The sequence below is a fragment of the Microvirga sp. TS319 genome (assembly GCF_041276405.1).
Taxonomy (GTDB): Bacteria; Pseudomonadota; Alphaproteobacteria; order Rhizobiales; family Beijerinckiaceae; genus Microvirga.
In genome coordinates, this window is the sequence record NZ_JBGGGT010000001.1 from 107,501 (window position 1) to 220,464 (window position 112,964).

General features: G+C 63.6%; 103 protein-coding genes and 1 pseudogene (2 of these 104 running past the window's edge). 65 read left to right on the forward strand and 39 right to left on the reverse strand.

What is annotated here, in order from left to right; all coding sequences use genetic code 11:
* A protein-coding gene (locus tag AB8841_RS00445) for a hypothetical protein (RefSeq protein WP_370433918.1) crosses the window boundary here: on the forward strand, positions 1-576 show its 3' portion. Its footprint begins 597 nt before the window's first position; the window shows 576 of its 1,173 coding nt (coding positions 598-1,173); its start codon lies beyond the left edge, outside the window; it ends in the stop codon at positions 574-576.
* Positions 577-679: 103 nt separating this feature from the next.
* Here AB8841_RS00445 and AB8841_RS00450 read toward each other — a convergent pair whose 3' ends face one another.
* Positions 680-1,822 carry a glycosyltransferase gene (locus tag AB8841_RS00450; protein ID WP_370433919.1) on the reverse strand — a complete coding sequence of 381 codons (1,143 nt, stop codon included), beginning with the start codon at positions 1,820-1,822 and terminating at the stop codon, positions 680-682.
* 193 nt (positions 1,823-2,015) lie between these two features.
* Here AB8841_RS00450 and AB8841_RS00455 point away from each other — a divergent pair, with 193 nt between their 5' ends.
* Entirely contained in the window at positions 2,016-2,954 is a 939-nt protein-coding gene (locus AB8841_RS00455) for a glycosyltransferase family 2 protein (RefSeq protein ID WP_370433920.1), read from the forward strand.
* A gap of 53 nt (positions 2,955-3,007) precedes the next feature.
* On the opposite strand, the gene AB8841_RS00460 is transcribed toward AB8841_RS00455, so the two are convergent.
* The gene (locus AB8841_RS00460) at positions 3,008-4,543 is read right to left on the reverse strand and encodes a calcium-binding protein (RefSeq protein WP_370433921.1); all 1,536 of its coding nucleotides are present in this window, start codon (positions 4,541-4,543) and stop codon (positions 3,008-3,010) included.
* 887 nt (positions 4,544-5,430) lie between these two features.
* Between AB8841_RS00460 and AB8841_RS00465 the strand changes: the two genes are divergently transcribed.
* Both AB8841_RS00465 and AB8841_RS00470 read left to right on the forward strand, forming a co-directional pair.
* Positions 5,431-6,039 carry a sugar transferase gene (locus AB8841_RS00465; protein ID WP_370433922.1) on the forward strand — a complete coding sequence of 203 codons (609 nt, stop codon included), beginning with the start codon at positions 5,431-5,433 and terminating at the stop codon, positions 6,037-6,039.
* Between the two features lie 54 nt (positions 6,040-6,093).
* Positions 6,094-7,611 (forward strand): lipopolysaccharide biosynthesis protein, encoded by a 1,518-nt coding sequence (locus tag AB8841_RS00470; protein WP_370433923.1) that lies wholly within the window; start codon positions 6,094-6,096, stop codon positions 7,609-7,611.
* A 13-nt stretch (positions 7,612-7,624) separates the two neighbouring features.
* Here the strand turns inward: AB8841_RS00470 and asnB are convergent, their stop codons facing one another.
* The 3 genes from asnB to AB8841_RS00485 are packed head-to-tail and all read right to left on the reverse strand — an operon-like array spanning position 7,625 to position 11,902.
* Complete coding sequence (gene asnB / locus AB8841_RS00475) at positions 7,625-9,559, reverse strand: asparagine synthase (glutamine-hydrolyzing) (protein WP_370433924.1); 1,935 nt, start codon at positions 9,557-9,559, stop codon at positions 7,625-7,627.
* A 1-nt stretch (position 9,560) separates the two neighbouring features.
* Positions 9,561-10,706 (reverse strand): glycosyltransferase, encoded by a 1,146-nt coding sequence (locus tag AB8841_RS00480; protein ID WP_370433925.1) that lies wholly within the window; start codon positions 10,704-10,706, stop codon positions 9,561-9,563.
* Positions 10,703-11,902, reverse strand: coding sequence for a glycosyltransferase (locus AB8841_RS00485; RefSeq protein ID WP_370433926.1), 1,200 nt, complete (start codon positions 11,900-11,902; stop codon positions 10,703-10,705). Before AB8841_RS00485 ends, AB8841_RS00480 begins: the two co-directional genes overlap by 4 nt.
* Positions 11,903-12,136: 234 nt before the next feature.
* Here AB8841_RS00485 and AB8841_RS00490 point away from each other — a divergent pair, with 234 nt between their 5' ends.
* From AB8841_RS00490 to AB8841_RS00500, 3 genes are all read left to right on the forward strand, one after another.
* Positions 12,137-13,306: a glycosyltransferase family 2 protein gene (locus AB8841_RS00490; protein WP_370433927.1), complete on the forward strand. Its 1,170-nt coding sequence runs from the start codon at positions 12,137-12,139 to the stop codon at positions 13,304-13,306.
* Positions 13,307-13,374: 68 nt separating this feature from the next.
* Positions 13,375-14,589 (forward strand): polysaccharide biosynthesis/export family protein, encoded by a 1,215-nt coding sequence (locus AB8841_RS00495; RefSeq protein WP_370433928.1) that lies wholly within the window; start codon positions 13,375-13,377, stop codon positions 14,587-14,589.
* Positions 14,590-14,618: 29 nt separating this feature from the next.
* Entirely contained in the window at positions 14,619-15,296 is a 678-nt protein-coding gene (locus AB8841_RS00500; RefSeq protein WP_370433929.1) for a hypothetical protein, read from the forward strand.
* 60 nt (positions 15,297-15,356) lie between these two features.
* Here AB8841_RS00500 and AB8841_RS00505 read toward each other — a convergent pair whose 3' ends face one another.
* Complete coding sequence (locus AB8841_RS00505) at positions 15,357-16,574, reverse strand: hypothetical protein (RefSeq protein WP_370433930.1); 1,218 nt, start codon at positions 16,572-16,574, stop codon at positions 15,357-15,359.
* 98 nt (positions 16,575-16,672) lie between these two features.
* Here AB8841_RS00505 and AB8841_RS00510 point away from each other — a divergent pair, with 98 nt between their 5' ends.
* Positions 16,673-18,061: an O-antigen ligase family protein gene (locus AB8841_RS00510; RefSeq protein WP_370433931.1), complete on the forward strand. Its 1,389-nt coding sequence runs from the start codon at positions 16,673-16,675 to the stop codon at positions 18,059-18,061.
* 4 nt (positions 18,062-18,065) lie between these two features.
* On the forward strand, positions 18,066-19,472 hold the full coding sequence (locus tag AB8841_RS00515) for a hypothetical protein (protein WP_370433932.1): 1,407 nt from the start codon (positions 18,066-18,068) through the stop codon (positions 19,470-19,472).
* Positions 19,473-19,493: 21 nt separating this feature from the next.
* On the opposite strand, the gene AB8841_RS00520 is transcribed toward AB8841_RS00515, so the two are convergent.
* The 6 genes from AB8841_RS00520 to AB8841_RS00545 form a co-directional block, all read right to left on the reverse strand.
* Positions 19,494-20,246, reverse strand: coding sequence for a class I SAM-dependent methyltransferase (locus AB8841_RS00520; protein WP_370433933.1), 753 nt, complete (start codon positions 20,244-20,246; stop codon positions 19,494-19,496).
* A 33-nt stretch (positions 20,247-20,279) separates the two neighbouring features.
* Complete coding sequence (locus tag AB8841_RS00525) at positions 20,280-21,401, reverse strand: NAD-dependent epimerase/dehydratase family protein (protein ID WP_370433934.1); 1,122 nt, start codon at positions 21,399-21,401, stop codon at positions 20,280-20,282.
* A gap of 62 nt (positions 21,402-21,463) precedes the next feature.
* Positions 21,464-22,828, reverse strand: coding sequence for a nucleotide sugar dehydrogenase (locus AB8841_RS00530; protein ID WP_370433935.1), 1,365 nt, complete (start codon positions 22,826-22,828; stop codon positions 21,464-21,466).
* 204 nt (positions 22,829-23,032) lie between these two features.
* Complete coding sequence (locus AB8841_RS00535) at positions 23,033-23,593, reverse strand: biotin transporter BioY (protein WP_370433936.1); 561 nt, start codon at positions 23,591-23,593, stop codon at positions 23,033-23,035.
* Entirely contained in the window at positions 23,590-24,222 is a 633-nt protein-coding gene (locus tag AB8841_RS00540) for an energy-coupling factor transporter transmembrane protein EcfT (RefSeq protein ID WP_370433937.1), read from the reverse strand. The genes AB8841_RS00535 and AB8841_RS00540 overlap by 4 nt, the downstream gene beginning before the upstream one ends.
* Positions 24,219-24,929: an energy-coupling factor ABC transporter ATP-binding protein gene (locus tag AB8841_RS00545; protein ID WP_370433938.1), complete on the reverse strand. Its 711-nt coding sequence runs from the start codon at positions 24,927-24,929 to the stop codon at positions 24,219-24,221. The genes AB8841_RS00540 and AB8841_RS00545 overlap by 4 nt, the downstream gene beginning before the upstream one ends.
* A gap of 377 nt (positions 24,930-25,306) precedes the next feature.
* Here AB8841_RS00545 and AB8841_RS00550 point away from each other — a divergent pair, with 377 nt between their 5' ends.
* The 3 genes from AB8841_RS00550 to AB8841_RS00560 all read left to right on the forward strand — a co-directional run bounded on the left by AB8841_RS00550 (position 25,307) and on the right by AB8841_RS00560 (position 29,575).
* A complete protein-coding gene (locus tag AB8841_RS00550) occupies positions 25,307-26,284 on the forward strand; it encodes a TAXI family TRAP transporter solute-binding subunit (protein ID WP_370433939.1) in 978 nt (325 codons plus the stop codon).
* A gap of 123 nt (positions 26,285-26,407) precedes the next feature.
* Positions 26,408-28,579, forward strand: coding sequence for a TRAP transporter permease (locus AB8841_RS00555; RefSeq protein WP_370433940.1), 2,172 nt, complete (start codon positions 26,408-26,410; stop codon positions 28,577-28,579).
* Between the two features lie 78 nt (positions 28,580-28,657).
* A complete protein-coding gene (locus AB8841_RS00560; protein WP_370433941.1) occupies positions 28,658-29,575 on the forward strand; it encodes a hypothetical protein in 918 nt (305 codons plus the stop codon).
* A gap of 177 nt (positions 29,576-29,752) precedes the next feature.
* Here the strand turns inward: AB8841_RS00560 and AB8841_RS00565 are convergent, their stop codons facing one another.
* The 4 genes from AB8841_RS00565 to AB8841_RS00580 form a co-directional block, all read right to left on the reverse strand.
* Positions 29,753-30,259, reverse strand: a complete 507-nt coding sequence (locus AB8841_RS00565; protein ID WP_370433942.1) for a single-stranded DNA-binding protein — start codon at positions 30,257-30,259, stop codon at positions 29,753-29,755.
* Positions 30,260-30,609: 350 nt separating this feature from the next.
* The gene (locus tag AB8841_RS00570) at positions 30,610-30,885 is read right to left on the reverse strand and encodes a hypothetical protein (protein WP_370433943.1); all 276 of its coding nucleotides are present in this window, start codon (positions 30,883-30,885) and stop codon (positions 30,610-30,612) included.
* 32 nt (positions 30,886-30,917) lie between these two features.
* Positions 30,918-31,331, reverse strand: a complete 414-nt coding sequence (locus AB8841_RS00575; RefSeq protein WP_370433944.1) for a hypothetical protein — start codon at positions 31,329-31,331, stop codon at positions 30,918-30,920.
* Between the two features lie 5 nt (positions 31,332-31,336).
* The gene (locus AB8841_RS00580; protein WP_370433945.1) at positions 31,337-31,957 is read right to left on the reverse strand and encodes a hypothetical protein; all 621 of its coding nucleotides are present in this window, start codon (positions 31,955-31,957) and stop codon (positions 31,337-31,339) included.
* A gap of 363 nt (positions 31,958-32,320) precedes the next feature.
* Here AB8841_RS00580 and AB8841_RS00585 point away from each other — a divergent pair, with 363 nt between their 5' ends.
* The 3 genes from AB8841_RS00585 to AB8841_RS00595 are packed head-to-tail and all read left to right on the forward strand — an operon-like array spanning position 32,321 to position 35,441.
* Positions 32,321-32,617: a hypothetical protein gene (locus AB8841_RS00585; RefSeq protein WP_370433946.1), complete on the forward strand. Its 297-nt coding sequence runs from the start codon at positions 32,321-32,323 to the stop codon at positions 32,615-32,617.
* Positions 32,617-34,446, forward strand: a complete 1,830-nt coding sequence (locus AB8841_RS00590) for an AAA family ATPase (protein WP_370433947.1) — start codon at positions 32,617-32,619, stop codon at positions 34,444-34,446. The genes AB8841_RS00585 and AB8841_RS00590 overlap by 1 nt, the downstream gene beginning before the upstream one ends.
* The gene (locus tag AB8841_RS00595; RefSeq protein WP_370433948.1) at positions 34,443-35,441 is read left to right on the forward strand and encodes a metallophosphoesterase; all 999 of its coding nucleotides are present in this window, start codon (positions 34,443-34,445) and stop codon (positions 35,439-35,441) included. The genes AB8841_RS00590 and AB8841_RS00595 overlap by 4 nt, the downstream gene beginning before the upstream one ends.
* On the opposite strand, the gene AB8841_RS00600 is transcribed toward AB8841_RS00595, so the two are convergent.
* The gene (locus AB8841_RS00600) at positions 35,438-36,088 is read right to left on the reverse strand and encodes a hypothetical protein (RefSeq protein ID WP_370433949.1); all 651 of its coding nucleotides are present in this window, start codon (positions 36,086-36,088) and stop codon (positions 35,438-35,440) included. The two genes, AB8841_RS00595 and AB8841_RS00600, sit on opposite strands and share 4 nt — an antisense overlap.
* Before the next feature lie 359 nt (positions 36,089-36,447).
* On the opposite strand from AB8841_RS00600, the gene AB8841_RS00605 reads away from it, so the two are divergent.
* From AB8841_RS00605 to AB8841_RS00620, 4 genes are all read left to right on the forward strand, one after another.
* Positions 36,448-37,113: a trna delta -isopentenylpyrophosphate transferase gene (locus AB8841_RS00605; RefSeq protein ID WP_370433950.1), complete on the forward strand. Its 666-nt coding sequence runs from the start codon at positions 36,448-36,450 to the stop codon at positions 37,111-37,113.
* Positions 37,114-37,213: 100 nt separating this feature from the next.
* Entirely contained in the window at positions 37,214-37,381 is a 168-nt protein-coding gene (locus tag AB8841_RS00610; protein ID WP_370433951.1) for a hypothetical protein, read from the forward strand.
* Between the two features lie 534 nt (positions 37,382-37,915).
* Positions 37,916-38,680, forward strand: coding sequence for a transporter substrate-binding domain-containing protein (locus AB8841_RS00615; protein ID WP_370435496.1), 765 nt, complete (start codon positions 37,916-37,918; stop codon positions 38,678-38,680).
* Between the two features lie 124 nt (positions 38,681-38,804).
* On the forward strand, positions 38,805-40,526 hold the full coding sequence (locus tag AB8841_RS00620; RefSeq protein WP_370433952.1) for a lysine--tRNA ligase: 1,722 nt from the start codon (positions 38,805-38,807) through the stop codon (positions 40,524-40,526).
* A 58-nt stretch (positions 40,527-40,584) separates the two neighbouring features.
* On the opposite strand, the gene AB8841_RS00625 is transcribed toward AB8841_RS00620, so the two are convergent.
* On the reverse strand, positions 40,585-41,217 hold the full coding sequence (locus AB8841_RS00625) for a S24 family peptidase (RefSeq protein ID WP_370433953.1): 633 nt from the start codon (positions 41,215-41,217) through the stop codon (positions 40,585-40,587).
* A gap of 158 nt (positions 41,218-41,375) precedes the next feature.
* Between AB8841_RS00625 and AB8841_RS00630 the strand changes: the two genes are divergently transcribed.
* Positions 41,376-41,720 (forward strand): DUF952 domain-containing protein, encoded by a 345-nt coding sequence (locus AB8841_RS00630; protein WP_370433954.1) that lies wholly within the window; start codon positions 41,376-41,378, stop codon positions 41,718-41,720.
* Positions 41,717-42,802 carry a quinone-dependent dihydroorotate dehydrogenase gene (locus AB8841_RS00635; protein ID WP_370433955.1) on the forward strand — a complete coding sequence of 362 codons (1,086 nt, stop codon included), beginning with the start codon at positions 41,717-41,719 and terminating at the stop codon, positions 42,800-42,802. The genes AB8841_RS00630 and AB8841_RS00635 overlap by 4 nt, the downstream gene beginning before the upstream one ends.
* 72 nt (positions 42,803-42,874) lie before the next feature.
* Here the strand turns inward: AB8841_RS00635 and AB8841_RS00640 are convergent, their stop codons facing one another.
* Together AB8841_RS00640 and AB8841_RS00645 are read right to left on the reverse strand one after the other, a co-directional pair.
* Positions 42,875-44,212: an MATE family efflux transporter gene (locus AB8841_RS00640; protein WP_370433956.1), complete on the reverse strand. Its 1,338-nt coding sequence runs from the start codon at positions 44,210-44,212 to the stop codon at positions 42,875-42,877.
* Between the two features lie 16 nt (positions 44,213-44,228).
* Entirely contained in the window at positions 44,229-44,489 is a 261-nt protein-coding gene (locus tag AB8841_RS00645) for a DUF6460 domain-containing protein (RefSeq protein WP_370433957.1), read from the reverse strand.
* Between the two features lie 96 nt (positions 44,490-44,585).
* Here AB8841_RS00645 and AB8841_RS00650 point away from each other — a divergent pair, with 96 nt between their 5' ends.
* Positions 44,586-45,527, forward strand: coding sequence for an alpha/beta hydrolase (locus tag AB8841_RS00650; RefSeq protein WP_370433958.1), 942 nt, complete (start codon positions 44,586-44,588; stop codon positions 45,525-45,527).
* A 128-nt stretch (positions 45,528-45,655) separates the two neighbouring features.
* Here the strand turns inward: AB8841_RS00650 and AB8841_RS00655 are convergent, their stop codons facing one another.
* The 4 genes from AB8841_RS00655 to AB8841_RS00670 form a co-directional block, all read right to left on the reverse strand.
* Positions 45,656-46,327, reverse strand: coding sequence for a response regulator (locus AB8841_RS00655; RefSeq protein WP_370433959.1), 672 nt, complete (start codon positions 46,325-46,327; stop codon positions 45,656-45,658).
* Positions 46,328-46,463: 136 nt separating this feature from the next.
* Positions 46,464-46,916, reverse strand: coding sequence for a secondary thiamine-phosphate synthase enzyme YjbQ (locus AB8841_RS00660; protein WP_370433960.1), 453 nt, complete (start codon positions 46,914-46,916; stop codon positions 46,464-46,466).
* Between the two features lie 2 nt (positions 46,917-46,918).
* On the reverse strand, positions 46,919-48,685 hold the full coding sequence (locus tag AB8841_RS00665; protein ID WP_370433961.1) for a cisplatin damage response ATP-dependent DNA ligase: 1,767 nt from the start codon (positions 48,683-48,685) through the stop codon (positions 46,919-46,921).
* On the reverse strand, positions 48,682-49,725 hold the full coding sequence (locus AB8841_RS00670) for a ligase-associated DNA damage response exonuclease (protein WP_370435497.1): 1,044 nt from the start codon (positions 49,723-49,725) through the stop codon (positions 48,682-48,684). The genes AB8841_RS00665 and AB8841_RS00670 overlap by 4 nt, the downstream gene beginning before the upstream one ends.
* 139 nt (positions 49,726-49,864) lie before the next feature.
* Here AB8841_RS00670 and AB8841_RS00675 point away from each other — a divergent pair, with 139 nt between their 5' ends.
* Together AB8841_RS00675 and AB8841_RS00680 are read left to right on the forward strand one after the other, a co-directional pair.
* A complete protein-coding gene (locus AB8841_RS00675) occupies positions 49,865-50,812 on the forward strand; it encodes a zinc-dependent alcohol dehydrogenase family protein (RefSeq protein WP_370433962.1) in 948 nt (315 codons plus the stop codon).
* Positions 50,813-50,880: 68 nt separating this feature from the next.
* A complete protein-coding gene (locus AB8841_RS00680; RefSeq protein ID WP_370433963.1) occupies positions 50,881-51,810 on the forward strand; it encodes a methyltransferase domain-containing protein in 930 nt (309 codons plus the stop codon).
* A gap of 4 nt (positions 51,811-51,814) precedes the next feature.
* On the opposite strand, the gene AB8841_RS00685 is transcribed toward AB8841_RS00680, so the two are convergent.
* Positions 51,815-52,633 carry an SDR family oxidoreductase gene (locus tag AB8841_RS00685; protein WP_370433964.1) on the reverse strand — a complete coding sequence of 273 codons (819 nt, stop codon included), beginning with the start codon at positions 52,631-52,633 and terminating at the stop codon, positions 51,815-51,817.
* Positions 52,634-52,887: 254 nt separating this feature from the next.
* Between AB8841_RS00685 and AB8841_RS00690 the strand changes: the two genes are divergently transcribed.
* Both AB8841_RS00690 and pdeM read left to right on the forward strand, forming a co-directional pair.
* Positions 52,888-55,395, forward strand: coding sequence for a ligase-associated DNA damage response DEXH box helicase (locus AB8841_RS00690; protein ID WP_370433965.1), 2,508 nt, complete (start codon positions 52,888-52,890; stop codon positions 55,393-55,395).
* Positions 55,392-56,093: a ligase-associated DNA damage response endonuclease PdeM gene (gene pdeM, locus AB8841_RS00695; RefSeq protein ID WP_370433966.1), complete on the forward strand. Its 702-nt coding sequence runs from the start codon at positions 55,392-55,394 to the stop codon at positions 56,091-56,093. The genes AB8841_RS00690 and pdeM overlap by 4 nt, the downstream gene beginning before the upstream one ends.
* Positions 56,094-56,097: 4 nt before the next feature.
* Here the strand turns inward: pdeM and AB8841_RS00700 are convergent, their stop codons facing one another.
* From AB8841_RS00700 to AB8841_RS00710, 3 genes are all read right to left on the reverse strand, one after another.
* Complete coding sequence (locus AB8841_RS00700; RefSeq protein ID WP_370433967.1) at positions 56,098-56,862, reverse strand: TIGR02186 family protein; 765 nt, start codon at positions 56,860-56,862, stop codon at positions 56,098-56,100.
* Positions 56,859-57,788, reverse strand: a complete 930-nt coding sequence (locus tag AB8841_RS00705; protein ID WP_370433968.1) for a sulfite exporter TauE/SafE family protein — start codon at positions 57,786-57,788, stop codon at positions 56,859-56,861. Before AB8841_RS00705 ends, AB8841_RS00700 begins: the two co-directional genes overlap by 4 nt.
* Before the next feature lie 103 nt (positions 57,789-57,891).
* Positions 57,892-60,999 carry a hypothetical protein gene (locus AB8841_RS00710; RefSeq protein WP_370433969.1) on the reverse strand — a complete coding sequence of 1,036 codons (3,108 nt, stop codon included), beginning with the start codon at positions 60,997-60,999 and terminating at the stop codon, positions 57,892-57,894.
* A 358-nt stretch (positions 61,000-61,357) separates the two neighbouring features.
* Here AB8841_RS00710 and AB8841_RS00715 point away from each other — a divergent pair, with 358 nt between their 5' ends.
* From AB8841_RS00715 to AB8841_RS00750, 8 genes are all read left to right on the forward strand, one after another.
* On the forward strand, positions 61,358-61,768 hold the full coding sequence (locus tag AB8841_RS00715; RefSeq protein ID WP_370433970.1) for a MerR family transcriptional regulator: 411 nt from the start codon (positions 61,358-61,360) through the stop codon (positions 61,766-61,768).
* 299 nt (positions 61,769-62,067) lie between these two features.
* Entirely contained in the window at positions 62,068-63,858 is a 1,791-nt protein-coding gene (locus AB8841_RS00720; RefSeq protein WP_370433971.1) for an acyl-CoA dehydrogenase C-terminal domain-containing protein, read from the forward strand.
* Between the two features lie 289 nt (positions 63,859-64,147).
* On the forward strand, positions 64,148-65,356 hold the full coding sequence (locus AB8841_RS00725; protein ID WP_370433972.1) for an acetyl-CoA C-acetyltransferase: 1,209 nt from the start codon (positions 64,148-64,150) through the stop codon (positions 65,354-65,356).
* Positions 65,357-65,382: 26 nt separating this feature from the next.
* On the forward strand, positions 65,383-67,590 hold the full coding sequence (locus tag AB8841_RS00730) for an FAD-dependent oxidoreductase (RefSeq protein ID WP_370433973.1): 2,208 nt from the start codon (positions 65,383-65,385) through the stop codon (positions 67,588-67,590).
* 197 nt (positions 67,591-67,787) lie between these two features.
* A complete protein-coding gene (locus tag AB8841_RS00735) occupies positions 67,788-68,297 on the forward strand; it encodes a DinB family protein (RefSeq protein WP_370433974.1) in 510 nt (169 codons plus the stop codon).
* Between the two features lie 123 nt (positions 68,298-68,420).
* Positions 68,421-68,576 (forward strand): hypothetical protein, encoded by a 156-nt coding sequence (locus AB8841_RS00740; protein ID WP_370433975.1) that lies wholly within the window; start codon positions 68,421-68,423, stop codon positions 68,574-68,576.
* Between the two features lie 52 nt (positions 68,577-68,628).
* Positions 68,629-69,252 (forward strand): 2-hydroxychromene-2-carboxylate isomerase, encoded by a 624-nt coding sequence (locus AB8841_RS00745; protein WP_370433976.1) that lies wholly within the window; start codon positions 68,629-68,631, stop codon positions 69,250-69,252.
* A 7-nt stretch (positions 69,253-69,259) separates the two neighbouring features.
* On the forward strand, positions 69,260-69,961 hold the full coding sequence (locus tag AB8841_RS00750; protein WP_370433977.1) for an aspartate/glutamate racemase family protein: 702 nt from the start codon (positions 69,260-69,262) through the stop codon (positions 69,959-69,961).
* A 15-nt stretch (positions 69,962-69,976) separates the two neighbouring features.
* Here AB8841_RS00750 and AB8841_RS00755 read toward each other — a convergent pair whose 3' ends face one another.
* Positions 69,977-73,486, reverse strand: a complete 3,510-nt coding sequence (locus AB8841_RS00755) for a NahK/ErcS family hybrid sensor histidine kinase/response regulator (protein ID WP_370433978.1) — start codon at positions 73,484-73,486, stop codon at positions 69,977-69,979.
* Between the two features lie 186 nt (positions 73,487-73,672).
* On the opposite strand from AB8841_RS00755, the gene AB8841_RS00760 reads away from it, so the two are divergent.
* From AB8841_RS00760 to AB8841_RS00780, 5 genes are all read left to right on the forward strand, one after another.
* Complete coding sequence (locus tag AB8841_RS00760) at positions 73,673-74,107, forward strand: DoxX family protein (protein WP_370433979.1); 435 nt, start codon at positions 73,673-73,675, stop codon at positions 74,105-74,107.
* A gap of 23 nt (positions 74,108-74,130) precedes the next feature.
* Complete coding sequence (locus AB8841_RS00765; protein ID WP_370433980.1) at positions 74,131-74,646, forward strand: VOC family protein; 516 nt, start codon at positions 74,131-74,133, stop codon at positions 74,644-74,646.
* Between the two features lie 61 nt (positions 74,647-74,707).
* Positions 74,708-75,142 carry a large conductance mechanosensitive channel protein MscL gene (gene mscL, locus AB8841_RS00770; RefSeq protein WP_370433981.1) on the forward strand — a complete coding sequence of 145 codons (435 nt, stop codon included), beginning with the start codon at positions 74,708-74,710 and terminating at the stop codon, positions 75,140-75,142.
* A gap of 117 nt (positions 75,143-75,259) precedes the next feature.
* Positions 75,260-76,462 carry a pyridoxal phosphate-dependent aminotransferase gene (locus tag AB8841_RS00775; RefSeq protein WP_370433982.1) on the forward strand — a complete coding sequence of 401 codons (1,203 nt, stop codon included), beginning with the start codon at positions 75,260-75,262 and terminating at the stop codon, positions 76,460-76,462.
* Positions 76,463-76,582: 120 nt separating this feature from the next.
* Positions 76,583-77,620: an AbrB family transcriptional regulator gene (locus AB8841_RS00780; protein WP_370433983.1), complete on the forward strand. Its 1,038-nt coding sequence runs from the start codon at positions 76,583-76,585 to the stop codon at positions 77,618-77,620.
* Between the two features lie 12 nt (positions 77,621-77,632).
* Here AB8841_RS00780 and AB8841_RS00785 read toward each other — a convergent pair whose 3' ends face one another.
* Positions 77,633-78,505, reverse strand: coding sequence for a MurR/RpiR family transcriptional regulator (locus tag AB8841_RS00785; RefSeq protein ID WP_370433984.1), 873 nt, complete (start codon positions 78,503-78,505; stop codon positions 77,633-77,635).
* Between the two features lie 137 nt (positions 78,506-78,642).
* Between AB8841_RS00785 and AB8841_RS00790 the strand changes: the two genes are divergently transcribed.
* From AB8841_RS00790 to AB8841_RS00815, 6 genes are all read left to right on the forward strand, one after another.
* The gene (locus AB8841_RS00790) at positions 78,643-79,431 is read left to right on the forward strand and encodes an N-formylglutamate amidohydrolase (RefSeq protein ID WP_370433985.1); all 789 of its coding nucleotides are present in this window, start codon (positions 78,643-78,645) and stop codon (positions 79,429-79,431) included.
* A gap of 64 nt (positions 79,432-79,495) precedes the next feature.
* Positions 79,496-81,031 (forward strand): amino acid permease, encoded by a 1,536-nt coding sequence (locus AB8841_RS00795; protein ID WP_370433986.1) that lies wholly within the window; start codon positions 79,496-79,498, stop codon positions 81,029-81,031.
* A gap of 61 nt (positions 81,032-81,092) precedes the next feature.
* Entirely contained in the window at positions 81,093-82,463 is a 1,371-nt protein-coding gene (locus tag AB8841_RS00800) for a glutamine synthetase family protein (RefSeq protein ID WP_370433987.1), read from the forward strand.
* Between the two features lie 70 nt (positions 82,464-82,533).
* Positions 82,534-83,925 (forward strand): aldehyde dehydrogenase family protein, encoded by a 1,392-nt coding sequence (locus tag AB8841_RS00805; protein ID WP_370433988.1) that lies wholly within the window; start codon positions 82,534-82,536, stop codon positions 83,923-83,925.
* Between the two features lie 11 nt (positions 83,926-83,936).
* Complete coding sequence (locus AB8841_RS00810; RefSeq protein ID WP_370433989.1) at positions 83,937-85,100, forward strand: iron-containing alcohol dehydrogenase; 1,164 nt, start codon at positions 83,937-83,939, stop codon at positions 85,098-85,100.
* Between the two features lie 92 nt (positions 85,101-85,192).
* On the forward strand, positions 85,193-85,540 hold the full coding sequence (locus AB8841_RS00815) for a cupin domain-containing protein (RefSeq protein WP_370433990.1): 348 nt from the start codon (positions 85,193-85,195) through the stop codon (positions 85,538-85,540).
* Between the two features lie 117 nt (positions 85,541-85,657).
* Here AB8841_RS00815 and AB8841_RS00820 read toward each other — a convergent pair whose 3' ends face one another.
* Positions 85,658-86,044, reverse strand: coding sequence for an NADPH-dependent FMN reductase (locus AB8841_RS00820; protein WP_370433991.1), 387 nt, complete (start codon positions 86,042-86,044; stop codon positions 85,658-85,660).
* Between the two features lie 359 nt (positions 86,045-86,403).
* Here AB8841_RS00820 and AB8841_RS00825 point away from each other — a divergent pair, with 359 nt between their 5' ends.
* The gene (locus tag AB8841_RS00825; protein WP_370433992.1) at positions 86,404-86,757 is read left to right on the forward strand and encodes a winged helix-turn-helix transcriptional regulator; all 354 of its coding nucleotides are present in this window, start codon (positions 86,404-86,406) and stop codon (positions 86,755-86,757) included.
* Positions 86,758-86,877: 120 nt separating this feature from the next.
* Here the strand turns inward: AB8841_RS00825 and AB8841_RS00830 are convergent, their stop codons facing one another.
* Positions 86,878-87,480: an NADPH-dependent FMN reductase gene (locus AB8841_RS00830; RefSeq protein WP_370433993.1), complete on the reverse strand. Its 603-nt coding sequence runs from the start codon at positions 87,478-87,480 to the stop codon at positions 86,878-86,880.
* A gap of 103 nt (positions 87,481-87,583) precedes the next feature.
* On the opposite strand from AB8841_RS00830, the gene AB8841_RS00835 reads away from it, so the two are divergent.
* Positions 87,584-87,976 carry a winged helix-turn-helix transcriptional regulator gene (locus AB8841_RS00835; protein ID WP_370433994.1) on the forward strand — a complete coding sequence of 131 codons (393 nt, stop codon included), beginning with the start codon at positions 87,584-87,586 and terminating at the stop codon, positions 87,974-87,976.
* Positions 87,977-87,984: 8 nt separating this feature from the next.
* Here AB8841_RS00835 and AB8841_RS00840 read toward each other — a convergent pair whose 3' ends face one another.
* Positions 87,985-88,644 carry an HAD family hydrolase gene (locus AB8841_RS00840; protein ID WP_370433995.1) on the reverse strand — a complete coding sequence of 220 codons (660 nt, stop codon included), beginning with the start codon at positions 88,642-88,644 and terminating at the stop codon, positions 87,985-87,987.
* 227 nt (positions 88,645-88,871) lie between these two features.
* Between AB8841_RS00840 and AB8841_RS00845 the strand changes: the two genes are divergently transcribed.
* Complete coding sequence (locus AB8841_RS00845; RefSeq protein ID WP_370433996.1) at positions 88,872-89,681, forward strand: ion channel; 810 nt, start codon at positions 88,872-88,874, stop codon at positions 89,679-89,681.
* Between the two features lie 138 nt (positions 89,682-89,819).
* On the opposite strand, the gene AB8841_RS00850 is transcribed toward AB8841_RS00845, so the two are convergent.
* The 4 genes from AB8841_RS00850 to AB8841_RS00865 form a co-directional block, all read right to left on the reverse strand.
* Entirely contained in the window at positions 89,820-90,935 is a 1,116-nt protein-coding gene (locus AB8841_RS00850; RefSeq protein ID WP_370433997.1) for an ABC transporter ATP-binding protein, read from the reverse strand.
* Positions 90,932-93,121, reverse strand: coding sequence for an ABC transporter permease (locus tag AB8841_RS00855; protein WP_370433998.1), 2,190 nt, complete (start codon positions 93,119-93,121; stop codon positions 90,932-90,934). The genes AB8841_RS00850 and AB8841_RS00855 overlap by 4 nt, the downstream gene beginning before the upstream one ends.
* Positions 93,122-93,240: 119 nt before the next feature.
* Entirely contained in the window at positions 93,241-94,281 is a 1,041-nt protein-coding gene (locus AB8841_RS00860; RefSeq protein ID WP_370433999.1) for an ABC transporter substrate-binding protein, read from the reverse strand.
* A gap of 126 nt (positions 94,282-94,407) precedes the next feature.
* The gene (locus AB8841_RS00865) at positions 94,408-95,202 is read right to left on the reverse strand and encodes an inositol monophosphatase (RefSeq protein WP_370434000.1); all 795 of its coding nucleotides are present in this window, start codon (positions 95,200-95,202) and stop codon (positions 94,408-94,410) included.
* 193 nt (positions 95,203-95,395) lie between these two features.
* On the opposite strand from AB8841_RS00865, the gene AB8841_RS00870 reads away from it, so the two are divergent.
* The 5 genes from AB8841_RS00870 to AB8841_RS00890 all read left to right on the forward strand — a co-directional run bounded on the left by AB8841_RS00870 (position 95,396) and on the right by AB8841_RS00890 (position 98,796).
* Complete coding sequence (locus AB8841_RS00870) at positions 95,396-95,821, forward strand: NUDIX hydrolase (protein ID WP_370434001.1); 426 nt, start codon at positions 95,396-95,398, stop codon at positions 95,819-95,821.
* Between the two features lie 137 nt (positions 95,822-95,958).
* Entirely contained in the window at positions 95,959-97,131 is a 1,173-nt protein-coding gene (locus AB8841_RS00875; protein ID WP_370434002.1) for a zinc-dependent alcohol dehydrogenase, read from the forward strand.
* A gap of 11 nt (positions 97,132-97,142) precedes the next feature.
* Positions 97,143-97,718: a cyclase dehydrase gene (locus AB8841_RS00880; protein ID WP_370434003.1), complete on the forward strand. Its 576-nt coding sequence runs from the start codon at positions 97,143-97,145 to the stop codon at positions 97,716-97,718.
* Positions 97,719-97,726: 8 nt separating this feature from the next.
* Positions 97,727-98,176, forward strand: a complete 450-nt coding sequence (locus AB8841_RS00885; protein WP_370434004.1) for a DUF488 family protein — start codon at positions 97,727-97,729, stop codon at positions 98,174-98,176.
* A 128-nt stretch (positions 98,177-98,304) separates the two neighbouring features.
* Positions 98,305-98,796 (forward strand): GAF domain-containing protein, encoded by a 492-nt coding sequence (locus AB8841_RS00890; RefSeq protein ID WP_370434005.1) that lies wholly within the window; start codon positions 98,305-98,307, stop codon positions 98,794-98,796.
* 30 nt (positions 98,797-98,826) lie between these two features.
* Here the strand turns inward: AB8841_RS00890 and AB8841_RS00895 are convergent, their stop codons facing one another.
* Entirely contained in the window at positions 98,827-100,242 is a 1,416-nt protein-coding gene (locus AB8841_RS00895) for a M10 family metallopeptidase (RefSeq protein ID WP_370434006.1), read from the reverse strand.
* 357 nt (positions 100,243-100,599) lie between these two features.
* Here AB8841_RS00895 and AB8841_RS00900 point away from each other — a divergent pair, with 357 nt between their 5' ends.
* The 9 genes from AB8841_RS00900 to AB8841_RS00940 all read left to right on the forward strand — a co-directional run bounded on the left by AB8841_RS00900 (position 100,600) and on the right by AB8841_RS00940 (position 110,901).
* Positions 100,600-101,289, forward strand: a complete 690-nt coding sequence (locus AB8841_RS00900; RefSeq protein WP_370434007.1) for a response regulator transcription factor — start codon at positions 100,600-100,602, stop codon at positions 101,287-101,289.
* A 469-nt stretch (positions 101,290-101,758) separates the two neighbouring features.
* Positions 101,759-102,250, forward strand: coding sequence for a hypothetical protein (locus tag AB8841_RS00905; RefSeq protein ID WP_370434008.1), 492 nt, complete (start codon positions 101,759-101,761; stop codon positions 102,248-102,250).
* Positions 102,251-102,406: 156 nt separating this feature from the next.
* Positions 102,407-103,213 carry a hypothetical protein gene (locus AB8841_RS00910; protein ID WP_370434009.1) on the forward strand — a complete coding sequence of 269 codons (807 nt, stop codon included), beginning with the start codon at positions 102,407-102,409 and terminating at the stop codon, positions 103,211-103,213.
* A gap of 70 nt (positions 103,214-103,283) precedes the next feature.
* Entirely contained in the window at positions 103,284-105,155 is a 1,872-nt protein-coding gene (locus tag AB8841_RS00915) for a hypothetical protein (RefSeq protein ID WP_370434010.1), read from the forward strand.
* Positions 105,156-105,237: 82 nt separating this feature from the next.
* Entirely contained in the window at positions 105,238-106,941 is a 1,704-nt protein-coding gene (locus tag AB8841_RS00920) for a hypothetical protein (protein WP_370434011.1), read from the forward strand.
* 16 nt (positions 106,942-106,957) lie between these two features.
* The gene (locus AB8841_RS00925; protein WP_370434012.1) at positions 106,958-108,655 is read left to right on the forward strand and encodes a hypothetical protein; all 1,698 of its coding nucleotides are present in this window, start codon (positions 106,958-106,960) and stop codon (positions 108,653-108,655) included.
* A 389-nt stretch (positions 108,656-109,044) separates the two neighbouring features.
* Positions 109,045-109,428, forward strand: coding sequence for a class I SAM-dependent methyltransferase (locus tag AB8841_RS00930; protein WP_370434013.1), 384 nt, complete (start codon positions 109,045-109,047; stop codon positions 109,426-109,428).
* Between the two features lie 409 nt (positions 109,429-109,837).
* Positions 109,838-110,311 (forward strand): VOC family protein, encoded by a 474-nt coding sequence (locus AB8841_RS00935; protein WP_370434014.1) that lies wholly within the window; start codon positions 109,838-109,840, stop codon positions 110,309-110,311.
* 236 nt (positions 110,312-110,547) lie between these two features.
* The gene (locus AB8841_RS00940; RefSeq protein WP_370434015.1) at positions 110,548-110,901 is read left to right on the forward strand and encodes a winged helix-turn-helix domain-containing protein; all 354 of its coding nucleotides are present in this window, start codon (positions 110,548-110,550) and stop codon (positions 110,899-110,901) included.
* Positions 110,902-111,003: 102 nt separating this feature from the next.
* Here the strand turns inward: AB8841_RS00940 and modA are convergent, their stop codons facing one another.
* Positions 111,004-111,822 (reverse strand): molybdate ABC transporter substrate-binding protein, encoded by an 819-nt coding sequence (gene modA, locus AB8841_RS00945; RefSeq protein ID WP_370434016.1) that lies wholly within the window; start codon positions 111,820-111,822, stop codon positions 111,004-111,006.
* 95 nt (positions 111,823-111,917) lie between these two features.
* Here modA and AB8841_RS00950 point away from each other — a divergent pair, with 95 nt between their 5' ends.
* From AB8841_RS00950 to AB8841_RS00960, 3 genes and pseudogenes are all read left to right on the forward strand, one after another.
* On the forward strand, positions 111,918-112,334 hold the full coding sequence (locus tag AB8841_RS00950) for a hypothetical protein (protein ID WP_370434017.1): 417 nt from the start codon (positions 111,918-111,920) through the stop codon (positions 112,332-112,334).
* A gap of 231 nt (positions 112,335-112,565) precedes the next feature.
* The gene (locus AB8841_RS00955) at positions 112,566-112,778 is read left to right on the forward strand and encodes a molybdopterin-binding protein (protein WP_370434018.1); all 213 of its coding nucleotides are present in this window, start codon (positions 112,566-112,568) and stop codon (positions 112,776-112,778) included.
* Between the two features lie 84 nt (positions 112,779-112,862).
* Positions 112,863-112,964: pseudogene (locus AB8841_RS00960) on the forward strand (SAM-dependent methyltransferase) (its annotated part continues 207 nt past the right edge of the window); the annotation flags it as partial.

The following is a 112,964-nucleotide window of genomic DNA, read 5'->3' on the forward strand; positions in this document are numbered from 1 at the left end:
CAGCCTCGGCAGTTGAACAGTATTTATTATGCGACGGGGGATCCGACACGCCCTAAATGTTACGACATGGGTATCGCCGCGCAGCATGGGACACCGCGCAGGTCGGGGCTCGTTCTCATCGAGGGCCCTCTCGTGCCGCATCTGAAGCGGGCGCAAGGCGGAATGCTCCGGCCGGGAATGGACGATGGCACGCTGACGGTGAACCACTGCTATCGGCCCGAGCGCTTCGACCGTTGGGTTCGGGCGGGCGTTCACGTCAAGGGGCGGTCCGATTGGCTTTTCATCAAGCTATCCTGCCACGGGGCAGGAGACGGCGATCGCGAGGCCTTGTTGAGCCGTGATCTCGAGGCTCTCTTCTCCGATGCCGAGGCGCGCTACAATGACGGCGAGCGTTTCAGACTTCACTACGTGACAGCGCGGGAAATGTACAACCTCGTGGCCGCGTCCGAGGCCGGACTGGACGGCGAACCCGGTGCCTTGCGGGACTGGCTGATTCCGGCTCCTGACACGGTCTCGCGCCGGCGCAGTGCCGCTACAGCATCGGACGTGAAGTCGAACCCACATCCGATGCTGTAACTCTGTGTTTTTGAGCATCTTTTCACGCGAAGCCGGTTCCCACTTTTGCGTCTGAGGCTCTAAGCGCACCGGCTGAAACCGGGACTGCATCCTGATCGGGGCTCTATGAAGAGCGGGCGGGGGTGGGCGATGCCACCCGGGTCGCGAGCTGAAGCAAATGGCGCAGATAATCCGTGTGAAGGCGCGATGCGTCTCCGGCGGCGAGAGCATGTCTGTGCCCCGCATGTGCGAGCTGCCGCCGCAGGTCCGCGGAGCCGTCCAGACGGAGGATGGTGCTTCGCAGAGCATCCGGATCCCCCGGCGGGACGATCAAGGCGGTGGTTTCGTCGAGGAGACCGAGAGTGCTCGCGCCTTCCGAGATGATCAATGGCTTTTGCAGGGCCATGGCCGTCAGGTAGGTACTGACGCCAGAGGGGCTTATGCTCCGGGGATGGATCGGAAGGATAACGCCCCTCGCGCCGGCGACCCAATTCAGCCAGGAGCGCGGGTCCGCACAATGGCGCACGATCCGTACGTTCGAGGCTCCGAAGATCTCCTTCCGAGGCACGATCGGAGGCACGCCGCGTTGCCGCCGCTTCTTGCTGTCACTCTCCCCACGGCGGCGGAGCTCCTCGTCCTCGGGCACCGTAATGACAATCTTGACATCGAGGCCCTCGACGGCTTGAGCCAAGGTTGCCCAGTCCCGGTATGTGACTCCTCCGGACCAATAATAATCGCCCTCGGAGGGCTCAAGGGCGTTCACCACGTCGAGATGATTGGTCTTGAACGGGACATGGATGGTCCGTTCCGGCTTGAGGCCATAATACTTCTGATAGTCCGAGAAGTCTTTCTGCAGCAGCAGAAACAGATCCACTCGTTGCAGCAGCACCCGTGTGATCGCCGCCACGATCAGGTCCCGCGTGCTGACGGGTCTGGGGAGATTGAGGTCGGCGCAAGCAAGCTTGCACCGGAATCCTCGCAGGAGCGAGGCGATGAGGCACCAGCTGAGCAGTTCACGGTGCGGGGCTTCCAAGAAGACGATATCGGACTGCTTCCAAAGGCGCATAGCATGACGCCAATACGCCAAGCGCTCCGTCCATGCGCCTTCCCGTGGGACGATACACTGGAGGTCGATCCGCTCGGCAAGAGAGGATTCGAACACAATGTTCGATGCGATGCGAGGCTTCCTTGAGACGTCACGACGATCGGTCGCCGCCTTGGGTTCGCTGGTCATCGCAACCGCTCCGCCCATGACCGGTCTTGCCATGGCCAATCCTGCGCAGGTTACCGCCCTTGGGCCGCTAATTCTACACGTTGAAGCGGCGGCATCGTGGCAGGTGGGGTAGCCCGGAGCTGTCGCGTCGCGAGCCGATTGTCCCGCAGCTTCGCGCACGAACGGGGCTGGTACGAAGCGGTCAGCGCTCTATCCATGTGACACAGGGATTGCGACGAGGCTCGCCGTGTTCGTTTCTGTCATCATACCTCTCTTCAACAAAGGCCCGCACATCATCCGGTGCCTCGAGTCCGTCGCATCGCAGACGCTCGCCGACTTCGAAGTCATCGTCGTGGACGATGGCTCGACGGACGAGGGAGCAACGCTGGCCAGACGCTTTCCCGATGAGCGGGTCAGAGTGATATCCCAAAGGAACAGTGGCCCCGGACATGCGCGAAACCGCGGTGTGGATAGCGCTCGCGGAGACCTCGTCGCCTTCCTCGATGCCGATGACGAATGGCTGCCGTCCTATCTGGCCGACAGCGTTCGGCTGCTCACGGATCATCCCGAGGCCGCGACAGTTTCTTCGGGGTACTTCGAAATGCCTGGCGGCCTGCCGACGGAAAACATGTGGCGTGACCGCGGAATCCGCTCGGGCCTTCACCGACTTCAGCCGGAGACGGCTCCCATGCTGGCGGTCCATATGCTGGCCTATATGTCGCCATGGTCGACGGTCGTGAGGATGGGCACTTTCCGGAAGCATGGTGGATTCTATGAAAGGAACCGCTGCCTCTACGGAGAGGATGCCTTCCTGTGGCTCAAGGTCCTTCTGAACGAGCCGGTGCTGTTCAACCTGGAGCCGGAGGTCCGATATCACCGGGACGCATCGCAGCTGAGCGGCAACCTGGCCGCGCCGCGCCCGGTCGAGCCGTTCCTGAGCGAGCCCGAGGAAATCGAGGCATGCTGCCCCGAAGAGCTGAAGCCACTCCTCAGCAAGATCCTGGCGATTCGTGCCTACAAGACCGCTTGCGTGCTGGGACTTTGGGGGCGGCGCCAGCGAGCCGGCGATCTCAGGCGCCGCTTCCGCTCGCCGGGAATGCACCACCTCCCGTATTTCTGGAGTTCGCTGGTATGCGCAAGTCCGGTCGGGGCAATGCTCGGCAAGCTTCTCTACGGGTTGAGGTGAATTCCCCGTGCTCTCCACGAAGCGGATCGCGGAGAGCACGGGGCGGGACTTGGTCAGACGACGAAGAAGTCGGAATGGGACAGAGCAAGCCCCTTCGACAGAGTCGCGATCTGTACGGCAGCTCCGTGGCCGGAGCCGTCCGCATCGTAGAACAGCTTGCCCGTTCCCTTGTCGTAGATCACGTGGTCATTGGCGTCCTTCGCCTTGGTTCCCACGGTGAAGAAGGCCTTGTTCAAGGCTGCCGGGTCGCTGCTCGAACCGGCTTTGCCGAGCTTGGTGAAGATCGCGTTGTCGAGCCAGATGCTGTCTTCTCCATGCTTGAAGTCGACGATCTTGTCGATGTTCGTCTTCGCGTTCGGCTTGGCGTTGAAGACGAAGGCATCCTTGCCTGCGCCGCCGGTCAGCGTATCGTTCCCCGACGAGCCGGTGAGCCTGTCGTTACCCGATCCGCCGCTGAGCGTGTCATTGCCTGCGCCGCCGTAGATCTTATTGGCGGCGGCATTGCCCTTGATCACGTTGTCGAGCGCGTTGCCCATCAGAGAGATCGCGCTCGAGCCGGTGGCCGTCAGGTTGATCTCGTCCGCTGCCAGGGTGTAGCTGACGTGGGTTTTCACGAGCGAAGTCTGCACGGGCTGAGGCGTCGGAGCGCTGACGTTCCCGTCGCCCAACGTGTAGGCCAGATATTTCAACGAGCTCGTGTATTGTTCGTTGAACTGTTTTGAACCTTCGAGCCATGCGCCGTTGACGCCGCCGGTGAAGATCTTGTCGCCGCGCTCCTTGTAGGTGGCATCGCCGGTCATCTTGTAGACGAAGCCGAAGCCGTCGACGATCATGTTGTTGAGATCAGGCGCCGGCTCCTTGACCTCGCCCTTGGCGTTGAACTCGATGTAGTTGAAGGACTGGCTCTTCTCGTCCCAGGTGTGGCTCCAGAGATAATCGACCGACTTCTTGATCGCGGCGGGAATGCGCGCATCGGCCTTGTAGTTGGTGTAGTAGTCGATCAGGGTGTCGTTGAGCATGCCGGCCATGAACGGCACCACCGCGCCGTCCGAGTTCGAGAAGTGCCAGGCACCATCGGCCGATTGCGCCGACAGGATCTTGTCGAGGCTGGAGGTGAGCAGCTTGTCCCAGTTGTTGCCGGCGGCGCTGGGGGCATTGATCTGCTTGGCGTAGAGGAACGATTCCAGGGTGCGGGCCTGGATGCGCTGGTCCATCTCGGCCTTCACGTTGCCGACATTGTCGCTGTAGTAGGGCAGCGCGAAGGTGTCGGCGACGCGCCCGACGGCGGTGCGGCTGGCCTCGTCGCCGGTGGCGAGATAATGCAGCGCCACGCCGGCGATCTGCGACCAGTGCGCCGACGTGCCGTAGTCGTTCGCCTCAAGATAGTTCGTCCGGTAATCAACCGCGAGGGCATTCGCCTTGGCGAGATAGGAGCTGTCACCAGTCCGGTTGTACCAGTTGTAGAAGATCTCAGCACGATCGTAGTAGTTCGCGTCCTCCCAGGAGGAGCCATCCTCACTCCAATGCTGGGCCGCATATTTGGAAAAATTGGACTCGTATGTGCTGTAGACGCCGCCCTTCGATGCCACTGAGCTGACAGAGATTTTGGGCCCAAGGAGGGACTGAAATGCAGGAGAAGATGTAGTCATTAGGTCTGCCCACAATGAATTGTTTTTGATATGAATTGTTTAAATTCGCGAAGAATTATTAATTTTACTGAAATTTGAACCGTCTGAGTCGCTGACTCCTTTCCCTAAAGCCGATCGAGTGCAGTCCGATATCCTGGACGCAGAGTTGACTCGACATGGTCCCGTGCAAAAACGGGCATGCCAGCGTGAAATGTGTCGTTGCAATAAGGTCAACCGGAACCGGTTGCTGCTAGGAAAAATTGGGCTCATGCCGGACTTGCGGTTCGGTGCCTGCAATCTTCCGATGTGGAAGAATTGACACGCCCCAAACACCCAAGCTCAGGCTCATGGCATGGCTTTAGAAAAGGGAAATAAGGCGATATAGAGACGAGGCTCGTAGAGATTTTCCTCCGCTTAAGTTGAAGCGGGTCGCCGAGGCTCCTTATTCCTATGCGTGCTTCCGAATGATCAGAAGCGGAGCGCAGCGTTGCCTGCCGAATGTGCTCAGGCCCGAGACGGTTGCACGAAAAAAGTTCCGCCACTCACCCAATGCACCATCATCTCTTTATTCCCGTTGACCATGCGGCGGGCGCATTCTGTAATTCCCGATACTCAAGGCCGGTTTGCGGAAACAGGGGTGCGGCTCCACAGAGCACGCTCATGCGGGGAAACGGAAGCCGGACGGTGCAACGAACAACCATCGACAAATTGAGAATATAAACCAGAGATTGAACGGGGAGCACTGAAACTTTGAGGTAAGTCGAGTGCTTACGAATTTCTCCGCAGATACCAAGCAAGCATATGCTACGCCCGAGAGGGTTTCTCTCACGAAAGCAACGGCGGCCCAGGTGACGGAGGCCGTTGCTTCGAAGCGCGTCTATTGCCATGTGAAGAGAGCCATCGACATTGCGTTCGTCCTGCTTGCAGGACCGGCCGTCCTGGTGGTGATCGCCATCGCAGCGCTGGCGATCCGGACCAGCATGGGAGGGCCTGTCTTCTACGTTCAGGAGCGGGTCGGATACAAGGGACGCATCTTCCGGATCTGGAAGTTGCGAACGATGAATCCGGCGCCGGAGCAGACGGGAATCGCGACCGCAATCAACGACAGCAGGGTCACCCCGCTCGGATACTTCTTACGAAGTACTCATCTCGACGAGCTGCCTCAGTTCTGGAATATCCTGTGCGGCGACATGACGCTGATCGGTCCAAGGCCCGAACAGGTTCCTCTAGTGGAAGCCTACCGGCGCAAGCTCCCCTGCTATGATCTGAGACACCTCGTTCGGCCTGGGCTCACCGGCTGGGCGCAGGTTCGCTACGGCTATGCGGAAACGGTCCACGATACGCGCCACAAACTGGAATACGATCTCTTCTACCTGGTGCATCAGAGTCCTTCCCTGGATCTCTGGATCGGTGCGCTCACCTTCTCGGTCCTGTGCGATCCCAAACTGGTTCGCTGACGAAGAGGGCTGGCGGGCGTACGGTTCCAGGGATCGCGACGGCAAGGGAGGAGCATGAGCAGGACGCGCCACAGATCCATCGTCAATGTGGGGATGACGGCGAGCGTCGCCGTCCTGCGGGCATGCGAGGGCCTCATCACAGTGGCCTATCTGCTCAAGGTGCTGGGGGCCGAGAATTTCGGAATCTGGGCGCTGATTTCGACGATGGCCGCCTATCTCCTGGTCCTCGATCTCGGAATTGTCGGCGCCCTCGGACGGCTCCTCGCGGGGCATCGGGGCGTCGGCGACATCGAGGGATTCAACCGAACCCTGTCGACCGCTCTCACGCTCCTCACCGGCGCCGGGGCGGTCACGTTGCTGGCGGCTGTCGGCCTGGCCGAAATCTTCCCGCTGATCTTTCATGTCCCCGACCATCAGCTCGCCGATGTCAGGATGGCCCTCATCATCGCCGGCGTCTGGGCCGCTCTCTATTTTCCCACTTCGGTTTTCGACGTCGTCCTGTGGAGCTACGAGCGCTTCGATCTCAGCAGCCTCATCGAAATGCCGATCATCGGCCTTCGTCTGAGTCTGATCCTTCTCCTGATCCACGAAGGGTCGCCTCTGTCGCATCTGGCCGCCATCGGATTGACCGCCAACGTCACGATGGTCACCCTGCAGGCGGCGTGCGCATGGTGGGTCGAGCCTCGCCTGAGGCCGATACCCGGTGTCATGAGCCGTGCCGCACTCAAGGAGATCTATCCGATTGGCGTCTGGTTCTCCGCGCTCTCGATGGCGCGATCCCTCACTCAGCAGATTGGGCCGACCCTCGTCGGCCACAGCCTCGGCAACCGCGCGGTGGCGACTTTTTCCATCGCCCGGCAGCTTACCACCTATTGCGCCACGGTGATGCTGTCCCTGACCCAGATCGCAGCGCCACGAGCGGCTGTCCTGTTCTTCGGGCGACATGGGGACGAGCAGAAGATCCTGTTCGTCGGGGGCGGACGCGCCGCTACGGCGCTGGCTCTCTTTTTCGCCGGAGGCTTCCTGAGCCTGGGCGCCCCGTTCATTTCCGTCTGGCAGGGCGGACGCCAGGACGCCGCTTTCGCACCGCTCGTGGTGCTCATGCTGGGCGAGGCCTTTCCCATGGCCCAGGGGGTCACCTACAGCATCCTGACCGCGATGGGCCGGCATCGGACGCTGGCGCGTTTCGCCATCATGGAGGGCATAGGCACCCTCTGTCTCGCGGCTCTCCTGATGCGGCCGTTCGGGATTCTCGGCGTCTGCTGCGCCATCGCGGTCTCGGCGACCGTGTTCCGCGGCCTGTGTCCGTGGCTCCTCGCCTGCAGGTTGCTCGGCGTGGCGCCGTTGGCCTATCTGCGCGACGCCGTCGCTCCGGTCGTCGTCTGTTGGTGCGGCGCGATTCTCCTTACCGTGATGATGGCGGCCGAGTGGCCGGTTCGCGGGTGGATCTCCCTGATCGGATACGGGATGCTGTACGCGGCGCTCTACATGCCCGCCTGCGCCATCCTCCTCCTCGGCCGCGGAGCCCTTGCCCCTGCCAAGAGCCTCATCCACCGCCTGAGGATCTCGTAAGCGGGGCCGGCTTTTACTCCGCAGCTTCCCTGACGAGGTTGGGATCGACGGCTCCTGCCGCCGAGGACTCCAGCCACTGATCGAGGACCAGCAGGGCATAGAGCCGATGACTGTGGTCGCGGGTTCCGGCGATATGTTCGTCCGCGAGCCTGCGGATGCCGCTCGGATCGAAAAGGCCGAGGGCTCGCAGACGTTCGCTGCCTGCCAGGCTTTCGATGCGCGGGCGCAAGCCGCTGCGGAACCAGGGCGCGAGAGGGACCGTGAAGCCTCGCTTCGGCCGCTCGACCAAGGGGCGCGGCAGATATCGCAGCAGGAGGTCGCGCAGGATGCGCTTGCCGCCGCGCTCGTCGACGAGGTATTCGTCCGGCAGCGAGAGCCCGAACCGGACCACTGCATGATCGAGGAGAGGAGCGCGGACCTCGAGCCCATGCGCCATGGAGGCCACGTCGATCTTGGGCATGAGATCATCCGCCAGATAGGTCTCAAGGTCGGCATAGCGCATCTTTCTGAGAGGCGAGCCCGAGGCGCGCCAGAAGGCACCGCGAATCGATTGCTCCGAGTCCTGCCGCCGCAGCTCTGCGCGGGCGGCAATGCTGCGCCGATAGAGAAAGGCTGCCTCTCCCGCTCCGAGACAGCAACGCAGGGCGGCAAAGCGGGCCCCGAAATCCTCCGCGGCGAGAAAGCCCAGCCCGCGTGCGAAACGCCCGATCCCTCGTGCATTCCCGAGCAGCCCCGCGGCCGTGGCGGCAGAGGCCGCGGCACGAACGGGCCCACGCGGGATCCGGCCGGCCCAATCTCCCAGGCGGCTTGCCGTCGCGTACCATTCGTAGCCGCCGAAGCCCTCGTCGCCGCCATCTCCGCCGAGCGCTACGGTCACGTGGCGCCGGGCCAATCCCGCGAGCGCCCAGGAGGGCAGCGCGGACGAGTCGGCATAAGGCTCTCCGAAATGCGCAACGGCCCGGGGAATCAGGTCGGTCAGGTCGCTTTCGAGACGAAGGACGTGGTGGCGGGCGCCGAGATGGCGCGCGACTTCGGCGGCCTGGTGGCTTTCGTCATAGCTGCTTTCCCCGAAGCCGATGGAAAACGTGTCCACCGGATGCGCACTTTGTCGGACGGCGAGCGCCGTCACGAGACTGGAATCGATGCCGCCGCTGAGCAGGATTCCGAGTTGCACGTCGCTGCGAAGACGAATTCTCACCGCTGTCTCCAGAAGCTCCTCGAGCTGGTCGACGGCGTGTTCATAGGGGCCCTCGAAAGGTTCCGGCTCCGTGGCAATGTCCCAATAGCGCCGCAGCGCGATCGAATCCCGATCCGAAATCATGACGGTCGCGGCAGGAAGCTTGCAAATGCCCTGATAGATCGTGCGCGGCGCCGGGATGTAGCCGAGAGCAAGGTATCGATCGAGCGCCTCCGGGTCGATGGCTCGCGTCCCGCCGATGCCCGCGCGCAAAGCGCCCAGCGACGACGCGAAATAAAGGCAGCCATCCTCCACCACGAAGAACAGGGGCTTCTTGCCGATGCGGTCCCGCGCTGCGATGAGGGTGCCTTTCTCGTCGTCCCAGGCGACGAAGGCGAACATCCCCCCGAGTGCGTTGACGCATCCTTCGCCGTCTCGGGTGACGAGGCGCAAGAGAACCTCGGTATCGGACGCCGTGCGGAACGTTTCGCCGTTTCGCGTCAGGGCGTCCCGGAGCTCCAGGTAGTTGTAGATCTCGCCGTTGAAGACGATGCCGTGGGCGCCGGAGCCGTCGACCATGGGCTGGCCGCCTCCGGCGATGTCGATGACGGCGAGCCGCCGATGGGCCAGGCAGGCACGCCCCGACGGCGAGATCCAAAGGCCCTCGCCGTCGGGCCCCCGGTGGGCGAGAAGCCCGGCCATCGCCCTGACCTTGTCCGGATCCGGCCGGCAGTTCGTCGAAAGGGCGACTCCTCCTGCGATGCCGCACATGTCACGCCTTCCTTCGCGTCGCGCCGGCGTCCGCTCCGGCAACCTGCCGGTAGAGCCTCTCGTAGGCGCGCACCATGTCCGCATGACTGAACCTGTCCAGGACTCGCTTGCGCGCAGCCTGGGCTATGCGGGAGCGCCCGGTGGGGTCGGCGAGGAGGCCCCGGATGGCGTCTGCAAGAGCCTGGGCGTCTCCCGAAGGCACGAGCATGCCACAGCCGTCGCCGAGCAGCTGCGGCGTTCCTCCTACGGCCGTCGCCACCACGGGAGTTCCACTCGCCATGGCCTCAAGGGCGCTGATCGACGTTCCCTCGGACACGGACGGCAGGACGAAGATGTCGAGGTCGCGATAGATGGGGGCCGTGTCGGCGAAGGCTCCGGGAAACAGAACCCTGTCGCCAAGGCCCGCGACTTGCGCCTGCTCGCGCAGGGACTCGCGTAAAGGGCCATCGCCCACGAGCACGAGCCGGGCGTCGGGGAGATCGCGAACCATGAGCGCCATCGCGTCGATGAGCAGGGCAAGGTTCTTGACCGGATCGAGCCGGGCCACGCAGCCGACGAGGGGGACGTCCGGTCCGACTCCGACGGCTCCTCGCAGGATCCCGCTCGTACCGTGCGGCGCAAAGCGCATCGTGTCGATGCCGTTGATGATCGTGGTCACGCGTGAGGCCGGGATCCGCGCCTTGTGGACCAGGTGCTCGCGCAAGGGGGCCGACACCGCCGCGACCATATCGGTGCGCAGACCGGCCCACCAGCGCAACGCATCCTCGAACCACGGCTCGCCGAAAGCGAACCCGTGGGCCGTATGAACGACCGCCGGAACGCCCGCGGCCCTGGCCGCCAGAGCGGCCTTGACCCAGACTCCGTTATGCGCGTGGACGACGTCGAGCGGCTGCGCGGCGAAGTGCTCCCGCAGCCCCGGATGTGGGCGAAGGAGTGGAACCGTTCCGGGGCAGGGGACGAGCGAGACCGGGATTCCGGTCCGCCGCAGGTCCTCCGCAAGATCTCCCTCGCTTTCGAGACACGTGACGCCGACGCGGTGTCCCCGCCGGGCCAGGGCCCGGGCGAGGGCGGTCGCCATCGTCTCCATGCCTCCGGTCGCGAGGGAGGGCAGGATCATCTCGATGGCAAGGGGGGCGCCCGCCGTCATGGGGCAGTCATGACGGGCGGGCCGACAGGGGCCCAGGCCAGCATGTCGGGCCGCATCTCCGCATACAGCGACAGATGGGCGGCGACCCGGCGCTCCAGCGAGAACCGGCCGATCGCCGCCGCCCGGGCGGCGGCGGCCGTAGGCGAGCGGCCATGCGCAAGGGCGGCCTCGATGCCCTCGACCAGCGCGTCGACGTCCCCGGGCTGGACGAGCTCGCCGGAGCCGGGAATGGCGAGCACCTCCGGGACCGATCCTGCCGCGGTGGCAACCACGGGCGCATCTGCCCGCATCGCTTCGAGCAGAACGTTCGGCAGCCCCTCCCGTCCGGGGCGGGACGGGAGGACGACGGCATCGACCTCGGAATAGAGCGACGTCACGTTCAAGACCGTGCCGAGGAAGTGGACGCGGTCGCCGATGTCCAGCGCCGCCGCCTGCCTCTCGAGCGCCGTCCGTTCCTGCCCGTCGCCCGCGATCGCCAGGGAAACGGGCTTTCCTCGCGTCCGAAGGCGCGCGACGGCTTCGATCAGGAGGTCGAGCCCCTTCTCGGGGCTGAGCCGGGATACGGCGGCGATGAGGGGCTCGTCCGCTCGGCGCAGACGGTCGAGCCGGACCGGCTCGCCGTCCGGCGGGATGGGAAACGACGCGTTGTGGATCAGCCTGAGCCGCCCTCCCACATCGGCGAACACGCGGCGGTTCTCCTCGGACAGGACGACGAGCCGGTCCGCCCGGCGCAGCAACGTCCCGTCGAGCCGGTTGTAGAGCCGCATCTTCCAGTTCTCGTCGGTGGCGCCGTGAAAGAAGGCGATCCAGGGCAGCCTCAGGCCGGAGCGACGCAGCAGAAACAACAGCGTGGTCATGCGGTAGCCATGGGTCTGCACGATGTCCGGCTGAAACGCACCAAAAGCCCGCCCGAGCCGCCCGGGAAGGGACATGTCCAGGGGACCGCCATCGGGGATCACCACATGCGAAACGCCGGCCCGCTCGAGATAGCCGATGAAGGGGGACGGATCGCGCCCTGTGCGCTGGAACATGAAGATGCAAAGGTCCACATCGTGACTCTTCAGCGCCTGCGCGAGAGCCGCGAGCTGACGCCCGGGACCCGACACAATCCACGTGTCCATGACGGCGGCGACGCGCAGGCGGGGGGAGGCCGGTTTCGACGGGAGGATGGCGGAAGATGTCTCATGAGCCATCATCGTTTGTCTCCATGGCCGTCTCGCGGGCGAGGATACCGGGGGCTTTCTCTGCAGGCTTGCCCGGGAGCCGGCACGCAATGCGCGTCGGCAGCAGGTCGGCGCATGATGGTCAGCATGTCGCCGCTCATGATGTTGCGCGTGACATGGCCCGGCAAGGCACGCGGTCGGCAATTGCGAGGTATCTTGCTGTTCCCACGACACAGCCTATCTGGCTCAACCATTGTTGGGGAAACGATGATCGAGCTGGTCTTCTGGACGTGCGTCGTCCTGATCCTCTATCACCATGTCGGATATCCCATCGCCATCCGGGCGATCGCGGCGCGGTGCGGCCGGAAGCCGCCCGTCTCGACGGAGGAGCCCGCCGTTTCGCATTCGGTCACGATCATCGTTCCGGCTCACAACGAAGAGGCCGTGATCGCCGCCAAAATCCGCAACCTTTCTCGGCTCGACTATCCGCGCGACCGATTGACCATCGTGCTGGCTCTCGACGGTTGCACCGATGGGACCGCGGCCATCGCGCAAAGCTTTGCTGGGAGAACGGATGGGCTCGATCTGCGCATCGTCGAGTATGCCGGCAACATCGGCAAGGTGGCGGTGCTCAACGAGCAGATCGGTAAGGCCCGTTCCGATCTCATCGCTCTCAGCGATGCCTCCGCGCTCCTCGAACCGCAGGCCCTATCCCGGGCCGTCCGTCATTTCGGGAGATCCTCTGTCGGCGTGGTCTGCCCGACCTACGCGCTCGTCCGCCCCGGAAGCGAGGGAGAGCGAGCGTATTGGGCTTACCAGACACGTGTGAAGGCCGCCGAGGGCGCGGTTGGCGCGCCGATGGGCGCACATGGATCCTTCTATCTTTTCAGACGGGACATGTGGGAGCCACTCCCGCCGGACACGATCAACGACGACTTCGTTCTGCCGATGCGGATCGTGCTGCGAGGATATGATGCCGTCTACGATCCGGGCATCGTCGCGACGGAGCTGGAGACCAGCACCGCGCGGCAGGATTTCCGCCGGCGGATCCGCATCGGCGCGGGCAATCTCCAGCAGGTCCTGCATCTTCCCGGCCTTGCCGATCCGCGCCGGCCGGGGATCGCTTTCGCGTTTCTGTCCGGCAAGGCCTTGCGCGCGTTCATGCCCTTCCTCCTGCTGATGGCCGCCGTCCTCCTTCCGGTTCTCGCGATGCGGGAGGGTGGTTTCTATATCCCGGCTTCTGCGGGAGAGGCCGTGATCGGCGCGGCCGCTTTCGCCGGCTATTTCGGAGTACCCAGGACGATGCCTCGCCACGCTCGGTGGGCGGGCTATTTTGTGCAGGGTCATGCAGCGGGATTCATCGGAGCGTTGATCCTGCTCTGCGGTTTGCAAGGGCAGGCCTGGAAGATGTCGGCTGCAGCCAAGGCCAAGGCGTGAGGGCTCGGACATCACGAACCTGTCTGGGCGACGATGACGTCTTAGAGTAACGCGAGATGAGTGACCGCATGCGCCGCCTGCCTCTCCTGACCGTTCTGTTGTGTCTCTCCGTTCCGGCATGGTCTCAGTCGCCGCCAGCGCCGCCCGCGTCTGGACAGGATAGTGTCGATGTCGCGAATGCCGAGAAACTCGCCTTGCGATTTCCCGGCAATCCGGAGATGAGCGGCGATTACCGGATCGGTGCCGACGGTACGATCTCGATCCCGCTCCTGGGCCGCATGCCGGTCGGGGGCATGTCCTCGGCGCAGCTCGAGGATGCTCTCTCCAAACGGCTGGAGCAGATGACGGGGCGGCCGAATTCCGTCACCGTCGAGATCGCCGCCTACAAACCCGTCTTCGTGACGGGGCTGGTGACGCGCTCCGGGGCGGTCCCATGGTATCCCGGCATGACCGTGCTCCAGGCGGTCGCTCTTTCGGGCGGGCTGTTTCGCGCAACCGGTCCCAATATCGCCGGGCCCACGGCGGGCGATGCCGAGATGCTTCGCTACCGCCGCGCCGTGGAGGACCGCAAGCAGGCCCTTGCGTCTCTTGCGCGGCTGCAGGCGGAGCGCGAGAATTCGACGGATATCCAGGTCCCTCAGGCTCTCGTCGCGATTGCGGGACAGCGGGAGGCGCAGGATCTCGTCGCCGCGCAAAAGAACCTGCTGCTGACCCGGCAGAGATCGGTGTCGAACCAGGTGGCGACGCTCAATCGCGGCATGGAGCTTGCGGCGCAGGAACTGGAAGGCTTACGCGAGCAAGGCAAGCGCGTCGCCGAACAGCTTCAGATGCGGCGTGAGGCGCGACAAAAGTTCGAAGAGTTGCAGCAAAGGGGGGTCGTGATCGCGCAGCGCGCCTTCGAAGAGGACATGAAAGTCTCGGAGCTGGAGGAGAAGACCGCGAACGTCGCGGTGTCGACCGCGCGCGTGCAGGCGACGATCGCCGCCATGCAGCGGGACTCCGTCGCCCTCACCGAGGAGCGCAAGGCATCCATCGAGGCCGAGATCGACCGTCTTCAGAAACAGGCGGCTCAGCTTGCGGACGAGGCGGCTGCGGCACGCCAGGCCTACAACACGCTCGCAGGCGCTTCTCTCGAGGCGGAGCGGGGCGACAAAACCGAGATCGTCTATTCGGTGGTGCGCCGCGAGGAGGCGGGAGAGACGACCGAGAGGGCGGGGCAGTCCACGCCGTTGAGGCCTGGGGATGTGCTGGTCGTCTCTCAGAATTTCAGGGAGGGAGAATGATCCAGGGAACGCCCCCGCGAGGAGAGAGCATGGACGGTTCCCGCATCAGAGCCGCCGAGGAGACGATCCTCGCCCTGAGACGGGCGGAAGCGCGCACGATCGCGTTCGCTGCTCCCGAGCCCGTCTCCGGCACCAGTGCTTTCGCGGCCCTTGCCGCAAGCGTTCTGGCGCGCTCCGGGCAGCCGACGATGCTGCTCGACATCTCGAAAGGTGTCCAGGAAACTCCCGTCGAGGCGGCTTGGGTGCCGGGCCGGGAGGAGCCGAAGATCGTCATCGTGTCGCCGCAGAATGACTTCGCACGCCTGACCGTTCAGGCCGATCCGGATGTCCGCTTTCTCTTCGACAACACCCTGTGGTTCAGACGGGTGCTCGACAACGATCTGGCGTCCTACGACACCGTCGTTCTCGACCTCGCTCCTCTGTTCGACAGGCCGGCGGATACGGTCAATCCCTTTGCCGTGGCGGCGGCCTGCGATGCTCTCGTTCTCGTCTGCCGAAGAGGAACGGTCTCGAAGGAGAAACTCAGGAACGCGGTGGACATGGCGCGCGCCACGGGCGGCAAACCGTTCGGCATCGTCATGACGCAGGGGGGATATATCTCCGCCGGGGAAGAGATCGCCCGCACGCTGCGCAGAATGTTCTTCTTCGCCCCGTGGATTGCGAAGCGGATCGGCCGGAAGGCGACGGCAAGCGGCATTCTCGGCTGATGTCAGCGCATCGTTCTTGCGGAAAGCCATGTCCGGTTTCCACTTTTCATGTCCGATGCCCTAGCGCTTCGCCTCACCCTGTTCGCGGAGGGATGCGTATCTGTAGGATGTCGTATATTGCTGGTTGAACTGTTTTGAACCTTCGAGCCATGCGCCATTGACGCCGCCGGTGAAGATCTTGTCGCCGCGCTCCTTGTAGGTGGCGTCGCCGGTCATCTTGTAGACGAAGCCGAAGCCGTCGACGATCATGTTGTTGAGATCAGGCGCCGGCTCCTTGACCTCGCCCTTGGCGTTGAACTCGATGTAGTTGAAGGACTGGCTCTTCTCGTCCCAGGTGTGGCTCCAGAGATAATCGACCGACTTCTTGATCGCGGCGGGAATGCGCGCATCGGCCTTGTAGTTGGTGTAGTAGTCGATCAGGGTGTCGTTGAGCATGCCGGCCATGAACGGCACCACCGCGCCGTCCGAGTTCGAGAAGTGCCAGGCACCATCGGCCGATTGCGCCGACAGGATCTTGTCGAGGCTGGAGGTGAGCAGCTTGTCCCAGTTGTTGCCGGCGGCGCTGGGGGCATTGATCTGCTTGGCGTAGAGGAACGATTCCAGGGTGCGGGCCTGGATGCGCTGGTCCATCTCGGCCTTCACGTTGCCGACATTGTCGCTGTAGTAGGGCAACGCGAAGGTGTCGGCGACGCGCCCGACGGCGGTGCGGCTGGCCTCGTCGCCGGTGGCGAGATAATGCAGCGCCACGCCGGCGATCTGCGACCAGTGCGCCGACGTGCCGTAGTCGTTCGCCTCAAGATAGTTCGTCCGGTAATCAACCGCGAGATCGCCTGCGCGCTTCAGAAGCGTATCGTCCCCCGTTCGCGCCCACCAGACATAGAAGATCTTCGCCCGGTCGTAGTAATTCGCCGCATCCCAAGCGTGTCCGTCGGAGCGCCAGTGACGCTCCGCGAAAACGCGGAAACGATTCTCGTAGCGCTGGAACGGCTCGCCGAGAATCGTCGCCTGCTGGACGGAAAGGGCAGGGCCTGCCGTGCGAAGAACCGTGTCACGCACGTCACTGGCGCGTCGGGAGCTGCCGTCATTCTGCGCAACCGGAGAGGGGCTTCCGGTATCGACGGCCCGTGCGCGCTCGGACGCGGCCGGCTCTGCCGCGCAGAGGAGCGCCGTCACGGCCAAGGTCGGAATCGCGCTTCGGCGCATACCTATTCGGGATCGACGGTCGAGACCAATAATCGCCTCGATCTTGGCGCCGAAATCGTTTCCCTTATATGCCATGAGGCATCCATCCAGTCGGAAAGCGGTGACGCTGTGTGGGACTACCTTGAATTCTCCCGCGGAAAATCAAGCGCGGCATTCCGTGCCGTGGAGCGCGGATGTCGATAATCGCCCGCTTCTGGCAGATCCCTGTCGCCATTCTCGCCTGCGTGGCCGCGTCCCTGCCATGGCTTGTGACCTCGTCGCCCTTCGCGCCCCTGGCGATCGCCGTCGGCCTCGTCGCCCTGCTGGTCGCCATTCAGTGGCCGCTTCTCGTGTGCATCGGGTTCGTGGCCTTTTCCCTCTTCCGTCTCCACGAGGCCTATCCGATCCTGATGCCGCTGCAATTGCCCCTCGGCTTGGCGGCGCTCACGGCCATCGCCCTGGCGTGCAACGCTCTTGCCGGGCGCATCGAGGCCGTCTGGCCCGTTGAGATCCGGCTCTTCCTCGTCTTCTTCACCCTTGCCACCCTCGGCAGCGTCTTCGCCCTGAACCCGAAGCTGTCCTTCGAGTTCTGGAACGAGGTCTACGTCAAGATCGCGTTGATGACGCTCGCGCTGACATGGCTCACGCGGACGGAGGAGGATTTCAATCTTGTCGCACGGGTGATCGCCATCAGCGGGTTGCTGGTGGCCGCCGTCGCGATCCGCAACAAACTCAACGGCACCGATCTCGTCGAGGGCACCCGCGTGACCATCGGCCTGCAGATCAAGTCGGCCCTGTCGGACCCGAACGATCTCGCATTCCTGCTGCTCACGACCTTGAGCTTTTCGATGGCCCTTCTGACGGGCAGGACCGGGTGGACGAACAGGATCATCGGAGCTGCCTGCGTGCCGGCGGTTCTCGTCGCGATCGTCTACACGCAAAGCCGGGGCGCCGTCCTCGGGGTTCTCGCGGTCTTTGTCGTCTACGGACTTCGCTTCGTGCGCTCGAAGGCGGCCCTGGTCGCTATCGGCATCATCGGGGTCGCGGCGCTCTATCTTGCGATGGGGCTCTCCGAACGCATGTCGCGCGCGGCCCCGGGCATCGGGCTGGATCCTTCCGCCGCGGGCCGGCTGGACTTCTGGATCACGGCCCTGAAGGCCGCTCTTCTGCGCCCAGTCACGGGGGTCGGGCTCGCGAACTTCTCGTGGTTCAACTATCTTGAGACCGGCCAGGACATGACCACACACAACACGTGGCTGCAGGTCCTGGCGGAGGTCGGCATTCCGGGTTTCGTCGTGTTCGTCCTCATGATCGCGAGCGCGTTTCGCACGAGTCTGCACGCGCACCGCACCTTGCGTGCGGCGAATGTCCGCTCTCCGGTCCAGGCCGTGGCGTATGGCCTGGTCGCCGCCATCGCGGGATTCTGCGCATCGGGAAACTTCCTGTCGCAGGGATTCACGTGGTCGATCTATGTGCTCGTCGCCCTTGCCGCCGCGGTCGGGCGATATGTCGACGAGGCCGTTCAGGCACCGGCCCCGTATCGCGCAAGCATCGACGGCGGCATGGTGGCGCAGCGAGGATGACGGCATGCATTCGGTGACGAGAACCCAAGCAGGACAGCCGGATGGAAGGGCACTCCCCCTCACCGACAGGCCGGCGGGAGCGGACGGGCCCAAGCGCGTGACGCGCATCCTTCGCGATCTCGTGCAGGGCGCATGGCGGCGTCGCCTCCTGATCCTGCTTCCCGTTCTCCTGATGACGCCCATCGGCATCGCGGCGGCCTTCGTCCTGCCCAAAGCCTATGTGGCGAGGTCTCTCATGCAGCTGCAGGAGGCCGGGCGCGACAACCCGTTCTCCCGTGAAGGAGAAGCCGGCGGCGTCTATCGCGTTCAGGAGCGCTTCGAGGGGTTGCGGGCGCTGTTCTTGAGCGACAGCGTTCTGGCCAGGGCGATCGGCGAGGGCGAAGGCAGCCTTCCGCCAGCCGAGAGAGAGGGGAGGATCGGCGAGCTGCGCCAGGCGCTGTCGCTCGATCTCATCGGCGGTGATTTCATCGAGGTGAAGCTCGCCGGCGCGGCGCCCGAGGGCCTCGGCAAGACGCTGGAAGCGGTCATGGCGAGCTTCCTGGAGGCGCTCGTTCCCGAGCAGGGCGGTGCGACGGCCGCGCAGCTCATGGTGAGTGCGCGCCGCCAGGAGCTCGATGCCTTGCTGCGGGCGAAGGAAACGGCGCAGCGTGAGCTCGCCGGCGTCCTTCCGGGCGGCTCGGAGGATGCGGCGCATCAGCTCGCCGCGATCGAGGCCGACCGGCGCGACAAGGGCGATCTGCTCAACCAGACCGAAACGGAGATCGCCCGCCGACGCAGCGCTCTCGGCAACCCGAGCGACGAGCAACTGGAGAAGGACATCGCGGCCCTGCCCGGGGAAGGGGCCGCGCAGGCCGCCCCGCCGGCCGGAACGGGACGGCAGGATGACGAGCGGATCCAGAACCTGTTCGCCCTCAGGTCGCTGCTCTCTCTCCGGCAAAGTCTCGCGTCCCAGACCCAGGGGCTGGGATCCAATGCCTCGGCGCTCAGCGAGCGGATGACGCGATCCCGTGAGCTCCAGGAACGCATCGCCACGCTGGACAAGGTTATCGCTGTCGCGCGCGAGACCTATGAGAACTACCGGAATCGCTTCTCGGGCACGAATGCCGTGCGGAGCGTCGGCATTCTCAAGGCGCCGGAGCTGATCCGGATCGTCGATCCGCCGCGCGATCCGTCGAGCGCCAGCCGCTCGCGCTTCGTCTACGTTCTCTCGGGCATCACGGCCGGCGGGCTGATCGGCCTCGGTCTCGCTTTCGTCGCCGAGAGGCTCGACCAGCGCATCCGGCACGCGGACGAGGCGTCGGAAGCGACAGGCCTTCCCGTTCTGGCCGTGGTGCCCGACAAGGACGAGACGATCGGCCGAGGCGACGGAAGGGCCGGAAAGCCGCGCCGTTCGTCCGCGGCCACGGGCTGACCCGGCAAAGCCCGGACCGTTTCATTCGGCCGGGCGGCGAAGGGCGCAGATGAGCGTTTGCCCGTGCGATGCGAGGTGCGGGCGCCGCATCACTTGCCGCAGATAGAGCAGTTCGATGACGGCAAGCGGCGGGACGAGGGAGAAGACGGGCGTCGACGCCGTGAACCTGATCGACACGACATCGAGCCCGGCACGATCGGCGATGGACCTGACCTTGTCGGCCGTATTGGCGCGATAATGCGTCGGATAGACGTCCTCCTCCTTCCGTCCTTCGAGCACGCGCGCCAGGGGCTTCTTCATGCGGTCGGGGAGAAGCCTCGCGATCCGGATCACATAGCTCTTCAGGTTCGGGGTGTGGAACAGAAAGACCCCGCCCGGCCGGAGGACGCGGCCGATTTCCCGGAACTGGTGCAGGGGATCGTCGAGGTGCTCGATGACCATGTTCGCGGTCACCAGATCGAAGCTCATCTCCTGGAAAGGCAGCATCCCGATATCCGCCTGGAGGACGTTCCGGATCGTCCGGTGCTTGCGCAATGCGTCGTAGTCGCGGTCGATGCCGGCCGCGAACGGCACGCTTGCGAGGAGATCCGCCTCCGCTTCCGAACGCCACTCCGGAAGCAGACGATGTCCGCATCCGACATCGAGCCATGCCTGGGCGCGCGGGAGATGGCGGCGGAGCTCGTCCTCGTAGGAGGCTTGGGAATATTTCAGCTCGGGGACGATCCGGCGCTGCAACGCGCTGGTCGTCCGGTATAGTCTTTCCCTCACGGTCATGGAGGGCGTCTCCGGGCGCCGCTGACGCATCGGCTATGGGATTGCGGGAATGGTCGGCGCCTGCGCCGAAACCGACGGCGATGTCTTGCGGGCGAAGGCGAGATACCAATCCATCGCGGCGTCGAGACCCTCGCGCACGTCGTGGACAGGATCGTATCCGAGAAGCCGACGGGCCTTGCCGATATCGGCCTGGGAGTGAGGGACGTCGCCGGTCCTGAATGCGCGATAAAGGGGCGTCGCCTGCCGGACCTTCACGTGCCGCGTTTCGAGAAGCTCCCGAATGAGATCGTAGAGTTCGCTCAATGTCGTTCTGCCGCCGCAGGCGACGTTGTAGACCTGACCGGCGGCATGCTCCGCCTCCGCGGTCGCCGCGAGAATATTGGCCTGGACGGCGTTCTCGACGAAGCAGAAATCGCGGGTCGTTGCGCCGTCGCCATAGATGAAGACCTCGTCCTCACCGATCATGGCCGCGATCCATTTCGGAATCACGGCCGCATAGGCACCCTCAGGGTCCTGGCGCTTTCCGAATACGTTGAAATAGCGAAGCCCGATGCAGCTCGTTCCGTAGGTCCGCGCGAAGACGTCGGCATAAAGCTCGTTGACGTATTTGGTGATGGCATACGGGGAGAGGGGCCTGCCGATCACGTCCTCGACTTTCGGAAGGCCGGGATGATCGCCATAGGTCGAGCTGCTGGCCGCGTAGACGAAGCGCCGGACGCCGGCATCGCGCGCCGCAACGAGCATGTTGAGGAAACCGTCGATGTTGTTCGCGTTCGTAAAGAGGGGGTCCTCGATCGATCGCGGCACGCTGCCGATCGCCGCCTGATGAAGGACATAATCGACCGCCGCGGAGGAGCGGCCGCGATCCGCCCGCACGGCTCTCCGGCAGGCCTTCAGGTCGCGAATGTCGCCTTCGATGAAGCGAAACCGGCTCCATTGCTCCGGCGAGACCTGGTCACGCACCTCGTTCAGGTTGCGCCGGTGCCCGGTCGCGAAATTGTCGAGGCCGACGACATGCTGGTCGAGCGCGAGGAGCGCCTCCAGGAGATTGCTTCCGATAAAGCCTGCGACCCCGGTCACGAGCCATCGTCGCGGAGCCCTCATCAGATGCTGCCGCTCTGTCCGGTAGGCGTTCGTGCGAGAGGTGCTCATCATCGGCTCTCTGCTGTTGTTCTCGACGACACGGTTACGCCGGGTCCGGAGCGGATCGGGCGCCGTCAGACCTTGACGACGCGATCGTTCACGATGCCGGCCTTTGCGAAGACATTGCGCGTATCGATGACGAGACGGGCATGGTCGGCTACCAGATGGTAATCCACGCCGTCGTGGTCGGTGGCGATCAGCACGGCGTCATGGGCGCTGACGGCTCCCGGTGTCAGGGCGATGGAGCGCAGCCCTGCGAGTTCACCATGTTTGCGGGTTCGGGGGAGCTGGGGAATGTGAGGATCATGGTAGGCGACCTCGGCCCCGCGCGACTCGATCAGCTCGATCAGCTTCAGGGCCGGGCTTTCGCGCAGATCGTCGACGTTCTTCTTGTACGCCACCCCGAGCACCAGAATGCGCGCCCCGGTGAGCGGCCGCCCGCTTCGGTCCACCGCCTCCGCCAGCCGCTCGACCACGTAATAGGGCATGTGCGCGTTGACCTGCCCGGCCAGCTCGATGAAGCGCGTGGTGATGTCGTATTCGCGCGCCTTCCAGGTCAGGTAGAACGGATCCACCGGAATGCAGTGCCCGCCCAAGCCCGGCCCGGGATAAAACGGCATGAACCCGAACGGCTTGGTCTTGGCCGCCTCGATCACCTCCCAGATGTCGATGCCCATCGCGGCGTAGACCACCTTGAGCTCGTTCACGAGCGCGATGTTGACGGCCCGGAAGATGTTCTCGGTCAGCTTGACCGCCTCGGCGGCGGCGGGCGAGGACACCGGCACGGTCGCGACCACGAGCGCGCCGTAGAGCGCTTCGGTCAGCGCCCGCGCGGCCGTGCCGTCGCCGCCCACCACCTTGGGGATCGCCGCGGTGGCAAAGTCGGGATTGCCGGGATCCTCGCGCTCGGGCGAGAAGGCGAGAAAGAAGTCGCGCCCGCTTTGCAGGCCGGCGCTCTCCAGGATCGGCTTGAGCACCTCGGTGGTGGTGCCGGGATAGGAAGTCGATTCGAGCACCACCAGCTGGCCCTGGCGCAGCCGTGCGGCGATCGCGCGGGCGGTTTGCACGACATAGGACAGGTCGGGCTCGCGATGCTTCGTGAGCGGGGTCGGCACGCAGATGAGCAGAGCGTCGGGCTCGTCGAGGCGGTGGAAATCGGCCGAGGCGGCGAGCGCCTGGGCGGCGACGGCAGCGGCGACCGTCTCGGCCGGAATATGGCGGATGGTGCTCTCGCCGCGGTTGAGGCGGGCAACAGTGGCGGCATCGATGTCGAAGCCCAGAACCCGGAAGCCAGCGCGTACGGCGGTGAGCGCGAGCGGCAGGCCGACATAGCCCAGCCCGATGATCCCGAGCGTTGCCTGCCGGCCACGAAACCGCTCCACCAGACCCGTCACATCGGGGTCGCGCGTCGCATCGAGAGTGGTCCGCTCAGCCGGCATCACAGTCTCCGACGAAGCCTGTGGAGGCCTCCTCGCCGGTACCTAGATCAGACGACCGAGGGCCAAATCCCCCGTAATCTCCGCCGATGTAACAACTTCGGGGTATCCTTGCAGCGCCGCTGTTGCGGCAAGGACGCGGATGCCGATATCCTCACCGTCTGCGGGAGCACCGCAGGGCGGCGCGGCGTCGCACGCGCCCTCGGATCACGCGGACGAGACGGCTCGGCCGATGCGGATGTTCGCCGGCGTTGCGGCCGTGACGACGCCCGTCGCGACGGCTTTGACGATATCGCCCGGAAGGAAGACGAGGCTCGCGACGGCCGCTTGCGTCAGGGGCATTCCCGAGATCAGCGACAGGCCCGCGATTCCGAAGGCGTAGATCACGACCACGCCGCCGAGGAAGGCCGCCACGGCGGCCGTCAGGCCGACCGGGAGGGTCCGGGGAAGCGACCGGAAGATCAGGCCGGTGACATAGGCGCCCGGAAGCCATCCGAGAAGAAAGCCGACCGTCGGGCCGACGAAAACGCCCAGGCCTCCCCGGCCGCCCGCAAGAAGAGGGGCTCCGAGAGCGACCACGAAGATGACGAGCAGAACGGCCGCCGCCGCCTGCCGGGGCCCCAGGAGAACGCCTGCCAGCATGACGCCGAGCGTCTGCGCCGTGATGGGGACGCCGCCCGCGAAGGGGAGGTCGAATTTCGGCAACAGGCCGAGAGCCGCGATAATGGCGGCGAACAAGGCGATGCGAACGAGGCTGCGGGTGGTCATAGGTGCTTTCCTGGTTTCCCGTCCGAGGACGTGGATGGGTCGAAGCCTCGGGCCTCGAGGGCTTCGGCGATCTGGTCGGCCATGCGCATGGTTTCTCCGACGAACGGTGCGAGCAACCGAATGGAGACCGGACGGCCCGTCCTTGCGCGCCAGGCTTCCTCCCGCCGGCTCCATGCTTCCAGCAGGACCGGAACGAACCGCAGGAGAAGGGCGATGGCCAGGGCAGGGGCCCGGGGATTGACGCCCACATATGCCAGAGGCTTGAACGCCGGCGCAACCGCCGCCATCAGGTCCTGCATCGTCGTGGTGAGCGTGACGAGGTTGGCCGCTGCGACCATGAGGAGGATGCGCAGAACGGACGCGGCGGCGCTCGACCACGTCTCCATCCAGGCCTGGATCAGCGCGATCACGATCAGAAACGGCAGCAGCGGCTTGAGCAGGGCGAGCCGGCGAAAGATGTCCCGCCCGAGGCTTGCATAGACCAGCAGCAGGGCTGCGCAGCCGAGGGCGAGCCAGCGCCAATCGGACACGGGCAGAACTACGAGGCTCAAAACCGCGATCGCAATGAGCTTGAGGCCTGCGGGCAAGCGATGCAGCCATCCGGCGCGGGAGACATAGGTGGAGATCACGGCATGACCTCCGGCCGCGCGCGCGCAGCCGCCTCATAGGCGCTCAGAACGGTTTCCGGGGGGCCATCAGCCTGGATGCGGCCGCCCTCGAGCCAGATGATGCGGTCAAACCGCGTCAGGAAGTCGAAATCGTGGCTTGCCATGACCAGAGGCTGAGGCAAGGCCTCCAGCTGATCCGCGAAGGCGAGGCGCGTGCGCAGGTCCAGGCTCGCGAACGGCTCGTCGAGCAGGATCAGGCCGGGCTCGAGGGCGATGACGGAGATCAGGCAGACGAGCTGCCTCTGCCCCTCCGATAATTCCTGAACGCCCCGTTCCAGCCAGTCGCTTCTCCCGTAGCGGGACAGCCAGGAGAGCGCCTCGTTCCGCGCTTCCCGGCGCGTGTGTCCCTGCTCCTCGAATCCGAACGCGATTTCCTCGCCGACGGTCGGGAAAATGATCTGCCGGTCGGGGTCCTGAAACAGGAAGCCGACCCGGGACGGGATCTTTTTCCGGTCGGATTTCGTGCTGAGGCCCAATGTGGTCACGGCCCCCTTCACGGGCTGCGCCAATCCGTGGATCAGCCGCAGCAGCGAGCTCTTTCCCGAGCCGTTCGAGCCGATCAGGCCCACCCGCCGCTCCTTCAGCGCAAGGGACAGATCGGAGATGACGACCCGCTCGCCGTAAGCGAAGCTCACCTGGTCGAGAATGACATGAGGGGACACGATCACGAATGAAGAGATCCTTTGGCGCCGGCTGTGGCTCTAGAGCATCGGACCCAAAAGTGGAATCCACTTTTGGGTCCGATCCGATGCTCGGTGCTTGGAGTGAGCGCATCGTGCGAAAACCGGGGCCACTTTTTCGCACGATGCGCCAGCCGGACACGAACTTAATCCTTCCTCCGCGGCCATGCGGTTTCGCGGGAGCCGGGATGGGCCACAGTGGTGTGCCGCGCAACCGGCCGGATTGCGGAGAGCCATTTCCCTCGACCTGGCATGGACTTATCCAGAACCTTGCCGTTCCCCCCGCATGGACGGGCTGGAGATATTCGTTAGAGTGACGCGGAATCGCATTGCTGCGGTTATGCTTTACGAGGGAAAAGATGTCCATGAAACTGACCCGTCGCGATCTGGCCAAGCTCGGTCTTGGCGTCGGCGCCGCTGCCGCTCTGGGCCGCAACGCCTTTGCGCAGGCCCCCGCCTTCTTCCGGATTGGCACCGGCGGCACCGCAGGCACCTATTACCCCATCGGTGGCCTGATCGCGAATGCCGTTTCGAACCCGCCGCAGCTCGTCCTGACGGCTCAGGCCTCGAACGGATCCGTGGCCAACATCAATTCCATCATGTCGGGCGCTCTCGAATCCGGCTTCACCCAGGCCGACGTCGCCGCCTGGGCCTATGCGGGCACCGGCCTGTTCGACGGCAAGGGGAAGATGGAGGATCTGCGCCTCATCGCCACCCTCTACCCCGAGAGCATTCACCTGGTCGCCGCCAAATCCGCCAACATCAAGTCCGTGTCCGACCTGAAGGGCAAGCGCGTGTCGCTCGACGAGCCGGGCTCGGGAACCCTGGTCGATGCACGCATCATCATGGGTGGCTGGGGCGTCAAGGAAAGCGACGTGAAGGCGGACTTCCTGAAGCCGAACCAGGCTGCCGAACGCATGCGCGACGGGGGCCTCGACGCCTTCTTCTTCGTCGGCGGCTATCCGACCAGCGCGATCACGGAACTCGCGGCGACGGGCGGGGGCATCGACATCGTGCCCCTGGCGGGCCCCGAAGCGGACGCCATCCGCAAGCAATACAGCTTCTTCGCCGCCGACGAGATCCCGGCCGGCACCTACAAGGATGTCGGCGCCGCGAAGACGCTCGCCGTCGGCGCGCAATGGGTCACCTCGGCTAAGGTGCCGGATGCGGTCGTCTACGAGATCACGAAGAGCCTCTGGAGCGACAAGACCCGCGCGGCCCTCGATGCGGGACACGCCAAGGGCAAGATGATCCGCAAGGAGAACGCCGTGGCCGGCGCTGGTCTCCCCCTTCATGCCGGTGCGGAGCGCTTCTACAAGGAAGCCGGCCTCATCAAGGGCTGAGTTCCTCACGGCTTGTGAAAAGGGTCTCCCGCGCCGCGAGCCGCGGGGGACTCCAATACATCACTCAGTTCTGAAGAGCGGCGCCCGCCACGACGGGAAAGCCGCCTCCACACGGGAACCCCCATGTCCGCACCAGACACGTCCGCCCTGATCGAGAACCGCAGCCTCGAGGAAAAATTCGATCCCGAGATGCGCTTCCGTCCCCTTCTGCCGGGAACGGCCTGGCTCGTGGCGGGGCTCCTGCTCACGCTCTCGATGTTCCATTACTACACGGCGGGATTCGGCCTGCTGCGCGAGGCCACCCATCGCGGCATTCACATGGCCTTCGTGCTGGGCCTCATCTTCCTCGTGTTCTCCGCCTTCAAGTCCAATCAGGACCGGATCGTCCCGTCGAGCCTGTGGCGGCCGGGCGGCATCTCCCTCGTCGACTGGGGATTTGCCGTCGCGGTTGCGATCGCGAGCCTTTACGTTCCGTGGATTTTCAACGAGCTCGCCTTCCGGGTCGGCAACCCTTCCACGACGGATGTCGTCATGGGAACGATCCTGATCGTGCTCCTGCTCGAAGCGACGCGCCGATCGGTCGGCTGGCCGCTCCCCGTCATCGGCATCGGCATGATGCTCTATGCCTATTTCGGGCCGTCCATGCCCGGCATCCTGCAGCATCCCGGGGCGTCCTGGTCGAACATCGTCAACCACCTCTACCTCACGAGCCAGGGCATCTATGGCATCGCGCTTGGCGTGGTGGCGACCTATGTCTTCCATTACGTGCTCTTCGGCGTGCTGGCGACGCGCGTCGGGCTCGGCAAGCTCTTCATCGATCTCGCGACCTGTCTCGCGGGCCGCTATGCGGGTGGGCCCGCGAAGGTGTCGATCTTCGGATCGGCCCTGTTCGGCATGATCTCGGGTTCGTCCATCGCCAACACGGTGACGGTCGGCTCCCTGACGATTCCCGCCATGATCCGCGTCGGCTACAAGCGCCATTTCGCGGCGGCGGTCGAATCCGCGGCGTCGACGGGCGGGCAGATCACGCCGCCGATCATGGGCGCGGCCGCGTTCCTCATGGTCGAGTTCCTGAACGTCTCGTATCAGACAGTCATTCTCGCGGCGCTGGTTCCCGCCTGCATGCACTTCTTCGGCGTCTTCATGCAGGTGCATCTGGAGGCGAAGCGCGCGGGCCTGCGCGGGCTGCCGGCCGAGGAGCTTCCGAACGCCGCCAAGGTGATCCGCGAAGGCTGGCAGACGATCATGCCGCTCGCCGTTCTTCTGATGGTGCTGTTCTCGGGCTTCACGCCCTATCTCGCGGCGTTCTGGGGCATCACCGCCTGCATCGTGGTCGGGGTGAGCCGCATTCCCGCCGTGACGCTGGGCTTCCTCGCGGCCGTCGCCGTCGGCATCGCTGCCGGGCTCCTGACCCAGATCGCCTTCGTCCTGCCGCTGCTGCTCCTGGTCGTGGCGCTCCTGATCTACGCCTATGTCACAAGCGACGCCGGCAAGGCAAAGGTGATCGATCTCGTCGACGCCTTCGTGGTCGGCGCCAAATACGCCATCGGCGTGGGCGCCGCGGCGGCCACGGTCGGCATCATCGTGGGCATCGTGACGCTCACCGGCGTGGGCTTCAAGATCTCCTTCATCGTGACGTCGTTCGCCGCCCAGATGGCCCAGACCATGAGCGAGATCCTGCCCGTGTGGTTCATGGACGTGAAGAGCATGACCCTGTTCTTCACGCTGCTGATGACGGCGGTCGTCTGCATCCTTCTCGGCTGCGGCGTTCCGACCACGGCGAACTACATCATCATGGTGACCGTGGCGGCTCCCGCTCTCGGCCTGCTCGGGGTGGTTCCGATCGTGGCGCATTTCTTCGTGTTCTATTACGGAGTGCTCGCCGACATCACGCCGCCCGTGGCGCTGGCGGCCTATGCGGGCGCGAGCATGGCGGGGGCCGATCCGTTCAAGACCGGCAACACCGCGTTCCGCCTCGGCCTCGGCAAGGCGCTGGTGCCCTTCGTCTTCGTGTACGGCCCGGCCATGCTGCTGGTGACGCCGGACTTCACCTGGGCGAGCTTCTTCCTGGTGACCGCAGGCGCCATGGCCGGCATCCTGTGCCTGTCGGCGGCGTTCGCCGGCTACGCACTGACGGAGATGCGGGCCTGGGAGCGCTGGCTTATCGGCATCGCGGCCCTGCCGATCATCGCGCCCGATCTGCGCACCACCCTGGTCGGCCTCGCGATCGCCTCCCCGGTCGTTGCGTCCCAGATTCTGAAGGTGCGCGCGCAGACGGTTTCCGCTCCGGCCTGACCGGAGTCGGCCGGATCCATTCCGGTTATCGCCTGTTGTCCCTGCGGGGCCTTCCAAGGGCCCCCGCAGGGACGTGCGATGGAGTTGGTATCCGCCTTTCAGATCATTCGGGGGGAGGGCGAGCGCCCGGGCGCCTTCGCGGCGTTTCCCTATGACCGCGATCTCGTGCGCCGGTTTCGCGAGGCGTTCCCGCGGGCGCGCTGGCGCGGCGAGGAGCAGGGCTGGTTCGTGCCGGGCACCACGGCCGAGCAGCGGCTCAATGCCTGGATGGCCCAGGAACTCGCCGATCTCGACCGTCACGCGGACGCGAAGGGGCGCGACGCCTATTTCTTCGAGCCCCTGGAAAGCCCGTATCTGAGCATCGGCGAGGACCTGAGAATCCGCACGCCCTACTCGCGGACGGTCGTCGAGACGCTGCGCTCCATTCCCTGGGCCTCCTGGAACCCGGAGGACAAGGTCTGGCACGTGCCGTTCCGCTCCTACGAGGCGCTGCGGCAGAAATGGTCCGTGATCGAGGAAGCGGCCCGGCGCAACGAGCCGGCCGCGAGGCAGCGGCGCCGCGAGGAGCAGAGGCAAGCCGGCGCGGCGCGGATCGACCCGGCTCAGGCGGAACGCCGCCGGAGGCGCTATCCGGTTCTGGGGGACGACCTCCCGCCCGTCGAAACGCCGCTCATGACGATTCCCTGGGGCGTCGTGGTGTTCGACGAGATCGATGATCATGTGATCGAGGAGGCGCTGGACGCGAACCTCTATCCGCACGCGGCGGCGGATCCGGGGCGCCATGTCTGGGCCCATTGGAGGATGCCTGCCCTGCAGGAGGTCTACCGGGCACGGCCCGCCCGGGACGCGGAAGAGCTCTCCCTGCGGGAGAGCCGAGGCTGGTGGCGGCCGAGCCGGGACGAGCTCCAGGAACGGGCCCGCCGGCTGCGCCAGAGCGAGCGAGCGCAGCGCGCCCGCCATGCGGGGCACAAGGATTTGCGAGGGGCTGGAGATTGAAGGTCATAAGGGGAGGGGCGCGAGGACGGATGACGCGGCGCCTCACGACACCCTCCGCCGTCATGGCCGGGACACGCCCGGCCATGACGAGAGAGCAGTGACGGGCCTGCGAGCAGCAGGCCGGTCCCGAAAGCGGGAGCGGCTTTTGACGTGCGGTGCTCTCTCCAGGCCGTCCGATCAGAACGGAATGTCGTCGTCGAAATCGCTGCGGCGGGAGCTCGCGCCTGCCGGTTCGGGCCGGCGTTCCATGGGAGAGGAACGGCCGAAATCGCCACCGCGGCTGATCTGGCCCGGCTCCTCGTCGCCGTATTCCGACGACGCGCCGCCGCCCGAGCGCCCGTCCAGGATCGTCATCTCGCCGCGGAAGCGCTGCAGCACCACCTCGGTGGTGTACTTCTCCTGGCCCGACTGGTCGGTCCATTTGCGGGTCTGGAGCTGGCCTTCGATGTAAACCTTCGAGCCCTTCTTGAGATATTGCTCGGCCACCCGGCCCAGGTTCTCGTTGAAGATCACCACCGAGTGCCACTCGGTCTTTTCCTTGCGCTCGCCCGTGGCCTTGTCCTTCCAGGTCTCCGAGGTGGCAATGCGCAGGTTCACCACCGGCTCGCCGTTGCTCAGCCGGCGCACCTCCGGGTCGCGCCCCAGATTGCCCACCAATATCACCTTGTTCACGCTGCCTGCCATCGGGCACTCTCCTGTCCGTCTCTCCCGGACGCGGTCCGGGTCTGTTGCACTCTCCTGCCCATGAGGGGCATCACCTAATGTTCTATCTTTGTTCCAAACGAATTGCAAGGGCGAAGACGCGGGCGAGGGCGATCCGGGAGGGAATGGGCCGGCCCATGAGCGCAGCCGGCGACGCGTCCGAAGACCCACGTCGGAGGCATGGAGATCGGTATCCGATGGCGGTGACGAATGAGGCGGGCGATCGCCGCCGTGCTCTTTCGTGGAACGGCGCGGATATGCATCGCCGGACGAAGCGAAAGCTCATGCGAAACGAGCCGCGATGGCGGCTCGCTGCTTGTGAGGATTGCGCGTTACTCGGCGGCCTGGAGATAGACCACCTTGGATTGCTCGCTCTGGATCTCGCGGAGGGTGCGGGCCATGTAGGTCAGCTGCTCGATGGCCTTGTCGAGATCGGCCTTCGTGCCTTGGCTGAGATCATAGGCCTGCCGACCGCGATAGAGGCGGTTGACCTGGCTTTCCATATCGACCGCGGCTTCGCGGATGCGATGGACGAGATTGTCGGCGATGACGTTCGCGTTGCCGTCGACGACGCAGAAGCCGACATCGCTTGCACGGATCTTGGACATGGGCTGAACCTCTTCTTGTTGTTGTTTCTTCTTCACGCAACGGCCTTGTCGCGCAGATCGCCGTAAAGGCCGAGGCGGCGCGCCAGGGAATGTTTCGTCACCGGCCCGATCCCGGGAAGCGTGCTCAGGAAACGCACCTTGTCCGGGCTCTCGGCGTAGTCGTGAAAAAGCCGGTCGCGGTCTTGCCAGATCCGGTCGATGGCGGCGGCCTTGGCCGGATGACGCAAGCCGACCCGGGCGGTCGATCCGCACGAGAGCGCACGCATGCAGCGCTCGAACGTGCGGCGGCCGGCGCCTGGCGTAACGCTCGCCCGGCAGATGGTGGCGATGACGCTTCTTGCAAATTCCTCCGCCGTTTCGGGCGCAGAGACATCGAGGTCCGACGCACCGCCGAACGCAGCGCTCCAACCGGAAAAGGATCTCTCATCGTGCCCTAGATCTGGCATTCACATCACCGTAGGTTCCAGGCTGCCTGAAGCAATCGAACGAGTTTCGTTCCGGTCCTGCGGATTCGATAAGGTGCCTGCCATGCGGGGGCCGGAACCCTTTCCATGGTGTAGCGTGCGGAACGGATACGCGTTGTCGTCGAAAAGGGGCGCGCGCCTGTCTGACCGCGCATGCGCCAGGTATCGTCGAGCTTGGTATCGTCAAGTTTGCGAAAACCCGTGTCTGCCAAGGAGTTTTCGAAAGAACCCGACTCCCAGAAGATGGGAATTCGATCATCGTTTCGCAAGATCGGAGCCATCGCCGGAGCAGGAATTCGCGGCTCCCGAGCGACCTGCGGCCAAGCCGAGATTTCGTAGCGCGCGACCTTGAAGGTCTGCGCGAATTCCGGATCCGTCTCCACACGGTAGGCGGACGCCGCGCGCGAGAACGCCTCTGCGAAGGGCGTCATCGCGCACCATTGCTTTTCCGCCATGTGCAGCGGCCATGTCCACAGGCCGTCCTCGCGCCGCTGGCCGAGACTCTCGCGCTCGATGAAATAGCCGGTCGTCTTGTGCTCAAGACCATCCTCGCTCACGAGCCACTCTTGGTTCTCGAAGATCGGGCGAACGTCCGTCATGGCGGTCATACCATCATCCTTCCGGCGCGGAGCCGCTGGGCTCCAGAGGAACTTGGCTCCAGGGCATCCCGGGCCCCGGGGCGTCGCCCATGAATCACTGTCATCACTGAATCACGCTCATCACTCGCGGGAATCAGGTCCATGATTGATGCGCGAACAAAACAAGAACATAATGCCGGCCGGTAAGGTGTCAAGCAAAGTTCGTTGTCTTGGTCTGTAATCTTGGAGTAACCGATATTATGTGGAGGTCTGGACGGCAGGATTGAAGAGATGGTCCTTAATCCAGAGCGAAATAAGGCGAAGAAGTTGCGACGAAATATCGCCGTTCTAAACTGAAGCTAGACCACTCACCTGCAACGGAGCCAATCTTTCATGACGAGTCGGACACGCCTGGAATCGGACAGCCTCAGGCGTCTCGAAGACCTGCGCAAAACCTTCGACAAGCTCCGGGCGGAGCGCATCCGCGCGGAAGGTGAAGTCGAGCGACTGGCGCGCGACCTGGACGAGGCGAAGGCGCTCGCCAAGGCCGAGCTGGGCACCGACGACGAGGATGAAATCCGCGGCCTCATCGAGACCGCCGCAGCGCAAAATGCGACGCTCGTCGAGGAGTTCGGCGCGGCACTCGGCGAAGTCGAGGCGCGTCTGCGCCAGCTCGGGGAAGAGCGCTGATGGAGCGTTCCGCCGATCACGATCTGAGCCGCGCCGAGTCGTCCCTCGCGCGGCTGGAAGGCCGGCGCGATGCGATCGCGCTGCGCCTTGCGGAGCTGACGCGCGAGATTGAGCTCGCCAAGGGGCGCCTTGCGGTCAAGGACGAGGTGGAAGCCTTCATCGAGGCGGTGCACGGCAATGCCAGCCGCCGCAATCTCGCAGCCTTCGAGACCCTGCTCACGGCTCTCGTGCAGGAGGTGCTGCCGGGCGAGAAGCCCGTAGCGCTGGAGCTGTCGACGGAGCGGGGTCTCGCGTCCCTCGACATCTGCGTCCGCCGCCCGGACGGGACGCTCGAGGATGTGCTCGAGGACAATGGCGGCGCGCTCACCAATGTCGTCGGCATGGCGCTGCGGCTCATTGCCGTGGTGAAGGCCGATGTGGCGCGATTCCTCGCGCTCGACGAGGCCGATTGCTGGATCGCGCCCGACCGCGTGTCCTCGTTCTACAAGGTTCTGGAGGACGGCGCGGCGCGTCTCGGCGTGCAGTGTTTCGCCGTGTCCCATCACGATCTGTCGCAGTTCTCCGGCACGTTTCATATCGCCCGCATCGCCGGAGAGCCGGTCGGCGGCGTGAGCGTGCAGTCGGCGGATTGCAGCGCGGCCTGGAACGATGGGCAGCCGGGCCTGCGCTTCATCCGCCTCGTCAATGTCCAGGCTTATCAGGATGCGACGCTTTCCTTGAGCCCTGGCGTGAACGCGCTGATCGGTCCGAACAACCGCGGCAAGTCCACCTTCATCCGCGCGTTGCGCGCCGTGTTCTACGGAGAAGCGCGCGACAGCCTCGTGCGTGCGGGCGCGAAATCCGCCATCGTCGAGATCGGCGTCGTGGGCAGGCGTCTGTTGCGCTTCACCCGTCAGCCGCGCCGTTCTCCGGTGAACGTCTGGTCCCTCCACGAGGCCGATGGATCGGTCGTGGAGGAGAAGGGCATGCGCTACGAGACCGGCGGGCGCAACGTGCCGGACTGGGTGGGCGATCTGATGCGCATCACCAAAGTGGAGGATCTCGACGTCCATGTCGCGCACCAGAAGTTCCCGGTGTTCCTGCTGGGCGAAAGCGCCTCGCGCCGCTCCGCCGTTCTCTCCATCGGGCAGGAAGCGAGCTATATCCGCGACATGCTGATGATCCATCGCGAGCGCTGCACCCGCGACAACGCCGTGGTCCGCAACGGCGAGCGGGAGCTCGTCGCGCTGCGGGAACGGTTCGAGAGCCTCGAAGAGATCGGCGCTTTGAAAACCCGGCTGAGCACCCTTCGCGGCAAGGCGCAGGAGATCGCGTCCGCCTCGGAGGCCCTGAGGACCCGGCAGGATCACGCGGCCCGGCTCACAGGCCTGGTGCGGCAGCTCGATGCCGCCCGGGCGCGTCTTTCGGCGACCGATGCTCTACCGCAGGCGGAGCGTGCCGCCGAGCTGGCGCGCCGGGTCGGGCAGGCGCGCGAGCGCGAGCGCATCGGCCGCCGGGTCCTCGAACTCGGCAGGGAGCTTTCCTCGGGCAGGCAGCGCCTTCATGCGCTTCGGTCGCTGCCCGACGCGGCGCCGGTTCTTGAAGACCCGTCGGGGGCGCAAGCCATGGCCAAGCGCATCGCCGATCTGCGGAGCGCCGCCCTGATCGCGAAAAGCCGCGTGGCGCAGATCGACGAGGGCCTGACATCCGTCCAGGCCGAAATGGCGCGTTTCGTCGCGGAGACCGGCGGGCTTTGCCCGACCTGCGGATCGCCCGTGAGCGCGGAGAACCTCCTGGACCATCACGCCCATTCCTCTCATTCCTCGCCGTCGGAGCGGCTGATCGCATGATCCTGTCCGGAAACCGCCTGCCCCCTCTCTCCTGCAGCGGCCTTCTCGTGATCGGTGACCCTCACGTGGGGTCGCGGCGCCCTGGACGGCGCAAGGATGCAGTCTGGCCGCAGGCTCTGCTCGCCAAGCTCGAGCGCTGCGTCGCCATCGCCAATGAGCGCGGCCTCGCGCCGGTGATCCTCGGCGACCTGTTCGACCGACCCGTGGAGCCGGACGAGGCGCTGAAGAGCCAGCTCATCCGCACGCTCAAGAGCTTCCGCCACCGTCCGCTCGTGAATGTGGGCAATCACGATATCCAGCACACGATGCTGACCGATGGCGACACGCTGGCGCTGCTCGGCCTATGCGACGTGGTGGACGTGGTCTCGGCATCCGGTCCGGTGACCGAGTTTCACATCGGGACGCGGCGCGTGGGCGTCGGCATGACGCCCTACGGTCAGGCGATCCCGACCGATCTGCGCGGCTCCTTCTCGGACGTCGATCTCAACGCCTGGTTCACGCATCACGACATCGCCTTCGACGGCGGCTATCCGGGCGCAGTGCCGCCCTTCGCGGTCGAGGGCTGCGACGTGCTCGTCAACGGGCACATTCACAAGACCCAGAAGGCCGTGACGGCCGGGCGCACCCGCTGGCTCAACCCGGGCAACATCAACCGCCAGTCGGTGGATCTGGCGAACCATGTTCCCCGTGCCTGGATTCTCGACGCGGGTGGCGGGCTCGAGGCGCAGGATCTGCCGCATGAGCGCGACGTGTTCGATCTCACGGGGCGGATCGTGGAGGCGGCCGACGGCGGCATGGTGGCGCGCGAGGTGGAGAGCGCCTTCGTCACGCTGCTCCAGGCCGAATCCTCGACCGAGCTGAAACGCAGCGGCGACGGCTCCATCGTTCGCGACGAGGTCGAGGCGAAATTCGTGCAGGACGACACGCCGGATGCCGTGCGCGCGATCGTGCGCTCGCTCCTGAGCGAGGCCGTGGAACGGCACGCGGGGTCTTAAAACGCGAAGGGATCCGCATAGGGCAGGCGCCGCCTGCGGACCGGGGTTTCAGGCAGGATCGGCCGGTTGATATCGACGGCAATGAGCCCTTCGCAGGCGAGCGCCAGGACGGCCGCGACGCCGTCCTGGGTGTTCATCACGGCGCCTGCGCAATCCACCAGCCGCATCGTGCCGGCCTCGTCGAGCTGATGCAGGACGCGGACCCGGTCTCCCGCCGTCACGGGCGTGCGCCTGCAGGCCTTGACGAGCCGCACCGTCGTAAAGCGCGGCTCGGCGCGGATGCTCGCGGCGGTCTCGATGGAAAAGTGACGGCCGTCCTCGGAGACGAGCCCATGGATCGCCGCCGTCCTCAAGGGATGGGCGAGAAGGTCCTCGTCGGTCAGCACGTCGACGAGGCAGGCCTGCCCGTCGCGGACGACCTCGAAATCCGCGACGTGCTCGATGGCGGAATCCCCGATCCTGAACGTGGCGGCTCCCGCCGGTGCGCGTAAGCTCTCGATCTCCGGGTCGAGCTCGCAGATCGCGAGAAAATCGGCCACGAGGCTGCTGCGCGTCAGCGGCACCGTGGGCTTCCTGGCGGCACGGCGGGGCCCCTGGCGCCGCTCCGGGCGGCGGTCGGACAGATCGAGGATCGCTGGCGCGGACATTCGGGCCTCCTGGGACGAGGTGTTTGGCAGGAGAGGGCGGGGAGCATCACGATGGAGCAATTCCCCTCGACAGATATGAACAAATAGGGAACATAATCGCTCGTGTCAAACACCATGAACCCGGCAACGACCCGTGGGGGGCAATATGCGGCGGCGCCACGGGCAACTGCCGTTGGGACACAATGACGCTGGGGTAACTGACTGAAGGATATACACATTTAAGCGCGCCTCACGGCCGCTTCAGTGGACCTCAAGAGCAGAATTTGCTATAGAACAAACGAAGAACGTGCAGACCTCTCCGAAGAGGCCGCCGAAGAGCGCAGGACCGATTTTTGCGGGCAGTGAGAGATAGGATCGAGATGAATACAGCAGACAAGAAAATCGCCGAGGTGCTTGCAAAATTCGATGAGCCGATCGCCGGCAATGTCTGGCGCGTCCAGGGCACGGCGGTCATCTATCACAAGACGCTCGAGCGCATCGCCGCCCAGGCCAGGATCAACTTCGACGAGCCGAAGATCATCCGGGCCGAACGCGACGAGGCTGTCATTCAGGTGACGGGCCGCATGGGCGAACGCGTGGAATGGTCGATCGGCGAGGCTCTGGTGGGCGTGAACTATCGCGTATCAGGCAAGCAGGCGGCCTATGTCTATGCCATGGCCGAGAAGCGCGCGAAGGACCGCGTCATCCTCAAGCTCATCGAGCTCCACGGCTTCGTCTATTCAGAGGAAGAGGCCGACGAGTTCAAGCAGAGCCGTCCCGGCTCTGCCGAGCAGGCGGTGGAAGTCGAGCGCGCCGAGCCCGAGACGACGAAGGTCGAGGTGACGGCCGACGGCCGCAGCGAAGACGAATTGAAGCAGAAGATCAAGAAGGCCAAGACCATCAACGCCGTCACGGACCTTATGCTTCATGCCGACACGCAGAAGCTGCTCTCGGCAATGCCGGAAGGCATTCGCGACGAGATCCGCGATTTCGCCAAGGCGCGTCTCGTGGAGCTCGGGTGGCCGACCAAGAAGGCGGCCGCCTAATTGTGGTCTCCCGCTCATGACGAGGCGGCTGACGCCGCCTCGTCTTTTATGCGATTTCTTTCTATCATGCACCGTCCCGGCATGAGAGGACGGAGCCTGCATGAGTATCGGCACAGAACAACCCACCACCGCCGAGCGGCGCGCCGGCCTTGCACTTGTTGCGGCAGCGATCCTGTGTCTTACGGCATCCGGCGGACTGCTCTGGTGGCATTATGGCGGCGTCATCTTCAACGATATGGTCTCGGCCGCACTGGCCTGGTGTTTCTGAAGCGCGACGTGCGGGCGAGGGCTCGTCCTGTTCCACGGGAAGGAAGCCATGACGCGCTCCCATAAGCCGCACCATGCGGCGAGACTGACGAAGCCGGCAGAGAGCGGCAGCACGGCAACCCAGGGAAGAGGCGCCAACGGCCAAGGGCGCGAGCCCGGTCAGGATGCTCTCGGGACATCGGGCAGCAGGCGACACGCGAGAGGACGAGAGGAAAGATAGGTTGAATTCGGCGGTCATTGCCGCGTCGCGCAAGGGTATCCGGCCGTACGCCGTGATGGGGCAGAAATCCGATCTCGACCGGAAGCGCGGTTGACTGTCGGGCTTGCTCCGCTAGACCCTGCCTCATGCGTCCGGCACGCTCCTGGTGTGTGTGTGTGAACGATGCAGGGCAACCGACAAGAGAGTATCGTCTTCAAGATGAGTTATATTGTGTCACTGGTCGCCTGCTTTGCGCGCAAGATCAAGCCGTCCGCAGCGGCATGGGGGAGCCTTATCCTGTTGGCATCGAGCGGCGCGGTTCAGGCCCAATCGGTCATGGTGCCCAATTTCTGGGACCCGAAGGCGCAGCTCGAGCGACCCGAGATCCCCGCAACGCGTACGATCCGCTTCCTTGTCGACGACGATTTTCCACCCCTGCACTTCCCCGGCCTCGACGGCACGCCGACCGGCTTCTCGGTCGAGCTCGCCCGGGCGGCCTGCGAGAGGCTGGGTCTGACCTGCACCGTCCAGGTCCGCCGCTTCGATACTCTTCTCGATGCCCTGGCCGAGAAGCAGGGCGACGTGGTCGCTGCGGCCATCCCGGTCACCCCGGACCTGCGCCGGCGTTTCGCGGTCACGGCCCCCTATTTCAAGATTCCCGCGCGGCTCGTCACGAAGTCCGCCCAGACGAAGGATCTCCCGGCATTCTCGCCCAAGGACCTCCAGGGCAAGACCATCGGCCTCGTCGAGGGGACGGCGCATGAGGCTTTCGCCAAGTCCTTTATGAAAACGTCCGTCCTCAAGCCCTATCCGGAACTCGCCGCCGCCGAGGCGGAGCTCAAGGCGGGCGCGATCGATTATGTCTTTGCGGATGGGCTCAGCCTGGCCCTCTGGATCGGCGGCGAGGATGCGGGCGGATGCTGCGTCTTTGCAGGCGGGCCCTATCTCGAGAGCCGGTTCTTCGGGGAAGGGATCGGTTTCGTGTCGCGCAACGAGGACGAGAATTTGCGCCGCGCGCTGGATTATGCCCTGCAGCAACTCTGGAAAGAGGGCAAATACGCCGAGCTATACCTGCGGTTCTTCCCCATCAGCCCCTTTTGAGAACCCGAGAGTCTCGATTCAGAGCCCCGCCGGGCCGCAAACCGTGTCGAGCCGCATTGACCCATGAGAGGCTCGCCCCTAGTGTGCCGCGCTTCCGGAAGCATTTTCCCCGAAGCTCAGGACCATGTCTCGACCCATTATTCTCGATCCCGCCCTTATTGAAGCCGCTCAGACCGCGACTGCCTGGCCTTTCGAGGAGGCCCGCAAGCTCGTGGAGCGTCTCAAACGGACGGGCAAGAAGGAGGCTCTGTTCGAGACCGGCTACGGCCCGTCCGGCCTGCCGCACATCGGCACCTTCGGTGAAGTGGCCCGCACCAGCATGGTGCGCCATGCCTTCCGTGTGCTGACGGGGGATTCCATTCCCACCCATCTGGTCGCGTTCTCGGACGATATGGACGGCCTGCGCAAGGTTCCGGACAACATTCCGAACAAGGAGCTGGTGGCCTCCGCTCTTGGCAAGCCCCTGACACAGGTGCCGGATCCGTTCGGCACGCATGAGAGCTTCGCTCATCACAACAATGCGCGCCTGCGCGAATTCCTCGATGCTTTCGGCTTCGACTACGAATTCAAGTCGGCGACCGAGTGCTACAGGTCAGGCGTTTTCGACAAGGCGCTTCTGACGGTGCTCGAGCGCTACGACGCGGTGATGGCGATCATGCTGCCGTCGCTGCGGGAGGAGCGTCAGCAATCCTACTCGCCGTTCCTGCCGATCCATCCGAAGACCGGAATCGTGATGCAGGTGGCGATCGACGAGCGCAAGCTCGACGCCGGGACCATCGTCTGGCGCGACCCGGAAACGGGAGAGCGTTTCGAGACGCCTGTCACCGGCGGACATGCCAAGCTGCAATGGAAGCCCGACTGGGCCATGCGTTGGGTGGCGCTTGGCGTCGATTACGAGATGGCCGGCAAGGATCTCATCGACAGCGTGAAGCTCTCGGGAGAGATCGCCAAAGCGCTCGGCGGCCTGCCGCCGGAGGGCTTCAACTACGAGCTCTTCCTCGACGAGAAGGGCCAGAAGATCTCGAAGTCCAAGGGCAATGGCCTCACGATCGACGAGTGGCTGACCTATGGTACGCCGGACAGTCTCGCGCTCTTCATGTTCAACAAGCCGCGTGAGGCGAAGAAGCTCTATTTCGACGTCATCCCGCGCCAAGTGGACGACTACCTGACCTTCCTGGAGAAGTATCCGGGGCAGGATGCCAAGGCACGCCTGATGAATCCGGTCTGGCACCTTCATGCGGGCGACCCGCCCGCGCCGGAGCTCGTTTCGTCCGGCGGAGGCAATCAGCCCGGCACGACGATCTCGTTCTCCATGCTTCTCAACCTCGTGGCCGTTGCGAATTCAGAAGACCCGTCGGTGCTCTGGGGCTTCATTCGCCGCTATGCGCCCGGCGTGTCACCCGAGACGCATCCGCGCCTCGACAGCCTCGTGAAGCGCGCCGTGCGCTACTTCGAGGATTTCGTGAAGCCGCAGAAGACCTATCGCCTGGCGGACGACGTGGAAGCCGCCTCGCTCCAGCGGCTGAGCGATGTGCTGGCCTCGTTCGAAAGCGGCGCGCGCCCTGCCACCGCAGAGGCGATTCAGGAGGAAATCTACAACGTCGGCCGTGCGGAGCCGCGCTACCAGGATCTCAAGGCCAAGGGCGCGACGCCCGAGCGCCCGGGCGTTTCCATCGAGTGGTTCAATACGATCTACCAGGTGCTGCTCGGCGAACCGCGCGGTCCCCGCTTCGGCTCGTTCGTCGCACTCTATGGTGTGAAGGAAACGCGTGCGCTCATCGCGAAGGCGCTGGCCGGAGACCTCGTGCGCGAGCATGAGGCATTCCTGAACTCGCGCGCGGCTTGAGGCATCGATCCCACGCGTGTCATGCGCTTCGGGGATCGACCAGAGACGTGATCGATCCCTATTGCCGGGCCCACATGATACGGGCGATCCAGGCGATTTCCTCGGCGGGAATCGCCCGGCCCTCGCTCTCCTTGGTAAGGGCCGACAGTTCCAGAGTCTTGGCGGAACGGCGCCTCAGTTCCTGGGCGATAATCTCGCCCGCAGTGGTGCAGACGACCACGCGGTCGCCCTTGCGCGGACTTGCTGTCGGCGACACGATGAGCACGTCCCCGTCCCGATAGAGGGGGGCCATCGCGTCGCCCGTCACCTCGAGGGCAAAGACCTTTTCCTGTCCGAAATCGGGAAACTCGATCTCGTCCCAACCTGGGCCGCCTGCCGGAAGGCCCTCATCGGTGAGGATCTTGCCGGAACTGGCCTGCGCCATGCCGATCATCGGAATCATGGACCGGCGCAAAGAGCCCGAGGGCTCGACGAGGCGCAGGAAATCCTCCAGCGTCGCCCCCGTGGCGCGAAGGATCTTCGAGATGGATTCCGTCGAGGGCCAGCGCTCCCGGCCTTCGGGACTCACGCGCTTCGATTTGTTGAAACTGGTGGCGTCGAGACCGGCTTTACGAGCCAACCCGGACGCGGTCATTCCGTGGCGGGCAGCGAGTGCATCGATAGCAGCCCAAACGCGCTCGTGAGATAACATTTTAGGAACCTTCGCAAAGGAGCGAAAAATAAAACTGAAAGCGAACTTATGCCTAGGAATTAAGGTTGTTCTGTGGCTCTTGCAACCTGCGAAAAATCGCCGAGACATCATGGCTAGTAAGGGTTGCTCCGTAAGCAGTGCCGAGTGGTAGGAATTCCATGCACATCATTTATAAAATTTGTCCGGAAAGCCTTTGGCGCGAGGCGGAATCCGCTCATTCCTTTGATGGAGCCCCTATAGATATACAGGATGGCTACCTCCATTTTTCCACGGCGGGGCAGGTGCGGGAAACTGCGGATAGGCACTTCGCGGGACTGCGCGATCTTTTGCTGATCGCAATCGATGCCGACAAGCTCGGTCCGGCTCTGCGATACGAACCGTCACGGGGAGGCGATCTCTTTCCCCACCTTTACGCGCCGCTTGCATTGTCGGCGGTCCTGTGGGTAAAGCCGCTGCCGATCGGCCAAGACGGCCGCCATGTATTCCCGGACCTCGATTCATGATCGGCGCGCTCTTCTCCCTGGCAAGACCCGCACTGCACGCACTCGATGCGGAAACGGCGCATCAGCTGACGATCCGCAGTCTGACTCTCATGCCGGCGGCACCCGCGTCGAAGGACGATGCCCGTTTGGCCATCGACGTTTTCAGGCATCACTTTCCCAATCCGGTAGGGCTTGCAGCAGGCTTCGACAAGCAATGCGAGGTGCCGGATCAGCTGCTATCCCTGGGCTTCGGTTTCGTGGAGCTCGGTGGTGTCGTGCCAAAGCCTCAGCTAGGCAATCCGCGCCCGCGGGTTTTCCGGCTGACGCGGGACGAGGCCGTCATCAACCGCTTCGGACTGAATAGCGAGGGGGTGGAGGCTGCACGCGAACGTCTCGCCCATCGTTTCGGGCGCCCCGGCGTGGTGGGCGTGAATATCGGGGCGAACAAGGATTCCAACGATCGCATTTCCGATTACGTCACCTGCATCCAGGCGTTGAGCGGTCTCGTCGATTTTCTCACGATCAACGTATCCTCGCCCAACACGCCGGGTCTTCGCGACCTGCAAGGGGAGGCGTTCCTCGACGATCTGCTCGCCCGTAGCATCGAGGCGCGCAATCAGGTCGATGAAGGTCGCAGGAAGACGACAATCCTCCTGAAGATTGCGCCGGACATCTCGCTCGAAACACTCGATGCCATCGTGGCGACGGCCCTGAGGCGCGGGGTCGATGGGCTCACCGTCTCCAACACCACGGTTGCGCGGCCCGACACCTTGAAGGAGAAGGCATTGGCCGCAGAGACCGGCGGCCTGTCCGGCAAGCCGCTCTTCGTGCCATCCACCAGGATCCTGGCGGAGACCTTCCTGCGCGTCGATCGGAGGATCCCGCTTGTCGGAGTCGGGGGCGTGGATTCGGCGGAGGCCGCCTGGGCGAAGATCCGTGCGGGCGCGAGCCTCGTGCAGCTCTACTCGGCAATGGTCTACAAAGGCCCGGGCCTGATCGGCGACATCAAGCGCGGACTCGTGCAGAAGCTCGACCAGGAAAAGACATCGCTGACGCAGGCTGTCGGCCGCGATGCATCGGCCATCGCACAGGGGCGGTTCTGAGAGCATCGGACGTGAAAAGTGGACTCCGCTTTTGGGATCGCATCCGATGCTCCCTTCTTGGAAAGAGCGGGCTTAACAGGGACCGGCGAAGGTCTGCCTCGCCAGTCTCGGGTAAAGCAGGGCCTGGCCGATTCCGCGTGCGCCCAGGAACAGGAGCAGCGCGATCCATAATCCGGCATTGCCGATGCTTCCCAGCGCCAGCAGGATGGCTCCATAGATGGCGAATGCCATCACCATGAGGTTGCGCATCGCCTTGGTCCAGGTCGCTCCGGTATAGATGCCGTCGAACGCGAATGCGGCGGCGCCGACGAAAGGCGACAGCGCCGCGAAGACCAGATAGTCGCGGGCATAGGCGCGTACGTCGGGATTGGTCGACACGAAATCGATGAACAATCCGCCGCCGATCAGGAAGATTGACGAAACGGCAAGACCGAACCCGAGGCTCCAGCCGAGGCTGAGATGGATCGTGCGCCGAAAGCCGCGCTCGTCGCGGGCGCCGATGCTCTGGCCGCAGAGGGTCTCGGCGGCGGTCGCGAAGCCGTCGAGAAAGTACCCGCCGATCAGGAACATGTTGTAGAGCACCGCATTCGCCGCGAGCGTCACGTCGCCCGCACGGGCGCCGAGGGCGCTGAAGATCGAAAAGGCCAGGATCAGCGCCACGTTCCGGACCATGATGTCCCGGTTCATGGCGAGCGTCTGCAGGATGGCCGCCCGGTGCATCACTTCCGCCCAGGTCACGGCGAGCGGGTTCGAGCCGAGACGGCGCAGCACCAGGATGCCGAGGCCGACACCCAGGACCTCCGCGATGGCCGTCCCGATGGCAGCCCCCGCGATGCCGAGATGAAAGATCAGCACCAGGCCGGCCGTCAGAACGACGTTGGCGATGTTGATCGCGACCTGCAGGAGCAGGCCGAGATCCGTCCGGCCGCGCCCGAGGGTCGAGCCCAGGATCACATAATTCGCCAACGTGAACGGCGCCGCCCAGATGCGGATGAAGAAATAGGTCGAGAGGGCGCCGGTGACCGCTTCGCTCGCGCCGGCGAAGGAAAAGGCGACGGCCGCGATGGGCCATTGCAGCAGGATCAGCAGGAGGCCCGTGATCCCCGCCACCAGGAAGGCGCGGGCGAGCGCCAGGTCGACCTCGTGCCGGTTCCCCGCGCCGGTCGCCTGCGCGGTCAGGCCCGCGGTCGCCATGCGAAGGGAGCCGAAACTCCAGAATACGAAATCGAAGATCACGGCCCCCAAGGCGACCGCGCCGAGGAGATGGGCTTCGCCGAGACGCCCGATCACCGTCGCGTCGACGAGCCCCAGGAGGGGCGTCGTCACGTGCGACAGGGTCATCGGAAGGGCGAGGGTAAGGATGCGCCGGTGGGAGACTTCCGGGCGCCGGAGTTTCAGGGAGCCGTCCATGGGCTGGGATGTCCGATTAACGTTGGCCGAAGATCCGGGTCAGGAGCCAGAGCGGCACCACGATGACGGCTCCATAGACGACCCAGAGGCCGACCTCCTTCACCGTATCCAGGCTCAGGTCGAGGACGGAACTGATCCAGTCGAACAATCCTTGGATCAGTCCGATCGGCGTGATGTCGAGATAATGCATGAAGGCGCCGACGAGAAGCGACAGGAAAATGAGCTTGGCCAGCACGGAGCCGGGCGAGCCGCCGAGAAACCGGGTCAGGTTGGACATGTCGTCTCATCTCGTCAGAAAGCGTCACTGGACGCGGGGGGGCGCGTGTGCTTCATCGCAAGGGCCGATGATGAACGCAACCCTGTCGAGCATCCCATGATCGATCCTCATCTCTTCGACCCCGCCGCCGTCAGCGAGGAGATCCGCGCCCAGAACGCGGACATCGTGGCCAAGCTCGCGGCTCTTCCCGATCCCATGTCCGTGCCGCCGTCCGTCGTGCGGGAACGGCGCGCGCAGGGCCTCGGGCCGTTTCCCCTGATGCCCTCGAGCCCCAGGGCCGAGGTCATCGAGATCGCCGGGCCCGCCGGGCCGCTTCCGCTGCGGATCATCGCCCCCGACAACCCACGGGGTGTTTATTTCCATATTCATGGCGGCGGCTGGACCTGGGGGACCGCTGCCGAGCAGGATCCCTGGCTCGACCGTCTCGCGGATCGCTGCGGGCTCGCCGTCGTGTCGGTGGAATACAGGCTCGCGCCCGAGAGCCCGTATCCTGCGGGGCCGGACGATTGCGAGGCGGCCGCCCTCTGGGTCATCCGCGAGGCTGAAAGCCGCTTCGGCACGTTCCGGCTGTTCATCGGCGGCGAATCGGCGGGGGCTCATCTCTCGGCCGTGACGCTCCTGCGTCTGCGCGACAAGCATGGCCTTACGCCGTTCCGGGGCGCGAACCTCTTCGCGGGCTGCTACGACCTGAACCTGACCCCGAGCGTCCGGCATTGGGGCCCGGAACGGCTGATCCTCAATACCAATGATATCCGGGTTTTCGCCGACAATTTCTGCGGTCGGATGAGCGACCGGACCAATCCGGACGTTTCGCCCCTCTACGCGGACCTGGAGGGGCTCCCACCGGCGCTGTTCTCGGCCGGCACGAAGGACATGCTGCTCGACGACACGCTCTTCATGGCCTCGCGCTGGGCGGCGGCGGGCAATCGGGCGGAGCTCGCCCTCTGGCCGGGCGGATGCCATGTGTTCATCCGCTTCGACAGCGCCCTGAGCGAACAGGCGCTGTCCCGGATCGATGCCTTCCTGGAGGCGCTTTAGCGCATCGTGGGAGCATCGGACCCAAAAGTGCAAATCCACTTTTGGGTCCGATGCTCCGAGCCGCCACCCGAAGCCCTCATGCGGAGGTCCGGGGTGGGGACGATGATCTTGTGCGGGATCTTGGCGCTCTAATCCGCGCCGGCCGGAGAGGGGCGCTGGGTCACGCCGATCTTGGAGGCGGCGATCACGGCCTGGGTGCGGCTGTCGACGCCGAGCTTGTCGAGAATGGCGGAAACGTGGGCCTTCACGGTCGCTTCGGATACGCCAAGCTCATAGGCGATCTGCTTGTTGAGCAGTCCCTCCGAGAGCATGGTCAGCACGCGGACCTGCTGGGGGGTGAGGGTGCCGAGGCGGCGGACCAGGTCGGCGGTCTCCACGTCCTCGGCGGCGGAGAGGTCCACATCCGGCGGGGTCCAGGTGTCACCGGCCAGCACCGCCTGGATGGCGCCGCCGATACTGTCGATGTCGATGGATTTCGGGATAAAGCCCGAGGCGCCGAAATCCATGGCCCGGCGGATCACATTGGGCTCTTCCGTGGCGGACACGATGACGACCGGCAGTTCGGGATACTGCGCCCTCAACGACATGAGCCCGGAAAAACCCTGGACGCCGGGCATCGTCAGATCCAGCAGGATCAGATCGACGTCCCGCTCCTGGGCCAGGGATGCGTTGAGGTCGTCCATGCCGCTCGCCTCGATGACCCGGGCCTCGGGCATGATGGAAGCGACGGACTGCCTCAGCGCGCCGCGAAACAGCGGATGGTCATCGGCGATGATGATCGTGGTGTTCTGACCCTGCACTGCTGCCTTCTCCCACGAGAGCTTTTGTGAGCCTTAGCCGCATCCTCGCCGAAATGGCAAGGCGGCAATCGCGGGCCCTGCTCATTCTACCGGGAAAGATCGGCGGATAATATATGGAAACATACGGGGGGTAGAGTTATGCCCCGATGAGATGAAGGATGATGTCCCGTCGATGCGGGCTGTCCCGGTGCTCGGCGAGGTAAAGGCCCTGCCAAGTGCCGAGGGCCATCTGTCCCTCCATGACGGGAATGCTCAGGGAGACGCCCGACAGGACGGTGCGGATATGGGCGGGCATGTCGTCTGGACCTTCCGTGGAATGGATATAGTCCGCGTCCCGGGGCGCCAGCCGGTCGAAGGCCGCCATCAGGTCGACGCGAACGTCGGGGTCGGCGTTCTCCTGGATGAGCAGGGAGGCGGAGGTATGGCGGCAGAAGACCGTCAGAAGGCCGTGCAGGATGCCCGTGCCGAAGACCCAGCGGGAAACCGCGTCGGTGATGTCGACGAGACCCTGGCCTTCGGTATCCACGAGGAGCCGCCCATTAACCTGCTGGGTTACGCTGCCTTCGGAAAGGGTTTCCACGTTCAGCATCGTCAGGACTCCTGACTTTTGAGGGGGTGAATTTCCTTTTCGCCCCGTTCCAGGATCTTTTCCAGGGTCTCGATCCGGTCTGCCTCGGCAGCAGGCTTGTCCCAGCGGATGCGGTTGATCCGGGGAAACCGCATGGCGACCCCCGACTTGTGCCGGGTCGAACGCTGCAGGCCTTCGAAAGCGACTTCCAGAACGAGCCCGCGATCCCTCCCGTATTCGACCTCCCGCACGGGGCCGAAGCGGTTGACCGTGTGGTTGCGGACATAGCGGTCCAGTTTCACGAGTTCCTCATCGGTGAAGCCGTGATAGGCCTTGCCGACGGGCACCAGCTCCTCCCCATTCGCGCCATCGCGCCAAACGCCGAAGGTGTAGTCGGAATAGAAGGACGAGCGCTTCCCGTGCCCCCGCTGTCCGTACATCATCACCGCATCGACAAGGTAAGGATCGCGTTTCCACTTATACCAGTAACCCTTGGGCCGGCCAGGGAGGTACGGGCTGTTCGCCCGTTTGATCATGCAGCCCTCGATCGCGTCCGCGTCGGGGCCTGCGCCGACGGAGGCCGGATCGGCGCGGGCGGCCGCCAGCTCCTCCCAGGTCTCGAACGGGACCATCGGTGAGAGGTCGATGCGCGGATCTCCGATGCGGGCCACGAGCGCCTCGAGCCGTTTGCGCCGCTCGACGAAGGGACGATCGCGCAGGTCCTCATCGCCTTCGGTGAGAATGTCGTAAACGCGCAGATGCGCCGGAAACTCGGCGATGAGCTTTGGCGTGACCGCCTTCCGGTTGAGCCGCTGCTGCAAGACGTTGAAGCTCTGCACCAGGCCGTTGCGCACGATCAGCAACTCGCCGTCGATGGCGCCTTCGAAATCCAAGGCTTCCAACAGGTCGGGAAAGGCGCGCGAGACGTCCTCGCCCGTCCGGGAGTAGATGCGCCGTACCGGTCGCCCGTGGCTGTCATGGCCTGCGACCGCCTGCAGGCGAATGCCGTCCCATTTCCACTCGGCGAGAAAATCGGAAGGGTCAAGCTTCTCGAAATCCTCGTCCTCCAGCGGATGGGAGAGCATCGGCGGGCGAAACGGAGCAGGATTGCCGGATTCGGGCTTCGGTCCGAGACCCTCGACCCAGGCGAAGAGATCTGCATAGGGCGCGTCCAGCCCGTGCCAGATCAACTCGACTTCGTCGGGCTCGATATCGCCGAGCTGTGCGACCGCCGTTTTCGCCAGCCGGGCCGAAACGCCTACCCGCAGCTCCCGGGTGATCAGCTTCAGGAGCGCCCAGCGTCCGGTCTCGTCGAGGGCATCGAGCCAGCCTGCGACTTTCGCGGGCAGATCGCTCTTGCCCGTCGTCGCCAGGGTCTCGACCACTTCGGTGAGAGTGGGGACATGCGGGGGCGGGTTGTTGTGGCCGACAGAGGGCAGAGCCTGTTCCTCCGTCCCTTCCGGGGAAGAGGGAGCCGTGGGGGCATCGTGGACGACGCGGGCCGCCTCGGCATGCCCGGGCGAAGGCCAGATCAACGCCACCGTTTCGGCGAGGTCGCCCACATAGTGATAGGACATTCGGAACAGTTCCGGATCCGTACGCTCCTCCACGAGACCCCGGATCAGACCGGGCTTCGCCTCCTTGAACATCAGCGAATTGGTCATGGCGGCCAGCGCATAGCCGCGCTCCGGATCGGGCGTGTGGCGGAAATAATCCACGATGAGTCGGAGTTTCGCGTTGCGGCGCGGCTCATAAGCCAGGCGGTCGAGAAGAGCGGCGAAACGGTTCATGCCTCGCCTCCGGCCTGCTGTGCTTCCTCTCCTTCGCCTTCGTCGCCGTAGCCCAGCATATGCAGGGGACGCGCCTTGATGCCGTGGGTGCCGCACCAATGGACCAGCGCATCCTCCTGGCCATGGGTGACCCAGACCTCGCCCGCGCCGGTTTCCCGGATCGTGCGGCACAGATCGTCCCAATCGGAATGGTCGGAGATCACCAGCGGCAGTTCCACGCCCTTCTGGCGCGCCCGCGCCCGCACGCGCATCCAGCCCGAGGCGAAGCACGTCACCGGATCGGGAAAGCGGCGGGACCAGAGGTCTTGAATGGAGGAGGGCGGGCAGATGACGATGGCGCCGGCGAGCTTCGAGCGCTCCGACGCCACGACCTTCGGCGTGTCTCCCAAGGGAATGCCTTCGGATTTATAGAACTCCGTCAGCCTTTCCATGGCGCCGTGCAGATAGATCGGAGGGTCGTAGCCCTCTTCCCGCAGCAGCGCCATGACCCGTTGCGCCTTGCCCAGGGCATAGGCTCCGACGATGTGCGTGCGCTCGGGAAAGAGAGCGACGGAATCGAGGAGCTTGCGCACTTCGTCTCTCGTATCGGGATGACGGAAGACGGGAAGCCCGAAGGTGGCTTCCGTGATGAAGATGTCGCAGGGCACGAGTTCGTATGGCAGGCAGGTCGGGTCTTCGGCGCGCTTGTAGTCGCCCGAGACCACGACGCGCGTGCCGCCCGCCTCTATGGAGATCTGGGCCGAGCCCAGCACGTGCCCGGCGGGCGTGAAACGCACGGTCACGTCGCCGAGCCGCATGCCCTCGCCGAGCGGTGCTTCCTGCAGGCTTCCGGCAAAGTCCCCGCCGTAGCGCACCCCCATGATCAGCAAGGTCTCCCGGGTGGCCAGGACGGCCCCATGGCCCGAGCGCGCATGATCGGAATGACCATGCGTGACGAGGGCCCGCTTCACGGGCCGGACCGGGTCGATATGGAAATCCCCGAGAGGGCAGTAGAGTCCTTGCGGGGTCTGGGTAAGGATGTCGGTGGAGCGCAACGCCATGGATGGGAATATAGTATGCCGTTCGGCAATGTCAGGTTGCGCGGCCATCTGCCGTCGAACCTGGCCCTCACGGTCGAGCTTGGCTTGATCCAGGCCTCGCAGAAGCCCACATGGCAGGCGATGCAAGAGGAGCGACGGCATGCGCGCGATGGTGATCACACGGTTCGGCGGTCCCGATGTCTTCGAGCTTCGGGATATCGAGCGCCCCGAGCCGGGGCCGGGCCAGGTTCTCGTGCGGGTCATCGCCTCCGGAACCAATCCCGTCGACGCCAAGATCCGGCAGGCGGGATCCTGGGCCCAGATCCCGTTCCCGGCCGTGCTGGGCTATGACGTGTCCGGCGTCATCGAGGAGGTCGGTCCCGGCGTGACCGAGTTCAAGGCCGGCGACGAGGTGTTCTATACGCCCGAGATCTTCGGCAATCCGCTCGGCAGCTATGCGGAATACACCGTCGCCTCCGCCGGCATCGTGGCGCGCAAGCCTGCAAATCTGAGCCATGTCGAGGCTGCCGGAATCCCGCTGGCAGGCGGAACTGCCTGGGAGGCGGTCATCCGTCGTCTGAACGTAAGGCCAGGCGAGACCGTCCTCATTCATGGGGGCGCCGGAGGCGTAGGTTCCTTTGCGGTCCAATTCGCCAAAGCGGCCGGTGCGCGTGTGATCGCGACGGCCAGCAAGGCCAACCATCCGGCTCTGCGCGAGCTCGGGGCGGACGTGGCGATCGACTATCGCGCTCCCGATGCGGTCGAGCGGATCATGAAGGAGGCAGGCGGCAGCGTCGATGCCGCCTTCGATACCGCAGGCGGCAACGTGCCGATGAGCACGCTGGTCACCCGGCCCTTCGGGCGGATCGCCACCATTCTTCCGCCGAACGGCGATCTGAACGCCCTCTACACCAAGAACCAGACCCTTTTCGGCACGTTCCTGATGCGCGAGGGGGCGCGGTTGCGGGAGATGACGCCGCTCTTCGAGCGCGGGCAGGCCAAGGTCGTCGTGGACGAGGTTCTGCCGCTCGACGAGGTATCGATCGCCCATGAGCGGCTGGATTCGGGGCATGGCCGCGGCAAGGTCATCCTCCGCGTCGGCCATTAAGGCTGTGCACGGCGCAAGGGCCGTGCTTCGGCATTGACAGCCCTTCGGCGCTGCCTCATGGCAAAGCAATGCTGTTGCCCCACTCCTTCCGCTCCTCCGGCGATGTCCTTGCCGACCGACGCTACGAATATGCCAGCGCGGCTTTCGAGGAGCGCGATTTCGAGGCTGCCGCGGACCTGGCCCGGCAGGTCCTGGAGCTTGCCCCCGGTTTTGCTCCGGCCCATGCTCTCCTGGGGCGTGCAATGGCCGAGCTCGGAGCGCAGGAGCCGGCCGTCGCGGCCTTGCGGCGAGCACTGGAGCTCGAGCCGCAAGATGTCCTGGGCGTGCGCCTCGATCTTGCCCGTCTCGGTGCGGTCCCGGCCGATGCGGCGATGACCGACAGCTATGTGCGGGCGCTGTTCGACGAGTATGCCCCCAAGTTCGAGCGGCATCTCACCAGAGGCCTGGCCTATCGGGGGCCGGAGCTTATCGCCGATGCGCTGCGCCGGGCCTGTTCCGAGCGGATCAAGGATTACAGGTTCGGGCGAGGCATCGATCTCGGCTGCGGGACGGGCCTGATGGGGCAGGCGCTCGACGGCGCGTGCGCGTCGCTGGTGGGTGTCGATCTCTCGCCGCGCATGCTCGAGAAAGCGGCCGGGACGAAGCTCTATGACGCCCTCCATGAGGGCGAACTCGCCTCGTTTCTGAAGACGCGCCCGGATGGCGAGGCCGATCTCGTGGTGGCGGCGGACGTGTTCGTCTACATGGCTGCGCTCGACGAGGTTTTTCGGGAAGCCCATCGCGTCTTGAGGCGTGACGGGCTCTTCGCCTTCACGGTCCAGGCGCATGATGGAGACGGCTTCGTTCTCGGCGCCGACGCGCGCTATGCGCACAGCGAGCGCTATCTGCGCGGCCTGGCGGACGAGACCGGGTTCATGGCCGTGATCCTGGAACGGGTCTCGACCCGGGAAGACCGTGGCGTGCCGGTTCCCGGGCTTCTGGTGGTGATGCAGCGTTGAACGGTTACGCGTCGGGCATCGACGGGTGCGGCGCGGATTCCCAGCAGCCCAGCACCGATTGATCGAAATCGATGATCGAGCCCGTCATAAGGCCGGATTCGGCGCTGGCGAGGAATGCGACGGCACGCGCCACTTCCGCGGGATCGAGCAGCCGGCCGAAGGGCTGTTCCTTCGCGGCCTGTTCGAGCCAGCCGTCCTGCGCGCCGTGATAGGTGCGCATGATGCGATCCTCTCCCGGGGTGCTCATCCAGCCGATATTGAGGCCGTTCACCCGGATGCGCCACGGCATGAGACTGAAGGCGGCGTTCTTGGTGAGGGTCGCGAGCGCTCCCTTAGAGCCGCAATAGGCGGAGATGAAAGGCTGGCCGCCATGGGCCGACATGGAAAGGATGTTGATCATCGCGCCTTCGATCTTCTCGCGGCGCATGATCTTGGCGGCCTCCTGCATGAGAAAGAAGGGGGCGCGCACGTTCACGGCGAACATGCGGTCGAACAGCTCAGGGCTCGTATCGAAGATCGTGCCGCGGTCGGTCATGCCAGCCGCATTCACCAGCACGTCGACCCGTCCGAACACGTCGTCCGCCCGTGCGGTCACGGCGCGTGCCGCGTCGAGATCGGCAAGATCGGCCCTGACGAACTCCGTGCGGCAGCCCTGCGCCGTGATGGCCCGCGCCACGGCCTCGCCCCGTTCCGCGTTGCGGCCGCAGATGACGAGGCCCGCGGCGCCGCGCTCGGCAAGCGTCCGGGCAATGGTTTCCCCGACGCCCTGGGTTCCTCCCGTGACGACGGCGATGGCGTTCTTGAATTGGTTCGAACTGGTCATGGCGCTTCCTGTGGTAGTCGTTTTGCCGGCTTAGCGCATCGTGCGAAAAAGCGGACCCGGTTTTTCGCATAAACGATGCGCTCCCTTAGGAGGGAGCATCGGATTCAATCCCAAAAGTGCAAATCCACTTTTCACGTCCGATGCTCTAGGGTGAAGGCATCCCATGACGGATAGCAAGCGGTCGAGGCCCGGGTTCACACGGGAAGTTCGCTTCCCGTGGCGAAACCTTTCTCCGGCGCCTATCTTGTCAGGGCATGTCGAAAGCGTCCTCATCTTTCCTCCCCCAAATCTTCCGGGACTGGTTCAAAAGCCGAGGCTGGGAGCCTCGCGAGCATCAGTTGCAGCTCCTCGCGAAGGCAAAGGCGGGACGCTCGGTGCTCCTCGTGGCGCCGACAGGCGCGGGAAAGACCCTCGCGGGCTTCCTCCCCAGCCTTGTCGAGCTTGCGGAGCGGGAACCGGTCCGGGGCACGGCGAAGGACAGGCGCGGGCTCCACACCCTCTACATTTCGCCCCTGAAGGCGCTAGCCACCGATATCGCCCGCAATCTCGAAACCCCAGTCCAGGAGATGGGGCTTCCGATCCGGATCGAGACCCGCACGGGCGACACCCCGTCCCACAAGCGGGCGCGGCAGATCGAGCGCCCCCCGGACATTCTGCTGACGACCCCCGAGCAGCTGGCGCTGCTTCTCGCCCATCGTGAGGCGCGCGAATTCTTCAAGGATCTGCGCCGTGTCGTCCTGGACGAGCTGCATTCGCTCGTGACCTCGAAGCGCGGGGACCTCCTGTCACTCGGGCTGGCGCGGCTCCTGAGCATCGCTCCGCAGGCGACAGCCGTCGGCTTGTCGGCCACGGTCCGCGAGCCGGACGATCTGCGGCGTTATCTGGTGCCGCAACGGGAGGCGAACCTTGCCGATCTCGTCGTGGTGAAAGGCGGGGCGCAGCCCGACATCCGCATGCTGGAGCTCGACGAGCACCTCCCGCTGGCCGGCCATACGGCCTCTCTTTCGATGCCTTCGATCTATCGGCTCATCAGGGAGCACAGGACGACCCTGGTCTTCGTGAACACGCGCCTGCAGGCGGAATACACGTTTCAGGAACTCTGGAAACTCAACGACGATGGCCTTGCGATCGCTCTCCATCACGGATCGCTCGATGTGGCGCAACGTCGCCGGGTCGAAGAGGCGATGGCGGCCGGGCGGCTCAAGGCGGTGGTGTGTACCGCAACGCTCGACCTCGGCATCGACTGGGGGGATGTGGATCTCGTCGTGAATGTGGGGGCCCCGAAGGGGGCGTCGCGCATCATGCAGCGCATCGGCCGGTCGAACCATCGCATGGACGAGCCGTCCGAGGCCTATCTCGTTCCGGCCAACCGCTTCGAAATCCTCGAATGTCGCGCCGCATTGGACGCCGTGCACGAGGCCGCGCAGGACACGCCCGACGCACGGATCGGCGCGCTCGATGTGCTCTGCCAGCATATTCTCGGCATGGCCTGCGCCGATCCTTTTCGGCTCGAGGATCTTTATGAGGAGGTGCGTTCGGCAGCACCCTATGCGGACCTGACCTGGGAGGATTTCGAGGCCTGTGTCGCCTTTGTCGCCACAGGCGGCTACGCCCTTCGCGCCTATGAGCGCTTCGCCAAGATCGTGAAGGGCAACGATGGCCTCTGGCGTGTGCGCGACGGCAAGGTCGCGCAGCAATACCGCCTGAATGTCGGCACCATCGTCGAATCCACCATGATCAAGGTCCGCCTCGGCAAGACCTCGCGGGCACGACCCGGGACCGTTCTGCCGCGCGGCCGCATTCTCGGGGAAATCGAGGAATATTTCGCCGAGACCCTGACGCCCGGCGACACCTTTCTCTTTGCGGGCGAGGTGCTTCGCTTCGAGGGGATCGCCGAGGACGAGGTGCTGGTGACCCGCGCGGCATCCGGAACGGATCCGATGATCCCATCCTACGAGGGCGGCAAGTTCCCACTGTCGACCTTTCTGGCAGCCCGCGTTCGCGAAATCCTGGCGGATCCCTTCGAATGGGATCGTCTGCCGCCGCAGATGACAGAGTGGCTCTTGCAGCAGCGCCGCCGTTCCATCGTCCCGGGGCCACGCGACCTTCTCGTCGAGACTTTTCCGCGCGGCAACCGGTTCTACATGACCTGCTTTCCCTTCGAGGGGCGGCTTGCGCACCAGACGCTCGGCATGCTGCTCACCCGCCGCCTGGAGCGCGCGCGGCTGAAGCCTCTCGGTTTCGTCGCGAACGATTACGGCATCGCCGTCTATGCCTCCGGCGACATCGCCGCACGGGCGGCGCGGGAGCCGGCCTTCCTGGACGAGCTGTTCTCCGAGGACATGCTGGGCGACGACCTGGAGGATTGGCTGGCGGAATCCTCCCTGATGAAGCGCACCTTCCGCCAATGCGCCGTGATCGCGGGATTGATCGAGCGCCGCTTCCCCGGCGAGCACAAGACGGGACGGCAGGTGACGATCTCGACCGACCTCGTCTACGACGTGCTGCGCAAGCACGAACCCGATCACGTCCTGCTGCGAGCCGCGCGGGCGGATGCGGCAACGGGACTCCTGGACGTGAGGCGCCTCGGCATGATGCTTCAGCGCATCCGGGGGCGAATCATCCACAAACCGCTCGACCGGGTTTCTCCCTTGAGCGTGTCCGTCATGCTGGAGATCGGCCGCGAGCGCGTCTATAGCGACAATGCGGACGAGATTCTGGCCGAGGCGGAAGCGGCGCTTCTCGACGAGGCTTTGGCGTGACGGCTTTGCGAAAGAACAAACAGACAACCCACGAGATCGAGCTGGCGGGGCAGTTGGCCGTCCTGGATCTGTCCGGCGGCATGATCCTGCCCGCACATGATGCGCTGCTGGTTGCCGACCTGCATTTCGAAAAGGGCTCGTCCTTCGCGCGCCGCGGCATGATGCTGCCGCCTTACGACACCCGCGAGACCCTGAGCGCTCTGGCCGACGCGGTGTCGCGCTTCAACCCGCGCGTCGTCATTGCGCTGGGCGACAGCTTTCACGACATCGGCGGACCCGAGCGGCTCGGCGAGGAGGAACGCTCCACCCTGGGCAGCGTTCAGACCGGTCGCGACTGGATCTGGGTGACGGGCAACCACGACCGCATTCTGCCGGAAAGCATCGGCGGGCAGGTCGTGGAGGAGATGACGTTTGGCTCTTTGACCCTGCGGCACGAGCCGGCTGCGGGGGAGGTGGCAGAGATTGCGGGGCATCTGCATCCCGTTGGCAAGGTGGTGATGCGGGGGCGGGCGACGCGCCGCCGCTGTTTCCTGACGGACGGCACCCGCTGCATCATGCCCGCGCTCGGGGCCTATGCGGGAGGCCTCAACGCCTGCGATGCCGCCTTCAGGCCGCTCTTCCCGAAAGGTTTCACGGCCCATCTCATCGGAAGCGAGCGCATCTTCGCCATCGCGAAGGCGATGCTCTGCCGGGACTGACGGTTTAGTCTCGCCGGAAAATGACGCTGGCGAGCCAGCCGAACGCGATGGCGAGCAGCGCGGTGGCGAGGCCGTAGAGCAGCGACCAGTCCCGAGCCACGGCGCCGACCTGCTCCTCGAAACCGGTCTTGACCAGCTCGAAGTGAGTGATCGTGCTCGCCAGGATCACCGTATCGGCGAGCAGAACGACCTGCACGTCGTATTCGCCCGGCGGCGCCGTCGCGGGGAGCGGGATGCTGGCCCGGAAGATGTCGGACGTGAGGAACGTGACCCCGCGCTCGTCCTCCAGATAGAGGCCTTCCTGGGCTCTGAGGCGATACAGAGCCTCGCGAAACTCCTTGTCTTCGCCATCGCCACGGTCATTCGTGAAATCCGGGGCGTTGATGATTGCCCTCAGGCCGATCTTCTGGCGCTGGCGCAACTGGTCGCTCGTGGTTTCCTCGATCGGCCTCGAACTCAGGACGCTCAAATAGGCCGGTGCCTGCGGGAATTTCTGCTGCTCCTGATTGACCCAGACGGGACCCACTTTCTGCTTCTCGCGCACCGTGAGGAACTGCCGCGGGCCGCGGGCCGTGACGACTACGTCGTAGCCGGTGGCGCGGGCAATGGTTTGCGCGTCCCGCTCGATGGCACCGAACACGGCAATGGACGTCCCCGTATAGTTCGAGTTGATGAGAACGCGATGGTTCGACAGGGACGTGATCAGCGTTTCCGCCGAGGCAGGACTCAGGGAGACGAGCGCCATCGAGAGAATCCAGAAAAGTCTCACTGGCGCCGTTCCTGCACGGTGAGCGAGAACGGTTCCCGGGGTTGGATGACGAGTTCCAGGGCGAAGCGCAGGCCCACGGCGAGCAGCAGGATGGCAAGGAGGAAACGGAACAGCTCTGCTCTCAGGTTCCGGCCCATGCGGGCGCCGAACTGGGCCCCGAAGACGCCGCCCACGATGAGCAGGATCGCCAGTACCATGTCGACTGCCTGATTCATCACCGCATGCAGGATGAGGGCGACGAGGGTCGTACAGACGATCTGGAGATGCGAGGTTCCAACGACCACGGTGGTCGGTACGCGGAAGATGTAAAGCAGTGCCGGTACGACGATGAAGCCGCCGCCGATACCGAGCACGGCTCCGGCAAAGCCGATGAACAGGGAGAGCCCGAGAACGGGGATAACGCTGACGTAGAGCTTGGAGCGATAAAAGCGCATCCGCAGCGGCCAGCCGAGATAAGGGGCGTGTTCGCCGGCCTGGCGCCGCGGGCGCACGGCGCCGCCGCGACGCCTTGTCCAGAATTCGCGGATGCTTTCCTTCAGCATGAGGCTGCCGACGACCGTGAACAGCGTCACGTAGGAAAGGACAATCACGAGATCGAGCTGACCTGCCCGCCGGACGGCGGCGAAGAACCAGACGCCGAGTGCCGATCCGACAAGCCCCCCGGCGACCAGGATGGCGCCGAGCTTGTGATCGAGCGCGTTGCGCCGGAGCGCCCCGAGCACGCTGGTGGTCGAGGACGCGACGATCTGGGCCGATTGGGTGGCGACCGCGACTGCGGGAGGGATGCCGAGGAAGATGAGGAGGGGCGTCATCAGGAAGCCGCCTCCGATGCCGAACAGGCCGGAGATGAAGCCCACCGCTGCACCCATCCCGAGGATGAGAAGAACGCTTACAGGCATTTCAGCGATCGGCAGATAGATTTGCACTCCGGATCCCCTTGGCCGGTGCAGCCTCGGCTTGTGACAATGATGCGAGGGGCGATTTAAAGGACAGGCGATGAACGTAAGCTGACCGCTTTGGGTTCAGTCATCAACTCCTCTTGTCCGAGGTCTCGTTCAACGCCGCCGTCTGTCCGCCCGAGGGAGCGGGCACGCCGTTCGCGAAAGGGTCGACCGGGCGGGGTTGCCACCGCTCGATCGAGGCTTGGGTGGCCTTTCGTTCAGCAGCGCTGAGCCGTCCGGCGAGTTCGTCGCGCTTCTTGGCGGCCTCGGTATCGCCCTGAGCGGCCGCGAGAGCGAGCCACATATAGGCCTTCGCATAATCCTGCTTGGTCCCGATGCCGCGGGCGAGAAGCACGCCGACGTTGAACTGGCTGTCCTTGAGGCCGGCCTCGGCAGCCTCGCTGTACCAGCGGTAAGCCGTCGCATAATCAGGCTTGCCGTTCAGCCCCGACACGAGAAGCGTGGCGAGGTTGTGCATCGCATGGATGTTGCCTCCCTGCGCCGCCCGTTCGTACCAGATGGCCGCCTGCTTCGGATCGCGCTCGCGGCCGATGCCCTTTTCCATCAGCGTCGCAAGCCTTTCCTGCGCCGGCGGGAGGCCGGCCTGGGCTGCACGCTCATAGAGATGAGTGGCGAGGGGCATGTCCTGAGGAAGACCGCGGCCTTCGGCGGCACGGGACGCGATCTCGTAAAGGGCCGACGCGTCGCCTGCGCGCGCCGCCTCGCGGAGCGGGGCCGGAACGGTGACGGGGATGTCACCGACCGTTGCGGGGTCAATGAGGAACTTCGGCGTTGCGTCGGCGCCTGGCGCGGTGAGCGCCGGTTCGATCGTTGTGGCCAGGCTCGATGGCTGGAAGAGGTTCGTCGTCTCCAGAGGTGCGGCGATACTTCCCGTTTCGGTGGTCTCTTCGGAAGACCGCGCCTTGGGATGAGAATCGGCCCGCAAGGCGCTGCCCGAGACGATCAGCGGGAGAGAGGAGGGTACGAGGCCGCTCGATACGACATGGACGGCGCCCGTGGCCAGAACGACAAGGCCCAGTCCCAGAAGAAGCGAGCGGCGGTGCGCGTCGAAGCTCCGGCGGATACGCTCCATGAGAGAGGCCGGTGAGACGGACGAACCTTGCTCTGCCGCCATGGCCCCGAATTCTTCGAGAGCCATCTCTTCCCCGGTTTCGGACGGGAGGGCGGAGTCATCCGCCTTGTCGACCTGTGCGGCGCGTCGGGCGGCTGCGATGAAGCTCGCCCGCACATTGCCGAAATCCTCATCCGCCGGCTGGTGCGTGATGACCTCGGATCCGATCGGCCCACCATGGGCTTCGGCACCTGTCGTTGCGACCTCTTCGACCTGGGACAGGGTGACCGCATGCAGGCGGCGTACGGCTGCCTCCAGACGGTCCGTCGGGGGCATCGGTCGAGAGGAGGGGTCGAGGCCGGACGGGCCGGGCGGGGCGGATCGGGGCTCTCCGGCGATCCGTTCCGGGAAGCGGGAGATGAGCGTTTCCAGGGCACCGTGGACCGCGCGCAAGGTCTCCTGCGTTTTCTTGTCGGCTCGGCTCTGCAAAGCCTTCAGCTCGACGAATCCTTGCTTCAACGCGTCGATATCGGCCGCAACGGGCAGGCTCGGCTGAAGATCCTTCAGGGCGGTCTTTGCGGCGCGCTCTGCAATTTCGGCAGCGTCGGTCTGGAGATGGCGCAGATAGTGCGTGGCTTCGTCGAGAATTTTCTGCAGGGGCTCTCCCGATCTCTCGGCCAGCCGTTCTGCAAGGGCGCCGATCTGCTGATCGAGGGCCTCGAGGCTCAAGGGTGCGGACGAGGTGCGATCGAGCTTCTCGTCGATGCCGCGCAAGATGGGCTCCACCACTGAGATGTCGGCCCGCTCGCCGATCTGACGAAGGGTCTCTTCGACCGTATCGAATCGCTGCATCAGCGCCTCTCGTGGGAGAGGCTCCTTATCGGCGACGACTTGAACCTGAGCCGACAGGCGCTCGATCATGGCACCGAGAGCATCGTTCTGCCGGAACCGGTCCTCTGACAGCTCGGCCATGCGCTCGGTCAGGAACGCCAGCTGATCGGCGATAGGATCGAGATCTGCGGTTTCCGGCGCCGGGCGGCTCGCCAGTGCCGCCAAGTCGCGGCTCATGGTGTCGAGCTGCGACGGCATGTCGGACGCTTCCTGCATCGCAGCGGTGCGGTTCAGAGCGGCGCACACATTTTCGAGCGATGTCTTGAGAGCGGAGAAATCGCTGCGCTCGACCTGATTGCCGCGGAGATCCGCGACCTGGTCGGCGATGGCCGTCACTTCCTTCGATAGCCGTTCGATCTGGCGTGGCTCTGCGCGGTGCGAGAGATCATGGCGCAGGTCCACAATCTGACTGCTGAGAAAATCGATGACGCTGCGGTCGATGCCGGTTTCCGCGATCCGCTCGACCCGGGCTTTCAGCTCGTCGATCTCCCCTCCGATCCGCTCGTTCAGGGCGCCGCTGACATCCTCCGAGAGGGTCCGGATCTGGCGATATATGGCTGCCGTGGACTGCGCGAGGATCAGGAGATCCTTGCTGGCGGGGCCATGGGCGATCTCCTTGGCGATGTCCTTGAGGGCGCGGCCGAGCGAGGCAAGTTCCTCCTGAGTCGCAAGATTGTCCACGCTTGCGCGGAGCCGCTCCATTTCGGCCTGGATCGCATCGATAGCGGGATTCCATGGAGCTTCAGGCTGCGCCTGCCGTTCGGCCACGGCTTGGCGCTCGACCGAGTCAAGGCGGCTCCTCAAGGTGGAAAGCGCCTGCGAGAGCGCGGTTGCCATGCGGTCCTGATGGTCTGCGGAGGCACGGGCGGTCTCGTTCAGCCGTTCCTCCGTCTGCTCGATCCAGCTCGCCATGGACTCCAGCGCAATCGCGGTGCGGGACGCATGATCCTGCGCCTGGCGTTCGCCTTGGGCCGCAACGGCCGCCATCAGGGTTTCGAACGTGCGTTCCAGCTCCGGCCGCGCGGTTCTGGCGTGACGAGGCGCAGCGCCACCTGGTTCAGGGCTATTGGGCTCGCGCTCCTGAAGAGGGGACGCTCGCCTGGCGTCCTTGTCCACCAGGATGGCAGCCGCCCATTCCTCGAGGCTCAATCCAGCGCGACGGGCGGCACCTTTGGCCCATTGCCGGGCGTCGAGATCCGGTTCGTCGAGGTTCGGAAGGACAGGGTGTCTCATGGCCGCGCTCGCGGGGGATACTATGAACTTCTGGCCCGCCCTAAGCCCCCTGCTTATGCTTGCCGCGACGCTCGTGACATTTGAGATCGAGGCGAATCACATGGCCTCATGGGCACTCGAGCGACGATGCAACTTTCGGTCAACGTCGTAAAAAAGCCGTTAAGGGAACGGGCTTTAGCGCTCTACACCCCTCTCTGAACGGGCAGTTTCCCCTTGGGTAGAGGGCAAGCAAAACCGGGCCGCAATGCCAATAGCCGGCACTTGCCCTGAAGCTCTTGCAATGAACACGATTGATGTACTATCATAACGTTACGGACAACGTGCCGATGCACATCAACAATAACTGACGGGGCATTCGATGAGCCAAATTGTAGCGGATTTCAGTCACAATGAGTCGGGGGAAGGCGCCAAGGTCTACACCATCGGGGATCTGGCGCGCGAATTCAGCGTGACGTTGCGGACTTTGCGCTTCTACGAGGATCGCGGTCTCCTCTCACCACGTCGGGACGGTACCGCCCGCATCTACGATTCGCGCGATCGTGAGCGTCTCTCGGTGATTTTGAAGGGCAAGCAGCTCGGATTTACCCTTACTGAGATCCGCGCCATGCTGGCGGAGGAACGGTCGGTCAACGGTCCGGCTCTGAATCTCCGACTGTCGTTGGACCAGGTCGAGGATCAAATCCGCCATCTGGAGCAGCAGAAGGCGGAGATCGAAGAGGCCCTCGAAGAACTCAGAACCCGCCGCAGCAGCCTCGCCATCGCGGCATAGAGCCGGTAGGTCTCAGGCATTGACGACGAGCCCGGAGGGACGAGGATGAAGATCATCCTCGTCCCTCCGGGCTCATTTGCTTGAGGAAACGGCTATCGACTGGGCGCCGCCATTGCGTGCCTCCGCCAGGTCTTGTGCGTGAAGCCCCTTCCAGGCCCTGAACTTCTGTCCGTGTTCACGGAGATTTTGCGCCCTACCTCTTTCCAAAAGAACTTGATGGTTTATATCTAAACTATCCGACGAGCTGGACTGATCGCATGACGAGCTGATGCCAGCGGCCGATCCTGGAGGAGGAGTGTATGCCGGTTTACAAGGCCCCTGTCGAAGACGTCATGTTTCTCTTGAACGACGTTTTCCAGCTCGAGCGTCACAACAATCTGCCGGGCTTTGCGGATGCCACGCCGGATGTGGTGGAGGCGATCCTCTCCGAGGGAGCCAGACTCTGCGAGGAGGTGTTCGCTCCCCTGAACCGCACGGGGGATCTGGAGGGCTGCACCCGCAATCCGGACGGTTCCGTGACGACGCCGAAAGGCTTCAGAGAGGCCTATGAGGCCTACGCGGCCGGCGGTTGGATGGGCCTGTCGATGCCGGAGGAATACGGCGGCCAGGGACTGCCCTCGACGCTGAACACCGTCATGCAGGAATTCGTCTCCTCCGCGAACCTGTCCCTCGGCATGTATCCGGGACTGACCCAGGGTGCCATCGCGGCCCTTCTGGTTCATGGGACCGAGCAGCAGAAGAAGACCTATCTGCCGAAGATGGTCGAGGGCGCCTGGACCGGCACCATGAACCTGACCGAGCCCCATTGCGGCACGGATCTGGGCCTGCTCAAGACCAAGGCGGTCCCGAACGGCGACGGTTCCTATGCGATCTCGGGCACCAAGATCTTCATCTCGGCCGGTGAGCACGACATGGCTGAGAACATCGTGCATTTGGTGCTGGCCCGGATCGAGGGCGCGCCAGCGGGGACCAAGGGCATCTCGCTTTTCGTGGTGCCCAAGTTCCTCGTCGACAAGGATGGTTCGCTGGGATCAAGGAACGGCGTGTCCTGCGGCTCGCTCGAGCACAAGATGGGCATTCACGGCAATGCCACCTGCGTCATGAACTACGACGGTGCGGTGGGCTGGCTCGTGGGCCAGGAGAACCGCGGCCTCAATGCCATGTTCGTGATGATGAACGAGGCACGTCTCGCGGTCGGCGTGCAGGGGCTGTCGCAATCGGAGGCCGCTTACCAGAATGCTGTCGCCTACGCGAAGGAGCGTCTGCAGGGCCGCTCCCTCGATGGCCCGAAGTTCCCGGACAAACCTGCCGATCCGATCATCGTGCATCCCGATGTGCGCCGCACGCTTCTGTCCATCAAGTCCTTCAACGAGGCCGGGCGCGCGCTCCTCGTCTGGACGGCGCTGAAGAGCGACATCGCGCATCGTTCGGCCGACGAGGCCGAGCGTCAGTCGGCGGACGACCATATGGGCCTCCTGACTCCGGTGGTGAAGGGCGTGCTGACCGATCTCGGCTTCGAGAATACCGTGAAGGCGCAGCAGATGTTCGGTGGCCACGGCTATATCGAGGAATGGGGCATGTCGCAGTTCGTGCGCGATGCCCGCATCCCCATGATCTACGAGGGCGCGAACGGAATCCAGGCGATGGACCTCGTGGGCCGCAAGCTCGGGAAGGATGGCGGCCGCGCCATCATGAGCTTCTTCAACGAGGTCGGCGCGTTCTGCCAGGAGAACAGCGACGGGAACCTGAAGGGCTTCGTCACTCCCTTGCAGCAAGGTCTCGAACACCTGCAGCAGGCCACCATGTGGTTCATGCAGAACGCCATGGCGAAGCCCGACAATGCCGGCGCCGGCGCCACCGATTACATGCATCTCTTCGGCACTGTCGCGATGGGCTATATGTGGGCCAGAATCGCGAAGGCCGCGCATGCCAAGAAAGCCCATGGAGACGGCGCGGCCGAGAGAATGGACGCGAAACTGCTGACGGGACGGTTCTTCATGGAACGCATGATGCCGGAAACCGGCCTGCGCCTGGCGCGCATCACGTCCGGTGCGGATGTCACGATGGCGATGTCGGTGGAGGCATTCTGATGGATTGGCGTCTTTCCGGCCGCAGCCAAGCGAAGGGCCGGAAACGCGAGACGAGTGAAGAGCCTAGAGCATCGAACGCGGGAAGTGGGAACCGGTTTCGCGTGCAAAGATGCTCAAGCAAGGAGAGCATCGAACGCGGGAAGTGGGAACCGGTTTCGCGTGCAAAGATGCTCAGGATCACAATATTACAGCGTCGGACGTGAGTTCGATGTCACGTCCGACGCTGGAACTCTGAAAACGGTCCCGGAGCGATGCGCGTCCGGGACGATAGAGAGACCGGGAGGCTCCCATGGCAGATGCATTTATCTTCGACGCAGTTCGCACGCCACGTGGGCGAGGCAAGCCCGATGGTTCGCTCCACGAGGTTCCCAGCGTCGACCTCGCCGTCACGGCGCTCGATGCGATCCGCAAGCGCAATGACCTCGACCCTAAGCTCGTGGAGGACATCGTCCTCGGCTGCGTCGATCCCGTCGGGGAGGCCGGCGGCGATATCGCACGCGCAGCGGCTTTGAAGGCGGGCTTCGGCAAGGAGGTGCCGGGCGTTCAGATCAACCGCTTTTGCGCTTCGGGACTTGATGCCGTGAATTTTGCCGCCGCGCAGGTGATGTCCGGCATGAAGGACGTCACCCTCGGCGGCGGCGTCGAATCCATGAGCCGCGTGGGCATGGGCGCATCCGGTGGCGCATGGCCGGTCGATCCGGGTATTGCGATCCCCAATTACTTCCTGCCTCAGGGCATCTCGGCGGATCTGATCGCCACCAAATACGGCTTCACCCGCGACGATGTCGATGCCTATGCGGTCGAGTCGCAGAAGCGCGCCGCGAGGGCGTGGGATGAGGGCCGCTTCGCCAGGTCCGTGGTCCCGATCAAGGACGTGAACGGCCTCACCATCCTGGCCAAGGACGAACACATGCGCCCGGGCACCGACATGCAGTCGCTGGGTCAGCTCAAGGCTGCCTTCGTGCAGATGGGCGAGATGGGCGGCTTCGACTCGGTGGCGATCGCGGCGCACCCGGACGTGGAGTTCATCGACCACGTGCACCACGCGGGCAATTCGTCTGGCATCGTGGATGGGGCCGCCGCCGTCCTCGTCGGGTCGAAGGAGGGCGGCGCGAGGATCGGGGTCAAGCCGCGAGCCCGCATCAAAGGGTTCGCGTCTATCGGGTCCGACCTTGCTCTCATGCTCACCGGGCCCATCGACGTGTCCGAGCTTGCGCTCAGGAAGGCGGGCATGACGAAGGACGACATCGATCTCTTCGAGATCAACGAGGCGTTTTCGGCGGTGGTGCTGCGCTACATCCAGGCGCTCGATCTCGACCCGGCAAAGGTCAACGTGAACGGCGGCGCGATCGCCATGGGCCATCCGCTCGGGGCGACCGGCGCGATGATCCTCGGCACGGTGCTCGACGAATTGGAGCGCACCGACAAGCAGACGGCTCTGATCACGCTGTGCGTTGCGGCCGGAATGGGCACGGCGGCGATTATCGAGCGAGTCTGACGGACAGCGGAGACGGGAGAGAAACCATGACGAACTTCACCAATTTCCGCTTCGAGGTCGATGCCGACGGCATTGCGCTCGCCACCTGGGACATGACGGACCGGTCCATGAACGTCATCACCACCCAGGTGATAGACGAACTGTCCCGGATCGTCGAAACGGTCGCATCCGACGAGACCATCAAAGGGTGCGTCATCACGTCGGCGAAGGAGTCCTTCTCGGGCGGCGCAGACCTCAACAGGCTCCAAGCCTCGAACGCGGAGTATATGCGCGTCGCGAAGGAGGAAGGCGAGGAGGCCGCCAATTCCTTCCTGTTCGAGGAATCGCGCAAACTCTCGCTCCTCTATCGCCGCCTGGAGACCTGCGGCAAACCGTTCGCGGCAGCGATCCATGGCGTATGCCTCGGCGGAGCTTTCGAACTGGCGCTTGCCTGCCATTTCCGCGTTCTCTCCGATGCGGATGCGACCCGTGTCGGCCTGCCGGAGGTGAAGGTCGGCCTCTTCCCCGGGGCGGGCGGAACGCAGCGCGTTGCACGCCTGATGCAGACCGGCGATGCCCTGCAGATGCTCTTCAAGGGTGAGCAGATCCGCGCGCTGATGGCGCGCAATATGGGTCTCGTCCACGCGGTCGCCCCGCGGGACCAGATCGTGCAGGCCGCGAAGGACTGGATCCGGAACGGCGGTTCGGCCGTGGCCCCCTGGGACCAGAAGGGCTACAAGCTTCCCTCGAACAAGGTCTATTCCGCGGCCGGCATGCAGATCTGGCCACCGGCCAATGCAATCTACCGTCGCGAGACACAGGACAATTACCCGGCCATACGGGCGATCCTGGAGGCGGTCTACCAGGGCCTTCAGCTGCCGATGGATCTGGCGCTCAGGGTCGAGTCGCGCTGGTTCGCCAAGATCCTGCGCTCGAAGGAGGCGGCGGCGATGATCCGCACGCTCTTCATCTCCATGCAAGATCTCAACAAGGGCGCGCGCCGGCCGAAGGACGTGCCCCCGTCGTCCATCAGGAAGGTCGGTGTCGTCGGCGCGGGCTTCATGGGCGCGAGCGTGGCCTACGTGACCGCAAATGCCGGTCTCGACGTCGTGCTGATCGATCGCGACGTCGAGGCTGCGGAGAAGGGCAAGGCTCATTCTCACAAGCTCATGTCCGATCAGATCATGAAGGGCCGCGCCAAGACGGCGGACCGCGATGCGCTGCTCGCGCGCATCAAGGCGACCGCGGATTACAACGATCTTTCCGAATGCGACCTCGTGATCGAGGCGGTCTTCGAGGACCCCGCCGTCAAGGCAGAGGTGATTCAGAAGGTCGAAGCCGCTATCCGTCCGGATTGCATCTTTGCCTCCAATACCTCGACCCTGCCGATCACAAGCCTCGCCAAGACCTCGAAGAACGCGGCTCAGTTCATCGGCATCCATTTCTTCTCCCCGGTCGAGAAGATGATGCTGGTGGAGATCATCCGGGGCAAGGAGACGGACGACAAGGCGCTCGCCGCCGCGCTCGACTATGTGCGCCTGATCAGGAAGACGCCGATCGTCGTCAACGACTCTCGTGGGTTCTTCGCCAACCGTTGCGTGCTGGCCTATATCCTCGAAGGGCACCTCATGTTCATGGAGGGACTGCCCGCGTCCATGATCGAGCAGGCCGGCAAGCAGGCCGGCATGCCGGTGGGGCCGCTCTTGCTCAACGACGAGGTCGGCGTGGATCTCGGCCTCAAGATCCTGAAAGCCACGAAAGCGCAGCTTGGAGAAGCGGCGGTCATTCCACAGCAGGAGGAGTTGCTCTCCCGTCTCGTCGAGAAGGAGGGACGCCTCGGCCGTAAGAACCGGAAAGGCTTCTACGATTACCCGGAAGCGGGCCAGAAGCGTCTCTGGCCCGGCCTCAAGGACCTGCAGTCGAAACAGGTGGAGGCCGAACTCGTCGATATGCAGGAGCTGAAGCAGCGTCTGCTGGTCACGCAGGCTCTCGAGGCCGCGCGGACCTTCGAGGAAGGCGTGATCACCGATCCGCGCGAGGCAGATGTCGGGTCCGTCCTGGGCTTCGGGTTCGCACCTTATACGGGCGGTGCCTTGTCCTATATCGACTTCATGGGCGCAAAGGCCTTTGTGGAACTGTGCAGGACACTGCAAGCGAAGCATGGCGATCGATTCGCCCCGCCGCGCGTCCTTCTCGACATGGCCGATTCCGGGGACACCTTCTACGGCAGGGCTGCGGCGAGAAAGGCGGCCTGAGGCCATCGCTCGTCGTCATCCCGGCTTCGTGCGGGCGATGATCAGGGAGGCGCAGAACTCGTCCGATGGTGATGACAGGTTGAGATCCCAGGGTCGAGTCCGGCGCTGCCCGGACGGAAGGGAGGGGGAGGAGACAATCTTGACCCTCCCTCGGCGGCGTTCCATGACACGAGGACAGACACGACGGAGCCAGTGCCATGAAGTCGCATTTTGCCATGATGGCGGCCTATAACGCGTGGTGCAATGAACGCATCTACGAGGCTGTGGCGCAATTGCCGGAAGCCGATTACCACGCGGACCGGGGCGCGTTCTTCAGGTCAGTGAGCGGTACATTGAACCATCTTCTCGCCACCGACCGTATCTGGCTCAAGCGCTTTACGGGTGAGGGCGATGCGCCGGAGCGGCTCGATGCGGTCCTGTTCGAAAGGTTTTCCGACCTTCGGGCGGCGCGCCGTTATGAAGACAAGCGGATCATCGGCTATGTCGAGAGCCTATCGGAGGCGGAGCTCGCCGGACGGATCCGCTATCGCGGCATTACGAACCCTACCGAGACCGAGCAGCCGCTCGGTCCTGCCCTTGCGCATGTCTTCAACCATCAGACGCACCATCGGGGCCAGGTCCATTGCCTCCTGACAGGTTTCGGGATCGAGGCGCCTGTCCTCGATCTCCTCGCCTTTCAGAGGATCAGCGGATTGGGAATGGCATGAATCTCTGGCTGCGCCTGATTTCCCTCATCGTTGTTTCGTTCTTCAGGCCGAAAATCGATCCGTCGCGGGATGTCTCGCGTCTGAAATTCCGGGTGTGGCTGCTCGATCCTCAATGCCATCGCCTTGGTCCGCGCCGGGCTCTACGACAGGGCCCTCAAAGGCTACGTTCCCATGGCGAAGGTGCTGAACGGAGCCGGCATCGTGACGGAGCCGCCTCAGGCGGGCCCCGAGGTGAAGGCCTTCCTTCAAGCAGAAGAGACGTTGAAGAGAGCGGCGTGATGGTTCAAGGTTGGTCCAGTCCCTTCAGCCTGAACTGCGAAGCGTGAGACTCATGCCCCGTGTCATCGATTACTACTTCTCGCTTGTGAGCCCCTGGGCCTATATCGGCCATGTGCCCTTCATGGAAATCGTGCAGCGGCACGGGGTGGAGGTGAACTACAAGCCCGTTTTCCTGGGCCGCGTCTTTTCCGAGACAGGCGGATTGCCGCTGGGGCAGCGTCATCCGGTCCGGCAGCGCTATCGCCTCGTGGAACTGCAGCGCTGGCGCGAGAAACGCGGCCTGTCCTTCAATATCAGTCCGAAGCACTGGCCCTTCGATGTGAACCTGGCCGACCGCTACGTGATTGCGGTCTCGACGACGGGCAAGAGCCCTGATGCGTTCCTGCGCCGCGCCTTCTCGGCGATCTGGGAAGAGGAGCGCAACCTTGCGGATCCCCTCGTGCTCTCGGAAATCGCCGAGCAAGCGGGGCTGGATTCGTCCGCAGTGATGGATATCGCCACCGGCAGCACGACCGAGGCGATCTATGCGCTCAATCTGGAGAACGCCGTGGCGAACGATGTCTTCGGGTCGCCGGCCTATGTCCTCGATGGCGAGGTGTTCTGGGGGCAGGACCGGCTTGAGCTGCTCGACGATGCCCTGGCCAGCGGGCGTGCGCCCTACAAGCCGACTGCCTGAGGCCGTCATGCAACAGAGGACCATCGGGCTCATCGGCGGGATGAGTTGGGAAAGCTCGGCCGAGTATTACCGCATCATCAACGAGGAGGTGCACCGGCGCCTGGGGGGAGCGCATTCCGCGCGCAGTCTCATGCTGTCCGTCGATTTCGACGAGATCAAGCACCTCCAGCACGCAGGCGACTGGGACAGGCTTGCCGACGCCATGAAGGATGCGGCCCTTCGCCTGGAGCGGGGTGGCGCGGACTTCATCGTGCTGTGCACCAACACGATGCACCGTCTCGCGGATGCGATCGCGTCGTCCGTGAGCATTCCGCTTCTGCATATCGCCGACCCGACCGCGCAGAAGATCAGGACAGCGGGCCTTCGGCGGGTCGGTCTGCTCGGCACGGCCTTCACCATGGAGCAGGATTTCTATAAGGGCCGCCTGCAATCCCTCCACGATCTGGATGTGATCGTGCCCGATGCCGCCGACCGCCAGGTGGTGCACGACGTGATCTACAAGGAGCTCGTGCTCGGCAGGATCGATCCTCGGTCGCGAGAAGCCTATCGTGGCATCATCGCGCGCCTGATCGAGAACGGCGCAGACGGCATCATTCTCGGCTGCACCGAGATCATGCTGCTGGTTTCTGGCGAAGACAGCGCGGTGCCGCTCTTCGATACGACGACGATCCACGCGGTCGCAGCCGTCGATCGCGCGCTCGGCGCGTGATCGCTCATCGATTCCTTACTCCGCCGCCACGCGGGTGGCGCGCCATTGGGTGAGCAATGCGCGCAGGGCCGCGGGCTTCAGCGGCTTGTTGAGCACATGTACGTGCATGGCGGCGGCTGCGTCGCGCACGGCCGGCGTCCGGTCCGCGGTCACGAGAACGGCAGGCGTGTCGACCTGCGTCTTCCAGCGCAAAGCCTTGATGAGCTCCAAGCCGTCCGTGTCGTCGAGGTGGTAGTCTGCGATGATGACTTCGGGCAGAGCCTTGTTGCTTCGAAGGACCTTATAGGCCGTTTCGAGGTCGGATGCCGTCCACACGTCGCAGCCCCAGCCCGACAGCAGCAGCCGCATGCCTTCCAGGATGGCAGGCTCGTTATCGATCACGAGCACGTGCAGACCCGAAAGAACGGTCGCCGGAGCCTTCGGCGGTTCAGGAGCCGCGACGGTTTCGGGAAGCGCCGCGACGATCGGAACCTCGACGCGGAACACCGATCCGCGTCCCACCTCCGATTTGAGGATGATGGGATGCTTGAGCACCCGCCCGATGCGCTCCACGATGGAAAGACCGAGCCCTAGGCCTCTCGCCGCCTTCGCTCCCTGATCGAGACGCTGAAATTCGCGGAAGACGATCCGCTGTTTCGAGGGTGGAATGCCGAGGCCCGTATCCCAGACCTCGAGAACCAGGTGGGTGCCCTGCCGCCTTGCGCCGACGAGAACGCGGCCCGTCGGCGTGTATTTGATGGCGTTGGACACGAGGTTCTGCAGCAGACGGCGCAGCAGACGCCGGTCGGAGCGGACGGTGAGCGAGGGAGCCACGAATGTGAGATTCAGGCCTTTTTCTTTCGCGATGGGATCGAACTCGCGCTGCAGCTGACGGAAAAGTTCATCCATGCGGAAGCTCGACCATTGCGGCTTCATGGCGCCTGTGTCGAGGCGGGAGATGTCGAGGATGGCCGTGAGGATCTCCTCAACGGCGTCCAGGGATGCGTCGATGTTCTCGGCGAGGGTCGCATCGCCGGCATCGCGATCACGCTCCACGAGCGAGGTCGCGTAAAGGCGGGCCGCATTGAGCGGCTGCAGAATGTCGTGCGAGGCCGCTGCCAGGAAGCGCGTCTTGGAAATATTCGCTTCGTCGGCTTCCGCTTTCGCGCTGCGCAAGGCTTCATTGAGACGCGTCAGCTCTTCGGTACGCTCCCGCACGCGCTGTTCGAGCGTCTCGTTGGCACGGCGGCTTTCCTCCTCTGCCAGAACCGCTTCGGTGACATCCGTGTAGGTCGTGACGTGACCCCCGTCCGGCAGGAGGTTCGAGCGGATCTCGATGACCTTTCCGGAAGGGAATAGCTTGAGACGCACGGGTTCCACATCGTGCTGAAACGAGTGCAGACGCGCGGCCACCTGTTCGTCGATCTTGCCGGGCCCATAGGAACCGCGCGCGGCGTTGTAGCGGACGATGCGCTCCATGCCGATTCCGACCTGAACGAAGTTGGGCGGCATGTCGTAAAGGTCGATGAAGGCCTGGTTCCAGGCAAGCAGACGCAGATCGCGGTCGATCACCGTGATCCCCTGTCTGGCATAGTTGAGAGCATGCTGAAGAAGATCGCGGCTGTGCTGGATGGCCGCGGAGGCATCGTCGAGCAGCTTGAGAGCGGCCTCGGTCGAGACGGTGCGCCGGCGCAGAAGAAGCGACAGCGCGAGGCGCGAGGACGCCGTGCCGATCGCGGAGGCCAGCAGGTGTTCCGCGTAGCGCAGGAGATGGATATCGGCTTCCGCCCGCGGCTCGAGGGTCTGGCCCCGGCTGTGGCTGAAGCCTTCGAAGGAGCGCGTGGTGCGCTCCTCGCCGAGATAGCGCGAGACCATTGCGCGCAGCTCGTCGACGGTCACGCTGGCGCGAAACAGACGGAAGCTCGGGGTCGCGGACGTATGCGGTTCGCCGACGAAGACGTTCGCCTGAATCTGCTCCATCGCCGTCACGGGGCGCCACAACGAGAAGCCGATGTAGCAGAGGATGTTAAGGGTCAGGCTCCAGACGACGCCATGGGTGAGCTGGGGCAGATCCACGCCGAAAAGGGCGGTCGGTTTCAGGACCTCGATGCCGAACGGCCCGGAGACCACCATGTCGGACCAGAACACGCCGTCCCAGACGAGGCTCGGCAGGAGCAGCGTATAGAGCCACATGAGAAAGCCCACGATAAGGCCCACGCTCGCGCCGAGCGCCGTACCGCGCGACCAGATCAGGCCACCGAGAAAGGCAGGGGCCACCTGTGCGAGGGCGGCGAAGGAAAGAAGGCCAATGGCCGCGAGCGCGGCCTCGCCGGATGCGCGGTAATAGGCATAGCCCAGAAGGATCACGAGCACGATCGAGATCCGCCGTACGGCAATGACGAAGCCGCCTGGGTCGATCCCGGCGAAAGCGCGCCGCCGCAGAACGACGGGCATGACGAGATGGTTGGAGATCATCACGGCCACGGCCACGGAATCCACGATCACCATCGCGGTCGCGGCAGAGAACCCGCCGAGAAATGTCAGAACGGCAATCGTGCCGGCCTGATCGGCGAGCGGCAGCGCCAGCACGGTCATGTCCCGGTCAATCGCGTCGGTCGGGAACATCGCGAGGCCTGCGAGCGCGATCGGAATCACGAAGAGATTGATGAGAACGAGGTAGAGCGGGAACATCCAGGCGGCCCGCTTCAGGTCCCGGATGGAATGATTCTCCACGACGGTCACATGGAACTGGCGCGGCAGCAGCAGTGCGGCGCAGCTCGAGAGAAGAATGAGAGTGACGTAGCTGCCGAAGCCCGAGGTTCTCTCCATCAGGCTGTCCGTCGTGCCGAGGGCGGTCAGGCGCTCCTTGATCCCGTCATAGCCGTCGAACATGACGAAGGTCACGTAGCTGCCGACGATCAGAAACGCGACGAGCTTCACGATGGACTCGACCGAGATCGCCATGATGAGGCCGTCCTGATGCTCCGTGGCGTCCGGGTGGCGCGTGCCGAAGGCGACGGCGAAACCCGCGAGCACGAGGGCAACGACGAGCGCAAGATCTCCGATGAAGGGCAGATTCGGCGGCGGCATGCCGTCGGCTTTCGTGATGAACACGTCGAGGGAGGCCGAGACCGCTTTCAACTGCAGCGCGATATAGGGGATGGAGCCGACAAGCGCGATCAGGCTGACGATGGCGGCGACGCGTTCGCTCTTCCCATAGCGGGCCGCGACGAAGTCGGCGATGGAGGAGATATTCTGCATCTTCGCCACCCGGATGACCCGGGCGACGAGGGCGTGCCCCACGGTAATGACAAGGATGGGGCCGATATAGATCGCCAGGAAGTCAAGCCCGGAGCGGCTGGCGAGCCCAACGGACCCGAAGAAGGTCCATGAGGTGCAGTAGACGGCAAGAGCCAGCGCAGAGATGGTGGAGCGCCATGGCCCCTGGACAAAGCGCCTGCCTCCATTGTCGCCCCAATAGGCGACGGTGAACAGAAAGCAGAGATAGACCAGTGCCGATAAGACTACCGCCCAGGTGGCGACCATATGCTTTGAACCCCTACGAGGAAGCTGCCATCAGCTTTACCTCCGTAAAGGGCTCAGCGCCACTAGCAGGAGGATGCAGGAGGGTTTCGATTTCACTCTCATGGTGTGAATTGATATTCCGCACGGCGTATTATCAGATTACTAGAATGAGCTCATATGAGGATTATCGCATTTCAGGAGATCCCCATGATCGACGCACGTACCGCCCCCTACGCCGCGCTTATTCTGCGCGTCACCCTCGGCGCCCTGTTCTTGGCCCATGCCGGCCTCAAGATCGTCGTCTTCACACCCGCCGGAACGGCCCAATTCTTCCAAAGCCTGGGTCTGCCTGGAGGCCTCGCCTATGCGGTGATCCTGGCCGAGGTCCTCGGCGGCCTGGCCCTGATCGCCGGCTTTTACACCCGTTGGGCAGCTCTCGCCCTTATCCCGATCCTGGTGGGAGCCATCGTTACCGTCCATGGCCCGGCCGGGTTCTTCTTCTCCAATCCGAATGGCGGTTGGGAATTCCTGGCGTTCTGGATCCTGGCTCTTGTCGCACAAGCGTTGCTGGGGGAGGGCGCGTATGCCCTCAAATCCGGATCGGTACGGGCAGCTCCGGCGTTATCCACTCGTTCGGCCTGAGGCATACCGTCATGATCAAACCCATGTCGAATGAGGTTGCCGGAGCTCCGGCAACCCGCCCCATTCACCCGGGCGTCCGGATCGGCCATGTCCACCTGAAGGTGGCGGATCTCGATCGCTCTCTCGCCTTCTATTGCGGCGTGCTCGGTTTCGAACTGATGCAGCGCTACGGCACCCAGGCCGCCTTCGTTTCGGCGGGCGGCTATCACCACCATATCGGCCTGAACACCTGGGAAAGCCAGGGAGGCTCGCCGCCCCCTCCGGGCACGACCGGCCTCTATCATCTCGCGATCCTCTATCCCACGCGGGCGGCCTTGGCGGATGCTCTCTACCGTCTGGCCGAAGCGGGCATTCCCCTCCAGGGTGCAAGCGACCATGGGGTGAGCGAGGCGCTTTACCTGAGCGACCCGGATGGCAACGGCATCGAGCTCTATGTGGATCGCCCCGAGGACCAGTGGCCGCGCAATGCGGAAGGGGAGCTCCAAATGGTCACCCACCGCCTGGACCTGCAGGATCTCCTGGCCGCCCGGGAGACTTGACGGCCCTGGCATGGCCGGACACCTTCTTACCTTGGCAGGCAAGCCAAAGGAGGGTCCGGCCATGTGGAATGAATTCAAGCAATTCGCCTTGCGCGGCAATGTGGTCGACCTGGCGATCGGTATCATCATCGGTGCCGCCTTCGGCAGGATCGTCGACTCCCTCGTCGGCGACATCTTCATGCCGATCATCGGGGCCGTCACCGGCGGGCTCGATTTCTCGAACTATTTCACGCCTCTGTCCGGCAATGTTACCGCAACGGCATTGAACGAAGCCAAGAACCAGGGCGCCGTGCTCGCCTGGGGCAACTTCGTCACGGTCGCCATCAACTTCATCATCATCGCATGGATCCTGTTCCTGCTCGTCAAGGGAATGAACCGCCTGCGGCGTGCGGAGGATGCCAAGACCGGCACGGCGGACAAGCCGCCGGAGGTTCCGGCCGACGTGAAACTGCTCACGGAAATCCGCGATTTGATGAAAACCGGCCGCTCCCTCTGACTCATCACCGCCAGCAATGGGATTCTTCGCTTCTTGTCATGAGTGCCGATCGAGGGCTTGCCTTCCACGGGCGGTCAGGTCATCCCTGTTAAACTGTTTGGCAAGGAATGGCCCCAGATGAACGCATCCGTCCCGGTTCCCTCGACCTTCAATCTACGGCCGGAGGCGCTGCAGGCTCCCACCAGCGGCATCGTGGACGTGTTTTCATACGGACGCGGGCGTCCCGGCATCATCCCGCTCTGGGTCGGCGAAGGCGATCTTGCGACACCAGCCTTCATCTGCGATGCGGCGTCCCGTTCCCTCGGGGACGGCGAGACCTTTTATACGTATCAAAGGGGCATTCCCGAGCTGCGTGAGGCTATTGCGCATTATCATGAAAGGGTCTACCGCAAGGCCTTCGATCCAGAGCGCTTCTTCGTGACATCAGGCGGTATGCCCGCCATGCAGATTGCCTTCCGCATGGTGTGCGGTACGGGCGACGAGGTGCTGATCCCGACGCCTGCATGGCCGAATTTCGCGGGCGCCATCACGATTGCCGGCGCACGTCCTGTCCCGGTTCCCATGACGATCGACGCACAGGGTTGGCATCTCGATTTCGAGCGGCTGGAGCGGTCCGTGACGCCGCGCACCCGCGTCGTCGTCCTGAACTCCCCGTCCAATCCGACCGGGTGGACGGCAAGCCATGACGATCTGCGCGCTGTCCTCGACATGGCGCGCCGTCACGGGTTGTGGATCGTGGCGGACGAGATCTATGGCCGCTTCATCCATGATTCTGCTCTCAGCATGGATGGGCGTGCGCCTTCCTTCCGCGACGTGATGGAGCCCGAGGATCGCATTCTTTTCGTGCAGACCTTCTCGAAGAACTGGGCGATGACCGGATGGCGCCTCGGTTGGCTCGAAGCGCCGCCCGCGCTGGGGCAGGTGATCGAGAACCTGGTCCAGTATCAGACCTCCGGCACGCCCACGTTCATCCAGCGCGCGGGCGTTGCCGCCATCGAGCAGGGCGAGGACTTTCTGGCCGATCAGGTGGAACGAGCCCGGCAAGGTCGCGTCATTGTCAGTCGGCTCGCGGAAACAGGTCTCGTCGAGCTGCCGCCGCCCAACGGCGCGTTCTATGCCTTCCTGAAGATCAAGGGGGCGACGAATTCCAAGGACATCGCCTTCCGCCTCATCGACGAGGCGAATGTGGGTCTTGCCCCAGGAAATGCCTTCGGCGACGCGGGGGAGGGATATCTGCGCCTCTGCTATCTTCGCAAGGCCGAGGATCTCGAGGAGGCTGTCAGGCGTATCGGCGCGGCCCTGCCGAAGCTCGTTGCCTGACGGCGAGAACCCGCGGCTACCGGTTCTTGCATGCCCCGCCCGCGAATCTGGCGGTTGACCTGAGCGGCGGAGGGCTTCATTGAGCGAGCAGGCCCTTCAAGGCTTCCGCTCATTCTCGATATGCCCCTCATTCTCGCTCACATTGCTCAGATCCTGATCGCCGGGCTCGGCGGGCTTGTCTTTTATTGGATCGGCGTTCCGGCCGCATGGCTGTCCGGCGCCGCCATCGGGGCGATTTTGTGGGGCCTGACGAAGCATTCCGTGCCCATGCCGAAGGCTCTCGCCGATACGGCGATGCTGATCTCCGGGGCGGCGATGGGAGCAGCCGTGACCCCGGCCGCCATCACCGCCATGGGGCGCTATCCCGGAAGTCTCGTGCTTCTGGTCCTCGGCGTTGCGGCCATCTCGTGGATGTCCACCCTCTGGCTCACTCGCATTTCGGGCTGGCGCACGGCCGATGCGGTCCTGGCCTCCGTACCCGGAGCCCTCTCGACGGTGCTCGCCGTCGCGGCGGATCGCAAGGCGGACGTGCCCTCCGTCGCCATCGTGCAGAACCTGCGTCTCTTCGTGCTGATCGCGCTTTTGCCGAGCATCGTCGTGGTGACCGGAGGAGGGGGCAACACGAATGTGCTGATCGGCCAGGGAATGCCAATTGAAAGTCCCGGCGGCTTGGCCATCATCCTGTTCGGCGGGCTTGGCCTCGGCCTCGTCTTCAAGAAGCTGAAGGTTGCCGCGCCGATCCTGCTGGGTTCGATGGTCGTGAGCTCCGCGAGCCACGGGACCGAACTCGTCACGGGCGTCATTCCGCCGGTGATCGCGACCTGCGGCCTCGTACTGATCGGCCTCTTCATCGCCGAGCGTTTCCGCAACATTCAGCGCTCCATGCTGAAGCGCGCATTGGTCGCCGCCTTAGGGTCGTTTTCCGTCGGCATGGGCATTGCGGTGGTCTTTTCGGCCCTCGCGGCTTGGGCAGCGGATGTCAGCTTCGCCAACAGCCTTGTCGCCTTCGCGCCCGGCGGCCTCGAGGCCATGACCGTGCTTGCGCTCGTGCTCGGCCTCGATCCGCTCTATGTGGGGATCCACCATCTCGTGCGGTTTCTCAGCATCGGCCTGGTTCTGCCATTCCTGGTCGGCTGGCTGCAGCGCAGAAATGCCTGACGGCGAACCGGCTTAAGGCCTCTCGTTGCGCAGCCGCTCCACGGCTTCCATTCGCGGTTTCGCGGTCTTCCACAGGCGCTTCGTCACGGCGGCCACGAGCGCCTCGGTTATGAGCAGCAGACCCGCCGACGAGTCCCAGTTCGATGGAGCCACGATATGGGCCGGCAGCACATGGCGGGCCACGCGGGCGATCGGCGACAACCAGGGATCCGTGAGCAGGATGACGGTCGCGCCCTGCTTCGCGGCCGTTTCGCAGAGAGCGGTGACATCCTCCTGGTAGCGGCGAATGTCGAAAGCCACGATCACGTCCTTCTTGCCGATCTCGATCATCCGGTCGCGCCAGAGCGCCGGCTGACCTTCGATGAAATCCACATGGCTGCGCACGATGCGGAAGTGGCTCGCCGCGTAACGCGCCAACGCACCCGTGAAGCGACCGCCGGTGAAGTGGGTCGGGCGCCGCTCGTCGCTCAGGAGTTCCACCACCGCGTCGAATTCGGCGGGAGCGATGCTCTCCACCGTGGACCGAAGATTGCCGATGGCGGACTCGGCGAAGGAAGCGAGTGCCGGAGCGCCCTGGGCCTTGTCCGACGGGCTGGCTTTGGCGAGCGGTGAGAGGAGTTGAGCCTCCAGTTCCTCTCGCAGGTGCTTCTGGAATTCCGGAAAGCCCCCAAAGCCGAGCCGGTTCACGAAACGCAGAACCGACGGTGCCGAAATTCCGGCCCGGCCGGCGAACTCCGCTACGGTATCCAGGCCGGCGAACGGGTAATGACTCAGCAGCGTGTGGGCCGCGCGCTTCTCGCTGGGCGTAAAGGAGTCCATTTCGAGGCGAATGCGTTCGGCAAGGCTCGGTGGATTCAGAGAAGGGACGCTGCTGTCGCTTTTCATGATGGAATGTTACGAATCCCTCCTTGACGGCCTGCCGAAGCTGTACCAAAAATTTCAGACAAGAGAAACCTGAAAGAAACGTACCAAACGTTCAAAGAGGGGTATCAGTCTGCCCTGGCAGGCTAAACGGAGGCCGCATGATCCATGCGAGTCGGACAGACACCGGCAGGACGGCGGCCGCCCCGGTCGCGAAGCCGGTTGTCCTCGTGGAGAACCCCCAGGGGCGTTCGCCCATCCTGCTGATCTGCGAGCATGCGTCGAAGCACCTTCCCGAGCGCTATGGGACGCTCGGTCTGAGTGCGGACCAGCTCGAGAGCCATATCGCCTGGGATCCAGGAGCTGTCGGGGTCGCGAAGGAGCTGTCCCGGTTGCTCGATGCGCCGCTCATCCATGCGGGCGTCTCGCGCCTGGTTCTCGACCTCAATCGTGATCCTTCAGCGCCCGATTCCATCTGGACGCTCAGCGAGCGCACGACCATTCCCGGCAACCAGAACCTCGATGCTGACGAACGGGCCTACCGGGTCCGCGAGGTCTACGATGTGTTTCACGGGATGGTGAGCCGCTTCGTCGAAGCCCGCGTGTCCGCGGGACAGATAAGCGGCATCGTCACCGTTCATTCGTTCACGCCGGTTTACCAGGGCGTGCCGCGTCCGTGGCATATCGGCCTCATCTTCAACCGCGACGAGCGCTTTGCGCGTAGCGTCGAGGCCGGATTGCACCGGGATCCGGCCCTCGTCCTGGGCATGAACGAACCCTATTCGCCGGCGGACCGGGTGTTTCACACCCTCGAGCGCCATGCCGAGAGGCGCGGACTCGCACCGCTGATGATCGAAATCCGCAATGATCTGATCCGCACGGAAGACGGACAGGCGTCGTGGGCTCACCGTCTTGCGCCGCTCTTGAGGGAGGGGGCGCGGACGCTGTAACGGACCGCCATGGCGCATGATGCGCCATGGTTCGAGAGGCAGACTATTCGTGGAGGAAGAGTCTATGTCAGTCGGACAGGGAAGTTCGGGGGTTCACGCCCCGCCGGTCGGAGCGCAGAGTTCCGCCGGCATCACCTATACAACCGTGGATGACAGTTACTTCGAAGCGCGGCGTCTCAAGCGTCATGCGCGCGTCTGGTCGCTCTGGGCGCTCGGCGTGGGGGCCGTGATCTCGGGCCATTACTCAGGCTGGAATCTGGGCCTCGCCAACGGCTTCGGCTCCATGTTCTTCGCCACCATCATCATCGCCATCATGTATCTGGGCCTGACCTTCTCCATCGCGGAGATGTCGCCGGCTTTGCCGCATACGGGCGGCGCCTATTCCTTCGCGCGCACCTCCATGGGACCATGGGCGGGCTACGTCACGGGTATCGCGGAGAACATCGAGTTCGTGCTGACGCCCGCCGTCATCGTGTTCTTCATCAGCTCGTACCTGTCGGCGATCTTCGAGACCGCACCCGCATTCCAGCCCGTCTATTGGATCCTCTGTTATGCCCTCTTCGTCGGCCTGAACATCGTCGGCGTCGAGCTGTCCTTCAGGGTGACCGTCACCGTGACCGTCCTGGCCCTCGCCGTCCTGGCCTTCTTCTACGGATCGGTCCTGCTGTCCGGTCAAATCGACTTCTCGCGCTGGGCCCTGAATATCGGGGCCGACGGCGCCGAGCTGCCGGGCGGCGGAGGCCCGTTCCTCCCCAATGGAATCGTCGGTATCCTGGCCTCGCTGCCGTTCGCCGTCTGGCTCTTCCTCGCCATCGAGCAGCTGCCGCTCGCAGCAGAGGAATCGCACGATCCACAGGCCGACATGCCGAAGGGTATCATCGCCGGCATCCTGACCCTCATCACCTCCGCCTTTCTCGTGCTCTTCCTGAACACGAGCATCGCGCCGGGCGCCGCGGGGCTCGGCAAGTCGGGCGAGCCGCTGCTCGAGGGGTTCCGGACCCTCTTTGGAACGGACATCGCCAAGATCCTCGCGGCCATCGCGGTGATCGGCCTCATCGCCTCGTTCCACACAATCATCTTCGCCTTCGGACGCCAGATCTATTCGCTGTCGCGGGCCGGGTATTTCCCGAGCTTCCTGTCGGTGACCCATGGCGAACGCAAGACGCCGCATATCGCCCTGATCACGGGCGCGGTGACCGGCCTCCTGGTGATGCTGATCATCTGGTTCTCCCTAGGCGCCGATGCGGGCGGCGCCCTGATCGGCGGCACGCTGCTCAACATGGCCGTGGCCGGCGCGATGCTGGCCTATTTCATGCAGGGCATGTCCTATATCGTGCTCAAGAAGAAGTTCCCGCAGCTGCACCGGCCCTATTCGAGCCCGTTCGGTCTTGCGGGCGCCGTGATCTGCATGGTCATCGCCGCCGTCACGCTCGTCTTCCAGTTCTCCGATGCGGCCTTCCGCACGGCCGTCATGGGCGTTGCGGCCTATTATGCGGTCATGATGGCCTACTTCCTGGTTCATGGACGCCACAAGCTCATCCTCTCGCCGGAGGAGGAGTTCGCCGTCTCCAGGGGCGAGACCGAATACAAGTCCTATTGATCGCAGTCCGGGAGCGCGCATGATGTGCGCTCCCTCCATCCGTCTCGTTGGGGTTTCGAGCATGACCGCTCCCACAATCAAGAACGCCGCCGATGCCATGGACTATGTGCGCAGCCGCGACCTGCCTTTCGTCAAGATCGGGCTGAGCGATATCGACGGTATCATGCGGGGCAAGTACATGGCCCGCGACAAGTTCGAATCCGCGCTCGAGAAAGGGTTCGGATTCTGCGACGTGGTGCTCGGCTGGGACTCCAACGACCAGCTTTACGACAACACGACGTTGACGGGCTGGCACACGGCCTATCCGGACGCGACGGCACGGGTGCTCCCCGAGACCATGCGCCTCATCCCCTTCGAGAACGATCTTCCGTTCTTCCTGGCCGAGTTCGACGGATATGCCGAGCCCGCGTGCCCTCGGGGCGTTCTGCGGCGGGTCCTGAAGAGGGCGGAGGATATGGGCTTTTGCGTATCCGCCGCCGCCGAATTCGAGTTCTTCCTCTTCGAGGAGACGCCCCATTCCGTGCGCGAGAAGGATTACCGCAATCTGAAGAACATCACGCCGGGCTTCTTCGGCTATTCGGTGCTGCGCTCAGGGGCGCATGCGGATTTCTATCACGAGCTCCTCGACCTTGCGAACAAGATGGATTTCGAGATCGAGGGGCTGCACACGGAAACCGGACCGGGCGTGCTGGAGGCGGCGATCCGGGTGGACGATGCGCTACGTGCGGCCGACAAGGCGGCTCTGTTCAAGACCTATACGAAGATCCTCGCGCAGCGCCGCGGCTGGATGGCGACCTTCATGGCCAAGTGGTCCCGCGACTGGCCCGGTCAATCGGGCCATCTGCATTCATCCTTGCGCGACCTCGGTACGGGCAAGGGGGCCTTTTACGACCCCGGCGCCAAATACGGCATGTCCGAGATCATGCGCTGGTACGTGGGCGGCCAGCAGAAGCTCATGCCCGAGATCCTCGCCATGGTGGCCTCGACGGTGAACAGCTATACCCGTCTCATCCCGGGTTTCTGGGCGCCGACGGATTCCGCCTGGGGCGTGGAGAACCGAACCACGGCGCTTCGGGTCATTCCGGGCTCCGAGAAGTCCCAGCGCGTCGAGTACCGGGTCGCCGCCGCCGACATCAACCCCTATATTGCTCTGGCGGCAGCCATCGGCTCCGGGCTCTGGGGCATCGAGAACCGCATCGAGCCCGGCGAGCCGGTCGAAGGGAACGCCTATGCGGTGGAGCACCCGAAGGAACGGGCCTTGCCGCGTTCCCTGGGCGAGGCAGCCCACAGGCTGAGGAACTCGCAGGCTGCGCGCCATCTCTTCGGCGACACCTTCGTCGACCATTATGCCGCGACGCGTGAATGGGAGGAGCGGGAGGCCCGCAAGGCCATTACGGATTGGCAGCTCGCCCGCTACTTCGAAATCATTTAAAAGACTTTCAAGCTTCAACACGGGAGAAGGCTGTGGCCTCACCAGGCCATAGGCTTTCAATGCGAAGACCATGGCTGATACCGATATCGTCTGTATTTCTCCGATCGACGGACGCGAGCTTGTCCGCCGTCCCCTCATGTCCGATGCGGCCATCGACGAGGCGATCACGTCCGCCCGCGCGGCGCAAGCGGCGTGGCGCCACGTGCCCTTGGACGAGCGCGCGGGCAAGGTCTCGGCCTTCCTCGAAGCGCTCATCGCCATGAACCAGGAGGTCGTGCCGGAAATCGCCCAGATGATGGGCCGCCCGGTGCGCTATGGCGGCGAGTTCCGCGGTGTCGAAGAGCGTGCGCGCCATATGATCCGCATTGCGGAAAAGAGTCTCCAGCCCCTTTCCGCCGATGACGAGAAGCCGGGCTTCCGACGCATGATCAAGCGTGAGCCGGTAGGACTCGTGCTGGTCGTCGCACCATGGAATTATCCCTATCTCACCGCCATCAACACCATCGTGCCCGCGCTCATGGCCGGCAATGCGGTGTTGTTGAAGCACGCCTCGCAGACCTTGCTCGCCGGCGAGCGTTTCCAGATGGCGATGGATCGCGCGGGCATGCCGAAAGGCCTGTTCCGGAACCTGTACCTCAGCCACGATCAGACGGGCCGCATCTTGAGCAGCGGTCTCGTGGATCATTGCAACTTCACCGGCTCGGTGGCAGGCGGGCGCGCCATCGAGCGCGCGGCGGCGGGCACCTTCACGTCGCTGGGCCTCGAACTCGGCGGCAAGGACCCGGCCTATGTGCGCGAGGATGCGAATATCGACCATGCGATCGAGAACCTGGTCGACGGCGCGTTCTTCAACTCGGGCCAGTGCTGTTGCGGTATCGAGCGCATTTATGTGCATGAGAAGCACTACGATCGTTTCGTGGAGGGCTCCATCGAGCTGGTCAACAAGTACGTGCTCGGCAACCCGCTGGAGGATGCGACGACGCTCGGCCCAATGGCGCATCGGCGGTTCGCCGATCTCGTGCGCGATCAGAATGCGCAAGCGCTGGCGAAGGGCGCGAGGGCTCATATCGATGCGAAGAACTTTCCCGCGGATACGGGCAGCACAGCCTATCTGGCGCCTCAGGTCCTCACCGATGTCGAACATTCCATGAGCGTCATGCGCGAGGAGAGCTTCGGGCCCACCGTCGGCATCATGAAGGTGAAGAGCGACGAGGAGGCGATCCGCCTCATGAATGACTCGGCCTATGGCCTCTCGGCGGCCATCTGGACCTCCGACGTGGATGCCGCTGAGGCGATTGGCGAGAAGCTCGAAACCGGAACCGTCTTCATGAACCGTTGCGATTATCTCGATCCGGCTCTCGCCTGGACCGGCGTGAAGGATACGGGCCGCGGCGCGAGCCTGTCGCGTTTGGCCTACGAGTTCCTCACCCGTCCGAAATCCTATCATCTCCGTCAGATCTGATCGAAGGCACCATGACCACGTCCTTGCGCTCCAACTGGAACTATCCCACCGCAATCCGCTTCGGCGCGGGCCGCATCGCGGAACTGGCCGAAGCCTGCAAGTCCTTGGGCATGCAGGCTCCGCTCATCGTCACGGACCCGTTCCTCGCCACTCAGGCGATGACGAAGGCAGCGCTGGATCAGCTGACCGGCAACGGCCTGAAGGCCGCGATCTTTTCCGACGTCAAGCCGAACCCGGTCGAGACGAACGTCTATAGAGGTCTCGAGGCCCTGAAAGCCGGCAAGAACGACGGCGTCGTCGCCTTCGGCGGCGGCTCGGCGCTCGATGCGGGCAAGGTCATCGCCTTCATGGCGGGGCAGACCCGTCCCATGTGGGATTTCGAGGACATCGGTGACTGGTGGACCCGGGCGGATCCTTCGGGAATCCTGCCGATCGTCGCCGTGCCGACAACGGCCGGCACGGGTTCGGAAGTGGGGCGCGCGGGCGTGATCACGCAGGAGGCCAGCCACACCAAGAAAGTGATCTTCCACCCGCTCATGATGCCGAAGATCGTCATCTGCGATCCGGAGCTGACCGTGGGCATGCCGCCGCACATCACCGCAGGCACGGGCCTCGATGCGCTCGCCCATTGCATCGAAGCCTATTGCGCGCCGGGCTATCATCCGATGGCCGACGGCATCGCGGTCGAGGGCATTCGCCTCGTGAAGGAATATCTCCCGCGCGCCTATCAGGACGGCAAGGACATCGAAGCCCGCGCGCAGATGATGTCGGCCGCCGCCATGGGGGCCACGGCATTTCAGAAGGGACTCGGCGCGATCCATGCCCTGTCGCATCCGACAGGCGCGCTCTACGATACCCATCACGGTCTGACGAACGCGGTCTTCATGCCCTATGTGCTGGCCTATAACCGCCGGGCCATCGAAGAGAGGATCGAGCGCCTGGCCGCTTACATCGGCCTTCAGCCGTCCTTCCAGGCCTTCCTGGATTGGGTGCTGAAGCTGCGCAAGGATCTCGGAGTGCCGCACACCCTGGAGGGTTTGAAGGTCGACGGTGCCCGCTTCGAGGAAATGTCCGAGATGGCCCCCAGCGACCCTACCGCCGGCGGCAATCCCGTGCCGATCACGAAGGAGAGCGCTCGCAAGCTCTTCGAGGACGCACTTGTCGGACGGATCTGATCGTCGCTCTCGATCACGGCGAAATGAGAAACGGCGCCCCGGATCTTCAGACGCGCCGATTCTCGGTTCTCCCCTGGAACTGGAGGAAGTTCATGGACGACGATTCCGGCAGCGACATCCAAGTCACGCTTGCTCGAGCAGCGGCGCATCTTTCGGCGGCGGGACCGTTCAAGACGTTCTTCGAACAGGGTGACGAGATCACCGTCGAACTCTATGCGCCGGTCGGCACCGACAAGCAGCAGCCGCACGAGCGGGATGAGCTCTACATCATCGCGTCAGGGCACGGCACCTTCAGCCGTGGGGATGAAATCGTGACGTTCGGCCCCGGCGATCTGCTCTATGTGCCGGCTCATGTCCCGCATCGTTTCGAGACTTTTTCGGACGAGTTCAAAACCTGGGTGATCTTTTACGGTCCCAAGCGCATTCGACCCACCCCATAAGGAAGGCACATCGTCACTCCCCGCAGCGCACCTGAGCCTTCGGCTCCCGCGAGGCCTCCCTCCTAAAGGAGCGCATCGTTTATGCGAAAAACCGGGTCCACTTTTTCGCACGATGCGCTAGCGCGGGCCGCCGGGTCCGCACGATGCGCTCGGCCGAGTGCGTAGGGCCTTCAGGCTCTCCGCCCATTTGTGCAACTCGTCGAGCATGGGTTCGACCGAGGCGACAATCTGAGCCGGTGGCGTGAAGGTCTTTTCTTCATCCAGATACTGAGCGTAATGCTGGATGGAGATGTTTTCGGGGATCGGCATCATCCTGAGGCCGACGACGATCAGCCTGGTCATCTGGGCGGCGCGAAGGCCTCCCGATACACCCCCATAGCTCACGAATGCAGCGGGTTTGTAGTGCCACTCGCTGGAGAGATAATCCAAAGCGTTCACCAGCGCGGGCGATGGGCTATGGTTATATTCCGGCGTCACGAACGCGAAGGCGTCGGCCGCCCGCACGCAGTCACTCCAGGCTCTGGTGTGATCATGCTCCTATTTCTGAAGTTTGGGATGATTGGGTTCATCAAGGAGCGGCAAATCGAAATCTGCAAGATCGATGAGTGAGATCTCGAATGTTCCATGCCGGATCGCCTGCTCATGAAACCACCGGGCGACGAACACTCCGCCCCGGCCGGGTCGTGGCTGCTGATGACAATATGGAGATTCATCGATATAACATGTCTTGCGTGTGAGGGTATGAGGCGCATCGTCCGGCCTGCGGCCGCCGGTCCCTCCACCTAAAACGGCTTCGTGATACGCTGCAAGGAGGCACCATTTTGTTACCGGGGAACCTGCGTGTGACCAGGAGTTGCCATACCGTGACGGAAATCCTGGCGCGCACCGGAGACAAGTGGAGTGTCGAGGTCCTGGTCCAACTCGGGCATGGACCCAGGCGCTTCAATGAGCTGCGTCGAGACGTCAACGGGATTTCCCAGCGTATCATGACCCTCACGCTGCGGAATCTGGAGCGGGACGGGATTGTCGCACGAACGGTTTTTCCGACCGTTCCGCCGCGTGTCGAGTATCGGCTGACGGATCTCGGACGCTCTCTGCTGAGCGCCATCGCGCCTCTCGTCGAATGGATTGTCGGAAACCGAAGCGAGATCATCTCCGCGAGACGGCGCTTCGATGGACAGGATCCTGCCCATTGTACGGGATCTTGCCGGTGTTGATTCATCATAGTGCATGGCGCCCTCGACGATTCAAGGCGAGCACGGTGTGACGCTCAATGGCGAAAAGGCGCCACTGCAGAAGCAGCGACGCCTTTACCATCGTATCTGCGGATTGCCTCTTTAAGCAGCCTGAGCCTTCGTCTGCAGCGAGGCCTTGTGCTGGCTGCGAACGGCCTTCAGGCTCTCGGCCCATCTGTGCAGCTCGTCCAGCATCGTGGCGGCGGAGGTCTTGTAGATGTCCGCCGGCTTCAGCTTTCCGTTGTCCAGGTTCTGGAACACCATCGGCATCGGCACGCCTTCCGGAATCGGCATCACCTTGAACGTGGTGAGGATCTGCTTCGTGACCTGCACGGCGCGCATGCCGCCCGAAATGCCGCCATAGCTCACGAAGCCCGCGGGCGTGTAGCCCCATTCGAGTGCGAGATAGTTGAGGGCGTTCAGCAGCGAAGGGGGCGGCCCGTAATTGTATTCGGGCGTCACGAACACGAAGGCGTCGGCCGACGCCACGCTTTCGCTCCAAGCTTTGGTGTGGGCGTGGTGATAGTTCCTCAGGCGCGGGTGCTCAGGTTCGTCGAAGATGGGCAGGTTGAACTCCGCCAGATCCACTAGAACGGGGTCGAACTTGCCATGCTGGGCGGCAAAGTCGTTGAACCATTGTGCGATGCCGGGCCCGATGCGGCCAGGGCGCGTGCTGGCCACGATAGTATGAAGCTTGAGCGTCATCTTGAATCCTGAATTTGCAACAAATGGGAACGAATACTAAGTTCCCTTACGTAACCAGGGCTCATTAGGTAACTTGGCGGGCCTTATGCAAGGAGGCACTTTCATGACACCCAGTCACATCCATGTGCCCACCGACTGCCATACGGTGACGGAGATTCTCTCCCGCGTCGGCGACAAATGGAGCGTCCAGGTCGTGGTGCAGCTCGGTGGCGGCTCTAAGAGATTCAACGAGTTACGCCGCGTCGTCGGAGGAATCTCGCAGCGGATGCTGACCCTGACCCTGCGCGGATTGGAGCGTGACGGGCTCGTGACGCGCACGGTCTACCCCACGATCCCGCCGCGGGTAGAGTACCGTCTGACAGAGCTGGGTTGCAGCCTGCTCAAGACTGTGAAGGCCCTCGGCTCATGGGCGATCGAGAACCGGCAGCAGATCCTGCAGGCGCGTCGACGCTTCGACGAGGCCGCAGGTACTGTCGCGCGATCGGACGCAGCCTGACGCGTGGTTCAGGCGGCCGCTTTGCTGTGGAGGACATTCCACAGCGCAGAGGCGTGAAAATCTGCGATGACGACGTCCGCGCCCACGTCGCGCATGTCCTGTGCGGTCAGGCCGGTGAGCATACCGAAGGAGAAGAGGCTTGCGGCTTTGGCGGCTTTCATGCCCGAGGGTGAATCCTCGAAGGCGATGGCCTCGTCCGCGCGCACGCCCAGGCGTTCCAGGGCCGTCAGATAGGGAAGGGGATCCGGCTTTCCACGCTCCACCTGGTCGATCGTGACCTGGACGGGAAAACGCTTGGTGATTCCAAGGACGTCCAGCATGTGCTCCGCATTGAGGTGGGGGGCATTGGTGACGAGCGCAGTCCCGATCCCGCGCTCATCCGCCCAGTCGAGAAGCTCGACGAGACCGTCCAGGGGCTTCAGATCGAGAGCCAGGCGGCGGAACGCCGCCTCCTTTTCGTCGGCGAAGGCCACATGTTCTTCGACCGAACGGTGGGGCAGGAGAGTGGCGAAGATGGACTCATTGGTGCGGCCGATGATCGTAGAGCGGTAGACATGCTCGTCGATCGTCACGCCTTCGGGGCTGAGAACCTCCGCGAATGCCCGCAGATGGACGGGGTCGCTGTGCACCAGAGTGCCATCCATGTCGAAAATCAGAGCTTTGAGCATTCGTTTATCTCGGGAAAGTCAGTGAGGCACTACGGCATCGGACGTGAAATCGAATCCACATCCGATGCTCTCCTTGCTTGAGCATCTTTTCACGCAAAACCGGTTCCCACCTTTGCGTTCGATGCTCTAGTAAACCGCTTCGGCCGGAATGGCACCCTGTTAGAATTGCAGGTCTGCCATATAGATAGTGTCAGGGTCCCGGTCCTGAAAGAAAGCACGTTTCTCCTATGCATCACGCGCCCTCTCGGAAAGATGGCGGAAAGCCCCGCTGGAAATTGATCGAGCGGCTCAGGTTTCTCTATGAGGGCGATGCTCCGGAAGCGCACCGGTTCCGTTATGGCCTTCTGCTCTTCGACGTCATCACGATCCTCTTCATCGTCATCACGTCCTTCCTGCCACGCTATCCCTTCGAAGAGCGGGTCGATATGGTGATCGGCTTCGGCGTTCTGGCCGATTTTCTGGCCCGGATCGTCATCAGCCGGAACCGGTGGCGCGACCTCGCCCATCCAGCCACCTTCGCCGATATCGCCGCTATCGTGTCCTTTCTCGCCCCTGTGGTCGGCGAGGGCGTCGGCTTTCTGCGCATCCTGCGCACCGTTCGGCTGCTACGGACCTATCAGCTTCTGGTGCGGCTGCGCTCCGACAGCCCCTTTTTCAGGCGCAACGAGGAGGTGATCATTGCGAGCGTCAATCTCGGCGTCTTCATCTTCATCATGACGGGGTTCGTCTACGAGACGCAGCGCTGGACCAATCACGACATCGGCAATTACATCGATGCGCTCTACTTCACCATCGCGACGCTTACCACAACGGGTTTCGGCGACATCACGCTCACGGGCACCCTGGGGCACCTGATCTCGGTCATCATCATGATCTGCGGCGTGACGCTGTTCCTGCGCCTCGTGCAGGTTCTCCTGCGGCCCAACAAGGTGCGTCACCCCTGTCCCGTCTGCGGGTTGCAGCGTCACGACAGGGATGCGGTGCACTGCAAGGCCTGCGGCACGGTCCTCAACATTCCGGATGAAGGCGACGTCTAGCGCATCGTGCGGACCCAGCGGGCCGCGTGAGCGAAAAGTGGACCCGGTTTTCCGCTCGCAACGATGCGCCATTGAAGGAGTGGAGCATCGGATTGGATCCCAAAAGTGGGTCCACTTCCTGCGTCCGATGCTCTAGGATCAGGCTCCGGGAATGATCGCGATGCCACGCTCCGGCGCGAAGGCGATCGCGACCGGCGTGCCGGCAGCGATGGAATCCTTGCGGCCATATTGAACGACGAACAGGGTCCCGACGGGGCTCTCCACCTCGTATTCCACCTGCGTGCCGAGATAGGATGCTTTCCTGACCGTTCCCATCGTTTTACCGCTAGCGTTCGAGCCGTCGTCGAGCGTGATCGCATCGGGGCGGATCGCGAGCTTCACAGGCCCCTGTCCCACGCCGCGACGAGGAAGCTCGAGGTTCACGCCGCCAATCCGCACATTCGCCGTCGCTCCCGATCCGTCGATGACCTCGCCGGAGACGATATTGGCATCGCCGATGAAGTCGGCGACGAACAGGTCCGCGGGTTCCTCATAGAGCTCTCGCGGTGTGCCCGTCTGAGCGATCCGGGCGTTCGACATGACGATGATGTGGTCGGAGACGGCGAGCGCCTCCTCCTGATCGTGGGTGACATAGGCCACGGTGAGATTGAGGCTCTGCTGCAGTTCGCGGATGTCTTCGCGCACGCGGCGGCGCAGTTTGGCATCGAGATTCGACAGGGGTTCGTCGAACAGCAGCACCTGCGGCTCCAGGACGAGCGCGCGCGCAACGGCCACACGCTGCTGCTGGCCGCCGGAGAGCTCCGAGGGAGCGCGCTTTTCGAGACCCTTCAGGCCGATCAGCGCGAGTTTCTCCATGGCCATCTCGTAAGCATTCTTCTTGGAGACGCCCTGCACGGTCGGCCCATAGGCCACGTTCTCCAGAACCGACATATGCGGAAAGAGCGCATAGGACTGGAACACCATGCTCACGTCGCGATCCGCGGCGGACAGGTTCGTCACGTCGCGTCCGCCGATCAGAATCTGGCCTTCGCTCGCCATTTCGAGACCTGCAATCATGCGCAGCGTCGTCGTTTTCCCGCAGCCGGAGGGGCCGAGCAGCGTCACGAGCTGGCCGGGCGCGATGGTGAAGGATACGTCGTCCACGGCCGTGACGGTTCCGTAGCGCTTCGTCACGTTGCGAAACTCGACCGAAGCCGCCTGTTTCTTGGATGCCGGGGAGCGGGACAGGGAGCTGATGGAGGATATCTGGTTCATGGAATGGCTTGCGCGGCAACGGGGCTGGCTGAAGTGCTCTGCGAGCGGCGTCCGAGACGCCGTTCGCCGACGGCAAGCTGGATCGCCAGGATCGCGAGCAGCATGACGACGATGAGCACGGTGGAATAGGCGATTGCGAGGCCGAACTCGCCCGCTTCGACACGGCCGACGATGTAGGTCGTAGCCATGTTGTACTCGGCGGTCACCAGGAAGATCACGGCGCTGACCGCGGTCATCGCGCGAACGAAGGAATAGACCAGCGAGGCCACGATGGCGGGGCGGAGCAGGGGCAGCACCACACGGCGCATGGTGGTGGCCGAGCGGGCGCCGAGGGTCAAGGAGGCCTCGTCCAGGCTCTTGTCGATCTGGCTGAGCGTCGCGATGCCGGAGCGCACGCCGACGGGCATGTTGCGGAACACGAAGCACATCACGAGCACGAATCCCGTGCCGGTGATTTCGATGGGGGGCACATTGAAGGCGAGGATGTAGGAGACGCCCACCACCGTGCCGGGGATCGCAAAGCTCAGCAGGGTGCCGAATTCGAAGGCGCGCTGGCCCGAGAAGCGCTGGCGAGTCAGCAGATACGCCGTCAGCAGGCCGATGGCCGCGGTCAGCGGCGCGGAGAGGGCCGCGACCTTGATCGTGGCAAAGAACGAATTCCAGGCCGAACCCGAGAAATAGAGGCCCCAATCGGCCCGTTCGATCCGGAAAGCCGTGAGGAAATGGTCGAGGGTCGGCGTGTAGTCTCGGCCCATGGAGCGCACGAAGGCGCCGACCAGGATGACGATGTAAACCGCAACCGTGAACAGAGCCCAAGGGATGACAGTCAAATAGGACGCAAGGGCCACCCGGCGCGGCAAAGGCAGCGGAATGCCGGCATCGCCCTTGCCGGTCACCGTGGTATAGACCTTCTTGCCGAGCCACGCATGCTGCAGCCAGAACGCGCCGAGCGTGAACGCGAGCAGAACGATCGAGAGCACGGCGGCCCGCCCCTGATCCTGTTGCGCGCCGACGACGGCGAAGAAGATCTTGGTGGAAAGCACTTCGAAATTACCGCCGAGAACGAGCGGATTGCCGAAATCGGCAAGGCTCTCCACGAATCCGAGCAGGAAGGCGTTCGCCAATCCCGGACGCATCAGCGGCAGCGTCACGGTCAGGAACGTCGTCCAGCTCTTGGCGCGAAGGGTCTGGGAGGCCTCCTCGAGCGTCGGGCTGATGCCCTGCACCACGCCGATGAGCACCAGGAAGGCGATGGGCGTGAAAGCGAGAAGTTGCGCGATGAAGACGCCTGGGAGGCCATAGATCCAGCGCGAGCGCGGGATTCCGAACCACTCCCACAGGACGGCCGAGAGGGCGCCGGAGCGTCCGAAGATCAGGATCAACGCGAGACCGATCACGAAGGGCGGCGTGATGATGGGCAGAACGCTCATTACGCGCAGGAGCTTCTTGTAGCGAAACGCCGTGCGCGTGGCGATGAGCGCGAAGGCAAGCCCGAGGGCGGTGGTGCCAACGCCGACGAGTAGACCGAGAAACAGAGTGTTCCAGGCCACGCCGCAGCGCAGATCGCTCGACAGGCAGTCGAGCCCCCAGATGGATCGGTCCATGAATTTGGTCACGAACTCGAGAGGGGCGAAGTTGCCGTTGTTGTCGGCGAACGCGCTCGCCAGAATCGTCGTCACGGGAAAGAAGACGAAAACGAGGATCAGCGCGATGACAACGCCGATGGAGGAGGTGACAAAGGCATCGCCCCGACACCATCCCCGCGCGGCTAGCCCGTGGCACAGGATGATGAGGAAGGCGACGGCGGTGAGCGTAGCGCCATAGCCCATGCCGGCTTGGCTCGGTCCCGCGCTGCCGGTGGCCGTCTTGAGGATGTCGATCGTCCAGCCGTGCAGGCCGATGGTGAAACCCTGGAGAACGATCAGCGCGAGCCCCAGCAGACCGGATGCGATCATCCAGATGCTGTTGTCGGTCCGCGCGGGGAGAGCCGCAGGCCGCAGGCTCAAGATCAGCGGTGCGAGAACAGGCAGAAGCCACCAGGCTCCCTTGAGGCCATGAACGAGCGCCGACCCGCCGATGACATAGTCGGCGATGGTCGGAGCGGCTGAGCGGTCGAAACCATACCAGGGCAGGAGGACGAAGCCGACCCAGCCCAAAATGATCCAGCCAAGGGTTGCCCGGGACATATCAGTTCTCGCGTAACAACAAAGGCGGGCCTCTGTCGAAGCCCGACGTCAAAACCATACGGTCGAAAAATACGGGCCGGCGAGGAGCGCAGCGCTCTTCGCCGGCCCGTGCAGGCAGCCTATTTGGGCAGGTTCTTGACCTCGTTGTCCCACTTGGACAGGAGGCGCTTGCGCTCTTCCGACGAGCCGTACTTCGCAAAGTCGAAATTGATGAGCTTGATATCGCTGAGCTTCGGAGCCTGGGGCGGAACCGGCGTGTTCTTGTTGGACGGTACCTGATAGGACTTGGCTTCCGCGCCGAGCTTCTGCGCATCCGCGCTCAGGGCCCAATCATAGAATTTCTTGGCGCTGTCGAGATTCTTGGCGCCCTTCACGATCGACATGGAGCCGATTTCGTAGCCCGTCCCCTCGCAAGGGGCGACAACCTTGACCGGTGCCTTGTCCACGATCATCGTCACGATGTCGTGCATGAAGGCGATGCCGGCCGTCGTTTCGCCCTGGGCCATGGCCTTGGCGGGAGCCGCGCCCGACTTCGTGTACTGGTTGATGTTCTTGTGCAGGGCCTTGAGGTATTCGAAGCCCTTGTCCTCGCCCATGATCTGGATGATCGTCGCCAGCAGGGTATAGGCCGTGCCCGAGGAGTTCGGGTCGGCGACCTGAACTTCGTCCTTCAGCTCGGGCTTGAGCAGGTCGGCCCAGCATTTCAGCTCGGGCACGTTGTTGGACTTGGCGAGTTCCGTGTTGTAGCCGAAGCCGAGCGCGCCGGAATAGATGCCGACGGTGCGGTGCTTGGACTGTTCCCACTGGCGCACCGCCCAATCCTGCAGCTCACCCATCTTCGGCGAATTGTAGTCGACCGTCAGGCCTTCCTCGGCGGCCTGCATGTGAGGGTCGCCCGTGCCGCCCCACCAGATGTCGGCCCGGGGATTGGCGGATTCCGCCTTGATCTGGGCATAGATCTCACCCGAACTCTTACGGGTCATGGAAACCTTGATGCCGGTATCGCGCTCGAATGCGTTCGTCATCGCGCGGCACCATTCCTCCTGAACGCCGCAATACATCACGAGCTCACCCTGAGCCTGCGCCGCACCGGCCGAGAAGAAGGACAGGGCGGTCATGGAGCCGGCCAGCATCGTGGCGGCCGCGAAATTCTTCATCATTTTGGTTTCCTCCCTTACGGTTATTGTCACGGTTTTTATTGGTCGGCTAAGCTCCCCTCAATGGCGCGTCCGGTCAAGAGCCTAGCCGCCGATGTGAAAATGAATCTTTAGAATAATGTCGTCGCGTCAGGGCTCCTTCGCGATGCCGGTCGCCACCATGAGGTTTTCCGCGAGTTCGGGCGTGCAGGCGAGAACGGGGTTTCCGCTGCGCAACCCATCCTTGGCCAGGAAGTTGTTGGTCCAGCCTCCCGCTTCTTCGATGATGAGGAGGCCTGCCAGAGCGTCCCACGAATTGATGTGGAGCTCGCAATAGGCGTCGATCCTCCCGTCCGCCACATAGGCGAGACCGAGCGTGCCGGAGCCCGCCCGGCGCACATTCGCGCCGCTTGCCTTGAGTTTTGCGACCGCATCGACATAGGGCTCCGCCGGCAGGCGGGAGGACCAGCCCGCCTCCACCGTTGCCTGGCGGATGTCGGACAATCCGCTCACCTTGATCGTCTCGCCGTTGAGGATTGCGCCCCGTCCGCGCTGGGCGGTGTAGAGATCCGCATGCATGACGTCGTAGATCACGCCGATTTCGACCCGGCCGTCGCGAACGAAGGCGATCGAGATGGCGAAATGCGGAATGCCGCGGGCAAAGTTAGCCGTTCCGTCAATGGGATCGACGACCCACACGTCGCGCTCGAACGAGCCGCCTCCCTCCTCGCCGAAGAAAGAGTCGGCGGGAAACAGCTCTCCCAGGCGGCGCCGGATCAGTTCTTCGACCTCCGCGTCGGTCGCTGTCAGAAAGTCCTGAGGGCCTTTGAAATCCGGGCGCTGAGAACGCGGGCGCTCGAGGAAGCGCTTGCGGGCCAGCACTCCCGCCTCACGCGCAATGGCGCAGGCTGCGGCAAATCTCATGTCCAGGCTGTGAGTCGTCATAGCGTTCAGGCGTTCCTCAGGATCCACAGGGCGGCCGGTTTGTTGTCACACGTTCATAAAGGGTCGTGAAAATACAGGAGGCAACCTGCTCCGATGAAAGGAGATGTCCCCGGGCCTGTGAAATTGATCCTTTATTAGCCGGCTCAGATCAATTACGTTACAAGCTAACCGCGCAAAATCATACTCTCGTCGAATGCCCCGGACGCCACAAGCAGAACTCAGCCAAGTCGCAGCGCTTCCTTTCCGCATCAAGGATGGTCGGATCGAGGTGCTCCTCGTCACATCCCGCGAGACCAAGCGCTGGCTGATCCCGAAGGGCTGGCCGATGAAGGGCAAGAAGCCCTACAAGGCGGCTGCCCGAGAGGCGGAGGAAGAGGCCGGCGTGAAAGGCGCGATCAAGCAGGAGCCCATGGGCTCCTATGATTATTGGAAACGTCGCGCCTCCCATTTCGATCTCTGCCGCGTGAACGTGTACCCCCTCGAGGTTTCGAAACAGCTCAAATCCTGGCGCGAGAAGGGGCAGCGCGACGCGCGGTGGTTCGAGGTCGAGGAGGCGGCTCTCCAGGTCTTGGAGCCGGCGCTCGCGGACCTGATCCGCAGCCTGCCCCAGCATGTCTGAGGCCCTCGTCTTTTGAGGTACGGCCCGGAAAATTCCGCCCGTTAGGGAACGCAACCCTTCCCAAGAAGTCTTTCCCGTATCGACGCGGCCATGCGGCGCAGCTTGGCCGTTTGCAGGCATGCTGGAAGGAGATTTCGATGAGGGCCCTCGTTTGGCACGGCACGACGGACATTCGCTGCGATTCGGTTCCTGATCCGGAAATCGAGCATCCGCGCGATGCGATCATCAAGGTGACGAGCTGTGCCATCTGCGGCTCCGATCTCCACCTCTACGACCATTTCATGCCCGGCATGAAGAACGGCGACATCATGGGCCATGAGACCATGGGCGAGGTCGTCGAAGTGGGTGCGGAAGCCAAAGGCAAACTGAAGGTCGGCGACCGGGTCGTGATTCCCTTCACGATTATCTGTGGCCAATGCGACCAGTGCAAACGCGGCAATTTCTCGGTCTGCGAGCGAACAAACCGCAACGGCAATATCGCGGCAAAGGCTTTCGGCCATACGACCGCGGGATTGTTCGGCTATACGCATCTGACGGGCGGTTACCCGGGTGGTCAGGCAGAATATCTGCGCGTGCCGTTCGCCGACGCCACCCACATCAAGGTGCCGGATGGAATTCCCGACGAAAAGCTGCTCTTCCTGAGCGACATCTTCCCCACAGGCTGGCAGGCCGCGGTACAGTGCGACATCCAGCCGACCGATACGGTAGCGATCTGGGGGGCGGGTCCCGTCGGCCAGATGACGATCCGCAGCGCGATCCTGCTCGGCGCCAAGCAGGTGATCGTGATTGATCGCGTTCCGGAGCGGCTCGCCATGGCGGAAGCCGGCGGCGCGGTCACCATCAATTTCGATCAGGAGAGCGTCATTGAGCGTCTGAACGAGCTCACCAACGGCAAGGGGCCGGAGAAGTGCATCGACTGCGTGGGCATGGAAGCGCATGCGGCCGGTACGGTCGACGCCATGTATGATCGCGTGAAGCAGGCGACGATGACGGAAACGGACCGTCCGCACGTGCTGCGCGAGATGGCGTATGTCTGCCGCCCTGCCGGAACGCTCTCCGTGCCCGGCGTCTACGGCGGACTGCTCGACAAGATTCCCTTCGGCGCCATCATGAACAAGGGCCTCACGATCCGCACCGGCCAGACTCACGTGAACCGCTGGACCGGCGATCTTCTGCGGCGCATCGAGGACGGCCAGATCGACCCGTCTTTCGTGATCACGCATACGGTAGGCCTCGAAGAGGGGCCTGAGATGTACAAGATTTTCCGCGACAAGCAGGACGGCTGCGTCAAGGTCGTTCTCAAACCTTAAAGGTGAATGTTATGCGCTACGAAACCGAAAGAACCCGTCGGCGCGGTCAGGCGGACACTGCGACCGATACGCTCGCCCGGGGCCTCGGCATGTTCTCGATCGCCCTTGGCATTGCGGAGGTCGTCGCGCCGCGCGCTCTGGCCCGTGCGCTCGGCATGAAGGGGCAAGAGGGACTGATCGTCGGTTATGGGGTGCGGGAAATCGCGACGGGCGTGGGAATTCTCGCCTCGAAGGATCCGACGCCCTGGATCTGGGGTCGCGTGGCCGGTGACGGCCTCGACCTCGCGACGCTGGCAACCGCGCTCGAAGGCCCCAATCCGAACAAGGGCAATGTCGGCATCGCCATGGCGGCGGTCGCCGGCGTGACGGCGCTCGACGTCTATTGCGCACAGACCCTGAGCCGCGAGAGCCCGGATCCCCTGCCGCCGATGCAGGATTATTCGGATCGGACAGGTTATCCGCGCGGGCTCGCACAGGCTCGCGGTGCCGCGCGCGACTTCGCGGTTCCGGGTGATTTCCGCACTCCGGAAGCGTTGAGACCCTACACTCAGCCCAACTTGCCGCAGCATCCGATGCCGTCTATGTAATCTCCTGCATGTCCAAGCCGCAGGTTTTCACCATCGGATACGAGGGAGCGGATCTCGACCGCTTCCTCGCCAGACTGAAGGATGCGGGCGTTGAAACGCTCGCCGACGTGCGTGCCGTTGCGCTGTCCCGGAAGCGCGGGTTCTCGAAATCCGCGCTCCGCGAGGGGCTGCTGGGGCAGGGCATCGGGTACGAGCATTTCATCAAGCTCGGAACCCCCAAAGCGGGACGCCAAGCCGCCCGGGCCGGCGACGGCGATTTGATGCGCCGGATCTACTGCGACGAAGTCCTCTCGACGGAAGATGCCCAGAAAGCATTCCACGACCTCGAGGCCCTGGCCGCATCGGGGCCGATCTGCCTTCTCTGCTTCGAGCGCGATCCTGCCAATTGCCACCGGCGTGTCCTTGCGCAACGTCTGGCCAGCAGAGGCTTCGAGACGATCGACCTCATGGTTCCATAGGCGATTTGACTACAACGGCCTCGGGCAGCCGGCCTTCGAAGGCTTCCTCGCACAAGAGGAGTTCCTGTGATCCGGTCAGGGCCTGATGTGGACTGGACAAGCGGGAACAGGGCTCATAAGTGAATCTCATGTTCCAAGCTCAAACTCTCCCTTCGTCCACCAGCAAGCGCGATCTTTATGCGTCGCTTGCTCAGCAGCTCGCCGCCCTGCTGGAGGGCGAGCCGGATGCCATTGCCAATGCGGCCAATATGTCCGCCCTGATCTATCAGCTTCTTCCCGATCTGAACTGGTCCGGGTTCTACTTCATGCGCGGCCCGGAGCTGGTCCTGGGCCCCTTCCAGGGCAAGGTCGCCTGCGTGCGCATCGCGGTGGGGCGCGGGGTCTGCGGGACGGCCGTGGAGCGCAGGGTTTCGCTCGTGGTGCCGGACGTCGACGCCTTCCCGGGCCATATCGCCTGTGACGGCGCATCTCGCTCCGAACTGGTTGTACCGCTCATCAAGAATGGGCAGGTGTTCGGAGTTCTCGATCTGGACAGTCCGCATCCGAACCGGTTCGATGAGGAAGACCGTGAAGGATGCGAGCGCCTCGTCCAGATCTATCTGGAGGCGTCCGATCTGTAGGACCGGCGCATCGGATCGGCGCCGGCGGCGTCAGAGGTAAAAATCGTCTTTGGAAAGCGTGGTCAGCCCGGTCACACTGACCGCAAAGTCGGCAATCTTGTCGCCATTCACATCCGCCGACAGCACGCCGCCGGCAAATTTGAGCTGCCCGGCGTGTCCGGAGAAGGCGGATTTTCCGATGAAGGTAAACGCCTGATCGCCGGTGATTTTGGTATTGGCATCGATGGCGCGCAGATCGATATGATCCTGGCCGCGCTTGAAATCGGTGATCCGGTCTCTGGACGCTGCCGGAGAATCGCTCAGGCTCAGGAAGATGAAGGCATCGGCGCCGCTGCCGCCGGTCAGAATGTCGCTTCCGCCCTGCCCGTAGAGCTTGTCGTTCCCGCTGCCTCCGGACAGGCGATCATTCCCGTCGCGGCCAGAGAGCTGATCGTTTCCTGCGCCGCCTTGCAGCGAGTTGGCAGCGGCATTTCCCTTGATCACGTCGTTCCCCGAACCGCCCAGCGCATTCTCGATCAGGGAGCGCATATCGTTCCCGGACAAGAGCGCGTTGGCGATATTGCCGGCGGCGAGCTTCGTGCCGTTCCAGTTGAGCTTTGCAAGCTGTGCGCTCGACGTGATGGTCCATGCGCCTGGATTGAGATCGATCTTGAGTCCGGTCGTATACTGCCTGAAATCGTAGGTATCGGTCCCGCCGCCGTCCCAGACCGTCTCGAAAATCCGGTTGCCACCGGCGGTGCTTTGCAGGACGCCATTGACATAAGCGCGCCCGGCCGGAGTCCAGACATATGTCGTGTTGCCGCTGTTGGTCGCGTAGTTCGCGCCGTAGAGATATTGGATCGCCGCGATGTCATACATCATCAGCGATTGCGCATAGCCCCATGTCTCGTTCGTGTAGCCGGACGACAGGGAGGCTCCGACATAGGAGCGATAGCTCATGACGGAGTATTCGATCGAATCCCGGCCAAGAGGCATCACAGTGCCCTCATGGGTGTGTTCCAACCCGAGGGCGTGGCCGAGCTCGTGAACGATGGTCGCGTAAGCGTAGTTTCCTTTCCGCGGGGTATCGTAGATGTGGCTCGAGCTGTTCAGCCAGACATCGCCGCCGGACTCCGCCTCCGTCGGAAAGTAGGCCCAGGCCGTGCTGGGGGCATCGGAACGCGCGAAGCGGATATCCGCGTGCTGGGAGGCCGTCTCCGACATTTCCTGAAAGGTCAGGTTGGCAACAGAGGCATAGAGCGTCAACGCGGCGCGCGCCGCCGGCTTCTGAGCACTCAGGAAGGCTCCAAAATTATCGTATAATTCGCCGTAGCCATAGGACGGCTCATAGAAGGTGGAAGAGGCTGGAAAGCTATAGGTAAAACTGTTGGTGCCCCATTTCGCTTCGCCTAGCAGAGCCCTGATGTAGTTATTGCCGGAGCTGGTGATCGTGAGAGTAGAAGGCATTGCGTCGTCGACCGGTCAAAGGAGGCCTGCTGCCGGATACGGAGCGGCCCGGAGTGATACGAAGTGCTCAGAAGCAGGCTTTCCGGCTGGGTGTGGCCGATCCGAGCGCAGCACCCCACCGCGGATCGGCTCGGCAGCCAAAATATCATGAAGGCACATCGTGCCTGCCCCACGAAGCGCACCCAGGCTTACGTTCTATAATTCCCGAGCGTGAGAACTTTAGCCTAGAAAGTGGAATTTAAGAAGCGGTCTGCTTCATGTTCGGCCCGTACCGGACACCATGTCGCAGAAATCGGCGCGGTGCCGGAAGAACCGGCTGCGAATCGTTCTAACGCCCACAGCTTGACGCAAGGATCAATGAATAAATTCAGTAGCGCTTACTGTAATATTGGTACATTAGACATGAAGTCCCGACAGCTTTTTCTTCATGCTGCCGAGCAATGGGTCAACCTGAAGCCGGCCTCTCATGTCGACGCATTCCCGCTCATGAAACAGCTTGAAGAGCTCTGCGACCCATCGACGAATCTCTACATCGTGGACATGCAGGGTGACGATCCTATGAAGTATGCGCTTCACCGGATTGTGGAGAACGTCAATCTCCGGAGTTCCTCAACGTTGTTTGGCGACTATCCAGATCAAGCATACATGCGGAATGACGTTGCGCCTGCATACCAGGAATCTAAGGTATCGGGCGCGATCAGCAAAATGACCCTGACGTCCCGCATTCAGGACCAGATTGCCACTTACGATCGGGTGATCCTCCCCGCCTTGCAGATCAACGGGGCCTCAGCGTTCGCCGTCACATTATCAAAGACCAGGATCCTGCTCCCCGTGGAGCGCAGGGTTCTCACCGGTCGCGATGAAGATGTTCTTGACCTCCTGGCACAGGGGTTCTCCTCAAAGGAGATCGCTCTCAAAACCAACGCGTCATTCCGCACCGTGGAACATCGCATTGCATCGGTCAAAGCCAAGCTCCAGGCAAAAAACGTCACCCATGCCGTAGCGATCTGGATGTCACGGTTCCTCGGTGTCGAGGCGCGCCGCTAGAGCCACTTCCCGGCAAGGAAGATCCTGTTCACCATCAGAAATGTTGCGACCCAGAGAAGAGAGGCTCTCTCCTGCGTGTAAACAGCCCAGGGTATTTCTACCATATACGATCCGAAGTGTGCATTGCCTAAGAAGAGGCGACCTCATGCACGATATCGTTTCTGAGGCATGGGATCCTAAACGACTGACTTGCTGAGGGGGCAGGTGCCGGATCGCGGCGAGATTCTGGGGGTGCTAAAGATGTTTGTCCCGCTCCTCAAACCGACACAGGGTTGACCACCCTTGCGGCGGCCGTGGCCACTTCCTTGAAAAACGGGATGTGCACCGTGAATACGGGCGGAAGCCGTTAAAGCACGCTCCAGGCAGAATACCGGGCTGATCTGCAAAAGGGCCGAGTACGGTTTCCTCTCCCGCCAACGCAACAAACACGAAGCGAAGTATCAATTCAATCAGGGCTCAATCGGACATCATGACTGACAGCAACACGACCAACGGCGCAAACGCAAGCGATATCCTGGATAAGTTCAAGACAGTGCCGGACGTCCGCAGCCGCGCTACCCTCGTGGTTCTCGCGGTCATTTCCATTTTCGCGCCGATTGTCTCAGCTGGTGCCTTCGGTATCAGTACTTCGTTGACGCTCGTGGATGTCTGGGGCGCGATGGCATTCCTTCTGCCGGCATGCGCGGGCTTGGTGCTGATCGCTCCGATCGTCCCTGCTCTCAGGAGCAATTGCCGCCTCATCGACCTTGTGAATGGTGGTGCCGCTGCTTTCGCAGCATTCATCATTGCCAAGAACATGCTCGAAGTTGGTGTCCAGCTCAATCGCTCCTACGGCGGCATCCGTGGCTCAGACTTCGGCTCCATGCTCCCAAGCTGGGGCATGATCTTCTTTGTGGTGTTTCTCATCATGGGCATCCGGCGCGGCCTGAAGGCACTCAAGGCGCGTCCGTCGATGGCCTAAGAGACAGAGGGGCGTTCCGTTAAGGTGGGATGCCTCTCTACCCTCGGCCAGGAGGAAATTTCGCGTCGAGAGAAATCAAAGGCTCGGGCTCTGCAAAGGCCGAGCGCAATCATCGGTCTACAACAATATTGGCAAATTGCGGGGGTAACAAACATCATGCTCCGGACCATCACTGCCGTACTCATCCTGTCCACCTTAGGTGGAGCCGCACTGGCGCAAGATGCCGTCGTACCGAGCTACAGGACTGAATCCTACAAGGTTGAGGGCCGGGCTCTCGACATCCTGGGATTCGAGCTTGGCAAGACGGCTGATGTCCTTATCGCAGAGCTCCAAAAGGAGTTCACGGGCGACTACAACTCGGTTGAAGTCGAGAGTGCCATCCAGAGCTACTCCATCAAGGGTGTTGGCATCAGGTTGCCCGCAGCGCCCGCCGTAGCAAAAGCCTATCGGGCCAATCCCGAGACGCAGGAATTGAACCAGATTACTGTCATGTTCAGTGGTCCAGCCTCGAGCAGCACGGCTTACTATATGGTGAGGGAGGTGAACTATCGGGATCATCTCAAATCTCCAGCTGTGGATGTCGTGATCGAGCAACTGGAGGCGAAGTATGGGAAGCCGATTGAACCTGTCAGTAGCGGCTGGTCCAAAAACAGATTTATGCGGTGGTCCTTCAAGAACCGACAGATCGTCTCGTGCAAGAACCTGTCTTGCGAGTGGAACCGCAGCATTGGCCAGCTCGGCTGGACCAAGACTTACAAGCCGGAAACCGCGGTCGACTACGAAATTACAGCCTCGGTTGAGCCGAGTTACTCCGACGAGGCCAAGGCTTCAAAGATCGTCGTTTCAGTGATCGACGTCCGCGCATTCGAGTCTGCATCCACAGCTGACCGCGCAGAGCTTCAGAAGCGTGCCCAGGCAGCGTACGACAAGGCGAACACCGCTGTCAGCGCACCCAAGTTCTAATCCAAGTCCAGGCTGGGTGAGGCGGGGCACGGGGAGCCACCTATCCCGGCATCGTCGCGAGTAACTGAGATTGCTCATCTCGGGATCGCTACCCCTTGTTCCCCGGGTTACGCTCATTTGCAGATACGCTGTCGAGGCCAAGATCATGTTCCTCATAAAACTGCTTCCAACCTGCCTCGTCGCTGCGGCTCTGGTGACCACTTCCGTCTTGGCCGACCCTCTGGAGGACTTGATGAGGGGTAACCTCATGAAGACCTACGATCTGCTGAAGCCCGGGGTGTATTCGGAGCCTCCCGTCGAGATGTGGAAGGATCTTATCGACAACGCCAATGCCGAACGCCAGAAAGCAGGGGGCGGCTCGACGGGCAACGGTCCAGTGCCGGGATACGTGTTCAGCAAAGAGTTCAAGGAAGGCGACACGACCGTGATCGCGTCGATCTACCGGGCTTACGATTCTGCCTGCGATAACGGCCCGAATACGAGTACGAGCACACAATTCTGGGCCACCTGTCCCGCCCGGGTGAAGATCGTGGAGAGCGGCAGTACGCGCATTGTCGACGGCACGGTCTGCGTGACGACGGAAGGGGTTGGGCGGGAAGGCAAGCAGGAGTTGCAAAGAAACAACTTTGCCTTTCATATTCCCACGTTCGGTGTGTATTTCAACGTAACCGATCAGGGGAGCTTCGTTCCCGCCTGCACGAAGGAAGTCCGGTATGGGATCCCCCCAGAGCCGGAACCGAAGCTAATCGAGTTCAAGGAAATCGCACCGCCTCCGGCTGGGGCGGTCACGGCCGTCTACTCCGACACCGAGGGAAAGAGCTGCAAACAGACGGTCAGCGCGGATGAGATGAGCGAGTGGATATGCTCCGCGCCGGGAGGTAGGGCCGTGCTGTTTGGTGACACGGGTGGCGCAATGGTGGTCCGCTTTGGCGAGACGACGAATACCACGTGGGAGCCGGAGTTCTGGCCAAGCAGAAACGGCATTGGCAAGAAGATCGAATGGCGCCTTCGCGACGGAAAACCATTTGCTTCGATCTTGAGGTTCTTCCTCGGCAATATTGATGGAAGAGATGCCGAAGTGCTGGCGGTCACGAAGGTGGACGGCAAAGACGCGTGCCACATGGCCTATGTGAACGCCCGTCTCAAGGACGCTAACAAGCAGGCGGCGGAGATCGCCGATACCAAGGCGCATGCGTTCAGGTGCGGTGTTCATGCGCCAATCAAGGTCGGCGGCGCCAAGTGGTACGGGGAGGAGTCCGTTACACTGGACGAGACGGCGGAGTACTTCGACATCACTGGCCTCCAGCCGGGTCAGGTCCTGCCCCTGCACCGTTATCCACCCCCGTCCTCTCCGAAGGTTGGCGAACTCCCGCATGATGCCAAGGGCCTCAAGAACTTCGGCTGCAACGCAGTCGACGGGAAGAAGGTCATCCCCGACGACGCGCAGCCCACCGCTGGACTTCCCCGCTTCTGCCAGGTCCGTACGCCCAAGCTGGACGGCTGGGTAGATTCCCGCTTCCTCGTGCCTGGTTCCAAGCCCCCGCCGGAGCTTTCGACCAATCTCTCGACCTATCCGGCTGATATCGTTGCGGTGATCAAGCCGAAGCTTGAGATGTGCGAGACGTTTCAGCTCGGGAATGATTTTGCGCGCAACGATATCGACCTGAACGGGGACGGCATCAAGGATTGGATCATCGATTACGGCGGACTGCTGTGCAACGAATCCCACATCGCGTACAGCGGCAGCGCTGGCAGCCTCACGCAGATGCTGATCTCGACCGGGCCCGACAAGTGGGTGATGAAATTCGAAGGCTATGCCCAGGCTTACAAAGTCGTGACCCGCGAGGGGAAGACCGTCATCTCCCTCGGACTCCACGGATCGGCCTGCAAGAAGGTTGGTGCGGCGGGTTGCACAAGGATGGTCGACTTCAACTCACCTTGAGGCGGTGCTCGCGTCATCGCCATCGTGCCTGGTTGCGCTGGGCCAGCTTGCTTCGACCATTGTATTGCGACGGTAACCGCCAATGACTTCTCCTGCTGTCAAACTCGCCGAGTTTCCTCCTGACCTTTCCGAGGGGCCCCTGGCCCAAGAGCTCAGGGAAAAAGCTGAATTTATCGCCTTCATGGCCGATGCTGATCTTGGACCCAAACCGATCCGGTGGTTTCAAGGCGGGGAACGAACTGGATACTTCGAGGTCGAGAAGTCTCTGACAGTTCGCGTGGACTCCTCTGGCAGAACCCTGAAAGGATATGTCTCGTACGGCACGCTTGGCCGATCATCCTCGACGTCCGCGGCCAGGCAGGAGGCCGAAGCCATTGCGGCAGCACTTGTCGCTTCCGACAGCATCAAGACCATCGTTCGGACCCAGCTTCTCGAAGCAGACCTGTTCAAGTCCTTGTGCGCCTCGGAGGAGGGAGAGATTGCGTTTCCGGCCGAGCGGGTCGTCTCATTCTCCCAATATAGCTGCGATCCTTGCGCCGGATCGGGCACCCTGATCTGCGGCGGCTGCAAAGGGAAGGGGAGCGTCTGGTGTTCCAGCTGCAGCGGCGGCACCATCTACTGCGGAACCTGCGCAGGATCGGGACGGTGTTTCGATGCCGGCAATCGCACCTACTACAATTGTCCGGTATGCATTGGTCGTGGCAGATTGACCTGCAATCATTGCCACGGCACGCAATGGCTTACATGCCGCGGCTGCGGTGGCGGCGGAGAGATTCGCTGCAAGAGCTGCGGAGGCCATGGCGGCTTCACGGAGGAGTTCTCGGTCGGCGGCATCACCCGGTTTGAGACAACCTATAAATCGGTGCCGCTGGAGGATCTCCAAGGGCCCGCTTTCAAAGCCTGGGTCTCGAATGCGTTCCCAGGAGCGAGCGACGAGAGGTCGAAGGCTCTGCCGAAACCGTACTATAAATCCGATGTAAAGCGGGTCAGCGCCATATCAGGGCAGACGACATCATGCGTGGTAGATCTCCACGGCGAAGTCATGAGCGCAGTCGTCGAAGGACGGTTCGACGATTGCGAGGTGCTCGGCACCGCGTTGGTCCTAGACAAAATCAGCTTTCGGTTTGCGCCTTACCTAGACAAGATCCTGACCGAGAAGGCCAACGAGGCACTGAGGGATGATCCGAATCTCAAGACGATCGCCGAGCGCGTCCAAAATGTCGGATTGCTCGACTTCGTACGCAAGGAGTTCGCGACCTCCAAAAAATTTGATGAAGCCCTGCTCGGCAGGGCTGTGGAGTTGGCTCACGGCGGCGTTAAAGCTGAAACGCTGAAGCCCTTTGCCACAACCTATTCGCAGGTCAAAAAGACCTTCGCCCGCTCTCTTTGGATGAGGTCGTGGAAGACCTTCGCTCTCAGATCGATCCCGCTCGCCGCTCTCTTCATATTCCTGAACGTTCCATATCGACTGCACAGTATATTTGACGAGGAATTCACCCTTGGTGAGACCGATGTCGCAGCGTCCATCCTGTTCGGAGTGCTTGCTGGTATCCCAACTCTTCTAGCGATGCTGTCCATTCGAAAGGGCATTATGGCGGAACTCGGCAAAAAAGCCCAGATGCCGGCCGGCTACAACAGCCTTTACTTTATCGCCGCATGGGCGGCGATTTCGGTCGCCACGCTATTCGGATCGTTCTCGCCGATGCTTCAGGGCCCTGATCGAAGCGGCCAGTATCTGTCCAAGGCAGTCTTCTGGGCTGACGCGGCCCAAACTCCTCTCCCGTAAACTTCCGGCATCGGACATGTCCACTCTTGGTGATCGGCAGAAAGCTGACCCGGCCGTCCTGGAGCGGCGCTTCCCGGCATGGCCCTATTTCGTCATGCTCGTCGCCACAGGGCTTTACCTCTCGGTCGAGCTGCCCTTCGGAGCCCTGCTGATCGACGTTGTCGGGTCGGATGCGACCCAAGACCAGATCATTCGGTTGGAAACGACTGGACGGCTGATCGCAGGAACGGCCTTCGCGCTGGCTCTCATTGGACGGAAGCTGGTTACCTATATCGAAGCCAAGGTCGGTAAAGCTGCGATAATCGGCAAAATCTGCCTTGTTGCCTTGGTTGCCATCCCAGGCGCTTACTTCGTTCAGAAAGAGCTTGTCGAAGTTCTTGTCGAATATTCCAGTGCCGCAACGCGACAGGCGGCGGCGAGGGCCGTTCTGCTTCGCCGGGAGATTTTCTCAGGGGACCCTCGGATTGATGGGGTCAGCATCAGTGCCGAGGCTCTCAACGAACCGGACTGGAAGGCTTTCTCAGCCCTCGCTCCTCTGCTCGGCCTGTACTACCCTAACGTCATATCGAAAACGGGCTCGGGCATGAGCACGCTTTTGAGAGGGGAGGTTGGTGATCAGCTTGGAGATCTGCCGACATTCAGGGCAAAAATCTTCGAGCCGGCGATGGACCAGGTCCGCGGGGCTTACGTCGAATATTTCAACGGCGCTAAGGCTTACCGCGAGGGCCTGGAGAGTTTGCCGGAACAGGCTCAGTCGATGTGGGGAAGGTATCTCGAAACTCTCAGATCGCAAGGCTTGAGGTCGCGAAGCCAGATCTCCCGCTATGCGAGCTCCATCCGACAGAGCGTTCGGGACAGTGGCGTTCCGGTCAGCAAGAATTGGAATCCCTTGGATGAGCAAGGCTTCAGGAACGCTGCGCGTCAGAAAATCAAGAGCTCTCTTGATGCGGCCTACAAGTCGGCCGTCGAAGAGGCACTCGGTAAGGGGGCTAGCCTCCCGCATACCCTCAACTTCAAGGGCTTCCTGGAGCAATCGGCTGTCCAGGCAAAGATCAGGAGAGAGCTGTCTCTTCCTCGAAGCGGTCCTGTCATCACGGCTATCATCGAGGATCGGGACCTTGAGGAGCATGTGTACAAGCCCCTCCTGGAAAGCCGGCACAAAAAGCTTGCGCAGGAGTATTTGCAGGATACGACTACGTTCGGCGATGGAGGATCCAATGAGGATATCGGCCGCAATGCCATGCGCGCTGTCGTCGTTCCTCCGATTGCCCTCGCATTTTCCCTGCTCGGCATGACCGTTCACATCTTCAAGTTCGCGAACTACCTGCTGCTCGCAGCTGCAGGGATCGGAGCCTTGACGTCACCGAGGCTGGCGTTAATCGGCTCAAGGATCACCCGGTTTGTCGTGCTCGCGTTTCTGGCTGCCGGTATTGCTTGGTGGATCTACCAGCCTCAACGGGGAGTGACCGCTTCTCCCTTCTACCAGTTCGCAGAAACGGCGCTGGCTTCTGCAGTGCCCATGTTCCCGACCACCGTATTGACCCTTGTCATCGAGTCACAGCGGAGCGTGTACGCCGTGAAGCATGGGCTCGGAGAAACGGGTGCATTCCCGATTCTTGCAAGATACGTTCAGCGGGGAGACATGCCGGTCGTTCTCCAGGCCATCCGGGATCAAATCCCTGGAATTTACCCCAGAAGGAGCAAATCGCTCTAAGCCGGAAACTCCACCGCCCGCTCCAAATTTCATTTACGAGTTGCAAAGTCTTGCAAGGATTGGATCGCTCGGACCGTGCCATGCAGAGTCCGGGTGATACAACGCCGATACAACAACCCCTTTCAACGGCACTCGAATCGCTGCATCAATCCGTCCTTGATGATCGTAGTTTGAGAAGGACCGATAGGGACTCTCGTAGCGTCCTTTTCCATAACCCCTACTGCTCGTCTTTGGCGTATATTTGGTAACCTGTGGGGGAGGGCATGCGGTCTGTTCCTGGGTTTCTGCCGTCTAGAGCATCGTGCGAAGAAGTGGGAACCGGTTCTTCGCGAAAAACGATGCTTCGCCAAAGAGAAAGAGCAAGCATTCTGATCCCGTTAGAATGCAATTTGCTCTGGGCACGCAGCGCACCTCATGGACCGTTCGATGCGGCGACATGCCTCCTGACCTTGCATTTCGTTCCTGCCGAAGAGCGCCTGCGCACCTTGTCGGAGGTCGGCAAGCGCCTGAAGCCCGGTGCACCCTTTGGCGTTGCGCACCACAGTTCCCCTCAGGAGGAAAAAGCGCTCTGGTTGGGACGCTATGCGGCTTTTGCATCGTTCTCGGGTATTCCTGCCGAGAAGGCTGAGGCCGCGGCCGCCGAGATCGGTCACCGGCTGCCGGTGCTCTCGCCTGACCAGGACGAGGCCTTGATGCGCGAGGCCGGCTTCTCGGATGTCAGTCTCATTTGTGCCGGGTTCACCGTCCGGGGCTGGGTCGCCTGCAGGCGGTGATCGCAATCCTGCCTTTCGGTGCTCCCGTTATGATCCCTCGCTTGGCGCTCATGATGCCTTGCGTGTGTTCTCCGGCACAGCCGGACGGCACATGAACGCTTATCGGTGATCATGAGCGCGAACCCGCCTCGCGCCCTCATCCGACATGGCGGAAATCCTGATAGGCGAGTGCCTACGATGAGCAAGAGCACACGATCCTCTGCATCCTCCCTCAGCCTCACCCCCGCGGAGTGGGGAGCCGTTGCCATTCTCTTGACGTTCCTGGTCCTGTGGTTTGGCTCAGCCTTCGCCTGACCCCGCATGATCGGGACGGCTCTCCTCGCAAGGGACGGGCGGCTTGCTAACCATTTCGGAAGAGGTTGAGCCGAGAATGGCCGGAGTATCGGCTCTACGGCGAAAGGAACGCGCGATGGTCAAGAACACGATCTGCCTCTGGTACGACAAGGATGCCGAGACGGCTGCCCGCTTCTACGCAGAGACCTTTCCTGACAGTGCGGTGCATGCCGTGCACCGTGCGCCCGGTGACTACCCGTCCGGCAAGGAGGGCGACGTCTTGACCGTTGAATTCACGGTTGCAGGCGTTGCCTGTCTCGGCCTCAACGGGGGGCCCACGTTCAGGCATAGCGAGGCCTTCTCGTTCCAGATCGCCACCGACGATCAGGCCGAGACCGACCGCTACTGGGATGCCATCGTCGGCAACGGCGGTCAGGAGAGTGCGTGCGGCTGGTGCAAGGACAAGTGGGGTGTCTCCTGGCAGATCACGCCACGCGTCCTGACTGAGGCGCTGGCGGCTGGCGGCGATGAAGCCAAACGGGCCTTCGAGGCGATGATGGACATGAGGAAGATCGACGTTGCCGCGATCGAAGCGGCGCGGCGCGGCTGACGCTCCAGCCTGGGGGCGAGCCCTTCCCGCAGGTGGATTGCCGGGCGAGCGGCATTGCGCTTCCTCCCGAGGGCTCGCCGCATCCTCTAACGGGGAGGGAATATGCCGCCCTGATCTGCGAGCCGCGCCTGTCCCGTCATCGGATCTCGATGGAGACGCCCTGGCTCATCCGCTTGCTCCTTTCCGAACAATGCGGGTAAGTCACCTTCAGAGAGTGCTCAGGGTGGGAGAGAAGGGTGACGGCATATCCCCAGGCCAGGCTGCGGATTTACTTCGATGCGCAGACCATGCTCGGCCCCGGCAAGGCCGACCTGCTCCAGGGCATCCAGGAGACCGGCTCGATCGCCGCCGCGGGCCGGCGCATGGGGATGAGCTACAAGCGGGCCTGGACGCTGGTCGACACCCTCAACCACTATTTCCGCCAGCCGCTCGTGATCTCGGCCGCGGGAGGCAAGGCGGGCGGCGGCGCCAGCCTGACGCCGCTCGGGATCGAGGTTCTCGCCCGCTACCGCCACATGCAGGAAGCTACCGAGCGGGCCGTGGCCGAGGATGTCGCGCGCCTGTCCGAACTGATCGCGGTCCAGGCCTGATGGCTAGAGCCGTTTCCCCTTGCGTGGAACCGGCTCCTTTCTTTGGCTCGGCCGCATTTTTGTCGGTGAACCGGATCCACTTCACCGACAATGCTCAATGGATCACGAATTGGGAGCAGGCTTGTTCAGGATGGTGAAGCCCTGCTTCTCGAAGGCGGGCTTGGCTCCGGACGAGCGCAGATGGGCTACGAAGCCCGCCGCATCGGGATTGATCGAGTCCTTCGTCACGGCGATCGGGTAGATGATCGGCGGGTGGCTGTCCTCCGGGAACGTGCCCACAATGGTGACGTTGGGATCCGACGCGGCGTCGGTCTGATACACGATACCGAGCGGCGCCTCGCCGCGGGACACGAGCAGGAGCGCGCCCCGCACGTTGTCCGCCTGGGCGACCTGGTTCTTCACGCCGTCCCACGCCCCGAGCTTCTCCAGCGCAGCCTTGCCGTATTTGCCCGCCGGCACCGCATCGATGTTGCCCATGGCGAGCTTGCCTGCTCCCAGTGCGGCCACGAGATCAAGACCCGGCTCGATCGCGATCGGCTTGGCTTCGTTCTTGGGCGCGACGAGCACGATCCTGTTGCCGAGCAGATTCACCCGGGTCTCAGGCCGGATCAGGTTTTTCTGGGCGAGATAGTCCATCCAGTCGAGATCGGCCGAGACGAAGACATCGGCGGGGGCTCCGGCCTCGATCTGCTTGGCCAGGGTGTTGCTGGCGGCGTACGAGATCTTCGGGGCGGGCCTGCCGGTCTGCGTCACGAAGCCGGCCGACGCCTCATCGAGGGCGTTCTTCAGGCTGGCGGCTGCGAAGATGACGAGTTCCTTGTCCTGCGCCTGTGCCGGACCGGCGATCGGCGCGGGGCCAAGCCCCAAGCCAAGAAGCGCCGCCCCGAAGAGCGACAATCCGAGGCGACGTGTGATCCGCATGATACCAACCTCTCTGAGCGTTATGTCTCATTGGCTATAGCGCGGTTCGCCTGAACATGGCAATGTCAGGCGCTCGTCCATCCCGAGATTCGTCCATGATGGCCCGTCCTGGTTCTGCTCTCGTCGTCCTTGCACTTCTGGCCAGCCCGTGGGCCAGAGCGCAGGAGCGTATCCTCACCGACGCGGCCGGGCGGCGGGTAGAGGTTCCAGCCGAGGTCAGCCGGGTCTTCACGGCAGGGCCGCCTGCGTCGGTCGCTGTCTACATGGTCGCTCCGGACAAGCTCGCCCGGTGGGTACGGGCTCCGTCCGTCAAGGAGAAGGCATATCTCGCCGAGCCGTATGCGTCCCTGCCGGAGACCGGCCGGCTGACGAGACGAGGCAACGCCGCCAATCTCGGGGGCCTGCTGGCCACCAAGCCGGACCTTGTGCTCGACGTCGGCACCGTGGACCCGACCTACGCTTCCCTGGCTGACCGGACCCAAGCCCAGACGGGCATTCCTTATCTTGAGTGACGCCCATCTGAGTGAGCTCGTGGATGACACCATCGGATCGCCCTGGAGCATCGGACGTGAAAAGTAGATTCCACTTCTGGAATCAATGCGGTGCTCTCTTCTTGGATGAGCGCATCGTTGCGAGCGGGCCCGAAGGGCCACGTTCGTGAAAACCGGGTCCACTTTTCGCTCCCGCGGCCCGCTGGGTCCGCACGATGCGCTTGGACCGCCCAAGCCAGAGGACTTAAATCCATGAAACTCAGCGCACGCAACGTCATCAGGGGCAGGGTGGTCGAGGTCACCAAGGGGCACACGACGGCCCATGTCCGCCTCGAGGTCGCTGACGGCACCATCGTGACCGCCTCGATCACCAACGAGGCGGTCGACGAACTCGCACTTCAGGTCGGGCAGCAGGCCTACGCCGTGATCAAGGCCTCCGACGTGATGATCGCCACCGACACGTGAGCGGAGCGGCCATGGTTAGGGAAAAATGAGATCGGGGCATCGGAAGTCGCAGTCGAGTTGCCGACATCTGCCGATGCCGAGGTGATGTTCATCGGGCGGATCCGCACGCCATGGACCTCGCGCCTCGAATGCCCGCGTCAGGGCGGCCTCGATGGCCCGGTCTGCCGGATCGAACTCTTCGAGCCG

Excerpts from the sequence above, each read along its gene's own strand:
- AB8841_RS00550 (WP_370433939.1), top strand. The coding sequence starts at position 25,307 with ATGAAACTGACCCGTCGCGATCTGGCCAAGCTCGGTCTTGGCGTCGGC.
- AB8841_RS00835 (WP_370433994.1), top strand. The coding sequence starts at position 87,584 with ATGACACCCAGTCACATCCATGTGCCCACCGACTGCCATACGGTGACG.
- AB8841_RS00845 (WP_370433996.1), top strand. The coding sequence starts at position 88,872 with ATGCATCACGCGCCCTCTCGGAAAGATGGCGGAAAGCCCCGCTGGAAA.
- AB8841_RS00905 (WP_370434008.1), top strand. The coding sequence starts at position 101,759 with ATGACTGACAGCAACACGACCAACGGCGCAAACGCAAGCGATATCCTG.
- AB8841_RS00500 (WP_370433929.1), top strand. The coding sequence starts at position 14,619 with ATGGACGGTTCCCGCATCAGAGCCGCCGAGGAGACGATCCTCGCCCTG.
- AB8841_RS00665 (WP_370433961.1), bottom strand. The coding sequence starts at position 48,685 with ATGAACCGTTTCGCCGCTCTTCTCGACCGCCTGGCTTATGAGCCGCGC.
- AB8841_RS00575 (WP_370433944.1), bottom strand. The coding sequence starts at position 31,331 with ATGCCAGATCTAGGGCACGATGAGAGATCCTTTTCCGGTTGGAGCGCT.
- AB8841_RS00590 (WP_370433947.1), top strand. The coding sequence starts at position 32,617 with ATGGAGCGTTCCGCCGATCACGATCTGAGCCGCGCCGAGTCGTCCCTC.
- AB8841_RS00870 (WP_370434001.1), top strand. The coding sequence starts at position 95,396 with ATGCCCCGGACGCCACAAGCAGAACTCAGCCAAGTCGCAGCGCTTCCT.
- AB8841_RS00785 (WP_370433984.1), bottom strand. The coding sequence starts at position 78,505 with ATGAAAAGCGACAGCAGCGTCCCTTCTCTGAATCCACCGAGCCTTGCC.
- AB8841_RS00920 (WP_370434011.1), top strand. The coding sequence starts at position 105,238 with ATGACTTCTCCTGCTGTCAAACTCGCCGAGTTTCCTCCTGACCTTTCC.
- AB8841_RS00510 (WP_370433931.1), top strand. The coding sequence starts at position 16,673 with ATGTCGATAATCGCCCGCTTCTGGCAGATCCCTGTCGCCATTCTCGCC.
- AB8841_RS00800 (WP_370433987.1), top strand. The coding sequence starts at position 81,093 with ATGACCGCTCCCACAATCAAGAACGCCGCCGATGCCATGGACTATGTG.
- AB8841_RS00485 (WP_370433926.1), bottom strand. The coding sequence starts at position 11,902 with ATGATGGCTCATGAGACATCTTCCGCCATCCTCCCGTCGAAACCGGCC.
- AB8841_RS00505 (WP_370433930.1), bottom strand. The coding sequence starts at position 16,574 with ATGGCATATAAGGGAAACGATTTCGGCGCCAAGATCGAGGCGATTATT.
- AB8841_RS00670 (WP_370435497.1), bottom strand. The coding sequence starts at position 49,725 with ATGGCGTTGCGCTCCACCGACATCCTTACCCAGACCCCGCAAGGACTC.
- AB8841_RS00840 (WP_370433995.1), bottom strand. The coding sequence starts at position 88,644 with ATGCTCAAAGCTCTGATTTTCGACATGGATGGCACTCTGGTGCACAGC.
- AB8841_RS00745 (WP_370433976.1), top strand. The coding sequence starts at position 68,629 with ATGCCCCGTGTCATCGATTACTACTTCTCGCTTGTGAGCCCCTGGGCC.
- AB8841_RS00450 (WP_370433919.1), bottom strand. The coding sequence starts at position 1,822 with ATGGCAAGACCGGTCATGGGCGGAGCGGTTGCGATGACCAGCGAACCC.
- modA (WP_370434016.1), bottom strand. The coding sequence starts at position 111,822 with ATGCGGATCACACGTCGCCTCGGATTGTCGCTCTTCGGGGCGGCGCTT.
- AB8841_RS00730 (WP_370433973.1), top strand. The coding sequence starts at position 65,383 with ATGACGAACTTCACCAATTTCCGCTTCGAGGTCGATGCCGACGGCATT.
- AB8841_RS00645 (WP_370433957.1), bottom strand. The coding sequence starts at position 44,489 with ATGTCCAACCTGACCCGGTTTCTCGGCGGCTCGCCCGGCTCCGTGCTG.
- AB8841_RS00875 (WP_370434002.1), top strand. The coding sequence starts at position 95,959 with ATGAGGGCCCTCGTTTGGCACGGCACGACGGACATTCGCTGCGATTCG.
- AB8841_RS00900 (WP_370434007.1), top strand. The coding sequence starts at position 100,600 with ATGAATAAATTCAGTAGCGCTTACTGTAATATTGGTACATTAGACATG.
- AB8841_RS00750 (WP_370433977.1), top strand. The coding sequence starts at position 69,260 with ATGCAACAGAGGACCATCGGGCTCATCGGCGGGATGAGTTGGGAAAGC.
- asnB (WP_370433924.1), bottom strand. The coding sequence starts at position 9,559 with ATGTGCGGCATCGCAGGAGGAGTCGCCCTTTCGACGAACTGCCGGCCG.
- AB8841_RS00955 (WP_370434018.1), top strand. The coding sequence starts at position 112,566 with ATGAAACTCAGCGCACGCAACGTCATCAGGGGCAGGGTGGTCGAGGTC.
- AB8841_RS00585 (WP_370433946.1), top strand. The coding sequence starts at position 32,321 with ATGACGAGTCGGACACGCCTGGAATCGGACAGCCTCAGGCGTCTCGAA.
- AB8841_RS00805 (WP_370433988.1), top strand. The coding sequence starts at position 82,534 with ATGGCTGATACCGATATCGTCTGTATTTCTCCGATCGACGGACGCGAG.
- AB8841_RS00635 (WP_370433955.1), top strand. The coding sequence starts at position 41,717 with ATGATCGGCGCGCTCTTCTCCCTGGCAAGACCCGCACTGCACGCACTC.
- AB8841_RS00850 (WP_370433997.1), bottom strand. The coding sequence starts at position 90,935 with ATGAACCAGATATCCTCCATCAGCTCCCTGTCCCGCTCCCCGGCATCC.
- AB8841_RS00660 (WP_370433960.1), bottom strand. The coding sequence starts at position 46,916 with ATGCTGAACGTGGAAACCCTTTCCGAAGGCAGCGTAACCCAGCAGGTT.
- AB8841_RS00755 (WP_370433978.1), bottom strand. The coding sequence starts at position 73,486 with ATGGTCGCCACCTGGGCGGTAGTCTTATCGGCACTGGTCTATCTCTGC.
- AB8841_RS00935 (WP_370434014.1), top strand. The coding sequence starts at position 109,838 with ATGGTCAAGAACACGATCTGCCTCTGGTACGACAAGGATGCCGAGACG.
- AB8841_RS00885 (WP_370434004.1), top strand. The coding sequence starts at position 97,727 with ATGTCCAAGCCGCAGGTTTTCACCATCGGATACGAGGGAGCGGATCTC.
- AB8841_RS00720 (WP_370433971.1), top strand. The coding sequence starts at position 62,068 with ATGCCGGTTTACAAGGCCCCTGTCGAAGACGTCATGTTTCTCTTGAAC.
- AB8841_RS00580 (WP_370433945.1), bottom strand. The coding sequence starts at position 31,957 with ATGACCGCCATGACGGACGTTCGCCCGATCTTCGAGAACCAAGAGTGG.
- AB8841_RS00600 (WP_370433949.1), bottom strand. The coding sequence starts at position 36,088 with ATGTCCGCGCCAGCGATCCTCGATCTGTCCGACCGCCGCCCGGAGCGG.
- AB8841_RS00605 (WP_370433950.1), top strand. The coding sequence starts at position 36,448 with ATGAATACAGCAGACAAGAAAATCGCCGAGGTGCTTGCAAAATTCGAT.
- AB8841_RS00495 (WP_370433928.1), top strand. The coding sequence starts at position 13,375 with ATGCGCCGCCTGCCTCTCCTGACCGTTCTGTTGTGTCTCTCCGTTCCG.
- AB8841_RS00640 (WP_370433956.1), bottom strand. The coding sequence starts at position 44,212 with ATGGACGGCTCCCTGAAACTCCGGCGCCCGGAAGTCTCCCACCGGCGC.
- AB8841_RS00650 (WP_370433958.1), top strand. The coding sequence starts at position 44,586 with ATGATCGATCCTCATCTCTTCGACCCCGCCGCCGTCAGCGAGGAGATC.
- AB8841_RS00890 (WP_370434005.1), top strand. The coding sequence starts at position 98,305 with ATGTTCCAAGCTCAAACTCTCCCTTCGTCCACCAGCAAGCGCGATCTT.
- AB8841_RS00795 (WP_370433986.1), top strand. The coding sequence starts at position 79,496 with ATGTCAGTCGGACAGGGAAGTTCGGGGGTTCACGCCCCGCCGGTCGGA.
- AB8841_RS00570 (WP_370433943.1), bottom strand. The coding sequence starts at position 30,885 with ATGTCCAAGATCCGTGCAAGCGATGTCGGCTTCTGCGTCGTCGACGGC.
- AB8841_RS00810 (WP_370433989.1), top strand. The coding sequence starts at position 83,937 with ATGACCACGTCCTTGCGCTCCAACTGGAACTATCCCACCGCAATCCGC.
- AB8841_RS00675 (WP_370433962.1), top strand. The coding sequence starts at position 49,865 with ATGCGCGCGATGGTGATCACACGGTTCGGCGGTCCCGATGTCTTCGAG.
- AB8841_RS00560 (WP_370433941.1), top strand. The coding sequence starts at position 28,658 with ATGGAGTTGGTATCCGCCTTTCAGATCATTCGGGGGGAGGGCGAGCGC.
- AB8841_RS00530 (WP_370433935.1), bottom strand. The coding sequence starts at position 22,828 with ATGCCGGCTGAGCGGACCACTCTCGATGCGACGCGCGACCCCGATGTG.
- AB8841_RS00925 (WP_370434012.1), top strand. The coding sequence starts at position 106,958 with ATGTCCACTCTTGGTGATCGGCAGAAAGCTGACCCGGCCGTCCTGGAG.
- AB8841_RS00535 (WP_370433936.1), bottom strand. The coding sequence starts at position 23,593 with ATGACCACCCGCAGCCTCGTTCGCATCGCCTTGTTCGCCGCCATTATC.
- AB8841_RS00950 (WP_370434017.1), top strand. The coding sequence starts at position 111,918 with ATGATGGCCCGTCCTGGTTCTGCTCTCGTCGTCCTTGCACTTCTGGCC.
- AB8841_RS00615 (WP_370435496.1), top strand. The coding sequence starts at position 37,916 with ATGGTGCCCAATTTCTGGGACCCGAAGGCGCAGCTCGAGCGACCCGAG.
- AB8841_RS00525 (WP_370433934.1), bottom strand. The coding sequence starts at position 21,401 with ATGATGAGCACCTCTCGCACGAACGCCTACCGGACAGAGCGGCAGCAT.
- AB8841_RS00715 (WP_370433970.1), top strand. The coding sequence starts at position 61,358 with ATGAGCCAAATTGTAGCGGATTTCAGTCACAATGAGTCGGGGGAAGGC.
- AB8841_RS00895 (WP_370434006.1), bottom strand. The coding sequence starts at position 100,242 with ATGCCTTCTACTCTCACGATCACCAGCTCCGGCAATAACTACATCAGG.
- AB8841_RS00595 (WP_370433948.1), top strand. The coding sequence starts at position 34,443 with ATGATCCTGTCCGGAAACCGCCTGCCCCCTCTCTCCTGCAGCGGCCTT.
- AB8841_RS00520 (WP_370433933.1), bottom strand. The coding sequence starts at position 20,246 with ATGACCGTGAGGGAAAGACTATACCGGACGACCAGCGCGTTGCAGCGC.
- AB8841_RS00725 (WP_370433972.1), top strand. The coding sequence starts at position 64,148 with ATGGCAGATGCATTTATCTTCGACGCAGTTCGCACGCCACGTGGGCGA.
- AB8841_RS00865 (WP_370434000.1), bottom strand. The coding sequence starts at position 95,202 with ATGACGACTCACAGCCTGGACATGAGATTTGCCGCAGCCTGCGCCATT.
- AB8841_RS00625 (WP_370433953.1), bottom strand. The coding sequence starts at position 41,217 with ATGTTATCTCACGAGCGCGTTTGGGCTGCTATCGATGCACTCGCTGCC.
- AB8841_RS00775 (WP_370433982.1), top strand. The coding sequence starts at position 75,260 with ATGAACGCATCCGTCCCGGTTCCCTCGACCTTCAATCTACGGCCGGAG.
- AB8841_RS00815 (WP_370433990.1), top strand. The coding sequence starts at position 85,193 with ATGGACGACGATTCCGGCAGCGACATCCAAGTCACGCTTGCTCGAGCA.
- AB8841_RS00470 (WP_370433923.1), top strand. The coding sequence starts at position 6,094 with ATGAGCAGGACGCGCCACAGATCCATCGTCAATGTGGGGATGACGGCG.
- AB8841_RS00690 (WP_370433965.1), top strand. The coding sequence starts at position 52,888 with ATGTCGAAAGCGTCCTCATCTTTCCTCCCCCAAATCTTCCGGGACTGG.
- AB8841_RS00480 (WP_370433925.1), bottom strand. The coding sequence starts at position 10,706 with ATGACGGCGGGCGCCCCCCTTGCCATCGAGATGATCCTGCCCTCCCTC.
- AB8841_RS00765 (WP_370433980.1), top strand. The coding sequence starts at position 74,131 with ATGTCGAATGAGGTTGCCGGAGCTCCGGCAACCCGCCCCATTCACCCG.
- AB8841_RS00790 (WP_370433985.1), top strand. The coding sequence starts at position 78,643 with ATGATCCATGCGAGTCGGACAGACACCGGCAGGACGGCGGCCGCCCCG.
- AB8841_RS00760 (WP_370433979.1), top strand. The coding sequence starts at position 73,673 with ATGATCGACGCACGTACCGCCCCCTACGCCGCGCTTATTCTGCGCGTC.
- AB8841_RS00710 (WP_370433969.1), bottom strand. The coding sequence starts at position 60,999 with ATGAGACACCCTGTCCTTCCGAACCTCGACGAACCGGATCTCGACGCC.
- AB8841_RS00880 (WP_370434003.1), top strand. The coding sequence starts at position 97,143 with ATGCGCTACGAAACCGAAAGAACCCGTCGGCGCGGTCAGGCGGACACT.
- AB8841_RS00830 (WP_370433993.1), bottom strand. The coding sequence starts at position 87,480 with ATGACGCTCAAGCTTCATACTATCGTGGCCAGCACGCGCCCTGGCCGC.
- AB8841_RS00620 (WP_370433952.1), top strand. The coding sequence starts at position 38,805 with ATGTCTCGACCCATTATTCTCGATCCCGCCCTTATTGAAGCCGCTCAG.
- AB8841_RS00680 (WP_370433963.1), top strand. The coding sequence starts at position 50,881 with ATGCTGTTGCCCCACTCCTTCCGCTCCTCCGGCGATGTCCTTGCCGAC.
- AB8841_RS00780 (WP_370433983.1), top strand. The coding sequence starts at position 76,583 with ATGCCCCTCATTCTCGCTCACATTGCTCAGATCCTGATCGCCGGGCTC.
- AB8841_RS00860 (WP_370433999.1), bottom strand. The coding sequence starts at position 94,281 with ATGATGAAGAATTTCGCGGCCGCCACGATGCTGGCCGGCTCCATGACC.
- AB8841_RS00855 (WP_370433998.1), bottom strand. The coding sequence starts at position 93,121 with ATGTCCCGGGCAACCCTTGGCTGGATCATTTTGGGCTGGGTCGGCTTC.
- AB8841_RS00735 (WP_370433974.1), top strand. The coding sequence starts at position 67,788 with ATGAAGTCGCATTTTGCCATGATGGCGGCCTATAACGCGTGGTGCAAT.
- AB8841_RS00555 (WP_370433940.1), top strand. The coding sequence starts at position 26,408 with ATGTCCGCACCAGACACGTCCGCCCTGATCGAGAACCGCAGCCTCGAG.
- mscL (WP_370433981.1), top strand. The coding sequence starts at position 74,708 with ATGTGGAATGAATTCAAGCAATTCGCCTTGCGCGGCAATGTGGTCGAC.
- AB8841_RS00910 (WP_370434009.1), top strand. The coding sequence starts at position 102,407 with ATGCTCCGGACCATCACTGCCGTACTCATCCTGTCCACCTTAGGTGGA.
- AB8841_RS00490 (WP_370433927.1), top strand. The coding sequence starts at position 12,137 with ATGATCGAGCTGGTCTTCTGGACGTGCGTCGTCCTGATCCTCTATCAC.
- AB8841_RS00610 (WP_370433951.1), top strand. The coding sequence starts at position 37,214 with ATGAGTATCGGCACAGAACAACCCACCACCGCCGAGCGGCGCGCCGGC.
- AB8841_RS00685 (WP_370433964.1), bottom strand. The coding sequence starts at position 52,633 with ATGACCAGTTCGAACCAATTCAAGAACGCCATCGCCGTCGTCACGGGA.
- AB8841_RS00630 (WP_370433954.1), top strand. The coding sequence starts at position 41,376 with ATGCACATCATTTATAAAATTTGTCCGGAAAGCCTTTGGCGCGAGGCG.
- AB8841_RS00565 (WP_370433942.1), bottom strand. The coding sequence starts at position 30,259 with ATGGCAGGCAGCGTGAACAAGGTGATATTGGTGGGCAATCTGGGGCGC.
- AB8841_RS00515 (WP_370433932.1), top strand. The coding sequence starts at position 18,066 with ATGCATTCGGTGACGAGAACCCAAGCAGGACAGCCGGATGGAAGGGCA.